The organism is Hymenobacter ruber, from assembly GCF_054783255.1.
In genome coordinates this window covers 965327-1080669 of record NZ_BAAGQX010000004.1, presented here as the reverse complement: position 1 = coordinate 1080669, position 115343 = coordinate 965327, and the positions used below count along the sequence as shown (strand labels likewise).

General features: G+C 61.7%; 85 protein-coding genes and 1 tRNA gene (2 of these 86 running past the window's edge). 53 read left to right on the top strand and 33 right to left on the bottom strand.

Annotated elements, in window-relative coordinates; genetic code table 11:
* From ACYVM5_RS15295 to ACYVM5_RS15265, 7 genes are all read left to right on the top strand, one after another.
* Positions 1-815, top strand: partial view of a sugar MFS transporter gene (locus ACYVM5_RS15295; RefSeq protein ID WP_460618983.1) — the 3' portion only. Its footprint begins 457 nt before the window's first position; the window shows 815 of its 1272 coding nt (coding positions 458-1272); the start codon falls outside the window, past its left edge; it ends in the stop codon at positions 813-815.
* Positions 816-845: 30 nt separating this feature from the next.
* Positions 846-2294, top strand: coding sequence for a glycoside hydrolase family 30 protein (locus ACYVM5_RS15290; RefSeq protein WP_460618982.1), 1449 nt, complete (start codon positions 846-848; stop codon positions 2292-2294).
* 63 nt (positions 2295-2357) lie between these two features.
* Positions 2358-3449, top strand: a complete 1092-nt coding sequence (locus ACYVM5_RS15285) for a T9SS type A sorting domain-containing protein (RefSeq protein ID WP_460618981.1) — start codon at positions 2358-2360, stop codon at positions 3447-3449.
* Positions 3450-3524: 75 nt separating this feature from the next.
* Complete coding sequence (locus tag ACYVM5_RS15280) at positions 3525-4976, top strand: glycoside hydrolase family 30 protein (RefSeq protein WP_460618980.1); 1452 nt, start codon at positions 3525-3527, stop codon at positions 4974-4976.
* Positions 4977-5188: 212 nt separating this feature from the next.
* Positions 5189-7372 (top strand): RICIN domain-containing protein, encoded by a 2184-nt coding sequence (locus ACYVM5_RS15275; RefSeq protein ID WP_460618979.1) that lies wholly within the window; start codon positions 5189-5191, stop codon positions 7370-7372.
* 213 nt (positions 7373-7585) lie between these two features.
* Complete coding sequence (locus tag ACYVM5_RS15270; RefSeq protein ID WP_460618978.1) at positions 7586-9049, top strand: glycoside hydrolase family 30 protein; 1464 nt, start codon at positions 7586-7588, stop codon at positions 9047-9049.
* A gap of 8 nt (positions 9050-9057) precedes the next feature.
* Positions 9058-9831 carry a GDSL-type esterase/lipase family protein gene (locus ACYVM5_RS15265; RefSeq protein WP_460618977.1) on the top strand — a complete coding sequence of 258 codons (774 nt, stop codon included), beginning with the start codon at positions 9058-9060 and terminating at the stop codon, positions 9829-9831.
* A gap of 46 nt (positions 9832-9877) precedes the next feature.
* On the opposite strand, the gene ACYVM5_RS15260 is transcribed toward ACYVM5_RS15265, so the two are convergent.
* Positions 9878-10522: a sce7726 family protein gene (locus ACYVM5_RS15260; RefSeq protein WP_460618976.1), complete on the bottom strand. Its 645-nt coding sequence runs from the start codon at positions 10520-10522 to the stop codon at positions 9878-9880.
* Between the two features lie 228 nt (positions 10523-10750).
* Between ACYVM5_RS15260 and ACYVM5_RS15255 the strand changes: the two genes are divergently transcribed.
* Entirely contained in the window at positions 10751-12262 is a 1512-nt protein-coding gene (locus ACYVM5_RS15255) for an OmpA family protein (protein WP_460618975.1), read from the top strand.
* Positions 12263-12291: 29 nt separating this feature from the next.
* Here the strand turns inward: ACYVM5_RS15255 and ACYVM5_RS15250 are convergent, their stop codons facing one another.
* Positions 12292-12717 (bottom strand): hypothetical protein, encoded by a 426-nt coding sequence (locus ACYVM5_RS15250; RefSeq protein WP_460618974.1) that lies wholly within the window; start codon positions 12715-12717, stop codon positions 12292-12294.
* A gap of 401 nt (positions 12718-13118) precedes the next feature.
* On the opposite strand from ACYVM5_RS15250, the gene ACYVM5_RS15245 reads away from it, so the two are divergent.
* The 14 genes from ACYVM5_RS15245 to rhaM all read left to right on the top strand — a co-directional run bounded on the left by ACYVM5_RS15245 (position 13119) and on the right by rhaM (position 28618).
* Positions 13119-14195 (top strand): hypothetical protein, encoded by a 1077-nt coding sequence (locus tag ACYVM5_RS15245; RefSeq protein ID WP_460618973.1) that lies wholly within the window; start codon positions 13119-13121, stop codon positions 14193-14195.
* A 127-nt stretch (positions 14196-14322) separates the two neighbouring features.
* Positions 14323-15129: a cytidylyltransferase domain-containing protein gene (locus tag ACYVM5_RS15240; RefSeq protein ID WP_460618972.1), complete on the top strand. Its 807-nt coding sequence runs from the start codon at positions 14323-14325 to the stop codon at positions 15127-15129.
* Positions 15130-15220: 91 nt separating this feature from the next.
* Positions 15221-16078 carry a transketolase gene (locus ACYVM5_RS15235; RefSeq protein ID WP_460618971.1) on the top strand — a complete coding sequence of 286 codons (858 nt, stop codon included), beginning with the start codon at positions 15221-15223 and terminating at the stop codon, positions 16076-16078.
* A 70-nt stretch (positions 16079-16148) separates the two neighbouring features.
* Positions 16149-17102: a transketolase family protein gene (locus ACYVM5_RS15230; protein WP_460618970.1), complete on the top strand. Its 954-nt coding sequence runs from the start codon at positions 16149-16151 to the stop codon at positions 17100-17102.
* A 120-nt stretch (positions 17103-17222) separates the two neighbouring features.
* The gene (locus ACYVM5_RS15225; RefSeq protein WP_460618969.1) at positions 17223-18557 is read left to right on the top strand and encodes a PLP-dependent aminotransferase family protein; all 1335 of its coding nucleotides are present in this window, start codon (positions 17223-17225) and stop codon (positions 18555-18557) included.
* Between the two features lie 6 nt (positions 18558-18563).
* Positions 18564-19370 (top strand): Rossmann-fold NAD(P)-binding domain-containing protein, encoded by an 807-nt coding sequence (locus ACYVM5_RS15220; protein ID WP_460618968.1) that lies wholly within the window; start codon positions 18564-18566, stop codon positions 19368-19370.
* Positions 19371-19466: 96 nt separating this feature from the next.
* A complete protein-coding gene (locus tag ACYVM5_RS15215) occupies positions 19467-20357 on the top strand; it encodes an N-acetylneuraminate synthase family protein (protein WP_460618967.1) in 891 nt (296 codons plus the stop codon).
* 147 nt (positions 20358-20504) lie between these two features.
* Positions 20505-21500: a sterol desaturase family protein gene (locus ACYVM5_RS15210; protein ID WP_460618966.1), complete on the top strand. Its 996-nt coding sequence runs from the start codon at positions 20505-20507 to the stop codon at positions 21498-21500.
* Positions 21497-21868, top strand: a complete 372-nt coding sequence (locus ACYVM5_RS15205; protein ID WP_460618965.1) for a DMT family transporter — start codon at positions 21497-21499, stop codon at positions 21866-21868. The genes ACYVM5_RS15210 and ACYVM5_RS15205 overlap by 4 nt, the downstream gene beginning before the upstream one ends.
* A gap of 241 nt (positions 21869-22109) precedes the next feature.
* Entirely contained in the window at positions 22110-22859 is a 750-nt protein-coding gene (locus ACYVM5_RS15200) for a polysaccharide deacetylase family protein (RefSeq protein WP_460618964.1), read from the top strand.
* 28 nt (positions 22860-22887) lie between these two features.
* Positions 22888-24114 carry an oligogalacturonate lyase family protein gene (locus tag ACYVM5_RS15195; RefSeq protein WP_460618963.1) on the top strand — a complete coding sequence of 409 codons (1227 nt, stop codon included), beginning with the start codon at positions 22888-22890 and terminating at the stop codon, positions 24112-24114.
* Positions 24115-24258: 144 nt separating this feature from the next.
* Positions 24259-25392: a glycoside hydrolase family 88/105 protein gene (locus ACYVM5_RS15190; protein WP_460618962.1), complete on the top strand. Its 1134-nt coding sequence runs from the start codon at positions 24259-24261 to the stop codon at positions 25390-25392.
* Positions 25393-25442: 50 nt separating this feature from the next.
* Positions 25443-28295 carry a glycosyl hydrolase gene (locus ACYVM5_RS15185; RefSeq protein ID WP_460618961.1) on the top strand — a complete coding sequence of 951 codons (2853 nt, stop codon included), beginning with the start codon at positions 25443-25445 and terminating at the stop codon, positions 28293-28295.
* 8 nt (positions 28296-28303) lie between these two features.
* Positions 28304-28618 (top strand): L-rhamnose mutarotase, encoded by a 315-nt coding sequence (gene rhaM, locus ACYVM5_RS15180; protein ID WP_460618960.1) that lies wholly within the window; start codon positions 28304-28306, stop codon positions 28616-28618.
* Positions 28619-28903: 285 nt separating this feature from the next.
* Here rhaM and ACYVM5_RS15175 read toward each other — a convergent pair whose 3' ends face one another.
* From ACYVM5_RS15175 to ACYVM5_RS15145, 7 genes are all read right to left on the bottom strand, one after another.
* A complete protein-coding gene (locus ACYVM5_RS15175) occupies positions 28904-29473 on the bottom strand; it encodes a LutC/YkgG family protein (RefSeq protein ID WP_460618959.1) in 570 nt (189 codons plus the stop codon).
* Positions 29470-30870: a lactate utilization protein B gene (locus ACYVM5_RS15170; protein ID WP_460618958.1), complete on the bottom strand. Its 1401-nt coding sequence runs from the start codon at positions 30868-30870 to the stop codon at positions 29470-29472. The genes ACYVM5_RS15175 and ACYVM5_RS15170 overlap by 4 nt, the downstream gene beginning before the upstream one ends.
* The gene (locus ACYVM5_RS15165) at positions 30867-31607 is read right to left on the bottom strand and encodes a (Fe-S)-binding protein (RefSeq protein WP_460618957.1); all 741 of its coding nucleotides are present in this window, start codon (positions 31605-31607) and stop codon (positions 30867-30869) included. The genes ACYVM5_RS15170 and ACYVM5_RS15165 overlap by 4 nt, the downstream gene beginning before the upstream one ends.
* 115 nt (positions 31608-31722) lie before the next feature.
* Complete coding sequence (locus tag ACYVM5_RS15160; protein WP_460618956.1) at positions 31723-33108, bottom strand: FGGY-family carbohydrate kinase; 1386 nt, start codon at positions 33106-33108, stop codon at positions 31723-31725.
* 8 nt (positions 33109-33116) lie between these two features.
* Complete coding sequence (locus tag ACYVM5_RS15155) at positions 33117-34397, bottom strand: TIM barrel protein (RefSeq protein ID WP_460618955.1); 1281 nt, start codon at positions 34395-34397, stop codon at positions 33117-33119.
* A 190-nt stretch (positions 34398-34587) separates the two neighbouring features.
* Positions 34588-35598, bottom strand: a complete 1011-nt coding sequence (locus ACYVM5_RS15150) for a GntR family transcriptional regulator (protein ID WP_342298339.1) — start codon at positions 35596-35598, stop codon at positions 34588-34590.
* Positions 35599-35843: 245 nt separating this feature from the next.
* Complete coding sequence (locus ACYVM5_RS15145) at positions 35844-37952, bottom strand: bifunctional aldolase/short-chain dehydrogenase (protein ID WP_460618953.1); 2109 nt, start codon at positions 37950-37952, stop codon at positions 35844-35846.
* Positions 37953-38195: 243 nt separating this feature from the next.
* Here ACYVM5_RS15145 and rhaT point away from each other — a divergent pair, with 243 nt between their 5' ends.
* From rhaT to ACYVM5_RS15115, 6 genes are all read left to right on the top strand, one after another.
* Positions 38196-39284 (top strand): L-rhamnose/proton symporter RhaT, encoded by a 1089-nt coding sequence (gene rhaT / locus ACYVM5_RS15140; RefSeq protein WP_460618952.1) that lies wholly within the window; start codon positions 38196-38198, stop codon positions 39282-39284.
* A gap of 75 nt (positions 39285-39359) precedes the next feature.
* Entirely contained in the window at positions 39360-41294 is a 1935-nt protein-coding gene (locus ACYVM5_RS15135) for a rhamnogalacturonan lyase (RefSeq protein ID WP_460618951.1), read from the top strand.
* Positions 41295-41480: 186 nt separating this feature from the next.
* Positions 41481-42260 (top strand): rhamnogalacturonan acetylesterase, encoded by a 780-nt coding sequence (locus ACYVM5_RS15130; protein WP_460618950.1) that lies wholly within the window; start codon positions 41481-41483, stop codon positions 42258-42260.
* A 133-nt stretch (positions 42261-42393) separates the two neighbouring features.
* Complete coding sequence (locus tag ACYVM5_RS15125; protein WP_460618949.1) at positions 42394-43212, top strand: rhamnogalacturonan acetylesterase; 819 nt, start codon at positions 42394-42396, stop codon at positions 43210-43212.
* Positions 43213-43299: 87 nt separating this feature from the next.
* Positions 43300-45045: a hypothetical protein gene (locus ACYVM5_RS15120; RefSeq protein WP_460618948.1), complete on the top strand. Its 1746-nt coding sequence runs from the start codon at positions 43300-43302 to the stop codon at positions 45043-45045.
* Positions 45046-45154: 109 nt separating this feature from the next.
* On the top strand, positions 45155-48022 hold the full coding sequence (locus ACYVM5_RS15115; protein WP_460618946.1) for a glycoside hydrolase family 2 protein: 2868 nt from the start codon (positions 45155-45157) through the stop codon (positions 48020-48022).
* 89 nt (positions 48023-48111) lie between these two features.
* Here the strand turns inward: ACYVM5_RS15115 and ACYVM5_RS15110 are convergent, their stop codons facing one another.
* From ACYVM5_RS15110 to ACYVM5_RS15080, 7 genes are all read right to left on the bottom strand, one after another.
* Positions 48112-48849 carry an SDR family oxidoreductase gene (locus ACYVM5_RS15110; protein WP_460618945.1) on the bottom strand — a complete coding sequence of 246 codons (738 nt, stop codon included), beginning with the start codon at positions 48847-48849 and terminating at the stop codon, positions 48112-48114.
* 66 nt (positions 48850-48915) lie between these two features.
* Complete coding sequence (locus tag ACYVM5_RS15105) at positions 48916-50478, bottom strand: efflux MFS transporter permease (RefSeq protein ID WP_460618943.1); 1563 nt, start codon at positions 50476-50478, stop codon at positions 48916-48918.
* Between the two features lie 48 nt (positions 50479-50526).
* Positions 50527-51123, bottom strand: a complete 597-nt coding sequence (locus ACYVM5_RS15100; RefSeq protein WP_460618942.1) for a TetR/AcrR family transcriptional regulator — start codon at positions 51121-51123, stop codon at positions 50527-50529.
* A gap of 165 nt (positions 51124-51288) precedes the next feature.
* A complete protein-coding gene (locus tag ACYVM5_RS15095; protein WP_460618941.1) occupies positions 51289-52335 on the bottom strand; it encodes a glycoside hydrolase family protein in 1047 nt (348 codons plus the stop codon).
* A gap of 15 nt (positions 52336-52350) precedes the next feature.
* Positions 52351-53292 (bottom strand): glycoside hydrolase family 43 protein, encoded by a 942-nt coding sequence (locus ACYVM5_RS15090; protein ID WP_460618940.1) that lies wholly within the window; start codon positions 53290-53292, stop codon positions 52351-52353.
* An 11-nt stretch (positions 53293-53303) separates the two neighbouring features.
* A complete protein-coding gene (locus ACYVM5_RS15085; RefSeq protein WP_460618939.1) occupies positions 53304-54848 on the bottom strand; it encodes a glycoside hydrolase family 28 protein in 1545 nt (514 codons plus the stop codon).
* A 55-nt stretch (positions 54849-54903) separates the two neighbouring features.
* Positions 54904-56232 carry a rhamnogalacturonan acetylesterase gene (locus ACYVM5_RS15080; RefSeq protein ID WP_460618938.1) on the bottom strand — a complete coding sequence of 443 codons (1329 nt, stop codon included), beginning with the start codon at positions 56230-56232 and terminating at the stop codon, positions 54904-54906.
* A 155-nt stretch (positions 56233-56387) separates the two neighbouring features.
* On the opposite strand from ACYVM5_RS15080, the gene ACYVM5_RS15075 reads away from it, so the two are divergent.
* From ACYVM5_RS15075 to ACYVM5_RS15045, 7 genes are all read left to right on the top strand, one after another.
* Complete coding sequence (locus ACYVM5_RS15075; RefSeq protein ID WP_460618937.1) at positions 56388-57467, top strand: glycoside hydrolase family protein; 1080 nt, start codon at positions 56388-56390, stop codon at positions 57465-57467.
* Positions 57468-57536: 69 nt separating this feature from the next.
* Entirely contained in the window at positions 57537-59051 is a 1515-nt protein-coding gene (locus tag ACYVM5_RS15070) for a sialate O-acetylesterase family protein (protein ID WP_460618936.1), read from the top strand.
* Between the two features lie 391 nt (positions 59052-59442).
* Entirely contained in the window at positions 59443-62718 is a 3276-nt protein-coding gene (locus ACYVM5_RS15065) for a SusC/RagA family TonB-linked outer membrane protein (RefSeq protein WP_460618935.1), read from the top strand.
* 39 nt (positions 62719-62757) lie between these two features.
* Positions 62758-64281 (top strand): RagB/SusD family nutrient uptake outer membrane protein, encoded by a 1524-nt coding sequence (locus ACYVM5_RS15060; RefSeq protein WP_460618934.1) that lies wholly within the window; start codon positions 62758-62760, stop codon positions 64279-64281.
* 170 nt (positions 64282-64451) lie between these two features.
* On the top strand, positions 64452-67484 hold the full coding sequence (locus ACYVM5_RS15055; protein ID WP_460618933.1) for a glycoside hydrolase family 2 protein: 3033 nt from the start codon (positions 64452-64454) through the stop codon (positions 67482-67484).
* Between the two features lie 9 nt (positions 67485-67493).
* Positions 67494-70940: a DUF4450 domain-containing protein gene (locus ACYVM5_RS15050; RefSeq protein WP_460618932.1), complete on the top strand. Its 3447-nt coding sequence runs from the start codon at positions 67494-67496 to the stop codon at positions 70938-70940.
* A gap of 16 nt (positions 70941-70956) precedes the next feature.
* Entirely contained in the window at positions 70957-73092 is a 2136-nt protein-coding gene (locus tag ACYVM5_RS15045; protein ID WP_460618931.1) for a hypothetical protein, read from the top strand.
* Between the two features lie 114 nt (positions 73093-73206).
* On the opposite strand, the gene ACYVM5_RS15040 is transcribed toward ACYVM5_RS15045, so the two are convergent.
* Positions 73207-73626 (bottom strand): hypothetical protein, encoded by a 420-nt coding sequence (locus ACYVM5_RS15040; RefSeq protein WP_460618930.1) that lies wholly within the window; start codon positions 73624-73626, stop codon positions 73207-73209.
* A gap of 267 nt (positions 73627-73893) precedes the next feature.
* Here ACYVM5_RS15040 and ACYVM5_RS15035 point away from each other — a divergent pair, with 267 nt between their 5' ends.
* Entirely contained in the window at positions 73894-74160 is a 267-nt protein-coding gene (locus ACYVM5_RS15035; RefSeq protein ID WP_460618929.1) for a hypothetical protein, read from the top strand.
* A gap of 152 nt (positions 74161-74312) precedes the next feature.
* On the opposite strand, the gene ACYVM5_RS15030 is transcribed toward ACYVM5_RS15035, so the two are convergent.
* Both ACYVM5_RS15030 and ACYVM5_RS15025 read right to left on the bottom strand, forming a co-directional pair.
* Complete coding sequence (locus tag ACYVM5_RS15030) at positions 74313-74546, bottom strand: hypothetical protein (RefSeq protein ID WP_460618928.1); 234 nt, start codon at positions 74544-74546, stop codon at positions 74313-74315.
* Between the two features lie 218 nt (positions 74547-74764).
* Entirely contained in the window at positions 74765-76297 is a 1533-nt protein-coding gene (locus tag ACYVM5_RS15025; protein ID WP_460618927.1) for a hypothetical protein, read from the bottom strand.
* A 231-nt stretch (positions 76298-76528) separates the two neighbouring features.
* Here ACYVM5_RS15025 and ACYVM5_RS15020 point away from each other — a divergent pair, with 231 nt between their 5' ends.
* Entirely contained in the window at positions 76529-78289 is a 1761-nt protein-coding gene (locus tag ACYVM5_RS15020) for an ABC transporter substrate-binding protein (RefSeq protein WP_460618926.1), read from the top strand.
* 1140 nt (positions 78290-79429) lie between these two features.
* On the opposite strand, the gene ACYVM5_RS15015 is transcribed toward ACYVM5_RS15020, so the two are convergent.
* Positions 79430-79636 (bottom strand): hypothetical protein, encoded by a 207-nt coding sequence (locus ACYVM5_RS15015; RefSeq protein ID WP_460618925.1) that lies wholly within the window; start codon positions 79634-79636, stop codon positions 79430-79432.
* A 369-nt stretch (positions 79637-80005) separates the two neighbouring features.
* Here ACYVM5_RS15015 and ACYVM5_RS15010 point away from each other — a divergent pair, with 369 nt between their 5' ends.
* Positions 80006-81541 carry a hypothetical protein gene (locus ACYVM5_RS15010; protein WP_460618924.1) on the top strand — a complete coding sequence of 512 codons (1536 nt, stop codon included), beginning with the start codon at positions 80006-80008 and terminating at the stop codon, positions 81539-81541.
* Positions 81542-81745: 204 nt separating this feature from the next.
* On the opposite strand, the gene ACYVM5_RS15005 is transcribed toward ACYVM5_RS15010, so the two are convergent.
* A tRNA-Ile gene (locus ACYVM5_RS15005) sits at positions 81746-81819 on the bottom strand.
* 98 nt (positions 81820-81917) lie between these two features.
* Between ACYVM5_RS15005 and ACYVM5_RS15000 the strand changes: the two genes are divergently transcribed.
* From ACYVM5_RS15000 to ACYVM5_RS14960, 9 genes are all read left to right on the top strand, one after another.
* Positions 81918-82577 carry an HAD family hydrolase gene (locus ACYVM5_RS15000; RefSeq protein ID WP_460618923.1) on the top strand — a complete coding sequence of 220 codons (660 nt, stop codon included), beginning with the start codon at positions 81918-81920 and terminating at the stop codon, positions 82575-82577.
* Positions 82564-83796 (top strand): site-2 protease family protein, encoded by a 1233-nt coding sequence (locus ACYVM5_RS14995; RefSeq protein ID WP_460618922.1) that lies wholly within the window; start codon positions 82564-82566, stop codon positions 83794-83796. The genes ACYVM5_RS15000 and ACYVM5_RS14995 overlap by 14 nt, the downstream gene beginning before the upstream one ends.
* A 195-nt stretch (positions 83797-83991) precedes the next feature.
* Positions 83992-84630 (top strand): hypothetical protein, encoded by a 639-nt coding sequence (locus ACYVM5_RS14990; RefSeq protein WP_460618921.1) that lies wholly within the window; start codon positions 83992-83994, stop codon positions 84628-84630.
* A gap of 9 nt (positions 84631-84639) precedes the next feature.
* Complete coding sequence (locus tag ACYVM5_RS14985; protein WP_460618920.1) at positions 84640-85368, top strand: TIGR04283 family arsenosugar biosynthesis glycosyltransferase; 729 nt, start codon at positions 84640-84642, stop codon at positions 85366-85368.
* 192 nt (positions 85369-85560) lie between these two features.
* A complete protein-coding gene (locus ACYVM5_RS14980) occupies positions 85561-85938 on the top strand; it encodes a hypothetical protein (RefSeq protein ID WP_460618919.1) in 378 nt (125 codons plus the stop codon).
* A 133-nt stretch (positions 85939-86071) separates the two neighbouring features.
* Positions 86072-86851: an MbnP family protein gene (locus tag ACYVM5_RS14975; protein WP_460618918.1), complete on the top strand. Its 780-nt coding sequence runs from the start codon at positions 86072-86074 to the stop codon at positions 86849-86851.
* Between the two features lie 7 nt (positions 86852-86858).
* Positions 86859-87914: a cytochrome-c peroxidase gene (locus ACYVM5_RS14970; RefSeq protein WP_460618917.1), complete on the top strand. Its 1056-nt coding sequence runs from the start codon at positions 86859-86861 to the stop codon at positions 87912-87914.
* A gap of 18 nt (positions 87915-87932) precedes the next feature.
* Entirely contained in the window at positions 87933-88940 is a 1008-nt protein-coding gene (locus ACYVM5_RS14965) for a hypothetical protein (protein ID WP_460618916.1), read from the top strand.
* Between the two features lie 66 nt (positions 88941-89006).
* A complete protein-coding gene (locus ACYVM5_RS14960) occupies positions 89007-89357 on the top strand; it encodes a hypothetical protein (RefSeq protein ID WP_460618915.1) in 351 nt (116 codons plus the stop codon).
* A 24-nt stretch (positions 89358-89381) separates the two neighbouring features.
* On the opposite strand, the gene ACYVM5_RS14955 is transcribed toward ACYVM5_RS14960, so the two are convergent.
* Positions 89382-89810: a hypothetical protein gene (locus ACYVM5_RS14955; RefSeq protein WP_460618914.1), complete on the bottom strand. Its 429-nt coding sequence runs from the start codon at positions 89808-89810 to the stop codon at positions 89382-89384.
* An 89-nt stretch (positions 89811-89899) separates the two neighbouring features.
* Positions 89900-90979: an LptF/LptG family permease gene (locus tag ACYVM5_RS14950; RefSeq protein ID WP_460618913.1), complete on the bottom strand. Its 1080-nt coding sequence runs from the start codon at positions 90977-90979 to the stop codon at positions 89900-89902.
* A gap of 86 nt (positions 90980-91065) precedes the next feature.
* Between ACYVM5_RS14950 and ACYVM5_RS14945 the strand changes: the two genes are divergently transcribed.
* Together ACYVM5_RS14945 and ACYVM5_RS14940 are read left to right on the top strand one after the other, a co-directional pair.
* A complete protein-coding gene (locus ACYVM5_RS14945; RefSeq protein WP_460618912.1) occupies positions 91066-92727 on the top strand; it encodes an ArnT family glycosyltransferase in 1662 nt (553 codons plus the stop codon).
* Entirely contained in the window at positions 92724-93608 is an 885-nt protein-coding gene (locus tag ACYVM5_RS14940) for a lysylphosphatidylglycerol synthase transmembrane domain-containing protein (protein ID WP_460618911.1), read from the top strand. Before ACYVM5_RS14945 ends, ACYVM5_RS14940 begins: the two co-directional genes overlap by 4 nt.
* A gap of 26 nt (positions 93609-93634) precedes the next feature.
* Here the strand turns inward: ACYVM5_RS14940 and ACYVM5_RS14935 are convergent, their stop codons facing one another.
* From ACYVM5_RS14935 to ACYVM5_RS14890, 10 genes are all read right to left on the bottom strand, one after another.
* Positions 93635-94438, bottom strand: coding sequence for a carbohydrate deacetylase (locus ACYVM5_RS14935; protein ID WP_460618910.1), 804 nt, complete (start codon positions 94436-94438; stop codon positions 93635-93637).
* Positions 94439-94441: 3 nt separating this feature from the next.
* Positions 94442-95467, bottom strand: coding sequence for a glycosyltransferase family 2 protein (locus ACYVM5_RS14930; protein ID WP_460618909.1), 1026 nt, complete (start codon positions 95465-95467; stop codon positions 94442-94444).
* A 172-nt stretch (positions 95468-95639) separates the two neighbouring features.
* Complete coding sequence (locus ACYVM5_RS14925) at positions 95640-103853, bottom strand: T9SS type A sorting domain-containing protein (RefSeq protein ID WP_460618908.1); 8214 nt, start codon at positions 103851-103853, stop codon at positions 95640-95642.
* A gap of 193 nt (positions 103854-104046) precedes the next feature.
* On the bottom strand, positions 104047-104997 hold the full coding sequence (locus tag ACYVM5_RS14920) for a methionyl-tRNA formyltransferase (RefSeq protein ID WP_460618906.1): 951 nt from the start codon (positions 104995-104997) through the stop codon (positions 104047-104049).
* A gap of 117 nt (positions 104998-105114) precedes the next feature.
* The gene (locus ACYVM5_RS14915) at positions 105115-105651 is read right to left on the bottom strand and encodes a phage tail protein (protein ID WP_460618905.1); all 537 of its coding nucleotides are present in this window, start codon (positions 105649-105651) and stop codon (positions 105115-105117) included.
* Positions 105652-105700: 49 nt separating this feature from the next.
* A complete protein-coding gene (locus tag ACYVM5_RS14910) occupies positions 105701-106258 on the bottom strand; it encodes a phage tail protein (protein ID WP_460618904.1) in 558 nt (185 codons plus the stop codon).
* Positions 106259-106303: 45 nt separating this feature from the next.
* Positions 106304-106855 carry a phage tail protein gene (locus ACYVM5_RS14905; RefSeq protein ID WP_460618903.1) on the bottom strand — a complete coding sequence of 184 codons (552 nt, stop codon included), beginning with the start codon at positions 106853-106855 and terminating at the stop codon, positions 106304-106306.
* Between the two features lie 95 nt (positions 106856-106950).
* Positions 106951-107484 (bottom strand): phage tail protein, encoded by a 534-nt coding sequence (locus ACYVM5_RS14900; RefSeq protein ID WP_460618901.1) that lies wholly within the window; start codon positions 107482-107484, stop codon positions 106951-106953.
* Between the two features lie 497 nt (positions 107485-107981).
* Positions 107982-109172 (bottom strand): phosphoglycerate kinase, encoded by a 1191-nt coding sequence (locus ACYVM5_RS14895; protein ID WP_460618900.1) that lies wholly within the window; start codon positions 109170-109172, stop codon positions 107982-107984.
* Positions 109173-109248: 76 nt separating this feature from the next.
* On the bottom strand, positions 109249-110103 hold the full coding sequence (locus ACYVM5_RS14890) for an N-acetylglucosamine kinase (RefSeq protein ID WP_460618899.1): 855 nt from the start codon (positions 110101-110103) through the stop codon (positions 109249-109251).
* Positions 110104-110171: 68 nt separating this feature from the next.
* Between ACYVM5_RS14890 and ACYVM5_RS14885 the strand changes: the two genes are divergently transcribed.
* The 4 genes from ACYVM5_RS14885 to ACYVM5_RS14870 form a co-directional block, all read left to right on the top strand.
* A complete protein-coding gene (locus tag ACYVM5_RS14885; protein WP_460618897.1) occupies positions 110172-111188 on the top strand; it encodes a N(4)-(beta-N-acetylglucosaminyl)-L-asparaginase in 1017 nt (338 codons plus the stop codon).
* Positions 111185-111898, top strand: coding sequence for a copper homeostasis protein CutC (locus ACYVM5_RS14880; RefSeq protein ID WP_460618896.1), 714 nt, complete (start codon positions 111185-111187; stop codon positions 111896-111898). The genes ACYVM5_RS14885 and ACYVM5_RS14880 overlap by 4 nt, the downstream gene beginning before the upstream one ends.
* 69 nt (positions 111899-111967) lie before the next feature.
* Entirely contained in the window at positions 111968-114664 is a 2697-nt protein-coding gene (locus tag ACYVM5_RS14875; RefSeq protein WP_460618894.1) for a D-alanine--D-alanine ligase family protein, read from the top strand.
* 113 nt (positions 114665-114777) lie between these two features.
* Positions 114778-115343, top strand: partial view of a PASTA domain-containing protein gene (locus ACYVM5_RS14870; RefSeq protein ID WP_198075881.1) — the 5' portion only. 196 nt of this gene lie beyond the right edge of the window; only the first 566 of its 762 coding nucleotides appear in the window; it begins with the start codon at positions 114778-114780; its stop codon lies beyond the right edge, outside the window.

The following is a 115343-nucleotide window of genomic DNA, read 5'->3' as shown; positions in this document are numbered from 1 at the left end:
CGGCGCGGCTCACGCTCACGCAGGCGTTCAACTCGCTGGGCACCTATGTGGCCCCGCTGTTGGGCGCGGCCCTCATCCTCTCGCACCTGCCCGACCTCGACGCCGCCCGCGCCGCCGATGCCATCGACGTGCGCGCCGTGCAGGTGCCCTACCTCTGCATCGGGGCCGTGCTGATTTTCATTAGCCTGTTGCTGAGCTTTATGAAGCTGCCCGTCATCACGCACACACCCGACCCCAACGATGATGTCAGCCGCCGTCCCTGGCACTACCGGCACCTGGTGCTGGGCATGGTGGGCATTTTCGCCTACGTGGGGGCCGAGGTCGCCATCGGTTCGCACATCGTGAGCTACCTCGGCCAGCCCGACGTGCTGAACATGGCTCCTAAATTGGCCGGCTACAAAGTCTCATATTACTGGGGTGGGGCCATGGTGGGCCGCTTCTTGGGCGCTTACCTACTGAATAAAATCAATCCCGGGCGCCTACTGGCCGTCGCGGCCGTTGGCGCTATTGCGCTGGTTGTGGTTTCGGCCACTAGCACCGGCGAAACCGCCATGTACACCCTGCTGGCCGTGGGCTTAATGAACTCCATCATGTTCGCCACCATTTTCACGCTGGCCGTGGCCGGCCTGGGCCGCCACACCGAAGAAGCCTCCGGGCTGCTGAACGTAGCCATCGTGGGGGGCGCGGTTATCCCGCCCCTGTTCGGCCTCATGGCCGATGCCAGCTCGCTGCGCCTGGCGCTGGCACTGCCGGTGCTCTGCTACGCCTATATCGTGTGGTACGGCCTGCGCGGCCACGTGCGCCAAGCGGTTTAGGCCGCGGACAATTCCTGCTTTCCCTGCACTATGCTCCCCAATTCCCACCGTCCTTTCGTTATTTCTGCTGCCTTGTTGGCGTTGCTGGTTACTGGCGCCCCGCAAGGCGCGCTGGCCCAGGGTGCGCCCCAAACCAAAGGCACGACCGCAGGTGCGGGCGTAGCCGCCTGGCTGACCACCGCCGATAAGTCGGTGCTATTTCAGCCCCAGGCCGGCACGCTGAAGTTTGCGGCGGCGAAGAATGCCAACCCGACCATTGAGGTTGACGAGGCCAAAATCTACCAGACCATCGACGGCTTCGGCTACTGTCTCACCGGCGGCAGTGCCGAGTTATTGCACCAGATGGGCACCTCCGAGCGCGCCAAGCTGCTCCGCGAACTGTTCGGCACCGAGGGCAGCAACATCGGCGTGAGCTACCTGCGGGTGAGCATCGGCGCATCGGACCTCGATGCGCAGGTGTTCAGCTACGACGACCTGCCCACTGGCCAGACCGACCCGGAGCTGGCTAAGTTCAGCCTCGCGCCCGATGAAAAGCACCTCATTCCGGTGCTGAAGGAGATTCTGGCCATCAACCCCAAGCTGAAAATCCTGGGCTCGCCGTGGTCGCCGCCGACCTGGATGAAAACCAACGACGCCTCGAAAGGCGGCAGCCTCAAGCCCGAGTTTTACGACGCCTACGCCCGGTATTTCGTGAAATACATCGCCGGGATGAAGGCCCAGGGCATTCGCATTGATGCCATCACCATTCAGAACGAGCCGCTGCACCCCGGCAACAACCCCAGCCTGCTGATGCTGGCCGAGCAGCAAGCTGAGTTCATCAAGAAGAGCCTCGGCCCCACTTTTCGCAAGGCCAAGGTCGACACGAAAATCATCGTGTACGACCACAACGCCGACCGGCCCGACTACCCGCTCACCATCCTCAACGACGCCGAGGCGGCGCAATACGTCGATGGCTCGGCTTTTCACCTCTACGCTGGCCCCATCGAGGCGCTGGGCAAGGTCCACGACGCCCACCCGGAGAAGAACGTCTATTTCACAGAGCAGTGGATTGGCGCGCCCGGCAAGTTTGCCGGCGACCTGGCCTGGCACACCCGCACGCTCATCATCGGGGCCACCCGCAACTGGGCCCGCACCGTGCTGGAGTGGAACCTGGCCGCCGACCCGCAGCAGAACCCCCACACGCCCGGCGGCTGCACCGAGTGCCTGGGCACCATCACACTGGCCGGCAATGCCGTGACCCGCAATCCGGCCTACTACATCATCGCCCACGCCAGCAAGTTTGCCCGGCCCGGCTCAGTCCGCATCGCCTCCACCCTGCCCGACAAGCTGCCTAATGTGGCCTTCCGCACGCCTACCGGCCAGCGCGTGCTGGTAGTGCTGAACGATGGCGCAGCGGCCCAGGTCTTCAACATCCGCCAGGGTGGGCGACAGGTGGCGGCCACGCTGCCTGCCGGGGCCGTGGGCACTTATGTCTGGTAGTTCATTTTCAATTTTTAACGCGTTACCCATCCCAAAATTTTTCACGACCAACGTCAAATTCCCATGAAAAAACTCATTACCCTTTCAGCTCTCGCTACCCTGGGCCTTGGCTCGCTGAGCGCACAGGCGCAGTTCACTGTGAACGGTGTGCTGGCCGCGACCGAAGTAGGCACCGGCACCGGCAAATACCAGTTGCTGGGCAGCTACGCCGGCACCCATTCCGTGAGCGACCGCGGCCTGAAAGCCATTTATATGGGCACCACGGCCACTACACTCAACATCATGGTAGTGGGCTCGCCCGAGCAGACGGCCTACAGCGCGCTGGTGCTTTACCTCGATGCCCCAAACAAAACTGGCATCGCGGCGGGCACCCGACTGCCCGGCAGCAGTAACACCTCGTCGCAACTGCGGCACCACCCCACCCTCGACATGCCCGTGGACTACGGCTTTCGCATTACGGTTTCGCCCCTCAACGACGCCAACAACGCCATGTACCTGAGCCGCGTGAGCTATACCACGCCCGGCACCACCTACCCCGAAGTGGGCATGGGCACCGGCCCGAAAAATGGCGTGGCCGTGTCCGACGCCGCTGACCCAGCCGCTGCCCGCACCGCCTATTCCACCACCGCCAGCGTGGCTGCCAACAGCACCACCGGCTGGGAATTTGAAATCCCGCTGAGCGCCCTGGGCGGCGCGGCCACCGGCGACATCTTTCACGTGATGGCCGCCTACGTGGCCGATAACGGCGATTTCTACTCCGATGTGCTGCCCCAGGTGGCCGGCCGCACTACAGACCTCGGCACCGACCCCAACTTCACCAACATCGCCGGCAACCAGTTCTACACCTACCAGGTGGGCACCGGCCTGCTGGCCAACCGCGCCGCCACCGCCGAGGCTCTGGGCCTGAATGCCTACCCCAACCCCCTCACCAGCGCCAGCACCCTGAGCTACACCGTGGCCAGCGGCACCCAGCCCGTGAGCGTGGAAGTGTACAACGCCCTCGGCCAGCGCGTGCTTAGCCTGCTGAATGCCGACCAGGCTGCCGGCCCGCACACCACCGCCCTGGCCCCGCTGCAGCAGCTGGCGGCCGGCTCCTACCTCGTGAAACTGCAGGTGGGCACCCAACTCACCAGCCGCCGCGTGGTGGTCGAATAATGATTTAACCCAGCCGGTGGCGCCTGCTGCAACGGGTGTCACCGGCTTTATTTTTTGCTCAGCTACTCCCCATTTATGAATCGTAATCCACTAGTTAGCGTGTGCTTATCGGCAATATTACTGGCCGGAGCGGGCTGTTCTAAAAAAACCGAAGCCACCCCCGACCCCACGCCGCCCGTGGTGGTGACGCCCACGCCCACCGGCCCCTCCCAGGTGGCCTTCTGGCTCACCAATACCAACCGCACGGCCCTGTTTGCCCGCCAGAAAACGGTGCTCAACTTCGCCGCGCCTTCCAATTCCTTTCCCACTATCAACGTCGACACTACCAAGGCTTACCAGACCATGGACGGCTTCGGCTATACCCTCACCGGGGGCAGCGCCACGGTTATCAACCGAATGAGCCCCACCAACCGGGCCGATTTGCTACGTGAGTTGTTTGCCACCGACAGCACCTGGCTGGGCGTGAGCTACCTGCGCGTCAGCATCGGGGCCTCCGACCTCAGCGACCACGTTTTCACCTATGATGACGTGGCCGGTGACGTCGGCCTGGCTCAGTTCAGCCTCGGCCCCGACCGCACCGATGTAATCCCGGTATTGAAGCAGATTCTGGCCATTAATCCGAGCATCAAAATCATGGGCTCGCCCTGGACGGCCCCGCTCTGGATGAAGACCGTGAATGCCACCCGCGGCGGCAACCTGCAGCCGCAGTATTACGATGCCTACGCCCGCTACTTCGTGAAATACATCCAGCAAATGGCCGCCGAGGGCATCCGCATCGACGCCGTGACGCTGCAAAACGAGCCCCTCTACGGCGGCAACGAGCCCAGCATGCTGATGGACGCAACCGAGCAGGCCAACTTCATCAAGAACAATATCGGTCCGGCCTTCGCCGCCGCCGGCATCACCACCAAAATCATCGCCTACGACCACAACCCCGACCGGCCCGACTACCCGCTGGCCGTGCTGAACGACGCCGCGGCCCGCCCCTACGTGGAGGGCACGGCCTTCCATAACTACGGCGGTTCGCTTTCTTCGGCGCTCACGCAACTGCATGCGGCTTACCCCAACAAGGGCCTCTACTTCACCGAGTTCTGGACGCAGGCGCCCGGCAACATGCTCACCGATTTCCCCGGCCACGTGCGCGACCTCGAAATCGGGGCCGCTCGCAACTGGGCCAAAAATGTGCTGGAATGGAACCTGGCCAACGATGCCACCTACGGCCCCCGCACCGCCGGCGGCTGCTCGGAGTGCCTCGGGGCCGTCACCGTTTCGGGCAACAGCGTGACGCGCAACCCGGCCTACTACGCCGTGGCCCACTCCAGCAAATTTGTGCGCCCCGGCTCCGTCCGCATCGACACCGACACGCCCACCAACCTGCCCAACGTGGCCTACAAAACGCCCTCGGGCAAAAAAGTACTGGTCGTGCTGAACTCCGGCACCGACCCGCTGCAATTCAACATCCAGTTCAAGGGCAAGACCGTGAGCTCGGCCCTGGCCGGCGGCTCCGTCGGCACCTACGTGTGGTAGCTTAAAAGGCGGGCCTGGACATATTCCCAGGCCCGTTTCTTTTGGCGTTATTCAATCTTAATTAATTAATAATCAATAATTTGAATTTATAACAACATTTTCACAACGCTCCTGACTGCTTAATTCCGGGCTGGCCCATGCTGTGTGCAACAGGTCTTTTTCACCGGCTTTTTTCTCCTGAATTTCTCTCCAACTCCAAATTCCCACAATTCATGAAAAAGCTTTACCGACCTGTTTCTGCCCTCGTTGCCGCCGGCATTTTGCTGCCCATCATGGCCTTCCGACCGGCCCACACGCAGGCCAACGAGCCCGTGAGCGTGTGGCTCACCACCGGCGACCAAACCAAACTTCTGCAGGCCCAGGCCGGCATCAGTTTCAGCGCCAGTACGCCCGCCACCGGCACCACCATCAACGTGGATGAAAGCCAGACCTACCAAACCATCGACGGTTTCGGGGCTTCCATGACCGGCGCATCGGCCTACCTGCTGAACCAGAAAATGAGCGCCGCCCAGCGCGACGCCCTGCTGAACGACCTGTTCGGCGCCAGCGGCATTCACCTGAGCTTTTTGCGGCACACCATGGGCGGGTCGGATTTTTCGGCGCAGGGCGATTTCACCTACGACGACCGGCCCCAAGGCCAGACCGACGTGGGTCTGGGCAGCTTCAGCATTGCCAACGACCTGGTGGATTTGGTGCCGATGCTGCAAGCCGCGCGAGCCAAAAACAGCAGCCTGAAAATCCTGGGCACCCCGTGGAGCGCCCCGGCCTGGATGAAGGAGCCCACCGCAGGCGGCGTGTACGAGCTGCGCAACGGCCACTTCCTCAATACGGCCTACTACCAAGCCTACGCCAACTACTTCGTGAAGTACGTGCAGGCCTACGCCGCCCAGGGCCTGCCCATCTACGCCGTGACGCTGCAAAACGAGCCGCTGTTTGCGGCTTCCTACATGTCGATGCGGATGGATGCCGGCAACCAGCTGGCCTTTCTGAAGAACAACATCGGGCCGGCGTTTCAGTCGGCGGGGCTGAGCACCAAGCTCATTGTGTACGACCACAACTGGGACCAGCCCACCTATCCCAACACCGTTTTTGCCGATGCCACGGCGGCGCAGTACGCGGCCGGTTCGGCCTTCCACGGCTATGCGGGCAGCGTGAGCGGCCAGAGCACCACTCACAACGCCTACCCGGCCGAGGACATTTGGTTCACGGAGATTTCGGGCACGGCGGGCTCCAGCTTCGCCGGCGATTTGAAGTGGCACGCCTCCAACATCATCATCGGCACTACCCGCAACTGGGCCAAAAGTGCCCTGGAGTGGAACCTGGCCCTCGACCAGAACAACGGCCCCACCAACGGCGGCTGCACCAACTGCCGCGGCGTGGTCACCATCAACAGCAGCACCGGGGCCGTGACGCGCAACGTGGAATACTACGCCCTGGCCCACGCCAGCAAGTTTGTGGACCCCGGCGCGGTGCGCGTGGGCTCCAACTCGGTGGCCGGCGGCATCGAAACCGTGGCCTTCCGCAACCCCGACGGTTCCAAAGTCCTCATCGCCCTGAACAACAGCAACTCCTCCAATACCTTCAAGGTGAGCTGGAATAGTCAGTCGTTTAACTACACGCTGCCGGCCGGCGCGCTGGCCACCTACAAGTGGAACACCAGCGACATCACGCTGGGCCGCATCTACGAAATCAGCGCCAAGCACAGCGGAAAGGCCCTTGAAATCATGGGTTCTTCGACTAGCAACGGCGGGCAGGCGCAGCAGCGCACCTGGGCCACCGGCAGCAACCAGAAATGGAAGCCGGTGGACATGGGTAATGGCTTCGTTCGTTTGGTCAACGTCTTCAGCAACAAGTCGCTGGACGTGCCCGGCCCCAGTACCGCCAACGGGGCCCTGGCCCAGCAGTGGGACTGGTCCAGCAACGACAGCCAGGCTTGGCTGGTGCAGCGCCAGAGCGACGGCACCTACCGCATCCTCAACAAATATAGCAACAAAGCCCTCGACGTGGCCGGCGCCTCGCAGGCCGACGGGGCCAACGCCCAGCAGTGGGACTGGACCGGGGCCGACAACCAGCGCTGGTGGTTTTCGGACCAGGGCCCGGCTGCCCTCACGGCTCTGGCCGCAGCCGGGCCAGCCGCCGCTGCCCGCTTGCAAGTGTACCCTACCACCATCAATCAAGAACTAACCTTCGACTACACCGCCGAAACCGCCGAGAACCTGCAAGTGCAGTTCATGGACGTGCTGGGCCGAGTGGCCCTGGCCCCGCCTGCCGTGTCCGTCAAGGCTGGCCTCAACCATATCAGCCTCGACGCGGCCACCGCCACGCCCGGCCTGTACGTGCTCAAAGTGCGCACTGCCGCCGGCCCGCTGAGCCAGCGGGTTGTCATTGCTCGCTAATGGAACAGCAGCTATTTGAGGTAGAGACGCAATATTTTGCGTCTCGTCGTTGAGCGATACGTGCGAACGAAGCCCATACGACACTCGAACGGCGCGGCCGACGAGACGCAAAATGTTGCGTCTCTACCTCAAATATCCCCCACCTTTAGACCAGATTTTCTACCAAACTTCCTTGCAGGGTGCTCCGCATCCTACAACCCACCACTCCCACTCATGATGAATCAGAAATTCCTGTCCTTCCTATTCCTCTCGACGCTGGGCCTCGGCCCTGTTGCCGCGCAAAAAGCGGCAACTGCCGCCTACTCGGCGGCCGGCAAAACGGCCCACGTTTTCGCTACCGTGCAGGGTAGCAGCCAGCGCCTGGCGGCCGGCGGCGACCTCAAGTTTGCGCCCGCCGCGCAGCCCGTGGAAACCCAGGTCTGCGTATTCGTCGACCCCGGCCACTCATTCCAGACCATGCTCGGCATTGGCGGGGCGCTCACCGATGCCTCGGCCGAAACCTTTGCCAAGCTGCCGAAACCACAGCAGCAGGAGTTTCTCAAGGCCTATTACAGCCCCACGGGTGGCATCGGCTACACGCTGGGCCGCACCAGCATCCACAGCTCCGACTTTTCGAGTGGCAGCTACACCTACGTGGCCGACAAGGACGAGGCGCTGAAAACCTTCAGCGTGAAGCACGACGAGCAGTTCCGCATCCCCTTCATCAAGCAGGTGATAGCAGCGGCCGGCGGCAAGCTTACGATGTACGTGAGCCCCTGGAGCCCGCCCGGCTGGATGAAAACCACCGGCGACATGCTGCACGGCGGCAAGCTCCTGCCCCAATACCGCCAGGCCTGGGCCGATTATTACGTGAAATTCATCAAGACCTATGAGCAGCTGGGCATCCCCATCTGGGGCCTCACGGTACAGAACGAGCCCATGGCCACCCAAACTTGGGAGTCGTGCATCTACACTGGCGAGGAGGAGCGGGATTTCATCAAGGGCTACCTCGGCCCCACGCTGGCCAAGGGCGGGCTGGGCTCGAAAAAGCTCATTGCCTGGGACCACAACCGCGACCTGCTATTTCAGCGCGCCAGCACCGTGCTGGATGACCCCGAGGCCGCCAAATATGTTTGGGGCATCGGCTACCACTGGTACGAAACCTGGACCGGCAGCAGCATGCTTTTCGAGAACGAGAAGCGCGTGAAAGAGGCCTTCCCCAACACCAACCTCATTTTCACCGAAGGCTGCAAGGAGAAATTCGACCTGGCCAAAGTCGATGACTGGGCGCTGGGTGAGAAATACGGCAACTCGATGATTGGCGACTTCAACGCCGGCACCGTGGGCTGGACCGACTGGAACGTGCTGCTCGACGAAACCGGCGGCCCCAACCACGTCGGCAACTTTTGCTTCGCTCCCGTCATTGCCGACACCAAAACCGGCAAGCTCATCTACACCAACGCCTACTACTACATCGGCCACTTCTCGAAGTTCATCCGGCCCGGCGCCAAGCGCATCAGCGCATCTTCCAACCGCGATGCCCTGCAAACCACCGCCTACCGCAACCCCGACGGCAGCGTGGCCGTGGTGGTGATGAACCAGACCGACAAGCCCGAGGAATTCCAGCTCTGGATGCGCGGCCAAGGGACCAAAACCACCGCCGCCGCTCATTCCATTATGACACTGGTAGTTAATTAATTCCTGCCATGAAATCAGCATCCTTACTGTTGCTCGCGGCATTGCTCACCAGCACCGCTGCCCACGCCCAGCAGCTAACCGACGCATCGTCGGCCGCCGCCAAAAAAGCGGCCGACGATGCCTACCACGAACGCCAGGAATACCTGCTGCACAACGACTGGCCCAACCTTGAGAAATACGCCGCCGCCAACCAGCGCCTGCCCGCCCCGCAGCCCGGCCGGCCCCGCGTGGTCATCATCGGCAACTCCATCACCGAGGGCTGGGTGAAGGAAGATTCGGCCTTTTTCCGGGGCAAAACCTACGAGTATGTGGGGCGGGGCATCAGCGGCCAGGCCACCGGGCAAACAGTGGTCCGCTTTCGGGCCGATGTGATTGACCTGCACCCGGCCGTGGTCGTTATCCTGGTGGGCACCAACGACGTGGCCGAAAACAATGGCCTCTACAACCCGCAAACCACCATGAACAACGTCATGACAATGACCGAGCTGGCGCAGGCCCACGGCATCCGCGTGGTGCTGGGCGCGGTGGCCCCAAGCACCGATTTCTGGTGGCGCAAGGGCCTGAACCCCGCCCCCAAAATTCTGGCCCTCAATAAGCAAATCAAAGCCTATGCCGACCAGCACCACCTCGTGTACTACGACATGCACACCGCCTTGAAAGACGAACAGAACGGCCTGAAAAAAGCCTACGGCGAAGACGGCGTGCACCCCAACCTAACCGGCTACCGCGTAATGGAACCCCTGCTAAACCAGGCGGTTGCCGCTGCTTTAAAGAAGAAATAACCCTCTTCCAACCCATGCGCCAGTGTCATCCGGCAGCTTTCAGCTGCTAGGCGGCACTGACTTTTTTGCGCCCGGTCGGCTTCTTCTTTTTGGCTTTGGGCCGGGCTTTTTTACGGCGGGGCGGCAGCCGCTCCCGCTCGGCCTTGCGCTCGGCCCGCATGAGCAGGCGCTCGGGCAGGCGGGCAATGAGGCGCTCGCGCACGTACTGCGCCAGGCTGGACAGCGGCACCAACTGCGTGGTACGCAGGAAATTGCTGACCTCGCGGCTGCACAGCGTGCTCACACCCGTGAGGCCCCGCGCCAGCAAAAACTGCTTCACTTCCTCTAGTAAAAGCAGCTTGGCCAGCGGCGCACGCTCCACGGTGGCGTTGTAGCCGGCGGCGCGGTGCGGGTGCAGCCCGCCGGCCGAGGCCACCAGCACGCCTACCCACTCGGGCAGCAGCGGCAGAAGCTTGGGCAGGTGCTTTTCGGTGACGATGAAGGTGACGAAATCGTATACCTCGCCGTAGCAGCGCAGCTGGTTGGCCACGCGCTGCAGGGTGTCGCCGTCGCCTTTCACCTCGTAGCCGTGCATGAAATGCTCGGTGATGTGCACCACATCGGCCCGCGTGGTGCCGGTGGGCAGCTCATCGATGCGCACGCCGCCCAATAACAACGGGTAGAGCAGGGCGCGAATTTCCGGGTCGTTCATGGCAACCCCAAAAGTAGCTTCCCGGCGCACAACGGCTTAGCTTTAATTACATTTAATATTTATAATATTCATTATAAATAAATTTTACTATTTTTGTTTAGCCGCGAAATAGTTGTACCGGAGTAATAATCAATGCGCGCCGGGGCCAGCGCTTCGGGCGCGGCGGGAGGGTGGCTTGGTGGCTGAAGATGGTGTGGCTTAATCAGTTTTCTGAATAATTATATCATTATGAAAAACACTGTAACCGAATCAGTTAATTACTGCTTCACCCGTGAAACCATTACCCGGCTCGGCCTACGCCTGGACGAAGCCGCGCCCAATGTCGAATACGCGCTAAGCCAGTCGGTTCCGCTGGTGCTGAACGAGTTGTCGGAAAGAGTGGGCCACGGCCTCACGCCCGAGGGCTTGCTGGAGCTGGTGCGCGAAGCCGACGCGGCTCAGGTGCTCCAGCAGCTGGCCAACCTGCACCCGGCCGCCCGCTACGAGCGAGGCGTGAACCTGCTGCTCGACCTGCTGGACGGCGCCTACCGCAGCACCGTGAGCCGCATTGCCGCCGGGGCCGCCATCCGGCCCTCGGCCAGCGACACGCTGCTGCAAATAGCCGCCACGGCCGTGCTGGGCGTGCTGGGCCACGCCGCCACCGAAAAAGCCTTCACTCCCACCGACTTCGTTTATTGGCTGCACGCCGAGAAAGAAGCCATTGCAGCGGCCATGCTGCCGGCTCCGGCCCTTGGCGCCGCGCCGCCCCTGCCCACCGAGCAAGGCCTGCGCCGCCAGCCTCCGCAACCAGCACCGCTGGCCCCCGCACCCGCCGCCGCCTGGGCCGAACCAGCCACGGAGGCCGCCCCGGGCAGCGGCCTGTCGCCGTACTGGCAGTGGGGCGGGCTGCTGCTACTGGCCGTGTGCCTGGGGTATTTTTTTGGCCACAGCACCCCAGACCGGGCTCCGCAGCCAGTAGCGGCTACCAATCTGCTGGAAGCAACCAGCCCGCCACCGACCACCGCGACGCCCGCTGCCGCTACGGTCGCCGCCCCAGCCCCTGAAACCGTGCCGGCCGAGGCCACCGTTCCTGCTCCCGCAGCAACGATGCCCGAAACCCGGACTGCCCCGGCCACTGTGAGCCGGCCCATTGAAGTGCTGCCTGCCCGCACTCCGGTCACCGGAACCGATGTGGCCGCTCGGCCAGCGGCAACAACCCGCCCGGCCGCCATCGGCAACGAGCCCAACGGCCGCTACGACCAGGACCGGGACACCTACATCTACGATACCGGCAAGCCCATTGTGCTGACCCTGGCCGACGGTACCACCCAGAAAGTGGGGGCCAATTCGACCGAAAACCGGCTTTACACTTTCCTGTCCTCGCCCGCTTTCCAGGTCGATTCGGTGAACCGGACCAAGGGCTGGATTAATTTCGACCGCATCAATTTCGAAACCGGCAAGGCCCAGCTCACGCCCGAATCGGCGCTGCAGCTGGGCAACATTGCCAGTATTCTCAACACGTTTCCACGGTCTATTGTCAAAATCGGAGGCTATACCGACAGCACTGGCGAAGCCACGGTGAACTACCAGCTCAGCGAAGACCGCGCCCGGGCGGCCATGCTCACGCTGGCCAGCATGGGAGTGAACGTCAACCGCCTGCAGTCGAAAGGCTACGGCCCCAAATACTTCGTGCGCCCCAACAACACCCCCGCCAACCGCGCCCTCAACCGGCGCGTCAGCATTCGGGTGGTGCGTAAGTAGGCAAATGCTGGCACCTGCGGCCGCTGCATTCAGGCACTGATTTTCGGCGCCATCTGGCAGGTGCGCAGCCAGGCTTCGGCCTCGGGCACCTGCTGAAAAATCTGGAGCTCCAACGCGCCCGCCGCCCCGTGGTTGAAATGCACGGTGAGAATATCGGACAGGGAATCGGCCTGCACCACGTGGGCCACGTAGCGCAGGCCCATAGTGGCGGCTTGCGGCACCCACACGCGCTCCAGCCACTCAATGGAATCGAACCACGGGCCCATCAACGCCACATTGTCGTTGAGCAGATAAGGATTGCGCAAGTCCTGCAGGATGCGCAGGTAGGTATCGGCTCCGCGCAGGGCCTCCTGCGTGTCGACGAAGCCGCGCCAGGTGGCCCGCAGCCATCCCTCGGGCTCTTGCGAAAGGGTGCAACGGCTGCCGTCGGCATCGGGAAGGGCGCAAAGAATCATGGCAGAACTCAGTAGGTGGGGCGTCAGTTATTCAAAGCCAAGATGCCTCGTAAATTGTTTTGTTTCAACTGCGTACGGCTGTTTCACATTCTCGATGCGTTGGGCGTGGGGCTGGTTGCTGGCACGGGGCCGGCCAAGGTCAACCATTGCAAATCGGTTAAAGCTGATTTAGTTGACACTATGCGCCGCTTATGTTCACGTCGGCATGACAACGCTGCCTGGCGAAGGAGCGCGGCTGGCAAAATGCGCTGTTGCTAACCTTTGAGATTTGAAAACGGTTGCGGTAGCGCAAGCCGCGGAAGGGGGTGTTATTTCGCCCCTCCTACTGTACCTTGGCGGCGTGCCGGCCCTGCCGTGGGGCAGCCCGCCGGCGGCTTGGTTGCTTCAACTTTTCTTCCTGCATGTCCCGAAAAAAGGCTCTGTTTCTCATCGGCTCGCCCAACCAGACCACGCAGATGCACCAGATTGCGCAGCTGCTGGAAGACGAGTTCGACCCCTACTTTAGCCAGCTTTACTACGACGGCTGGCAGCGTCCCTTCTACAAGTTCCTGCTCTGGACCGGGGGCCTGGATAAAACCATCGTCACCGGAAAAATCAAGGCCAAGGCCGATAAGTACCTGGCGGAGCACGGGTTGCAGAACGATTTCGAGGCCCGCGTTTTCGACAACACTTACGACCTCATCGTGTGCTGCTCCGATGTGATTGTACCCTGGCCGCTGATTAAAAAGACAAAAACCGTTTTCGTGCAGGAGGGCATGACCGACCCGCTTAACCTGTGGGCGCGGCTGGTGAAACGCTTCACGCGCTACCCCATCCTGGCCATCGGCACGGCCCTGAATGGCATGAACAACTGCTGCGACATCTACTGCGTGGCTTCGGAAGGCTATGCCCGGCACTTCGAGCGCGTGGGCGTGGACGCCGGCAAGCTCGTAGTAACGGGCATTCCCAACTTCGATAACATCGAACAGGTGCGCCACAACGACTTTCCGCACCACGGCTACGTGCTGGTAGCCACCTCCGACCTGCGCGAAACCTTCACCCCAGAAAACCGCCCCAAGTTCATCCGCGAATGCGCCCGCATTGCCGCCGGCCGCCCGCTGGCTTTCAAGCTGCACCCCAACGAGGAGTTGCCCCGCGCCGTGGACGAAATCAAGCAGCACGCTCCGCCCGGCACCCTCATTTTCACCGAAGGCAACACCGACCACATGATTGCCAACTGCGTGGAGCTCATCACCCAATACTCGACGGTGGTGTACGTGGGCCTGGCGCTGGGCAAGCCGGTGCATTCCTACTTCGACGTGGACGACCTGCGCCGGAAGTTGCCTTGGCAGAACGGCGGCACTTCGGCCCGGCGCATTGCGGCCATTTGCCGGGGCTTTAGCCACTTTGCGGACAGCGGGCCGGCGTTTTTGCGGCAGCTCGATGCGGAGGCTTTCGCAACCGTAGCGGCGGCCGAGGCCTCTTCGGTAGCGGGCTAGATACCGGCGGCATTATTTTAAGAATGTATTTGCCAATGGCTTACCAGTTAGCCTGCGTTTTACCCGGCAAATTTTAGCGTATTTCCGTTTCACGTCCGACTACGGGGTAGCGACTCCCTTCCTTCATATGCCCGTTCCGAAGATTCTGACCGTTGTGCAGGCCCGCATGGGCTCGTCGCGCCTGCCGGGCAAGGTGCTGCTGCCGCTGGCCGGCCAGCCCCTGCTGGTGCGCATGGTGCAGCGGGTGCAGCGCGCCCACCTGGCCGGCACCGTGGTAGTAGCCACCACCACCGACCCCGCCGATGATGCCATCGCGGAGCTATGCGCCGCCCACGGCCTGGCATGCTTTCGGGGCGATGCGCTGGATTTGCTCGACCGCCACTACCAGGCCGCCCGCCACTACGGGGCCGACGTGGTGCTGAAAATCCCGTCCGACTGCCCGCTTATCGACCCCGCCGTGATTGACGAAGTGGTGGGTTTCTATCTGCACTTCGCTGACCGCTACGACTTCGTGAGCAACCTGCACCCCGCCACCTTCCCCGACGGCAACGACGTGGAAGTAATGCCCATCGAGGCCCTGGAAACGGCCTGGCGCGAAGCAAAACGCCCGTTGGAGCGCGAGCACACCACGCCGTTTTTCTGGGAAAACCCTGGCCGGTTCCGCATAGGCAACGTGGAATGGGATGCCGGGAAAGACTTTTCGATGAGCCACCGCTGGACCATTGACTACCCCGAAGACTACAATTTCATAAAGGCCGTTTACGACGCGCTGCACCCCACAAACCCGACATTTGGCCTGCCGGAAATTCTTGCCCTACTCGAAAAGCGGCCCGATATCGCCCAAATTAATGCCCGCTATGCCGGCGTGAACTGGTACCGCAACCACCTCGACGAACTCCAAACCGTGGACTCTTCTCAAACCAGAACCTTGTAGGGACGGGGTTTGTCCCCGCCCGTTTTACCGCGCTATTCTCCTTATTTAACCTTGCTCTACGACGGGCGGGGGCAAGCCCCGCACCCTACTTATGACCGACCAAAAACGCCAAGAATTAGAGAAAATGGCCCTGCGTGTGCGCGAGCACATCGTGCGCCTGAGCACCGATGGCGGCTGCTTCACCGGCGCCTCTTTGAGCTGCGCCGATTTGCTGGTGTACCTCTATTCCGATTTCCTGAACGTGCGGCCCGACAACCTCACGGACCCCGCCCGCGACTACCTGTTTCTGAGCAAGGGCCACGACGTGCCCGCCCTCTACGGCACTTTCGTGGAGCTCGGCTTCATCGACAAAGCCCGCCTCGACCAGCACCTGAGCACGGACGACCACATTTACTGGCACCCCAACCGGAACGTGCCGGGCGTGGAGTTCCACTCGGGTTCGCTTGGGCACCTGCCCAGCGTGGCCCTGGGTGTGGCCATGGATTGCCGGATGCGCGGCCAGGACAACAAGATTATTGTCATCACCGGCGACGGCGAGCTGAACGAGGGCACCGTGTGGGAAAGCCTGCTGGTAGCCAGCGCCCACAAAGTCAACAACCTGACGCTGGTTGTCGACCGCAACCACTTCCAGGCCAACGTGGCCACCGAAGACCTGATTCCGCTGGAGCCTCTGGCCCCTAAGTTTGAGGCTTTTGGCTGCGAGGTGCGTCGGATTGACGGCCACGATTTCAAGCAGTTAGAAGAAGCTTTTTCGGCCCTCCCCTTTTCCGAAACGAAGCCTTCGGTCATCATCTGCGACACGGTGCGCGGGCGCGGCCTGCCCAGCATTGAAGCCCGCGCCGACCGTTGGTTCTGCAATTTCTCTTCGGAGGAAGTGGAGGAATTGCTGCGCGAGTTGCACAGCCAGGTTGCCACCACGCTCACGAGCGAAACGCTGACAGTACGATAATAGTAGCGCGGACTTTGTAGTCCGCGAGTAACCGATTCATTCGCGGACTACAAAGTCCGCGCTACATCTTATGAACTACGAAGAGCTAATCAAAGAAACCGCCCTCGCCGATGAGCGCCTGGTGGTGATGACGGCCGAAAACCGCGCCCTCATCCGCAACCTGCCGGCCGTGCTCGGCCCGCGCTTCATCGACACCGGCATCACCGAGCAAACCCTCATCGGCGCGGCGGCCGGGCTGGCCCTGCGCGGCCGGGTGCCGGTGGTGCACGCGCTGGCTACCTTCCTCACGCTGCGGGCTTTTGAGTTTATCCGCACCGACGTGGGCATCGGCAAGCTGCCGGTGAAGCTGAGCGGCTTCGTGCCCGGCTTCCTTTCCGATGGCAACGGCCCCACCCACCAGGCCATTGAGGACGTTAGCCTGATGCGCGGCATCCCCGGCATGACTGTTTTTGCTCCCGCCGACGAGCAGGACATGCTCGCCATGCTGCCCGCCATCTGGGCCTCGCCCGTGCCGGCCTACGTGCGCATCAACACCCGCCCCGCCACCTACGAGCACGCGTCCTTCGAAATGGGCAAGGCCGAAATCGTGGCCGAAGGCACCGACATCACCATCCTCACCTACGGCATGCTCTTCGAGCAAACGCTGGTAGCCCGCGAGCTGCTGCAGGCCCAGGGCAAGTCCGTAGGCCTCATCAACCTGCGCAGCCTTAAGCCGATTGACGAAGCGGCCCTGCTGGATGTGGTGCGCCGCGGCTCCCTCATCGTGACGGTGGAGGACCATTTCATCACCGGTGGCCTCTATTCCATTCTGGCTGAGGTGCTGCTGCGCAACCAGCTCACGGCCCGCGTGCTGGCGCTGGCGCTGGAGGAGCGGTGGTACCGCCCCGGCCGCCTGAGCGCCGTGCTGGAGTACGAAGGCTTCACCGGCCACCACATTGCCCGCCGCATCACGGAGTACCTGGGCGAGTCGGGCGCGGCCATTGCCGAAGGCCCGTCCGTGCTGGAAAACCAATTCGCGGAGTAACTATATCGCCTGTCATGCTGACGAAGGAAGCATCTTATCACGGCCGCTTTCGTCAGATTTACTAACCCCGGCGCGAAGGTGATAAGGTCCTTCGCTACGCTCAGGATGACATAAATAAACATGCCCAACACCGTTTCCTTCAACGAAAACTACCCCGACATCACGAAGTCGGATGAGTTATACGCCCGCGCCCAGCGCATCATGACGCCGGTGACCCAGACCCTGGCCAAAGGCCCGGGCCAGTACACCAAAGGCGTGAGTCCGAAGTACGTGAAGCGTGCCAAGGGTTCCCACATCTGGGACGTGGACGGCAATGAGTACATTGATTTTCAGATGGGTATCGGCCCGATTTCGCTGGGCTACGCCTACGAGCGGGTTGATAACGCCATCAAAGCCCAGCTTGAAGACGGCATCACCTTCTCGATGATGCACGAGCTGGAAGTGGAGCTGTCGGAGCTGATTCACGAGATTATCCCGAACGCCGAAAGCATCCGCATCAGCAAAACCGGCGCGGACGTGTGCTCGGCAGCGGTGCGCGTGTCGCGGGCCTTTACCGGGCGCGACAATGTATTGTGCTGCGGCTACCACGGCTGGCACGACTGGTACATCGGCACCACCAGCCGCGACAAAGGCATTCCGCAGGAAAGCAAGGATTTGGTGGCCGCGTTCGAGTACAATAACCTCGACTCGCTGAAAGCGCTGCTCGACGAAAACGTGGCCTGCGTGATTCTGGAGCCCTTCATTTTCGATGCGCCCAAGGACAACTTCCTTCATGAAGTAGCCCGGCTGTGCAAGGAAAACGGCACGCTGCTCATCTTCGATGAGATGTGGACTGGCTTCCGCGTAGCCGTGGGTGGCGCGCAGGAATATTTCGGTATCACCCCTGATTTGGCGGTGTATTCCAAGGCATTTGCCAACGGCATGCCCATTGCGCTGCTCACCGGCCGGCGCGATGTGATGCAGCTGTTTGAGCAGGATGTGTTCTTCTTCACCACCTTCGGGGGCGAAGCGCTGAGCCTGGCCGCCGCCGTGGCTACCATCAGCGAGATGCGCGAGAAGAATGTGCCCGCCCGCCTCGCCGAGCAGGGCAAAAAGCTAAAGGACGGCTACAATGAAATTGCCGCTGAGCTGGGCCTGAGCCAGTACACCAAGTGCTACGGCTACGACTGCCGCACGATAGTAACCTTCGACCCTTCCGCCGGCAACGGCATGGAAATAAAGGCCTTCATGCAGCAGGAGTTATTTAAGCGCGGCATCATGTGGGGCGGCTTCCACAACATGTGCTTCTCGCACACCGATGCCGACGTGGCCCACACCCTTGCCGCCTACCGCGAGGTGCTGCCGCTGCTAAAGTCCGCTATTGAAGCCGGTGACGTAGCCGCCCGCCTACTCGGCGAGCCGGTGGAAGCGGTGTTCCGCAAAGTGACCAACGCCGCGCCGGTTAAAGCCAAATAAGCCTCCATGAATTTATTCGATTTAACGGGCAAAACGGCCATTGTCACCGGTGCCTGCGGGCTCATCGGCCAGAAGCACTGTGCGGCCCTGGCCGAAGCTGGAGCCAACGTTGTCGTGGCCGACCTCAACGCCGAAGCGGCTGCCGCCGTGGCCTTCGGGCTGGGCGGCGGGCCACACCTGTCGTTATCAGTTGATGTGACCAAGCCGGAATCCCTGGCCGCGGCGCGCGACCAGATTCTGGCCCGCTTCGGCCACATCGACGTGCTGGTGAACAATGCCGCCATCAACGACATGTTCGAAAATCCCGCGCTGGCGGCTGATTTGAGCAAATTTGAAAACTTCCCGCTGGCTACTTTTCAAAAGGTGCTGGAGGTGAACGTGACGGGTGTATTTCTGGCGGCCCAGGTTTTCGGTACGCCCATGGCGCAGCAGGGCCACGGCAGCATCATCAACGTGGCCAGCACCTACGGCATCGTTGGCCCCGACCAGAGCATCTACCGCAACGAAGCCGGCGAGCAAACCTTCTACAAATCACCCTCCTACCCCATGACCAAGGGTGCGGTGGTGAATTTCACGCGCTACCTGGCCGCCTATTGGGGCCAGGCCGGCGTGCGTGTGAACACCCTTTCGCCCGGCGGCGTGGAAAACAGCCAGGACGAGTTTTTCATCAAGCAATACAGCGCCAAAACGCCGCTCGGGCGTATGGCTACGGCTACCGATTATCAGGGCGCGGTCGTGTTCCTGGCTTCGGATGCATCGGCGTACATGACCGGGGCCAACCTAGTGGTGGATGGCGGCTGGACGGCAATCTAATCTTCTGGAGCGCGCAGCTTGACGTGCGCGCATCCCACACGGGCACAAGCAGAAGCCTGTGCTACAATCACCTTTTCACCTCTCAACCAACGCCTCATGCAAGCTGTTGAAATTCGCAAAAACCGATTCATTGGCGCGGGCCACCCGGCCTACATCATTGCCGAAATCGGCATCAACCACAACGGCTCGCTCGACCTGGCCAAGCAGCTCATTTCCGAGGCCGCCAAGGCCGGCTGCGACGCCGTGAAGTTCCAAAAGCGCACGCCCGAGTTGTGCGTGCCCAAAGACCAGTGGGAAAAGCAGCGCGACACCCCCTGGGGCCGCATGAGCTACATCGACTACAAACGCAAAACCGAGTTCGGCCAGGCCGAATATACGGCCATCGACGACTACTGCCGCGCGCTGGGCATCGACTGGTTTGCCTCGTGCTGGGACGAGCCATCGGTGGATTTCATGGAGCAATTCGCGCCCGTGCTTTATAAGATGGCCTCCGCCTCCCTCACCGACAAGCCGCTGCTCGACCGCGTGCGCGCCACCGGCCGCCCGCTGATGCTGAGCACCGGCATGAGCACGCTCGATGAAATCAACCAAGCCGTGAAATGGGTAGGCTTGGATAAACTGATGATTGCGCACTCCACCTCGTCGTACCCCTGCCCGCCCGCCGAGTTGAACCTGCGCATGGTGCCCGTACTGCAAGGCATGTTCCCCGGCACGCCCATCGGCTACTCGGGCCACGAAACCGGCCTGGCCACCACCGTTGCGGCTGTGACGCTGGGCGCCAGCTTCGTGGAGCGCCACTTCACGCTGGACCGCGCCATGTGGGGTTCCGACCACGCCGCCAGCGTAGAGCCCGGCGGCATGGCCAAGCTCGTGCGCGACATCCGTGACGTGGAAGAAGGCCTCGGCGATGGCGTGAAGCGCGTGTACGACTCCGAGCTGGAACCCCGCGCCCGCCTGCGCCGCGAACTGACGCCGAACCAGGAGTAGCCTGTTTGGGTTGACTTCCTGAAGTTGCCCTCGCTTGTCATCCTGAGCGCAGCGAAGGACCTTATCACGTTCGAAAGGCTATTTCTGACGTGATAAGGTCCTTCGCTGCGCTCAGGATGACAGATTAAATACCTTTCCCCTCACACCATGCATCACGTCGAACTCATCACCACGGCTATTCTGCTGATTTGGGTGGCCGTGGTTATCACGCTGGAGCGCATCATCCCCTACCGCAAGGGCCTGCCGTTCTTCCGTGAGGGCTTTTGGACCGACCTCGTGCTCTACACCTTCGTACAGAGCTATGCCCTGAAAATCATTATTTTCGACTACATCATTCAGCCGCTCGACCAGCATTTCGGGTTCTCGAAGCTGCATTTTGTGACGGGCTGGCCCATTTGGGTGCAGGTGCTGTTCTTCGTAATTACGCACGACTTCTACATCTACTGGTTTCACCGCTTCCAGCACAGCAGCCCGCTGTTCTGGCGCACCCACGAGGCGCACCACTCGGGCAAGCAGGTGGATTGGCTGGCCGGCTCCCGCTCGCACGCGCTCGAAATCATCATCAACCAGACCATTGAGTTTGCGCCCATCATTCTGCTCGGGGCCGACCCTATGGTGGTGCCCATTAAGGCCTGCATCGATGCCGTGTGGGGCATCTGGATTCACTGCAACGTCGACGTGCGCTCGGGCCGCCTGCAGTATTTCATCAATGGCCCCGAAATGCACCTCTGGCACCATGCCGACCACGAGGAAGTGTTCTACGCCAACTTCTCGACCAAATTTGCCTTCTGGGACTGGATTTTCGGCACTGCCTACCGCCCCGACCACAAGCCCCTGAAATGGGGATTACCCTACGCCTTCCCGAAGGATTATTTTAGCCAGCACATCTTTTCCGTGGCCCGTTTCGATGAGGAAGAACTGGCCAAAAAATCCCGGCTATTCCGCGCCTACCACGGCATTCGCGGGCGACTGCTCACCAAACTGACCGACCGCGTGCCGGCCCTGAAGCCGCTGCACGGCTGGCCCGTGCCGGAACAGTACACCGAAACCATTCCGGCGCAACGCCCAGGCGGTAATTTTGGCGCGACTCCGGCTCCGGCCGCTTCCACTCACACTCCCACCGCTGCCGCTTCCTCCCGTTGATTAATCCCTGGTTTTCGCTGTTTTTAGCCTCTTTCATGGAGGTTTGTTGGACGTATAGCCTCAAGGCGCTCAATATGCAGCGCATCAAAGAAGTAGCCTGGCTGCACAGTTTCACGCAGCCGGCTCTGCTGCTGCCGGTGCTGCCGCTGCTGGCCTACGTAGCCTTTGGGCTGGCCAACGTGCTGTTTCTATCGCAGGCCATGCGGGCCATTCCCACCGCCACCGCCTATTCGGCTTGGATGGCGCTGGCCGTGGTAGGCATCAAGCTGGTGGATGTACTGTACCTCAAGCAGCCATTTTCCTGGCAGAGCATGTTTTATACCAGCCTGATTATCATTGGCGTGCTAGGGCTGCGGCGCATCGAATAGCCCGTAGTTTTCGCGTTTTGCAAGCGGCTCTTTCTACCCAGAAGGAGCCGCTTTTTTTGTGCGCTGAAATTACTATGCGATTCCACCGGCCGCTCCAATACTGCCCCACCGAAGAGTACAGGAAGGTTGACCGCAATGCCGCAAGGTTCTTGCGGCATCTTTCACGCATTCCCACCCGGTACCCGTGGCGCTTCCTGCTCGCTTTCATCTGGCTTGGCTGCTGACTCTGTTGGGGTTAGGGATGAGGCATGCTGCGTCGGCCCAGGTACTGCGGCGGCCAGTACCGGATAAGCTCGTCGTCCTCACCTTCGACGATGCGGCCGTGAGCCACGCCACTTTTGTGGCCCCGCTGCTGCAGAAATACGGGTTCGGCGGCACATTTTTCGTGTGCGAATTCCGGGAGCCGCCGTTCTCCGATAAAACCAAATACATGACCTGGGCGCAGATTCAGGGGCTGCACCGGCAGGGCTTTGAGGTGGCCAGCCACACGCTCACCCACCAGCACGTCAATAAGCTGAGCCGGGCGCAGCTGGGGGCCGAGCTGGATTCCATTGAGGCCCGTTGCCGCACCTGGCACATTGCCCGGCCCGTCACTTTTGCTTATCCCGGCTACGACACCGCGCCCACGGCCACGGCGCTGCTACCCGAGCGCGGCTACCAGTTTGCCCGCGCCGGCGGTGGCCGGGCCTATAATCCCAGTCAGGATAACCCCATGCTGCTGCCCAGCTTCAGCATCTCGGGTACCGATACGGCCAAGGTGTTCAATGCCATTCGGCAGGCGCATGATGGGCACGTGGTAATCCTGACCGTGCACGGCGTGCCCGACGTGGCCCACGACTGGGTAACGACCCCACCCGCGCTGTTCGAGCAGTACATGAAGTACCTGCACGACCACCGCTACCACATCATCGCCCTGCGCGACCTGGCCCGCTACGTGAACGTGCCCGAAGCCCTGCGCACCCTGCCGCCGCACTACGAAAACCTGAAATAAGTCCCCTCTCATCCCTCAAAACCCACCCATGAAAACCAACTGCTACCTGCTCGCATTATGCGGCCTGCTGTTGAGCTTCGGCGGCCACGCCCAGACGAAAATGGCCACCGGCAGCCAGAAACCCATGCCCGCCGCTGAGTGGATTGACGCCGATACCGGCCACAAGATGGTGCGCCTCACGCCCCTCGATGGCGCGAACGAGAGCTTCTATTTTCACAACAACCCGTTTGTGAAAAGCTTGGGCGCCGAAGGCGACAAGATGGTGTACTACCACACCTCGCCGGCCGGCAAGGCGCTCTACGCCCTCAACCTGAAAACCCACCAGACCGAGCCGCTCACGCGGGCTTTCGGCAAAGTGCACGGCGAAATAGTGGCCCGCAAGCGCCGGGAAGTGTTTTATCAGGTGGGCGACACGGTGTACGCCACGCACATCGACAGTAAAAAGACGCGCCGCGTGTTCGTTTTCCCGGCCGATTTTAAGGCGGATATCACGACGTTGAATGCCGACGAATCCCAGCTGGGCGGGGCCTGGGGCAGCGATGCAGAAAAGGAAATCTACCGCCAGTATCCGGCTAAGAAAGACTTTTTCAACCGCATCTACGACGCCAAGCTGCCGCGCACGCTCTTCATGGTGAGCACCGAGGGCAAGGGCCAGCTCACCAAACTCTTCACGGATAAGGCTTGGCTGAACCATGTACAGTTTTCGCCCACCGACCCCAACTGCCTCATGTTTTGCCACGAAGGACCGTGGGAAAAGGTGGACCGCATCTGGACCATCGACACCAAGACGAAGGCCGTGAAGCTGATTCATAAGCGCACGCTGGACCGCGAGATTGCCGGCCACGAGTGGTTCGGGGCCGATGGCAAAACCATCTGGTTCGACCACCAGAAGCCGCGCGGCGAAACCTTCGCCGTGACCGGTACCAACCTAAAAACTGGCGTGGAGAAAACCTACGCGCTGACCCGCGACGAGTGGTCGGTACATTACACGAGCTCGGCCGACCAGAAGATTTTTGCCGGTGACGGCGGCTACCCGACTTCGGTAGCCAAGTCGTCGGAAGGCCACTGGATTTACCTCTTCACGCCCGCTGGCGACCATTTCCAGGCCGAAAAACTGGCGAATCTGAAGATGCACGACTACGCGCTGGAGCCGAACGTGCATTTTTCGCCGGATGGGAAATGGCTGATTTTCCGGGCCAATTTTGAGGGCCAGCCGCAGGTGTACGCGGTGGAAATTGCGAAGTCGGCTTCTTAAAGTTGGCCCAAAACGTCATGCAGAGCGCAGCGAAGCATCTTTACCTCAATACTAATCCCACCAGACCAACGAAGCGGTAAGAATGCTTCGCTGCGCTCTGCATGACCGTCGGCTGGTCGCGGGCAAACCAATCTGTTCAACCCAATGTCCCTCAAAACAACCCTCTCCTCCCTCGTCTGCGCCGCGCTCCTGCTCGCGCTGCCCGCCGCTGCCCAGAAGCTGCCCAAGAAGAAAGCCGTGCTCAAAAGCATGACGCGCGCCAACGACTACTTCATGCGGACCTGGCCCGACCCGGGCAAGGAAATTGTGACCAACATTGCCCGGCCCAGCCACATCTGGACGCGCGGCGTGTACTACGAAGGCCTGATGGCCCTCTACCAGACCGATAAGCAAAAGCGCTACTACGACTACGCCGTGGACTGGGGCACCAAGCACCAGTGGGGCATCCGCAAGGGCATTACGGACCGCAATGCCGATGACCACTGCGCCGGCCAGACGTACATCGACCTCTACCAAATCGACCCCAAGCCCGAGCGCCTGCACGACATCAAGGCCAGCATCGACCTGATGGTGCAGAGCCCGAAAATCGACGACTGGAACTGGATTGACGCTTTGCAAATGGCCATGCCCGTCTACGCTAAGCTGGGCGCGATGACCAAGGACACGGCCTACTACGAGAAGATGTACCGCATCTACAACTACTCGAAAACCCAGCACGGCGGCCACGGCCTCTACAACCCCGAGGACAAACTGTGGTGGCGCGACAAAGACTTCGTGCCGCCCTACAAAGAGCCCAACGGCGAAGACTGCTACTGGAGCCGCGGCAACGGCTGGGTGGTGGCCGCCATGGTGCGCGTGCTCGATATCATGCCCAAAGATGCCCCGCACCGCGCCGAATACGAACAGATGTACCTGAACATGATGCAGGCCCTGCCACCCATCCAACGCGCTGACGGCTACTGGAATGTGAGCCTGCACGACCCCACGCATTTCGGCGGCAAGGAGCTGTCGGGCACCGCGCTGTTTGTGTACGGCATGGCCTGGGGCCTGAACCACGGCTTGCTCGACAAGCAGAAATACGAGCCCATCATTGCCAAAGCCTGGCAGGCCATGGCCACCGAATGCGTGACGCCCAACGGCTCGCTGGCTTACGTGCAGGGCACCGGCAAGGAGCCCAAGGACGGCCAGCCCGTCAGCTACACTTCGCGCCCCGACTTTGAGGATTACGGCCTGGGCTGCTTCCTGTTGGCGGGCAGCGAGATGTATAAGTTGAAATAACCCTGCTAGCGCCCCGCCGCCGGAATCCCTTCCCCGCCAGAACGACCAACATGAAACGACTTCTTGCCCCTCTATTTCTAGCCACGTTGGGCCTCACCGCCCACGCGCAGTCCCCCAAGTGGCCCGCCATCACCCAGCAAACCAAGCCCTGGACGCGCTGGTGGTGGGAAGGCAGCGCCGTGAACAAAGCCGACCTCACCACCGTGCTCACCGAGTACCAGAAAGCCAACCTCGGCGGGCTGGAAATCACCACGATTTATGGCGTGAAGGGCGCGGAAAGTCAGTTTATCGACTTCCTCTCGCCGAAGTGGATGGACATGCTCTCGCACACCCTCACCGAGGCCGGGCGGCTGGGGCTGGGCATTGACATGGCGCAGGCGTCGGGCTGGCCCTTCGGCGGGCCGTGGGTGGCCCCGGTGGATGCCTCGAAGTATGTAACCTACAAAACCTATGAGGTGAAGGGCGGCGCGAGTCTGAGCGGGCCAGTCAGCTTCATGCAGAAGCCCATTGCTACGGCTATTGGTCACAAGGTCGACATCAAGCAACTGGCTGACCCGGTGGCCAAAAACAAGAACATGCAAACCCTGGCTCTGGAGCAGGTACGCTTCGAGAAGCCGCTGCCGCTGCAGGCGCTGATGGCGTATTCGGACAAGGGCGAAACGCTGGATTTGACCAGCAAAGTTGGCCCCGATGGCAAGCTGAGCTGGACGGCCCCGGCCGGCTCCTCATGGACGCTCTACGCGCTGTTCCAGGGTGGGCACGGCAAGCAGGTGGAGCGCGCTGGCCCCGGCGGCGAGGGCGACGTGATTGACCACTTCTCCAAAACTGCTACCGACCATTATTTAGCGTATTTCGACAAGGCTTTCGCGGGCCACAACGTGAAGCCCATCCGGGCGTTTTTCAACGATTCGTATGAGGTAGACGATGCCCAGGGCGAAGCCAACTGGACGCCCCAGATGTTTGCCGAATTCCAGAAGCGGCGCGGCTACGACCTGCGCCAGCACCTGCCCGCGCTGTTCAACAAGGCCAGCGAGGACGAAAACCAGCGCGTGCTAACGGATTATCGCCAGACAATTTCGGAGCTGCTGCTCGAAAACTACACCCAAACCTGGGGCGCCTGGGCCAAAACCCACGACGCGTTGATTCGCAACCAGGCCCACGGTTCCCCGGCCAATATTCTGGACTTGTATGCCGCTACGGACATCCCCGAGACGGAAGGCGAGGATTTGACGCGTATCAAATTCGCGTCTTCGGCCGCGCACGTTACGGGCAAGCCGCTGACGTCGGCCGAGACGGCGACCTGGGAGAATGACCATTTTCTGAGCAAGCTGAGCGACGTGAAGAAGGCCATCGACCGGATGCTGCTGGGCGGGGTAAACCACGTTTTTTACCACGGCACGGCTTATTCGCCGCCCTCGGCCAAGTGGCCCGGCTGGCTGTTCTACGCGGCGGTGGAGTTCAACCCGCAGAACCCGTTCTGGACGGATTTCGGCAAGCTGAACCAGTACACGGCCCGCGCGCAGTCGTTCCTGCAAGCCGGCCAACCCAGCAACGACGTGCTGCTCTACCTGCCCATTTCCGATGCCTACACCCGGCCCGGCAAGGTGCTGCTTCAGCATTTTGATGGCATCGAGCACGGCTTCAAAGGGCTACCCATTGAGGCCACCAGCGAGCTACTGCTGAGCAAAGGCTACGGCTATGATTTCATCTCCGACAAGCAGGTGCAGGCCGTGAAAAACACCGGCAACACCCTCATCACCAGCGGCGGGGCCGTTTACCAAACCCTGCTGGTGCCCGATGCCCACCTCATGCCGCTGCCCACACTGGAAAGCCTGCTGAAGCTGGCCCAGAACGGCGGCACCATCCTGTTGCAAAACCAGCTGCCCGCCGATGTGCCCGGCCTCGGCAACCTCGAAAACCGCCGCAGCAACTTCCGGAAGCTGCTGGCCCAGCTTAAATTCAAGGCCACAGCCCAGGCCGGCGTGCAGCAGGCCAGCCTCGGCAAGGGCCGGGTGCTGCTGGGTAATGACGTGCCGCAGCTGCTGGCGCAAGCCAGTGTGCGCCGCGAAACCCTGGCCGACCAGGGGCTGCAATTCACTCGCCGCAGCCATGCCCAGGGCCATTATTACTTCCTGGCCAACTGGGCCGAGAAGCCCTTCACTGGCTGGATAAACCTGCAAACGCCCGCCAAAGCCGCCGCCCTCTACAACCCCATGACCGAGCAAACCGGCATGGCCAAAATCCGCGCCACGGCCCAGGGTCAGGCTGAAATCTACGTGCAGCTCAACCCCGGCGAAACCTGCATCCTCGACACCAACGAAGGCGAGCGCACCGGCCCTGCCTACCCCTACCTCACCGTGGCCGCCGCGCCCCAGCCCCTCACCGGCCCCTGGGACCTGAATTTCATCTCGGGCGGCCCGGAATTGCCCGCCAGACTTCAGACCAAAGAGCTGGCCTCCTGGACCACGCTAGCCGGCGACGCGGGCCGCAAATTCTCGGGCACCGCCACCTACAGCACCACCTTCGCCCTGCCGCAAGGCGACGGCGACGGCTTCCTGCTCGACCTCGGCCGGGTGGCCCAGAGTGCCCGCGTGCAGGTGAACGGCCAGCCCGCCACCACGCTCCTGGGCCCGGTGTATCAGGTTTACGTGCCGAAATACCAACTCAAAGCCAGCAACACCCTCACCGTGACCGTGAGCAACCTGATGGCCAACCGCATCGAGGACCTGGACCGCAACCACGTCGACTGGAAGATTTTCTACAACACCAACATGCCCGCCAAGCTCAAGGAAAACCGCGGCGAAGACGGCCTGTTCACCACCAATAAGTGGACGCCGCTGGAGTCCGGCTTGCTTGGCCCCGTCACCCTCACGCCGGCCAGCACGGGCGCGCCCGCTCAATAATTTCAGTTATGGAAGAAGTAGCTTTCACAATGCAGCTGCGGCCCGGCGTGGCCGCCGAATACCAGCGCCGCCACGACGAAATCTGGCCCGAGCTTTCGGCCTTATTGACCGAGGCCGGCATCCGGGATTATTCGATTTACCTCGATGCCGCCAGCGGCCGGCTGTTTGCGGTGCAAAAGCGCCTGCCTGGCCACACCACGGCTGGTTTGCCAGCCACCGAAATCATGCAGCGCTGGTGGGCTTACATGGGCGACTTAATGGAAACCAACCCGGACAATTCGCCCGTGGTGCAGCCGCTGACGCGGGTTTTTCACATGGATTAGCATTCTTTTTTTCGCTAGCAGGAGGGTGCGGGAAGGTTCGCAGCTCTCTAATTCCCAGCTTTGTGGAGTGAGTGCAAACAACCTGACGGGCCCGTAGCCTGCCGGAGAAACGATGGGTGGGAGTCCTCTTTCCTCTATTCGCCGCTACGGGTCACGTCAGCGTTGTGGCGCCAATAGCCGCGTGGCTGGCGCAGCAAGTTTAAGTATTAATGGACCCCAAAGTTGAAGAAGCGGCCCCCATTGGGAGCCGCTTCTTTTTTTGCTTGAAAACAGGGGGCGAAAGGCTCAATATAGCAGCACCACCAAGCTACGGGCGCCGTGCGCGCCAATCACCAGCGACTGCTCAATATCGGCCGTTTTGGATGGGCCAGCCACGAATTTGCCGTAGCCGCCGGTATTCGGGAGCTGCGCATAGGCCTGGTGCATAGTGGCCACAATGCGCCGCTGGTCGAGCACCAGCGCCAGGTGCTGGGTGATGGTGGGCAGCGCCCGGTTCATCATATTTGCCTCCGGCAACCAGACCGCGCCGTTCTCGGCCACACCGATTTCGCCCGGCAACACCGCCAGGTCGATGGCGGCCAGAATGCCGGTGGGCGTTTGCGCATTGATGGGCACGGAAGCCGCAAACAAGGGCGAGGCCGTAGCACGGGCCTCAGGAAAAAGCTGCTGCAGCGTAGGCACCAGCTCAGCCAGCCCACTCATGCGCACCACCGTACCACCGATACCGGCCAGCACCGTGGTAAACCGTTCAATTGTGGCCTCGCCGCCGAAATCGGGCACGGTGGGCAGTGGCAGTTCGGCTGGCTTGTTGGCCTTGGTAGCGGCCAGAATGCGGTCGCGGGATGCGGTGCTCATGCGGGTACTTTGGGTTGCGGGGGCTGAGCGGCGGGTTGCGGCTGCTTGGCATACCACTCGCGGAAGCTCTGTTTGGGCGCTTCGGGCAGCTCGCGGGCCACGGCCCAGGCGTTGAAGCCTTTGGCGTGGGTGAGGCCGTGCGGCAGCAGGCGTAGCGCCTTGCGCGCAAACTGCCCGCCCAGCCCGTACACGCGGGTGCTGGCCAGCACGCGCCCCATAAATTTCATGCTCCACTTCTTCGAGGCCGGGATTTCGTTGGCCTCGCCCAGCACCTGGCGCCACTTATAGAGCTGGGTGTGAATGTCAATTTTCACCGGACACACGTCAGTACACGAGCCGCAGAGCGTGCTGGCAAACGGCAGCGAGGCGTGCTTTTTCATGTCGATGTTCGGCGACAGAATGGCCCCAATCGGCCCGGGCACGGTGAAATCGTAGCTGTGGCCGCCGCTGCGCCGGTACACCGGGCAGGTATTCATGCAGGCCCCACAACGAATGCACTTGAGCGAAGCCCGGAAATCGGGCCGGCCCAGCTGCTGCGTGCGCCCATTATCCACGATAACAATGTGCATCTCCTTGCCCGGCACCGGCTTGGTGAAGTGCGAGGTGTAGGTCGTAACGGGTTGGCCGGTGGCGCTCCGGGCCAGCAGCCGCGTAAACACGCCCAAGTCCGTCAGACGCGGAATAATCTTCTCGATACCCATGCAGGCAATGTGCACGGCGGCCAGGTTCACGCCCAAGTCGGCGTTGCCCTCATTGGTGCACACCACCACGCCACCCGTTTCGGCAATGGCGAAATTGACGCCCGAAATAGCTACCTGCCCGGCAATAAACTTGCCCCGTAAGTGCTGGCGGGCGGCCTCGGTGAGGCGCTGCGGGTCACTTTCGCCCTTCTCCGTGCCTAGGTGCATGTGGAAGGTGTCGCCCACATCCTCCTTTTTCAGGTGGATGGCGGGCAGCACAATATGGCTCGGCGGCTCATCCCGAAACTGAATAATCCGCTCACCCAAATCCGTGTCCACCACCTCAATGCCGTGCTTAATCAAATACGGGTTCAGGTGACACTCCTCCGTCAGCATCGATTTACTCTTGACAATGCGCGTGGCGCCCTGTTGCTGAATAATATCCAGAATAATGGCGTTGTGCTCGGCCGCATCGGCGGCCCAGTGCACGTGCACGCCGTTGGCCTGCGCGGCAGCCTCAAACTCCTGCAAATACAGGTCGAGCCGGCTCAGCGTATGGTCTTTGATGCCGGAGGCCAGCGCGCGCAGCTCCTGAAATTCGGGCACACCGTATGCGGCGCGGTCGCGCTTCTCGCGTACAAACCACAGGGTTTCGTCGTGCCAGGTGGTGCGGTCGGCATCTAGCAAAAACTTGTCGGCGCGGGTGGCGTGGTTCATGCGGTTAGTCCGTTAAGAATTTCGGCCGCGTGCATCACTTTGATGGGCAGCTGGGCGCGGCGCACGATGCCTTCGAGGTGCATCAGGCACGACATGTCGCTGCCCGTCAGTACCTCTGTCCCGTTGCGGACGTGGTCGGCCACGCGGTCCTGGCCCATACGGGCTGAGATGCCGGCTTCGCTCACGCAGAAGGTTCCGCCGAAGCCGCAGCACTCATCGTTGCGGTTGAGCTGGGTCAGCTCGATGCCATCGAGCGAGGCCATGAGACGGCTAAGCTGGCCGTCGCGCACGGGCGTCATCTCCGATTCGTTGGCCTGGTGCAGGCCGCGCTGGCCATGGCAGCTCAGGTGCAGGCCCACTTTATGCGGGAAGGCGCCCGGCAGGCTTTCCACCTTCAGCACCGTGCTGATGAAGTCAATCAGGTCATACGCCGCGCCGCGAACGTGCTGCACGTCGGCCGTTTGGTCCAGCTTATCGAAGTGCTTGCGCACGTGGTACACGCAGCTGCCCGATGGAGCCACCACGTAGTCATAGTCGCTGAATGTTTCGACAAAATGCCGGTAGATGGGCAGGGCGTCGCGCTCGCAGCCGCTGTTGGCCAGGGGCTGGCCGCAGCAGGTTTGCTGGGCCGGGAAGTGCGCCTGCACGCCCAGTTTCTCCAGCAATTGCAGCGTCGCAATGCCTACTTGCGGGTAGAACTGGTCGATATAGCACGGGACGAATAGGGCAACTTTCATTATTGTTTTCTAGGGGTAGAGACGCATAATTGCGTCTCGTCGTTGAACGGCCAGCGCAATACCTGAACAACATCAGCAATGACGAGACGCAATTATGCGTCTCTACCTCGCCTGACTACTTGTTCACGGGCGCGACGTCGTTCCGCACAGCCGCCAGCGGCATATCATCCTCATCCGTAAACAGCGGCTGGGTTTTCTTCAGTGCCTCCCCCTGTTCCAGGTGCACCAGCGCACCCAACGCCGTGGCCTGCGGTACCTCCAGCGTGCGGATTTCTGCCTTCGGGAAGTTCCAGCTCAGCGTTTGCATGAAGAGCGGGTTGCGAGCAAAGCCGCCATCGACGAAGATGGTTTTTTCGCCCTGCCACACGAGGTGGATTGACTCCAAAAGGATGCTAATCAGCCCGTGCATGAGGTGCTGGTAGGCATCCGAAGCCGTGCGAAAGCCGCTCAAATCCCACTCCTCGGCCGGCTGGTCGGGGAAAGGGCCGGTGCCAGCCATGCACGCCGGCCGGAAACCGGTGGAAGCCTCGTCATACGGGCGAGCCAGCACGATGGAACGGTAAAAATCGGGCTTGACGTGGAAATGCGCGGCAATGCGCTCCACCTGGTAGTCGTGCTCGCGGCCCAGGAATACACGCGCGGCGCGGGTGGCTTCGCCGCGCGGCGTCATGAAGCTGAGGCAGTCGCGGCGCAGCAGCTCGGGGGTGAGGGAATTGCTGTTGAACGGGTTGATGGTGACCGACCAGGTGCCGGTGGACACCAGCACGAACGGCTCGTCATTCTCTGCCAGATAAGGCATCACGGCTGAGGTGCTATCGTGCAGGCCCACCCCTACCAAAATGCCATCGACCACGGAGGCGATGGAGTCGCGGGTGAGGGGCGCCAGTTTCTCATCGATGCCCTCGCGGCGCACCCACTCGTGGTAGTCGCCGCGCTTGTAGTCCCACAGCGCCGTGTGGCAGCCGATGGACGTGAAGTCGCTGAATTTCTCGCCCGAAATCAAATACGACAGATAATTCGGCAGATGCAGCGAGGTCTGAATCTGCGCGTACTGCTCCGGCTTGGCGTATTTCAGCCAGTAAAGCTGCAGACCCGAGTTCAGCAGGCCCAAGCGCGGCGAGCAGGTGTCGGCCGCGAACTCCTCGGGTGACTGGCCCAACTCGGCGTAGAACTTGGCCTCGATGTCGGCCGGCATGGGCTTTAGGTAGTTGTAGAGCGGCAGCAGGGGCTGGCCATCGGCGCCGAGGTGCACCCAGCTGGCCCCGTAGGCCGTGAAATTCACGCCCTTCACGGTGTAGTGCGGGTGGTTGCGGAGCTGCTTCCAATGCGTCTGAACCCATTCGGTGAGGCGCGGCAGATGGTCGCAGGGGTAGCCATCATCATCCAGCACGTCGGTGCAGATGTGCAGCTCCTCGTCAATAATCTGCTGGTTCTCATCGAAAAGAATCAACTTTTTATTGGTTTTGCCAATGTCAAAAACGGCGTAGACGGACTTTTTCATCGTCTGTATCATAGCCCGGTGGATACGCTGTGCTTGCCGCGCTGCTGAATGAGTTTCTCGCGCACGCCCTCGGCGCGGAAGGCCGCGAGGGGCCGGATAGCGCCGCCGCTGCGCAGGTAGGCTTCCGATACCAGCGGGCGCACGTCGGTGAGGAAGGCATCGCGCAGGATTTCTTCGGCGCGTACCACGTCGTTGGCGTCCTGGGCTTCGGCGAGGGCTTCGCGGTCGACCAACAGGGCTTTGGCGTAGGCGGAGAGGATATTTTCGACCGATTGCAGGAGGTCTTCCAGCGGGTCTTTCACGTTGTGGCTGGCATCAATCATGTAGGCCACCGCTTCGGCGGGGACCGATTTGTCGAGGGAGGCGTCCACCAGCTCGTTGAAAATCAAGAACAGCTGGAAGGGCTTGATGCTGCCGGTGGTCAGGTCGTCGTCGCCGTACATCGAGCCGTTGAAGTGGAAGCCACCGAGGCGCCCAAACTGGCGCAGGCGGCCCACAATCTGCTCGATGTTGGTGTTGGGCAGGTGATGGCCCAAATCGACCAGTACCTGCGCCTGCTGGCCCAGCGCCTGGCACAGCGCCAGCGAGGTGCCCCAGTCCGGAATCACCATCGAGTAGAAATTGGGCTCGTAGGGCTTGTACTCCACCAGCATGGCCCAGTCCGAGGGCATGGCTTCGTAAATAGCCGCCAGCGACTCCTGCGTGCGCGAAAAAGCGCGGCGCAGGTGCGACTGGCCGGGGAAATTGGAGCCGTCGGCCAGCCAGATGGTCAGGGTTTTAGCGTCGAGCTGGCGGCCGTAGCGCACGCAGTCGATGTTGTGCTGAATGGCCTGCTCGCGTACGGCTTTATCGGTGTGGCTGAGTGAGCCGAACTTGTAGGAATGCGGCTGGTCTTTCTGGTCCTGGAAGGTGTTGGAGTTCACCGAATCAATCACCAATCCCTTCTCCTTCAGCAGCTGCTGGAGGCCGGGAATGTCCTGCGGAATATCCCAGGGAATGTGCAGCGAAATGGAATTCGACGAGCGGTTGAGAGCTTGTAGAATGCCTACGTCGCCAATTTTATCTTCCAGCGTGGCGGGCTCGCCGCCGGCCGCGAAACGGCCGAAACGCGTGCCGCCCGTACCCAGCGCCCAGCTCGGAATAGCGACCTGGAAATCAATCAGCTTTTGCACTATCGCCGCCACATCGGCGTGGCGCAGGCGCGGCGATTCGGCCGTGTACTGAAACTGGGTTTGGTGCTCGGCCAGCAACGGCTGGTTGAGTTCGGCGAGGCGTTGGTCGGAGAACATAGTTGACAAGAGAATAATGTCCGGTGTTGGTTGGGTAGAACAAATTACCCGTTTCCATCGGCCGGAACTGTTCTGGGCTCTCCTGTTTTGCGCGCGAAACCTAATGGCGCAGCATGTAGCGTGGACTCTGCGAGTCCGCGCATTGTCAGAACGTTCGCCCATGCGCGGACTCGCAAAGTCCACGCTACAGTTACAACGACCCCCTACGAATCGTATAAAACGGGTTTTTCACCTTTACGCGCTGCTTTTCCAGCAGCAGCGTGGCGGCCGTGCGGCCCATCGCCTCGAAGTCGGTGGTAATCACCGTCATATTCAGCAGCTCTTTCAGGGGCGTTTCGTTGAAGGAAATGATGCCCACTTCACGACCCAGCAGGTAGCTGGTCTGGCGGATTTTCTTTACCAGCTCCACCAAGTCGGTTTCGCGGATGACCACATAGGCGGTGCCGGCTTGCACCACTTCATTCATGGCATTTTCAACCACCGAAAACTCCTTGTTGCGCATCAGGCAGAAGGACCGAAAACCCCACGGCAATTCCTCGGGGTGGTTGGCATCGGAGGGGAGCACGAGGACCAGGCGGGAATATTTTTCCAATAGGTCTTCGGCTTTTTCGAGGGCGGTAAAAATGTCCTTGTCGAAGTCCTGGAATACGCGCAGGCAATCGTGGGTCAGCTCCGGGATGTCCTTATCCAGCAACACCAGCTCCTGGCTGGGAATGGTGTTGAGAATGGCCCGCGAAATGGCCTTGTCGGTGTCCAGGGTGAAGTGCGGCATTACCACGTAGTAGTTGTATTTGCCGAGATTCTTCTCAATGATTTCCTGGAACAGATTCACGTTGTAGTGGTGAATCTGGAGGTCGACGGTGGCACGGTCGCCGAGGGTTTCGAGGAAGGCGTAGTAGATGATTTTCTTGTAGGAGCTCAGCTTATTGAACACCAGCAGGATTTTCAGCTTCGAGTTGTCGCTGGTTTCCACGTAGTAGCCCTTGCCCTGCACCGAGGTGATGAAGCCGCGCTCGCGCAGCTCGCGGTAGGCTTTTTCCACGGTATCGCGCGCCAGGTAATGCTCCACGCTCAGCTCGCTGATGCTGGGCAGGTGGTCGCCGTTTTTCAGCACACCGCGCTCAATATCCATGATGACCGACTGCACAATCTGCTTGTACTTCGGCGTTTTATCGAGGGGCTTTAGTTGGAGTTGATACATGCCGGGTGGTGGGCAAGTCAGATGATTTCGGCCGCGCTACCATGGGTAAACCCAGTTGGCGGCGGCAGAATTCAGCAAGGTGGAATAAGGGACAAAAAAGGCGTTATTCAGAGGTCGTGCCCCAAATGTAGCCTTTTAGGCAATGCCAGCCGCACACGCGTTAGCCAATACTATCGCAGCAAAAAACCTGGCGCCCCAATTCTAAAATCGGGACGCCAGGTCAGCGGGCTTAATGTTACAGAATGCTAGCGCACAAAGGCCATGGCCACACCACCGTCCACGTTCAGCACGTTGCCAGTGGATTTGCTCAGCGAGCCATCCACGAACACGCGCACGGCTTTGGCAATGTCTTCTGAGAGCAATTCTTCGCCCAGCAGCGTGCGCTTGGCGTAGTGGGCGGGCAGCTCTTCTACCGAGATGCCGTAAGCCTTAGCGCGGCCGGCGGCCCAGTCGCCCTCCCAGATTTTCGAGCCGCGCAGCACGGCGTCGGGATTCACGGTATTCACGCGGATTTTATCGGCCCCGAGCTCGGTGGCCAGCAGGCGGCTCATATGCAGCTGGGCCGCTTTGGCGGTACCGTAGGCTACGTTATTGGGGCCAGCCACGAGGCCGTTTTTGCTGGCAATGTTCACGATATCGCCGCCCAGCCCCTGCTGGCGCATGATGGTGACGGCGGCCTGGCTCACCAAGAACTGGCCTTTCACGAGCACATCGTTCAGAATGTCCCAGTCGGCTTGCGTGGTGTCGGCCAAAGGCTTGGAAATCGACAAGCCAGCGCAGTTCACGATAATGTCGACGCCGCCGAATTGCAGTACGCCAGCTTTCAGCGACTCGGCGATGCTTTCGGCACTGGTTACTTCGATGGGCGCGGTGATGGCGCTGTCCTTGCCGAATTGCTTGCGCAGGTCGGCCTGGGTTTCTTCGAGGCGGTCGCGGTCCACGGCCACCACACAGGCGCCGAATTTCAGCAGCTCCTCGCAGATGGCTTTGCCGATGCCGCCGGTGCCGCCGGTCACATAGGCCACCTTGCCCGAGAGGGCTTTGGGCGGAGCCATGCGCTGGAGCTTGGCTTCTTCGAGCAGCCAGTATTCGATGTTGAAGGCTTCCTGCTCGGGCAAGCCCTGGTAGGTGCTCACGGCCTCAGCCCCACGCATCACATTGATGGCGTTGGTGTAGAACTCAGCGGCTACGCGGGCGGTCTGCTTGTCTTTCGAGAAGGAGAACAAGCCCACACCGGGCCACAGAATAATAACCGGATTCGCATCGCGCATGGCGGGCGAGTTGGGGTGCTTGCTGCGCTCGTAGTACGCAGCGTAATCGGCGCGGTAGGCTTCAAACTGGGCTTCCAGATACGTTTTCACGCTGGCGGCGTCGCCCTGCATCACGTCGGCATCGAGCACGAGCGGGCGGATTTTGGTGCGCAGGAAGTGGTCGGGGCAGCTGGTGCCTTTGGCAGCGAGGCGGGCCAGGTCGTGCGAGTTCACGAACTCCAGCACGCGGGCATCATCCGTATAGTGGCCCAGCATGCGGCGCTGGCTGCTGGCCAGGCCGCGCAGCACGGGCATCACGGCGGCGGCGGCGGTGCGGCGGCCGGCAGCGTCGAGGGTTTGCTCACGCTTCACGCCACCGAAAACGGGGGCTTTCTTGCCATAGTTGGCTTCGAGGTAAGTCGCGGCTTGCTCAATGACTTCAAGCGTGTTCATGTACGACTCGTAGCTCGTGTCGCCCCAGGTGAAGAGGCCGTGGCCGCCGAGGATAACGCCGCGCAGGCCGGGGTTGTCGGCCACGATTTTTTCGAGCTGCAAACCGAGGTCGAAACCGGGTTTCTGCCAGGGCAGCCAGCCCATGGTATCGCCCCAGATTTCGTGCATGATTTGCTCGCCGTCCTTGCTGGCCGCAATGGCAATCAGAGCATCGGGGTGCAGGTGGTCGATGTGCTTGAAGGGCAGCAGGCCGTGCAGCGGGGTATCAATGGAAGGCGTGGCGCACTTGGGGTCGAAGAGGCAGTACTCGAACAGGCCCACCATCTCGTCTTCAAATTCGAGGCCACGGTAGCGGTTTTTCAGCTGGTGCAGCTTCTCAACGTACAGGTTGGCGCAGCCCGAGCGGGTGAGCGTGCCAATGTCGCCGCCCGAACCTTTCACCCACATCACTTCGGCGGCTTCGCCGGTGACGGGGTTGGTTTCCTGAATTTTGCAGCTGGTGTTGCCCCCGGCGTAGTTGGTCAGGCGCAGGTCGGCGCCGAGCAGGTTGGAGCGGTAGAGGAAAAGGGCTACTTCGTCGCCGGCCAGCTCGGCGGCTTTGGCTTCGTCCCAGAGGTAGCTGACGTGCTGGAAAGTGAGGGTTTTTTCCATGAGATAGGTTGCAGATGCGTTAACCAGAATTCGAGATAGGTTTGCGATGGTACAAAGGTGCCGGAGGGGCTAACGGCCAACATCCTGCACTCTCCTGCTTAGCAGTAAAAAAATTGTTACCCGCCCGGCCACGCCCCAAAAGGCACAAAATCCAGCGTTATTTCGCGTTCAGGAGAGCACAGGAGGGTTTGTCCTCACTTACCCGGCAGCTTTGCCGGAAACCTTACCATACCATACGTAGCAATGGCTGTAATCTGGGGAGTTATTCTTCATGCGCTGGGCGGCTTTGCCTCCGGCAGTTTTTACCTGCCTTACAAGAAGGTGAACGGCTGGTCCTGGGAAAGCTACTGGCTGGTGGGCGGCATTGTGAGCTGGCTGGTGGCGCCGTGGGTGCTGGGCTACCTCACCGTGCCGCATCTGTTTGAGGTGCTGCACCAGGCCGATAACTCGACCATTGCCTGGGCCTATTTCTGGGGCATTTTGTGGGGCACGGGCGGGCTCACGTTCGGGCTGGCCATGCGGTACCTGGGCTTATCGCTGGGCATGGCCGTCACGCTGGGGCTGTGCGCGGTATTCGGCACGCTGGTTCCGCCTATTTACGAGGGCAAGATGGGCGCGCTACTGGCTACGGACTCGGGCCGCTACATCATCCTGGGGTTAGGCGTGTGCGTGCTGGGCATTCTGATTTGCGGCCGGGCGGGCCTGCTGAAGGAGAAAACGCTGACCCAGGAGCAAAAGCAGGAATCCATTGCCGAATTCGACCTAAAAAAAGGGCTGATGGTGGCCGTGTTTTCGGGCATTATGAGTGCCTGCTTCTCGTTTGGGCTCACGGCCGGGCAGCCCATTGCCAAGCTGGCTGAGGCCAACGGCACCAACCCGCTGTTCGTGAACAACGCCATTCTGGTCATCATCCTGGCCGGCGGCCTCACCACCAACGCCATCTGGTGCCTCTACCTCAACCTCAAAAACAAGACCTACACCGACTACCTGAACCCCTCCTACCCCGCGCTGCGCAACATCATTTTCTGCGCGCTGGCGGGCACTACGTGGTACTTCCAGTTCTTCTTTTATGGCATGGGCGACAGCCAGATGGGCGCGTACCGCTTCTCGGGCTGGACGCTGCACATGGCCTTTATCATTGCCTTTAGCAGCATGTGGGGCCTCGTGCTGCACGAGTGGCGCGGGGCCAACCGCAGCACCATGCGGACGGTGACGCTGGGTATCATCGCCGTGGTGCTGTCCACGGTGGTGGTGGGCTACGGCAACTACCTGGGCTCGCCCGAGCATCAGGCCCCGGCGCAGGACACGGCCGCCATCAGCGCCGGAAAATAGCCGCTGCCTCTCTCTTCCAACTGGAGCCCGGGCCTTGTCGTGATGGATGAGGGCCGGGCTTTTTTACTGACTCCCATGAGCCACCGTTACGCGGCAGTTTTCCTGATTTGCGGCCTGCTGGGGGCCGGTCCATCGGCGGCACCTCTGGCCGCCCCGCAGGTGCAGGCCGAGCGCCTGGGGCGGGGCGTAGTGGCCGTGGCGCAGCCCGATGGCAAGGTCTTCATCAGTTGGCGCTTGCTGGCAAATGATGCGCCCGGCGTGGCCTTTGATGTCTTCCGGCAAACCGGCTCCATGGCGGTCAAGTTGAACAAGCAGCCGCTCACGGCCGGCACCAACTGGCTCGATGAATCTGCTCCAAAGGGGCAGTCGGCTAACTATTCGGTGCGAGTGGCTGGAGATACTAAAGCCGCTACTGACGCCTCGGCCACCGCCAAAACGTGGGCCGACGGTTACCTGCGCCTGCCGCTCCAGCCGCCGCCCGGCGGCACGGTGAGCAGCGGCTCCGAAACCAGCCCGTACACCTATACCGCCAACGATGCCAGCGCCGCCGACCTCGACGGCGACGGCCAGTACGAAATCGTGCTAAAATGGGAGCCCACCAACGCCCGCGACAACGGCTCAAACGGCCTCACCGGGCCGGTCATTCTGGATGCGTATAAGCTGGATGGCACCCGCCTGTGGCGCATCAACCTGGGCCGGAACATTCGAGCCGGCGCCCACTACACGCAGTTTATGGCGTATGATTTGGACGGCGACGGCCGGGCCGAAATCGCCTGCAAAACCGCCGACGGCACCGTGGACGGCGCAGGCAAAACCCTTGGCGATGGCAGCAAAGACTACCGCTCCCTCACCGTGCCCAGTGATGGCGTAAGCGTGCCCACGGCCCGCGACGCGAAGTATGGCCGCATCCTGGCCGGGCCGGAGTATTTCACGGTATTTGATGGGCGGACGGGCGCGGCGCTGGCCTCCGTGCCCTACCTGCCGGCGCGGGGCGAACTGGGCGGCTGGGGCGGCATCGGCGGCAATGGCGGCAACGACCAGTACGGCAACCGCGTCGACCGTTTTCTGGCCTGCGTGGCCTACCTCGATGGTGCCAAACTCAGCGTGGTGATGTGCCGCGGCTACTACGGCCGCACCGTGCTGGCCGCCTGGGACTGGCGCGGCGGCCAGCTCACTTCGCGCTGGGTGTTCGACTCGAAAGACGCTCAAAACCCCTTCTCCGGCATGGGCAACCACGGCCTGAGCGTGAACGACGTGGACGGCGATGGCCACGACGAAATCGTGTACGGCTCGATGGTGGTCGACGACAACGGCACGGGCCTGTTCAGCACCGGCCTGCGCCACGGCGACGCCCTTCACGTCTCAGACTTCGACCCCGCCTTGCCTGGCCTCGAAGCCTGGGGCGTGCACGAAAACGAGGAGAAGGTGCCCGGCCACGAAAACGGCCCCGGCGCGGCCCTCTACGCCGCCGGTACCGGCCAAATCCTTTTCGCCAAACTGCCCGGCGAGGACGTGGGCCGGGGTATGGCCGCCGACATCGACCCGCGCCACCCCGGGGCCGAAATGTGGGTGAGCAACTCCGAGCTGGGCCTGCTTACCTGCAAAGGGGAGCGTATCGGCCCGTCGCCGCGCTCCGTCAATTTCGGCCTGTGGTGGGACGGCGACCTGCTGCGCGAGCTGCTAGATGATACCCGCGTGGAAAAGTGGGACTATCAGGCCGGCCAACTCGCTACTTTATTGCAGGGCAAGGATTTTGGAGCGCGCTCCTGCAACGGCACCAAAGCCACGTCCTGCCTCAGCGCCGACCTCTTGGGCGACTGGCGCGAGGAAGTGGTGTGGCGCACCGCCGACAATTCGGCCCTGCTCATTTTCAGCACTCCCATCCCCACCACGCACCGCCTCGTCACGCTGATGCAGGACCGCGCCTACCGCCTCGGCGTGGCCCGCGAAAACGTGGGCTACAACCAGCCCCCGCACCCCGGTTTCTTTCTGGGCGAGGGGATGAAATAGGCCGGACGCGCGCGGTGTGCCATGCTTAAGGGGGTAAACAGAGCCGGACGCCGGCCTCCGGCCTACTCCAACCTTCATGCCCCAACGAATTCCGGCGTGCAGGTAGGTGCAGGATACGGCCGCCCGCATTCCGTCCAACATTTGGCTATCGAATACTGCGCTGCTCCTTCTCCCCCAAACCCGCCCGTGAAAAAGCCCCTGCTCCTACGGCATCTGCTGGCCGCTGCTGCCCTGCTGCTGCTGGCATGCGCCTTCGGCCGGCCCAGCGCGCCGCCCACGCTCTACCTCATCGGCGACTCCACGGTGAACAACCCGAACCCGCCCCAGGCAGGCTGGGGCAACGTAATCGCGGCCTACTTCGACACCACCCGCATCAAGGTGCGCAACAACGCCAAGGCCGGCCGCAGCACCCGCACCTTCATTAGCGAAGGCCGCTGGGAAACCACCATCGATGCCATCCGGCCCGGTGATTTTCTCATCATGCAATTCGGGCACAACGAAGGCAGCCCGCCCGACACCACCAAGGCCGGCCGGCGCGGCGTGCTGCGTGGCACCGGCGAAGAAACCAAAAGCCTCGTGTGGCCCGACGGCCACTCCGAAACCGTGAACACCTACGGCTGGTACCTGCGCAAATTCATCCGCGAAGCCCGGGCCAAAGGGGCCACGCCGGTAGTCTGCTCCATGATTCCGCGCAACGAGTGGAAGGACGGCAAGGTCATCCGGGCCAGCAATGATTTTGGCAAGTGGGCCCAGGAAGTAGCGCAGCAGGAAGGCGTGGCCTTCATCAATCTCAACGAAATAACCGCTTTGAAATACGACCAGCTGGGGCCGGTGGAAGTGAAGAAATTCTTCCCCGGCGACCACACCCACACCAACGAAGCCGGTGCCATCATCAACGCCGAATCGGTGGTCGACGGCATCAAAGCCAACAAAAAGCTGGCGCTGCACAAGTACCTGAAGAAATAAATTGCCTGTCATCCTGAGCGCAGCGAAGGACCTTATCACCGAAGAACGACTTGCAGTATTTCAACGGCTACGAACGTGATAGGGTCCTTCGCTGCGCTCAGGATGACAAACGATTAAAGCAAATTGCCCTCTGATGAAACCCACCCGCCCCAACCTGCCTCTACGCGCCAGCCTGGGCTACGGCCTGCTGCTGGTGGCCCTGCTGCTGGCCGGCTTCACGCACCCGCTCGCCAAGCACAAGCCTACGCTCTTTCTCATCGGCGACTCCACCGTAAAAAACGGCAAGGGCAAGGGCGACGGCGGCCTCTGGGGCTGGGGCAGCTATTTGGCCGCGCACTTCGACACCACCCGCATCCGCGTGGAGAATGATGCGCTGGGCGGCACCAGCAGCCGCACCTTCCAGACCAAAGGCCTGTGGGAAGCCGTGCGCGCCAAAATCCAGCCCGGCGACTTCGTCATCATGCAGTTTGGCCACAACGACGACGGCCCACTGGCCGACACCGCCCGCGCCCGCGGCACCATCAAAAGCAACGGCGACGAAAGCCAGGCGGTCTACAACCCCCTCACCAAACAGCAGGAAGTGGTGCATAGCTACGGCTGGTATTTGCGGAAAGTAATAAGCGAAACCAAGGCCAAAGGCGCTACCCCGGTGGTGTGCTCCCTCATCCCCCGCAACGTATGGAAAGATGGCAAGGTGAACCGCGCCACCGACACCTACACCAAATGGGCCACCGAAGCCGCCAAGCAAGGCGGCGCCTATTTCATTGATTTGAACCGGCTGGTGGCCGATAAATACGACCGCGAAGGCGAAGCCAAAGTGGGCGCCGTGTACTTCACATCGAAAGACCACACCCACACCATCGAGGCGGGAGCTGTTCTGAATGCAGCTACCGTAGCGGAAGGCATCAGGGCCACAAAGGGGCTGGCGTTGAGCAAGTATCTGAAGAAGTAGCGCGGACTTTGTAGTCCGCGAGTACAGTGACTCCACACACTCATTGATTCGCGGACTACAAAGTCCGCGCTACTGCCCTTCCGCCGTATGAAAAAACTCACCGCCGTGGCCCTGCTACTAAGCTGCTTCGGCAGCTTAAGCAGCCGCGCCCAAACGCCTGCCCCTCGGCCCGCGCCACTGCCGGTCACGGTCATCATTCCGGCCTCGGATTTTATTCAGGAGCTTCCCAAAGGCGTCATTATTGCCGATGCCAACGGCCTGCACGCGCCCTGGATTTACAATAACACCGCGCTGGTCCTGAAGTCAAAAACCAACATGCAGGTGCGCGTGCCGGTGCCGGAAGCGGGCACGTACACGCTGTACGTGCGCAGCCAGGGCGAGAAAAACACCAGCTTCAAAGTGGCCATCAACGACCAGGTAACGGCCGTCACCTTTGGCCGCGGCCCGCTGAGCTGGCAGGCCGGTGGCACGTTTGAGTTGCCCGCCGGAATGGCTTACGTGAAGCTCACCCGCATCGAAATGGGCGCGGCGGTGGACGTGCTGGTGCTGAGCAAAAACGCCAATCTGAAAGAAGAAGACGTGCGGCCCTACCAACTGCCGGACGACGTGGCGCTGCTAAAGCAATACCCCATTCCACAATCCAACGCCGTAAAATTCGGCGACGTAGACGGCGACGGCAAAACCGACTTTATGGTGCTGGAGCCCGACTTTTCGGCCCACGTTTTCGATAATTCCGGCAAGGAGCTGTGGGCCTATAAAGCGCCCGCCGAGTACGTGAAGGAGCGGTCAGAATTTGAAGCGCCCGGCGTGCTCTGGGATTTTGACCACAACGGCAAAGCTGAAGTGGTGCACTGGCGCTACCTCGAGGGCCAGGAATGGCTGGTGGTGGCCGACGGCCGCACCGGCAAAATCCTGCGCAAAACCGCCTGGCCCACCCAGCCGCTGCCGCACGTTTACAACAACTTCCGGCTGGCCATCGCGCACCTGCACCCCGGCCCGGCCAACGACCTGGTGGCCTACACCGACATGGGCGGCACCCAGAACGTGACCGCCTACTCGGCCGACCTGAAACAGCTCTGGCAGCACACCGAGCACCGCAAAAAAGACAACCTCGGCCACTACATCTACCCCGTCGACCTCAACGCCGACGGCCTCGACGAAGTCCTTGTTGGCTCGCTGCTGCTCGATACGCGCGGAAAGGAAATCTGGAACCGCTTCGACCTGCTGCCCGACAACCACGACCACGCCGACAGCTACAAGTTCATCGACATGAACGGCGACGGCAAGCTCGACATCGCCACCGCCAACAGCGAAACCGGCGTATTCATCTACGAAGCCCTGACCGGCAAAATCATCTGGCAAAACACCGCCGAGCACAGCCAGCAGCTGGCGGTGGGCAATTTTCTGAAAGGCGTTTCCGGCCCGCAGGTCGTCATCGGGGGGCGCACCTACGGCACCAAGGGCACCGACGAGCCGGGCCTCTCCAGCCAGCTCTACTGGTTCGACAACGCGGGCAACCTGGTAAAAAAATGGCCCGGCAACCCCATCAACGGCAACCCCGATTTCGTGCGCGGCAACTGGCGCGGCGACGGTGCCACCTGGCTGTTCTGGCACAAATTCCACCTGAACGATGCCGGCACCGGCGAGCTATATTTCCCGGATATGGTCTTCCACATGTTCGATTTCACGGGTCAAGGGGCCGAGGAAGTCATCACGCTGAGCCAGGGCCGGCTAAGCATTTTCGGCAGCCGTAGCGCCACCCACAGCGGTAAGGACTCGAAGAAGGACCTGGAATATCTGCGGAATTCTGTGGTCAACCACACACATTACTAGAGCCGCCCGAACGGTGTAGAGTCGCGACACCTCGCGTCTCCGGGCTAAACGCTACGCCACAACTACATCAGCACCGAGGAGACGCGAAGCGTCGCGTCGCTACACCGCCATGAAATACCTCTGCATCCTGCTCCTAACGTTGCTGCTGGTCCACCCCACCCACGCCCAGACGCCCGCCACCCAGCGCCAAATCCAGTACCTCTCTGGCCGCGACAACCACCCCACCGTGAAGTGGGACTTCTACTGCACCGGCGGGCGCAAAAGCGGCTACTGGACCACCATTGCCGTGCCTTCGTGCTGGGAGCAGCAGGGTTTTGGCCTCTACAACTACGGCCGCGACTACAAAACCTACGGCAAAAACTTCCGCTTCGCCGATGAGCAGGGGCTCTACAAGCACAGCTTCACGGTGCCGGCCGCGTGGCGCGGACGGCGTGTCGAAATCGTGTTCGAAGGCTCGATGACGGACACCGAAGTGAAGGTGAACGGGCAGGTAGCCGGGGCTATTCACCAGGGCGCGTTCTATCGGTTTAAATATGACATCACCGACAAGCTAAAATTTGGCGAGGCCAATTTGCTGGAAGTGAAAGTGAGCAAGATGTCGGCCGAGCCCAGTGTAAACAACGCCGAGCGGCTGGCCGACTACTGGGTTTTTGGCGGGATTTTCCGGCCGGTGTACCTGCAATCCTACCCAGAGCAATACGCCGATAACGTGGCCATTGACGCCCGCGCCAACGGCAGCTTCACGCTCCGCGCCAACGTGCACAATGTGAAGCAGGCCACCCAGCTGCAAGCAGAAATCCTCGACCAAGCCGGCCAAACCGTGGGCACCGCCAGCGCCACGATAGCAGCCGGCGATACCGTGGCCCGCCTCAGCACCACCATCAAAAACCCGCGCCAGTGGACGGCCGAAACGCCCAACCTCTACCGCGCCCGCCTCACGCTGCGTACCGGCTCCGAAACCCAGTACCAGACCACCGAAGCCTTCGGCTTTCGCACCATTGAAGTGCGGCGCGGCAAGGGCATTTACGTGAACGGCACGCAGGTAAAAATGAAGGGCACCAACCGCCACAGTTGGTGGCCCGAAACCGGCCGCACCCTCAACGACAGCATCCAGCTACAGGACGTGAAGCTGCTGAAAGAGATGAACATGAACGCCGTGCGCATGTCGCACTACCCGCCCGATGCCGAGTTTCTGCACCTCTGCGACTCGCTGGGGCTGTATGTGCTGGATGAACTGGCCGGCTGGCAGAAATTCTACAGTACCAAAGCCGGCACGCCCCTCGCGCGCTCGATGGTGGAGAAAGACCAGAACCACCCCAGCATCATTTTCTGGGACAACGGCAACGAGGGCGGCACCAATAAGGAACTGGACGCCGTGTTCTACCAATACGACCTCACGAAACGCCCCGTTATTCACCCCCACCACCGGCCCGGCAACGCCTACAGCGGCATCGACTGCAACCATTACGAGGACTACTACAGCACCCAGAAAATCCTCGCCGATTCGCTCATCTACATGCCCACCGAATTCCTGCACAGCCAGGACGATGGCGGCGGCGGCGCCGGCCTGGCCGATATGTGGGAGCTGCACTGGAAGGCCCAACGCTCAGGCGGCGGCTTCCTCTGGGCCATGGTCGACGAAGGCATCGTCCGCACCGACCAGCACAACATCATCGACGTGAACGGCGTGAACGCGCCCGATGGCCTCCTGGGCCCGCACCGCGAAAAGGAAGGCAGCTTCTTCGCTATCCGCGAGATTTTCTCGCCCATTCACATTACCCTGAAAGAGCTGCCGGCCAAATTTGACAGCAAGGTAGAAATCGAAAACCGCTACCATTTCACCAACCTCAGCCAGTGCTTTTTCCAGTGGGAGCTGGTGAATTTCCGCAAGCCCAGCGACCCGTTTGCGGGCAGCCTGCCCGGCAAGAAAAGCCGCATCAAAAGCCCTAATCTGGCCCCGCTCGCCACCGGCAAGCTGAATCTGGAATTGCCCAAAGACTGGAAAAACTACGATGCAATTGTCCTCTCCGCCTTCGACCCGGCCAGAAACCTGGTGTACAAATGGACTTGGAAAACCGGCGGCAACGCCAAGCTGCTTGATGGCGTGCTGGCCGTGCAAGCCAAGGACAAGCTGGCCGTGCAGGTGGCCGAAACCGACTCCACGCTCAGCCTCACGGCCAGCAACATTTCGGTCACCTTCAACAAAACCAACGGCCACCTCAGCGGCGTGAAGGGCAACAACGGCGACAAGCTCAGCTTCACCAACGGCCCCGTGCTGGTGGCCGGCACCGCCACCTTCACCGGCCTCACGCACCGCACCGAGCCCGACGGCGAAGTGGTGGAGGCCAACTACACCGGCGACCTCAAAACCGTGCGCTGGAAAATGCACGCCACCGGCTGGCTGCAGCTGGATTACGAATACGCCCTCACCGGCGATTTCCCCTTCACCGGTCTCAGTTTCAGCTACCCCGAGAACTTCGTGATTGGCGCTAAATGGCTGGGGCAGGGTCCGTACCGCGCCTGGAAAAATCGTCTGGCCGGCACCACACTCAACGTGTGGGAGAATGCGAATAACAACACCCAAACAGCCGCCGCACCCTGGATTTACCCCGAGTTCAAAGGCTACTTCGCCGACATCGCCTGGATGGAATTCAACACCGTGGAAGGCGCCTTCCTCGTCGCCAGTCCCGATAAAAACCTGTTCGTGCGGCGCTTCAATTTCTACGGCCTGAGCGGTGTCAAACCCCAGCCCGGCCTGCCGGTTGGCGACATTTCCTTCCTCGACGGCATCCCGCCCATCGGCACCAAGCTCGGCCTCAACATCGACCAGCACCCCGAGCGCCTCGGCCCAAATAGCGAGCCGAACCACCTCACGGGCGCACCCACCAAACGCACCCTCTACTTCTACTTCGGCCTGCCGCCGACGGACAGCAAGCCCCAGCCCTACATCGCGCCGGCCAAGGATGATTTGTTTTAAAGCTACTGACTGCCACCAATATACGAAGGGCGCGAATGTTATTTAAGCGAGTCTCTCCGTAATTGATGGCAGTCAGCAGCTAAAACAAACTAGCCGTTCATCGAAGCAAACGCCTCGGCCGGCGAAGCCCGCTGAAACTCGTAGAACTGAGCCGTCTGGCCCACGCGGATTTCGTCGTCGTCGTTTTCCAGGCCGGCCAGTAGCTCATCGGCTACCTGCTGCGGCAGGATGCCGTTGGCGCCCCCTATTTCGGCCGAAAACTCGGTATCGACCAGCGGCGGCATCAGCTCGAACACGCGGATGTTGGTAGCCTTCGCCAGCGTGTGGCGCAGCGCCTGCGTGTAAGAGTGCACGGCAGCCTTGCTGGCCGAATACGTGGGCACGGCCGCACTTGGCGCGAAGGCCACGATGGACGACACGTTGACCACGGCCGCTTCGGGCTGCTGGCTCAGCACGGGCAGCAGTAGCTCGGTCAGGCGTATCATGGCCAGGTAGTTGGTCGCCATTTCGGCTTCCGCTTTGGAAAACGCGTTCGAGCCCGTAGTCAGCTGATAAGCCGAAGCTTGGCCGGCGTTATTGATGAGCACGCCCAGGTCGCCAAATTCGGCTTGCACCTGCTGCACCAGCCGGGTCACATCGGCCCCGTTGGTGATGTCGCAGGCAACGGTGGCCACGCCGGGCACCTGTGCGGCGGCCTGCCGCAGTTTCGCCTCGTTGCGCCCCACAATGACGACGCGGCTGCCTTTTTCGCTCAGGGTTTTGGCAATGGCCAGGCCGATGCCGGAGCCGCCGCCCGTGATGAGCACGGTTTTATTGGAGATGTTCATGTTGGTTGGATTGGAAAAATGAGGGGAGAAATGGAAAAAACAGGCTTTGGATAAAAGGCACGGGCATCAGTGGTCCGACAAGCTCACCTGCACCGGCCCGCTGCCGGCCTTGTGCTTCAGCACCAGCAGCAGCAGCGGCATGGCCGCCAGAAAAAAGCAGCCCACCAGCAGAAAAGCATCGTTGTAGCTCATGATGCCCGCCTGCTGATTCACGGTCGCATCCAGTAGCGCATAGGCGCGGCGCTGGGCCTCCAGCACCGGCTGGCCGAGGCGCACGGCCACCAGCTGCGCCCCGGCGGCCAGGCGTTCAGCCACGTTCAGGTCGCCGGCCGTGAGATGGGCTACCAGCGCCTGCCGGTGCACCGCGAACTGCGTGGCCAGAAAGGTGTTGACAATGGCAATGCCGAAGGAGCCGCCCAGCTGGCGCATCATGTTGTTGAGGGCCGCGCCCTGGGCAATGTCTTTCAGCGGCAGGCCCGATACCGCCAGCGCGGTGAGCGGCACCGTGAGCAGCGCCAGCCCCGCCCCGCGGAATATCAGGGGCAGGTAAAAATCGCCCTTGCCGGCCGTGCCATTGAGCAGCGCCATGCGCCAGCTAAAAGCAAAAAACAGCAAAAACCCCAACGAAACCACCACCGGAATGGGCACGCCGCCCTGTAGCGCCCGCGCCGTCAGTATCAGGCAGAAAATGGCCAGCACCGCGCCCGGCAGCAGCAGCAAGCCGGTATCGAGGACCGGAAAATGCAACAGACGCTGGGCAAATACCGGCGTGAGGTACACCGACGTGAACAAGCCCGCACCCGTCACAAACGTGAGCACGGCCGCCACCGCCAGCGTCCGGCTCCTGAGCACCCGCAGGTTCACGATGGGAAATTCCGTGGTCAATTCCCACCAGATGAAGGCCCCGATGCCCACCGCCGCCGCCACGCTCAACTGGATGATGTAAGCCGTTTGAAACCAGTCTTCTTCCTGCCCACGCTCCAGCACCACCTGCAGCGCACCCACGCCCACAATCAGCAAAAACAGCCCCACCCAGTCCATGCGCAGCGTGTTGCGTGCCACCTGCACGGCTGGCTCCTTCACCAGGAAAAACGACGCAATGGTGACCACAATGCCGATGGGCACATTCACCAGAAATATCCAGTGCCAGGTGCTCACGTCCAGAATGTAGCCGCCCAAAGTCGGCCCAATGGTAGGCCCGGTAAATACGCCAATGCCAAACAGCGCACTCGCCACCCCGCGCCTGGCCGGCGGAAACGCTTCAAACACAATAGTCTGCGACGTAGACAGCAGCGCCCCGCCGCCCAGCCCCTGCACGAAGCGGAAGGCCACCAGCGTCCAGATATTGCCCGCCGTGCCGCACAGCACCGAGGCCACCGTAAACAGGATAATCGACCCGATAAAGTAGCGCCGCCGCCCAAAACGAGCAGCTAAGAAGCTGGTAATCGGGATAATAATGATGTTGGCAATGGCGTAAGACGTGATAACCCACGAAGTATCGGCCAGCGTCGCGCCCAGGTTGCCGCTCATGTGCGAGAGCGCCACGTTCACAATGCTGGTGTCAATCAGCTCCATCACAGCAGCGGCAATGACCGTGCTGCACAGCAGGAAAAGGCGGAGTGGGCTCATCAGAAACAGGATTATATACCAATCGGTATAATTTTGAGCAAAAAAATATCAGGCTACCAGCTCAGTTTCAATCAAGTGCTCGATGTGGTCGAGGCTGGTGAAGAGGGCCGCGGAGCTGCCCGTGGCTTTCGAAACCAGAATGCCGCCCTCAGTGAGGGTGATGAACAGGTTGGCGTAGCGGCTGGCCTCGGCCGTGGGCTTGATTTCGCCGGTTTGCTGGCCTTTCTCGATGAGGCGCACGAGGTTGCGGTGCCATTTGGCGAGGCTGTCCTGCACGCGCTGGAGCAGGGCAGTGGGCGGCGCGTCGTCGCATTCCACGGCGGCGTTGAGGATGGGGCAGCCGCCGTTTTGCTTGAGTTGTGGGTAGCGCTGGCGGTAGAAGCGCGGCATGGCCAGCAGCTGCTCGCGCACGGGGGCGCTGCTATTGGTGCCGGCGCGCAGGCCCTCCAGCACCAGCCCGAGGTTGTGGTCGAAGGCAGCCAGGGCCACTTCTTCCTTGTTCTCGAAGTTGCCGTAAATGGCCCCCTTGGTGAGGCCAGTGGCGGCCGTGAGGTCATTCAGGGACGTGCCGGCGTAGCCCTGCTTGTTGAAAACAGGGGCCGTTTGCTCGATGATGAACTGGCGGGTGCGCTCGGCTTTGGACATGATGACGGTGCAAATATACCGTTTGGTATTAAAACTGAATGGTCGTCAGAAAAGTTTTGTAGAGACGCAATATTTTGCGTCTCGTCGTTGCACGGTTAACGTTTAAACAACGCCCGAACGATACTAACGACGAGACGCAAATATGCGTCTCTACACCGCCAGGCGTTATTTGGCAGGCTTCAGCAGTTGCACATAGGTGGGCTTGTCCCGGTCACAGGTCAGCTTGCCGTTGTTGAATTCCAGCTCGGCAACCTGGATTACGCTGCGTTTGGCGGCGATTGAATTGGCTGGGGCGGGGTTGGCTTTGTTGCGGCCGGGGTGGGTGAAGTAGAACACGTAGGCGCGGCCGGCGCTCACCACCACGTCGCAGTGGCCGCCAATGGCCTGGTCGTCGCGGCCCTGGCCGGGCAGTTCGAGCATGCGCTCGGACTGGGGTTGCCAGTGCAGTAGGTCATCGGAATGATAGACGGCCATGCCTTTCCACTGGTCAATTATCATCCAGTACTGTTCGTGCCAGCGGAATACTTTGGGGCCTTCGCCGCGCTCGTTCAGGGCCTGGCCGTGGTCGGTCCAGTGGCGCAGGTCGGGGCTGTCGGCATAGTAGATGGATTTGTGGTCCCGCTCGTTGTTGTACCACAGTCGCCAGGTGCCGTCGGGCAGCTTGAACACGCTGGCGTCGATGACTTTATCGGTGATGAGCGGCAGGGTCTGGACGTATTGCCAGTTTTGTAAATCGGTGCTGGTGAGCTGGATGATGACGCGTGGGTGGTTCCAGTCGGTGAAGGTGCCGGGCACGTAGGTCAGGAACATGTGGTAGCGGCCTTTGTCCTCTACAATGTCGGGGGCCCAGTGGGTGTAACCGCGGTCGGGGCGGTAGTTGATGTTAGCAGTATCGCGGTAGGTCCAGGTGGTGCCGCCGTCGCCCGATTCGGCGATGCCGATGCGGGTGCCGTGCACCCAGGTGACGCCGTGGGCAGTGGTATCGGTGGCGCGGCGGTTGGTGTAGAACATCCACCACTTTTTCGCCTGCTTGTTCCAGATAATTACGGGGTCGGCCGCGCCGTCGTAAATGGGGTCGCGGAATAGGGGTTTGGGTGCGGGTTTTGCGGCCGATTTTGTCGCAGGTTTTTGCGCAGCGACGGGGCTGGGGGCCACCATTGCCAGCACAATTCCCAACAGGCTCAAAGCCAGGCCAGACCAGATTTTAGGCATCGGATTTAGCTGTTTCTATTGTTGCTCCAGCCGCTTCAGCTCTTGGGCCGAGACACGAAAAATGGTGCCGTGGCGCAGGCCCGCCGGCAGCTTTATTTGGTCAGAAACATCGGTCCAGTGCGTCAAATCGGTAGATTTTATGGCTCCGTACTTGTGCTCGCGGTACTTATCGAAATACACCAGCCACTCCGCGCCCAGCTTGATGGCCGTTGGGCCTTCGGCCCAGTAATTCCCAGTGATGGGCGCCGAGGCCGGACCGTAGGGGCCGGCCAGCTTATCGGCAAAAGCCACACGCAGGTTCTTCTGCACGGGCTCGCGGGTTTCGTCCTTCAGGAACATGACGTAGCGCTGGCCAACGGACTGAATGCTGGCGTCGATGACGTTGAAGCCGGGCTCATAGAGGAGTTTGGTGGGCGTGAAGGCCTGGAAATCCTTCGTGCTGGTGGCGTAGATGCGGTGGTTGTAGCCCTTTTCCTCCGGGCTCTGGGTTTCCGGGAATTTGCCCGTGACGGTGCTGGCCCAGTAGATGAGGTAGGTTTTGGTGACGGGGTCGTAGCTGATTTCCGGGGCCCAGGTGTTGCGGGTGCCGGGCTCCTGGGCCATCACGGGCAGAAAGCGTTGCTCGCTCCAATGAATGAGGTCTTTGGAAGTGGCGTAGCCGATTCCTTTGTCCTGCCAGCTCACCGTCCAGACCATGTGGAACAGACCGTCGGCGCCGCGCAGGATGCAGGGGTCGCGCATCAGCCGGTCCTGGCTCACGGTGGGGCGCAGGAAAGTGCTGTCGTGTTTCAGCGCGGTCCAGGTGTAGCCATCGCGGCTGCTGGCGAGGTGCAGGCCGTCCTGGCCGTTGTTTTTGAAGTAGCAGAAGATGAGGGCTTCGTTTTTAGGGAGCGCCGTTTGGGCGCGGGCGGGGCCGGCCAGAATTCCGACGAAGGCGAGGAAGGCGGTAATTTTCATCGTCAAACTGCTTAGTAGCTTATATCAGCACTGCCCATTACCGAATAAGCCGGCTTGGCCCCGCTGGGCGATTTTACCTCCGTAAAGCTGACCCGCTCGGCGTCATTGATGACGACTTTCGCATTTTCAGGCAGCCGGATGTTGCTGAACGTGACGTTGCGCAGCCGGTGGGCGGGGTCTTTGAAGCCGTTGATGTTGATGGCGGGCTCAGCGACGGAGGCTTCGGACAGGTCAATGTTCTGGAAGCTGAAATTTTCGAACGTGGGCACTTCCGGGGCGGGGGCGCCGTCGTTATTGTAATTGACGGCCGAGAAGATGGTGATTTGGCGCAGCTGGCACTCCCTGACGGTGACGTTGCGGACGTAGCCGCCCCGGTCTTTGGTGCCCTTTATTTGCATGCCGTGTAGCAGAGGGCCGGCTTTGCAGTCCTGCACCAGCACCTCGCTCACGCCGCCCGACATCTCGCTGCCGATGGAAATGCCGTGCCCGCGCAGGAAATCGCAATCGGTAATCCGCACGTTGCGGGTGGGCTTGCCAATGGTGAAGCCTTCGGGGTTTTTGCCCGATTTGATGGCGATGCAGTCGTCGCCAGTATCGAAGGTGCAGTTGAAAATGTAGGAATCGGTGGATGAATCGGGGTCGATGCCGTCGCCGTTGTGGATGCCTTTGGTGACGATGGCTAGGTCGTGGCAGCTGATGTTGTGGCTGTAGATGTAGTGGATGGTCCAGCAGGGCGGTTCCGTCACGGTGAGGTGCGAAATGCTCACGTTCTCAGCGCTCAACAGGCAGATGAGGCGGCCCCGGCTGCGCAAGCCGTGGGCTTTGGTCATGGCGTCGCCCAGCCGCCGCCCGCCGCCGGAGATAGTGCCGCCGCCCGTGATGCGCACGTTACTAACGGTGTAGCCGTTGCGATTGAGCGTGCCGGCATTGAGCAGGCTGGCATAGGTGCTCAGTTCCCAGCCTTCGAAACGGTTCAGAATCATCGGCAGGTAGTCGTCGGGCGCTGCCGAGCCTTTCAGCACGCCTTCAATTCGCAGCGTCATGTTGCTCTTCAAAAAAAGCGCGCCGGACACGAACGTGCCCTTCGGAATATAGACCGTGCCGCCCGCCGCGCAGGCAGTTATTGCCGCCTGGATGGCTTTGGTGTTGATGACGGCGGTGTCGCTTTTCGCACCGTAATCGAGCACGTTGTACACCTTGCCTTTGGCAGCGGTTTTGAAGGTAAGCGTGCTGAATTCCTGGGCCGGCTGGCCGTTGGCGGGTTTCACGCTCAGCCGGATGGTGTATTGCGTGGCGGGTGCCAGTTGGCCAATTGTGTAATTGGTTTTGCCGGTCGAAGCCAGGGCTTTGCCATTCAACGCCAGCTCGTAAGCTGCCATTTCTTTCCCTGATTCCTTGTCCCAAAGGAGCGTAACGGAATTCTCGGTGAGGGTGCCCGGCGCAATCAGGAGGTGGCGTTTATCAGCCGGCGCTGCCGTAGCGCGGGCCACAACAGTCACGCAGATACTCAGCCAGAACAGGCGGCGAATTGCGTTTAGGGAAGCTCTATTTACCATTGAGGGAAATGGGTGCGTTTGATTTGTAGCAACAGTCAGGGTTCCGATTGCGCGGCTAATTCCCGTCCGGCTTGGTCACGGCGCTGCGGGGGCTATCCATCCAGACCCAGTTCGCCAGCGCGTCCGGCCTGGACGGGTCGAACGGCGGCGTGTCGTTTTTCAGGAATTTCACCAGGCCCAGCTTGTTGGCTTTGATGCCTTCGACCACGCACTTGGTCAGTTCGTAAGCGCCGTAGGGATTGAAATGGGTGTTGTCGGCCAGCGGCTCGGTCTGGCCGGGGTAGGTGTTGGCGGGGTAATGCACGAGGGCTTTTTTCGACTCCTCTACGCCGAGGGCTTCGTAGAGCCTGGCCGACATGGCATTCAAATCAATCAGGGCTACTTTCTCGTCGGCAGCTGCTTTTCGGGCAGCGGCGGGGAAATCGCCGAGGCTATTTTCAATCCTGCCATCGGCCCCGAAGGTGCGACGGCTGGTGGACGTGACAATGACCGGGATGCCACCCTTCCTGCGCGCTTCCTGCACGAAAAGGTGCAGCCGCTCGGTGTATGCTTTCCAGGCCCCGTCGTTTTCACCCTTGTCCTTCTGGTCGTTGTGGCCGAATTCGATGAAGAGGTAATCGCCGGGCTTCATCACGCTCAACACTTTGGTGAGGCGTTTGGAACTGAGGAAACTGCCCAGCGTGAGGCCCGATTCGGCGTGGTTGGCCACGGCCACACCGGGCCGCAGGAAGCGCGGCAGCATCTGGCCCCAGGCGGCCCAGGGCTCGTCGTCCTGGTTCACCACGGTGGAATTGCCGGCCAGAAAAATGGTGGTGGCGGTGGGCGCGGGCGTGATTTCCAGGGCAGCCAAGCAAGGGTTGGAGCCGTCGAATTCGAGGGTGAGGCGGTCGTCCCAGTCCAGCTTGTGCAACTCGCGGGGCTTGAGGCTCACGGTTTCGGTGTCGTTGATGCGGCGGCTCTTGACGTTGAGCGTGAAGGTTTGGGTGAGAAGCTGGCCGGACTTGGTGGCGGTGGTTTCGAGCAGCAGCCGGCGCGATTCAGCTTTTAGAAACGTGCTGCTGGGGCCTTTGGGGTCGCCCAGCGTTACGGTCACGTTGTAGTTGCCCTCGGGCAGCTTCACCGAGAAATAAAAGGGCTGCTTATTGGTCACAAAGTCGCTTTTCAGCGCATCCTTGCCGCCTCGGTCTACGCCCGTCACCGTTGTGCCGAAATCGAAACCGTAGCCGGTGGCATCAGAATACGCCACCGTGGGCAGCACCTGCTGGTAGCCGGCGGCCGTTTTGCCGGGGCCGAAATCAAACTTGAAAGACGTTTTAGGCGACTGTGCGGCAGCAGAAGCGGCAAGCAGCATACCGGCCGCTATGGTCAGAAGGCGAATTTTCATGGGCGGGAAGTGACGAGTAGGCTAAAAGTACCGGCGGCGGCTACCAGTGCTTACCTGCACTGTCATGGCTCCGGCAGAGTGCAGGAGAGTGCCGGCGGAAAAGCGGCCGTAGTTGCGTCACCATCTCACCCGTTTCCCACATCCCACCCTCGCTTATGCTGGCTCGTCGCACCTTTCTGACTGGTTTATTGCTGGCTCCGCTGACTCGCGCTTTGGCCGGTTTCACGGGCCGGCTCATTGATTATCCCAAAGCCGATTTCGCCAAGTTCAGCAAGCACCTGCGGCCCGTGGGCCGGGCGCTGGAGCTGCCCGATTATTATGTATGGTGCAATTCGCCCATTTATGGCCCCGATGGGAAGGTGCACGTATTCTTCTCGCGCTGGGATGCGAAGAAGGGCATGGGCGGCTGGCTCAACGGCTCCGAAATAGCCCATGCGGTAGCCGACAAGCCCACTGGCCCGTTCACCGTGCTCGAAACCGTGCTGGCTCCGCGCGGCCCCGGCCATTGGGACGCCACCACCTGCCACAACCCCAGCATTCAGTTCGTGGATGGACAGTATTGCCTGTTTTTCATGGGCAATTCCAACGGCAAGACCGATACCAAGCGCATCGGAATGGCCACCGCTCCCACCCTCAACGGCCCCTGGACGCGCCCCGATGCCCCGCTGCTGCTGCCTGGCCCCGCCGGGGCCTGGGACGACCACTGCACCACCAACCCGGCCTTCATCAAGCACCCCAACGGGCAATATTGGCTTTATTACAAGTCCTGGAACACGCGGGAATACGAGGAGGCGAAAGGCCAGGAAATTCGCGGCAACCGCAAGTACGGCCTCGCCGTGGCCGATAAGCTGGCCGGGCCCTATATAAAATTTGAAGGGAATCCGGTCATTGATTTCTCCAAGCAAGGCAACAACAAGCAATTCGAGGATGCCTTTGTGTGGCGGCAGCACGGCAAATTTTGCCTCTTGGCCCGCGACATGGGCGTGTACAGCCAGGAAGTGGGCCTCTACCTCGAATCTGCAGACGGCAAGGCCTGGACTTTTCCCAAAATCGCCTTCCTGCCCATCCGCGACTACGGCGTGCAGGAGCCGCCCGCACCACCCAAACTCAAGCGTTACGGCCGCCTCGAACGGCCACAGCTGCTGCTGCGCAACGGCAAGCCCGAGTACCTGTTCTGCGCCTCGCAGGGCGGCAAGGAGATGACGGCCTCGGCATTTATTCTGAAGGTTGGGTAGCGCGGATTTTTAGTCCGCGCCGGTTCTATCGTTCAACTCGCGGACTAAAAGTCCGCTCTACTTCCACTCATGGCCCGCTATTTCCTGCTTCTGCTGCTGATTCTTCCCCGCCTCAGCCGCGCCGATATTACCCTGCCCGCGCTGCTGACCGATAACCTGGTGCTCCAGCAAAAAACCACCGTGGCGCTGTGGGGCTGGGCCACCCCTGGCGAGGCCGTGACGGTAGCCACCAGCTGGCAAAAAGCCCCCGCCAAAGCCACCGCCGACGCGCAAGGCAACTGGCTGGTGCGCGTGCCTACCACCAAGGCCGGCGGCCCCCACACCATCACCATCGAAGGCCGAAACAAGCTCATCATCAACAACGTGCTGCTAGGTGAAGTCTGGCTGTGCTCGGGGCAGTCGAACATGAAATTCTCGGTGGATAAGGGCTCAGCCAAATGGATGACGGGCGTCAAGAATGCGGCGGAGGTGGTTCCGCAGGCCCATTTTCCGGCCATTCGCATGTTCACGGTAGCGGAGCGGGTGGCCGATGCGCCGCAACGCGATGTGGCTGGCAGCTGGGTGGTGTGCAGCCCCGAAACCGTGGGCAAATTCTCGGCCGTGGCCTACTTTTTCGGTCTGGAAATTCATCAGAATCTGGGCGTGCCGGTGGGACTTATTCATTCCTCCTGGGGCGGCACTCCGGCCGAATCCTGGACGCGGCGGGAGGTGCTGGAATCCAACCCTGTGCTGCGGCCCATCCTCACGCGCTACGCCCTGGGCCTCACGCAGCGCCCAGCCTACGAAACCGCCTTAGCGGCCTGGAAACAAGAGAAAATCGACAACCCGCAAACCACCCGCCCCAAGCCGGAAGAGCCACTGAGCGCCACCAGCAATAAGTCGCCCGCCAAGCTTTACAATGGCATGATTCGCGGGTTGGAGCCGTATACGTTGCGCGGCGTAATCTGGTACCAGGGCGAGAGCAACGCCGAACGCGCCTACCAGTACCGCACCCTGTTTCCGGCGATGATTGCGAACTGGCGGCAGGACTGGCAGCAGCCCAGCCTGCCGTTCTACTTCGTGCAGATAGCCCCGCACAAGGGCCAGAACCCCGAAATTCGCGAAGCGCAGCTGCTTTCCTGGCAAGCCGTGCCGCACACCGGCATGGTGGTGACCACCGACGTGGGCGACTCGCTCGACATCCACCCGCGCGACAAGCAGACCGTGGGCCACCGCCTGGCCCTGTGGGCCCTGGCCAAAACCTACGGCGAGCAGGCCCTCCCCCACTCCGGCCCGCGCTACCAGGCCATGCGGGTGAAAAATGGTGAGGCCATCCTCACCTTCGACTACGCCGGGGGCCTGCTGAGCCGCGACGGAGACCTGCGCGAGTTCACCGTGGCCGGCCCCGACAGCGTGTTCCGGCCCGCCCGGGCGCGCATTGTGGGCCGCACGGTGGTGGTAAGCAGCCCGCAGGTGGCCCAGCCAGTAGCGGTGCGCTTTGGCTGGGCTAAGTCGCCGATGCCCAACCTGTTCAACGGCGCGGGGCTGCCCGCCTCGCCCTTCCGCACCGACCAGTGGCGCACGCCCACGCAGGGCAAAGAATAGGAGCCGGGAATCGTTTTGGGAAGCAGGCAGGAGGGTGCGGGAAGGCTATTAATTAGAAAAAATAGATTTTTGCATAGATGAGTGGTGAACCCCGGTCGGTTGCTACCAATTCTACCAAAAAGACCCGGACAAGGCCGGTATGGGTAGCTGCAACTGCCCATACCGGCTGGGGCCACCGCCACCCAGCGGCATTTTGCTCCCAGCCGCGCCCCAAAGCCCCGGCCAGGGCCGCCAGCCTCAACAGTAGTGAGTAAGCAACTACTAAACGAAGTGGCCCTAAGCAGTAGTCTACAGGAGAGTACCGGCAAAACACCCTCCTAATATTGGCCTCAGGTTCCGCTTCCACGCTCCTTCTTTCTTCAAAAAAAATCTCACCCAAGTTCATACGCTCATGAAGAAGTTTTATCCCTGGCATCGTTTGCGTCTTGCGGCGTGTGTGCCAATGCTCCTGTTGGCGGGGCCGGGAACGGCACTGGCCGCCGCGCACCCGGTGCGCCACGTAGCCGCCGACTGGCAGCTGACCGGCAAAGTGACCTCGCCCAGCGGCGAAGGCCTGCCCGGCGTGACCGTGGTGGTGAAAGGCACCACCCTGGGCACCACCAGCAACGCCGATGGCTCGTTCAGCATTTCGGTACCCGATAAGGCCGGCACGCTGGTATTCAGCTTTATCGGATTCCAAACCCAGGAGAAACCCTTCTCCGGCCCCGGCAGCTTCAACGTGAAGCTGAGCGACGACACCAAGAGCCTCGACGAGGTAGTGGTGGTGGGCTACGGCACCCAGAAGCGCGCCGACGTGACCGGCGCCATCGCCACCCTGGACGCCCGCAAGCTGGAAGAGCGGCCCATTGCCCGCGTCGACCAGGCGCTGGTGGGCCAGCTGGCCGGCGTGCAGGTGAAGCAGGTATCGGGCGTGCCCGGCCGGGCCTTCAGCATTCAGGTGCGGGGGGCGGGCTCCATCTCGGCCGGCAACGAGCCGCTGTATGTAATCGACGGCTTTCCGCTGGAGACGGCGGCGGCCAACGGCGGCGGGCGTTTCAGCGCCGGCAGCCCGCTCGACAACATCAACCCCAACGACATTGAGAAGATTGAGGTGCTGAAGGATGCGGCCGCGGCCGCCATCTACGGCTCGCGGGCGGCCAACGGCGTGGTGCTCATCACCACCAAGCGCGGCCGCTCGGGCAAGCCCCAAATCAGCGTAAATTCCTACGTGGGCGGCTCGCGGGCCGCCAAAAAGCTCGACCTGCTGAGCGGCGACGAGTGGATTGCGAAGGCCACGGAAATCATCAACACCAACTGGGTGCGCTCGACGCCGACCACGCCCGGCGCCCGGCCCCGCACCGCCGACCAGGACAACGCCACCCGCCGCCAGATTATCAACAGCACGCCACTGGCTACCACGGGCTTGCTGCCCACGCCCTTGACCGCCACACAGTACAACACCGACCTGATGCTGGACGAGCGTTGGGCGCTGCCCGGCCACCCCGGGCTGGCCTTTGTGGACTGGCAGGACCAGCTTTACCGTACCGGCCTCAGCCAGAGCTACCAGGTGAGCGCCTCCGGGGCCACCGATAACGTAAACTACTTTGTATCGGGCAACTACAGCGACCAGCAGGGCTTCGCCATCGGCCTCGACTACAAGCGCTACTCGGCCCGCGCCAACGTGGAAGTAAAAGCCAGCGACAAGCTGCGCTTCGGCCTGACGGTGAGCCCGTCGTTTTCGATTGCCACCGACCCGGGCATTGAAGGCAAGGACAACCGCTTCCACCAGCTGCTGTCGGAAACGCCGGTGGTGGAAGACACGGCCGGCGTGAATACGAATTACGGCAAAAACGAAGCCTACCGCTGGGGCGTGAGTGCCAACAGCCCCATTGCCCTCATCAAGGCCTACCAAGGCGACACCCGCACGTTCCGCACGCTGGGCACCGTGTTTGGCGAGTTCCAGCCCATTGCGGGCCTGCGCCTGCGCTCCTCGCTGAACATGGACAACACCGATGCTACGTCGAAGTCGTTTCAGCCGCCCGCGCGCAACCTGACCTCCTCGCTGGCCAGCGGCTCGTACTCCGGTTTCCGCCGCCAGACGTTTGTGAACGAGAATACGGCCACTTACAGCAAGGTCATCGGCAAAAACGACTTTTCGGTGCTGGTGGGCCAGGCTTACAACTTCTCCAAGCTCGACAACGTGGCTCTGGCTGCGAATGGCGGCTTCATCAACAACAACCTGACCACGCTGAACGCGGCCACGAACATCACCGGCACGGCCGCCAACTACACCACCGAGACCCAGAGCGTGCTGCTTTCGTACTTCGGCCGCCTGCAATACGCTTTCGATGGCAAGTACCTGGTTTCGGCCAGCGTGCGCCGCGATGCTTCGTCGCGCTTCGGGTACGAGGACCGGGCCGGCGTGTTCCCGGCCGTATCGGCCGGCTGGCGCATCTCGCAGGAGCCGTTTATGGCGGCCACCACCAACGTGCTGAGCGACCTGAAGCTACGCGGCAGCCTGGGCTACTCCGGCAACAACACCATCGGCGACTACAGCAGCATTGCCACGCTGGGCTTTGCCAACTACGCCCTCGGCGGCACTTCGGCCGTGCAGGTGACGGGCCAGGCCCCCAACAAAGTGGGCAACCCGCAGCTGAAATGGGAGCGCAACCGTACCGTGGACTTTGGCGTGGACGTGGCCTTCCTCAAAAACCGCATCACGGCCTCGGCCGACTACTACACCAAAACCAGCCAGGACCTGCTCCTGAACGTGCCCGTGGCCAGCGGCGCGGGCTTCACCACCAGCCTGCAAAACATTGGCGAGGTGCGCAACAACGGTTGGGAATTGGAGCTGAACACCCGCAACGTGGAAGGCGCTTTCTCCTGGACAACCTCCTTCAACCTGAGCCACAACGAGAACAAAGTGGTGCACTTGGGCCCCGGCGATGCCACCATTGAGGTGCCCAACGGCCTCGATACGCCCAGCAACATCCTGAAAGTGGGCCTGCCCATCTACAGCATTTTCGTGGTGAAGCAGACCGGGATTCTCACCCAGGCCGACATCGACGGCAAAGTGGCCCAGTTGGGCACGCAGTCGGCCGGCGAGCCTAAGTTTGAGGATTTCAACGGCGACGGCAAAATTGACTTCAACGACCGCCAGGTGGTGGGCAACCCCAACCCCACCTACACCTACGGCATGACCAACACGCTTCGCTACAAGGGCTTCGACCTGAGCTTCCTGGTGCAGGGCCAGGCCGGCGGCTCCATCTACTCCACCCTGGGCCGGGCCATCGACCGGATGGGCGTGGGCTACAAGGAAAACGCCCTGGGCCGCGTGCGCGACCGGTGGATGTCGGCCGATAACCCCGGCGACGGCATCAAGGGCAAGGCTACGCCGCTGAGCACCACCTTCATCCGCAACACCGACTGGCTGTACTCGTCGAATTACTACCGGGTGCGCACCATCACGCTGGGCTACGACCTGGGCCTGATTATCAAGAAGAGCGTGGCACAAGGCGCCCGCATCTACGTGACGGCCGAAAACTGGTTTGGGCACGACAACTACTACGGCGGCCTCAACCCCGACGCCCTGAACACCAACAACGGCAGCACCTTCGTGTCGGGCTCGGACTACGGCGGACTGCCGCTGGCCAAAACCCTGATTCTGGGCCTGAACCTCACTTTTTAATCGGCTGGGTTTGTCCCGCTCACCCTTCTGAAAATTCCCATGAAACGTATATTCCTCTTCTTAAGCCTGGCCTGTGCCGTGGCCCTGAGCGGCTGCGAAAAAGACCTGGACCAGCTGCCGATTTCGAACGGCTCGGTGCCGGATTTCTATAAATCGGCCGCCGACTTCGACCAGGCCATGACCTCGGTGTACAGCACGCTGCGCGGCTATCCCGACCGCGAAGTGTACCTGTCGGAAGTGCGCTCCGACAATATTTACGCCTCCAGCGCCGTGGGCGGGCGCGACTGGGACCCCATCAACAACTTCTCCACGCTGCTCAACATCAACGCCATCGTGGCCGATGCTTGGGCTTCGGACTACGCCGCCATCTACCGGGCCAACGTCATGCTCGACCAGCTGGCCGCCAATGGCTCGGTGGTGCCGGCCGCGCTGCGCACCCGCTACGAGGGCGAGGCCAAGTTCATCCGGGCCTTCATGTACTTCGATTTGGTGCGCAAGTTTGGCCGCGTGCCCGTGATTGACCACGCCCTGCTGCCCCGCGAGGTGGCCCAGATTCCGCGCGCCGATGTAGCCAAAGTGTACGATTTGATTCTTAGCGACCTGGGCACCGCCATCACCAACCTGCCCACCTCCTACACGGGGGCCAACGTGGGCCGCGTGACGGCCGGCGCCGCCAAGGGCATTCTGGCGCTGGTGTACCTCACCCGCTCGGGCCCGACGTACAACATCAAAGGCCCCGGCCTGAACTCCAACGAGTACGACAAGGCCAACGCCCTGCTCGACGACATCATCGCGGCCAAAGGCACGGCCCGCTACGCCACCCAGGCCACCTACGCCGGCATTTTCTCGCCCACGGCCGAGAATAACTCGGAGGTAATCTTCGACATTCAGTACTTCGCCAACGGCTCGGTGGGCGGCTCGTTCCAGAACATTGTGGTGCCCGATGGCTACTACACGCAGCTAGGTCTGTCGTTCTCGGCCGGCTCGGTCGAAATCAAACCCACTTCGAACGACCTGATAAGCTCGTATGCTACCGCCGACCTGCGCCGGGCATTCAACATCCAGTTTGGCTACTCGTACGTCACCGGAGCGACGACCACCTCGGATACCCGGCCGTTCTTCAAAAAGTATGTGAACGTGGCCGCCAAAGGCGCCAGCCGCACCGACTGGGGCCTGAACTACATCGTGCTGCGCTACACCGACATCCTGATGATGAAGGCCGAATGCCAGATGCACGGCGTGGGCGGCAGCACAGCCGATGCCCTGCTGCTGGTGAACCCCATCCGGGTGCGGGCGGGCGTGCCGGCCCTCACCACCCTCACCCTGGAAAGCCTCATGGAGGAGCGCCGCCGCGAGTTTGCCGGCGAAAACCTGCGCTGGAACGACCTCATGCGTTCCGGCCTGGCCCTGACCGTGATGAACGCCTGGGCTGCGCGCGAAGACCTGGCCCCGCCGTTCAACAAAATCACCCGGCCCATCACCGCCAACCTGCTGCTCTATCCTGTGCCGCAGGCCGAGTTGGCCGCCGTACCCGGCCTCTACGACCAGAACGACGGTTACTAGAAAAACTGTTTGCTGAGGCGCTGCGCCCGGTTTTGGCTTTGGTTGGCAATGCGCCGGCGGGGCCGAAACCGGGCGTAGCTGCGTTCGGCCCGCCCCCCGCACCCCACAGTACAGGACAGTGCGGGCGGCCGCGGCCGCTTCTTTTGCTCCTCCCTCCTATTTCCCACCCCATGCCGCAACTGTCCTGCTTATTTCTCAGCCTGTTGGCGCGTAGGCGCTTGGTGCGCTGCTGCTTTTGGTGCGGGCTGTTGCTGCTGAAGCTGGCCGCTTCCGCCCACGCTACGCCCCCGGCGACCGGCCGCTTAAAATTCAACTTCAACCCGGATTGGAAGGTGCGGGTGGGCGATACCCCCGGCGCGGAGGCTGTCGGCTTTGATGATGCGAGCTGGAAAAAGGTGACGCTGCCCTACGCCTGGAACGAAGACGAGGCATTCAGCAAAGACATCAAGGATTTGAGCACCGGCGTGGCCTGGTACCGCAAGCGTTTCCGACTGCCGGCCGGGGCGGCGGGCCAAAAAATATTTATTGAGTTTGAGGGCGTACGGCTGGCCGGCGAGTTCTACCTGAACGGCCAGCGCCTGGGCCTGCACGAAAACGGCGTAATGGCCGTGGGCTTCGATTTGACGCCTTTCCTTCGGCCCGCCCCCCAGGAAAACGTGCTGGCCGTGCGCACCGACAACGACTGGGATTACAAAGAGAAAGCCAGCAGCCAGATGTTCCAATGGAGCAACCGCAACTTCAACGCCAATTACGGCGGCATCCCGAAAAACGTGTTTCTACACGTGATGAGCCCGCTGCACCAGACGCTGCCGCTATTTTCCACGCTGAGCACTACGGGCGTATATGTCTATGCCCAGGATTTCGACGTAGCCGGCGGCCGGGCCACGGTGGTAACCGAAGCGCAGGTAAAAAACGAGCTTCCGACCGCCCGCACGTTCGCGTTTGAAGCGTCGGTGGCCGATGGCGAGGGCAAAACCATCGGCACGTTCAGCGGCGGCGAAACCACCTTGCAGCCGGGCGAAACCAAAACGGTGACGGCCCGCGCCGCCCTCAATGGGCTGCATTTCTGGAGCTGGGGCTACGGGTATCTGTATACGGTTTCGACCCGGCTCATTGTTGACAAAAAAGTCATTGACGAAGTAAAAACCCGCACCGGTTTCCGCAAAACCGAATTCGCCCACGGCCTCATCAAGCTCAACAACCGCGCCATGCAGGTGCACGGCTACGCCCAGCGCACCAGCAACGAGTGGCCCGCCGTGGGCCTGGGCGTGCCCGCCTGGCTCTCCGACTACAGCAACGGCCTGATGGTGGCCGGCAACGCCAACCTGGTGCGCTGGATGCACGTCACGCCCTGGAAACAGGACATCGAGAGCTGCGACCGGGTGGGCCTACCCCAGGCCATGCCCGCCGGCGACGCCGAAAAAGACGTGGCCGACCGCCGCTGGGGCCAGCGCCTGGAGCTGATGCGCGACGCCATCATCTACAACCGCAACAACCCCAGCATCTTGTTTTACGAGGGCGGCAACGAGAGCATCAGCGCCGCCCATATGCAGGAGCTGAAGGACATTCGCAATCAATATGACCCGCACGGCGGCCGCGCCATCGGCTCGCGCGAGATGCTGGACATTCCGCAGGCCGAGTACGGCGGAGAGATGCTCTACATCAACAAAAGCGCCACCAAGCCGCTCTGGGCCATGGAATACTCGCGCGATGAGGCCCTGCGCAAGTATTGGGATGAGCTCACGCCGCCCTTTCACAAGGATGGGGCCGGCCCGCTTTACAAAGGTGCCAATGCCGCCGACTACAACCGCAACCAGGACTCGCAGGCCCGCGAGGACGTGATGCGCTGGTACGACTACTGGCACGAGCGGCCCGGCACCGGCACGCGCAGCAGCGCCGGTGGCGTCAACATCGTGTTCAGCGACACCAACACCCACTACCGGGGCGAGGAAAACTACCGCCGCAGCGGCGAAGTCGACGCCCTGCGCATCGCCAAAGACGGCTACTACGCCCACCAGGTAATGTGGGACGGCTGGGTAGAGCCCGAAAAACCCCGCACGCACATCATCGGCCATTGGAACTACAAAACAGGCACGGTGAAAAACGTGGACGTGGTATCGAACGGCGAAAAAGTGGAGCTATTTCTCAACGGCAAGTCGCTGGGTTTTGGGCAGCAGAATTACCGCTTCCTGTTCACTTTCAAAAACGTGGCCTGGCAGCCCGGCACCCTCCGCGCAGTGAGCTACGACGCGGCCAGCAAATCTGTGAGCCAAGCCGAGCACCAGACTGCCGGCCCGGCCGTGGCCCTGCGCCTCAGCCCGATACTCAGTCCGGCCGGCCTGCACGCCGATGGCACCGATTTGGCCCTGGTTCAGGTGGAAGCGGTAGATGTGCAGGGCCGCCGCTGTCCCACGGCGCTTAACATGGTGAACTTCACGCTGAGCGGGCCGGCCGAGTGGCGCGGCGGCCTGGCGCAGGGGCCGGGCAACTATATTCTGGCCAAAAGCCTGCCGGTGGAAGGCGGGGTGAACCGCGTGCTCATTCGCAGTACTACGCAGGCCGGCAAAATCAGCATCACCGCCTCTTCCGAGGGCTTGAAATCCGCTTCGGTCAACCTGAAATCGGAACCTGTGAAAGTAGAAAATGGCCTGACCATGCAGCTGCCCGGCGCAGATTTGCCGGTGAGTTTGCGGCGCGGGCCCACGCCGGCCGGACCGTCGTTCATAGTCTCGCGGGTGACGGTGCCAATCACCGCCGTAACGGCCAGCTCCAACACTGCCAATGCGGCTTTCAGCTTCGATGACAATGAGTTGTCGGAGTGGATTTCGGACCGCAAGGAGTCGCGGCCGTGGATTGAATACGCGCTGGCCCGGCCCGCCCCCGTCAGCCAAGTTGCCATGAAAGTGACCGGCTGGCGCACCAGCACCTATCCCATTCGCATTTTAGTCGACGGGCAGGAAGTGTTCAGCGGCACTACGGAGCGCAGCCTGGGCTATTTCACGGCGACATTTCCACCGCGCACCGGCCAGAAGCTGCGCATCGAGCTAACCGGCACCACCCAGGCCAAAGATGCCTTCAACATCACCGAGCTGGAAACGCCCAAAGTACCTACCGCCGCTACCGACCAAGCCGGCCCGCCCGGCACGCTGGGCTTGGTAGAAGTGGAAGTATATGAGAAGCCGGCCATTTCGCCAGCGCCGTAATCCACCGATATGCTCAAAAACGCACTCCTTTTCTGCGCACTCCTACTAACTGGCTCGCCGGCCCAGGCGCAAACCGCGCCTGCCCCGCCCGCGCTCTGGCACAACCAGCCGCGCACCCTGCGCTACCACCCCGAAGGCTCTGATTTTGTCATCACCAACGGCACGCACCGCTTCACCCGCGCCCTCTACGGCACCAACACCGCCTTCCGCGTCGAGGCCGGCGACCTGCCCGAATTTGCCCTGTACCTGCCCGGCATGGGCGGCAACCTGAAATTCGGCCTGCTCGCCAACGGCCAAAGCAAGTGGCTTATCAATGCCGAAAACATCACTGCCCGCTACCGCCCGGGGATGATGCTCTACGACATCACCGACCCCCTGCTGGGCACCGGCAAGCTCCACCTCGAAGTGCTGGCCCGCGCTGAGGCCGAAGGCATCATTGTGAAAGCCCACTTCGAAAATGTGCCGGCTAACTCGGTGCAGCTGCTTTGGGCTTTCGGCGGGGCCACGGGCAAAAAATTCAGCCGCGACGGCGACATTGGGGCCGACCCCGAATCCAGCTTTTATCTGAAGCCGGAGTACTGCCAGGGCAATGCGTTCGAGCTAAAAAACAACAGCTTCACCCTAAGCTACGGCGCGGCCGCCAAGCCAGCAGCAAATGCCGCCGAAGCGGCAAAACCGAACGCCGCCGAGCCCAAAAACCTGACCGGTATAGTACCCCAGGCCTCCAAAACGCACGTAGCCGACGCCACGCAGCAGGAGACTCCGCTGCAGCTTCTGGCATCTTCCGCGTCGGCCACGCCGGTGCTGGCGGGCGCGGTGCCAGCCAAAGCCGGCGAAGACCTGTACTTCGCCATACAGAAGCCAGAAATTGCTCCTGCGCTCAATTACCCCGCTTTGCCGGCCGTTTTCGCCCGGGCCGAAACTGCCCGCGCCGCGCGGGCCGGCCGCATCAACATCAGTACGCCCGACCCCTATATCAACACGCTCGGCGGAGCGCTGGCCGTGGCCGCCGATGCCATTTGGGAAGCCCCGTCGTATCTGCACGGCGCGGTGGCCTGGCGCATCCGCCTCGATGGCTGGCGCGGCCCCTACGCCGCCGACCCGCTGGGCTGGCACGACCGTGCCGCCACCCACTTTCGCGCCTACGCCAAGTCGCAGCTCACCGGCCCGCCCAACGGCCCCGTAGTGCCCGATACCGCCCTGCACCTGGCCCGGCAGCTCGAAAAGCTGGGCACCACCGTGTTCAGCGAAGGCTACATAGCCCGCAACCCCGGCGGCGATTTCCGCCCCCACCACTACGACATGAACCTCGTGTTCATTGACGAGCTGCTACGCCATTTCAACTGGACCGGCGACCTGCAGTTTGCGCGCGAAATGTGGCCCGTGCTCCAGCGCCACCTGGCCTGGGGAAAGCGCAACTTCGACCCCGACAACGACGGCCTCTACGACGCCTACGCCGCCATCTGGGCCTCCGATGCACTGCAATACAGCGGCGGGGCCGTCACTCACACCTCGGCCTACAACTACTTCGCCAACCAGAAAGCCGCCGAGCTGGCCCAGCTGTTGGGCGAAAACCCCGCCCCCTACCGTCAGGAGGCGGAGCACATCCGCCGGGCACTGCAAAGCCGGCTCTGGCTGCCCGCCCAGGGCTGGTACGCCGAATATCAGGACGCCCTCGGCCTGAAAGGCCTCCATACTGCCGCCGGCCTCTGGACCATCTACCACACCCTCGATTCGGACGTGCCCGATGCCTTCCAGGCCTACCAGGCGCTGCGCTACGTCGATGCCGAAATCCCGCATATTCCGGTGCGTGCCGCCGGCTTGACCGATGCTGGCTACTACCTGCTTTCAACTACGAACTGGCAGCCCTACGACTGGTCGCTGAACAACGTGGTGCTGGCCGAAAACCTGCACACCAGCCTCGCCAACTGGCAGGCCGGCCGCCGCGAAGAAGCCTTCCTGCTCTGGAAAAGCGCCCTGCTCGAAAGCCAGTACCTGGGCAGCAGCCCCGGCAATTTCCAGCAGATTTCTTTCTACGACACCTACCGGGGCGAGCTGTACCGCGACTTTGCCGACCCCGTTGGCATGGCCGCCCGCTCGCTGGTCGAGGGCCTGTTCGGCATCCGCCCCGATGCCCTGCACGACACCCTGCGCATCAGCCCCGGCCTGCCCGCCGCCTGGGATTCGGCCGCGCTCCGTGTGCCCGACGTGGCCTTCCGTTTCCGCCGCCAGGACCGCCGCGAAACCTACACCATCACCCCGCACCTCCCGAAACAGTTGGCCCTACAGCTGCGCGTGCCGGCCCTGGCCAGCCGCGTGGCTTCGCTGAAGGTGAACGGCCAGCCGGCCGCGTGGCACAACGTCACCGCTACCGTGGGCCGGCCGCTTATAGAACTCAGCATCCCCCCGGCGGCCCGCTATGTGGTGGAAATAGAATGGCTGGGCGATGCGCCGGATGCGGCCGCCCCAACAGCATCAGCCGCTATCGGGGCCGCGTTTGCTGCGACGTTTGCCCACGCCCGGATTATTCAGGTTTCTGACCCGCAACAGGTGTTGCGCCAGCCTCGGCTGGATGGTTCGGCGCTCGCGGCGCAGGTGGCTGGGGTTCCGGGCAGCCGCACCGCTTTCGTGCAGCTCAAGCAAGATGATTTAGTATGGTGGGAGCCGCTAAAAATCACGGTTCAGCGCCCAACTGCTCCTACTCTTGCTACCAAATCCCCTGCTCCTGCCAAATGGGAAACCGTGGATTTATCCGCCGCTTTCAACGACCGGGTGACGCAGATTTTCCAGAACAAATACCTCTCGCCGCGCCCTGCCGTGGCCACCCTGCAACTGCCCACCCAAGGCATTGGCAACTGGTGCTATCCGCTCACCCAGGCCAATATCGACGACAGCGGCCTGCGCCAGTTGGCCGGCTCGAAAAACGAAATTCACCTGCCCGAGGGCGTGCCCCTGCGCATACCCGGCGCGGCCGGCGCGAAGAATATTCTCTTCGTATCGCAGTGGGACAACTACCCCCACCAGGTCACGCTGCCGTTGCAGGGCCGCGCCCGCCGCGCCGTGCTGCTGCTGGCCGGCTCCACCAACGCCATGCAAAGCCAGTTTTCCAATGGCGAAGTCACCATCGCCTACGCCGACAACACCACCGCCACCCTGCCCCTGCGCAACCCCGACACGTGGTGGCCCATCGAACAGGACTACCTCGACGACGGCTTTGCCTTTCAGACCGGCGCGCCCCGCCCCTACCGCGTCCACCTCAAAACGGGCCTCATCACCCGCAATTTCAGCCAGTACACCAGCATCAAAGGCTTCAGCACCCGCGCCATCGACGGCGGCGCAGCCACCGTGTTGGAGCTGCCCCTCGACCCTGGCAAGAAACTCAAATCCCTCACCCTAAAAGCTCTGGCCAACGATGTGGTGATTGGGCTGATGAGCGTGACGCTGGACCGTAACTAATGCTTCTCCCAACCTTATGAAACTGACTTCCAAATTTTTGCTCACTATCTCATTAGCAGCTAGCAGCTTCTTGCTGGCTGCCCAGCCCATCAACCGGCAGGCCCTCGTGGAGCGCCACAAAGTGGTAATCACTAACACCGATTCGCTCAATTCGCTGTCCGTCGGCAACGGCCGGTTCGCCTTCACCACTGACATCACGGGCCTACAAACCTTCCCCCTGCACTATGAGAAGGGCATTCCGCTCGGCACCGAATCGGAATGGGGTTGGCACCGGTTTCCCAACACGCAGGGCTACAAATTTGCCCAAAGCCTGCGCGACTACCAGTTCAACGGCCGCGCCGTGAGCTACTCGGTGCAGGTGAAAACGCCCGGCAACAAAGACGCCGTGGACTACCTCCGCGCCAACCCACACCGTCTGCAGCTGGGCAACCTGGGCTTCATCATCCTGAAAAAAGACGGCCAACCGGCCAAAATCCAGGATATCAAAAGCATTCACCAGGAGCTGAACCCGTGGACGGGCGAAATCCAAAGCCATTTCACCGTAGAAGGCACGGCGGTGGATGTGGTCACGGTCGGCCACCAGACGCAGGATGCTGTGGCCGCCAAAGTCACCTCGGAGTTGCTGAAAGCCGGGCGGCTGAAAGTGGCTTTGCGCTTCCCCTACCCCACTGCCGGCTGGGCCGATATGGGCACCGATTATTCGCACGAGGCCGACCATAAATCGGCCATTGCCACGCAAGCGACAGGGCACGCCCTACTTTCTCACCAGCTTGACACCACCAAATATTTCGCGGCTTTAAGCTGGGCCCAAACGGCCACGCTGGCCCCCGGCCGGCCGCACGAATTCATCCTCACACCCGGCCGCCAAAGCATCGTGCTGGAGCTTAGCTGCCGGTTTTCTCCCCGCCAGTCCACGGCTGCCGGGTCCACCTTCGCCGCCACCCGCACCGATAGCCGCCAGCAGTGGCAGGCCTTCTGGCGCAGCGGCGGGGCCGTCGACTTCAGCGGCACCGCCGACCCGCGCGCCGCCGAGTTGGAGCGCCGCATCGTGCTCTCGCAGTACCTCACCCGCATTCACAACGCCGGCTCGCAGCCGCCGCAGGAAACCGGCCTGCTGCTCAACAGCTGGTACGGCCGCCCCCACCTCGAAATGCACTGGTGGCACGCGGCCCATTTCGCCCTCTGGGGCCGCCCCGAAATCCTGGAAAAGAGCCTCACCTGGTATGCCCGGCCCGATGTGCAGGCCGAGGCCCGCGCCATTGCCCAGCGCCAGGGCTACGCCGGCTGGCGCTGGCAGAAAATGACCGACCCATGGGGCGCCGAAGGCCCGTCGTCCGTGGGCGCGTTTCTGCTCTGGCAGCAACCCCACACTATTTATTTCGCCGAAGAAGCCTACCGCGCCCACCCCAACGCCGCCACGCTGAAACTATACCAGGAGCGGGTGCAGCAAACGGCCGATTTTATCGCCTCCTATCCTTTTTTTGAGAAGGACAAAGGCCGCTACATCCTCGGCAAGGGCGTGATTCCGGCCCAGGAACGGTTCAAGGCCGAGGACACCTTCAACCCCACGTTCGAGCTGGTGTACTGGCATTGGGCCTTGCAAACTGCCCAGAAATGGCGCGAGCGCCAGGGCCAGCCCCGCAACCCGCAGTGGGACGACGTGCTGGCCAAGCTCGCCAAACTGCCCGAAGCCAACGGCGTGTACCTGGCCGCCGAAAGCGCCCCCGATTCCTACACCAATCCCGAATACAAAACCGACCACCCCTCCGTGCTGGCCGCGCTGGGCATGATGCCTGCCACCGGCCAGCAGGACGCCGCCACCATGCGCCGCACCTTCGACCTCATCTGGAAAGACTGGAGTTGGGACAAAACTTGGGGCTGGGATTTCCCCATGACTTCGATGACGGCCACCCGCCTCGGCCTGCCCGAAAAGGCCGTAGACGCCCTCCTGATGAAGGTGCAGACCAATACTTACCTCCCCAATGGCCACAATTACCAGGAAGGCCGCCTGCCCCTCTACCTGCCCGGCAACGGCGGCCTGCTCGCGGCCGTGGCCCTCATGTGCGCTGGCTACGACGGCTGCAAAGAGGCCAACCCCGGCATCCCCAAAACCTGGAAAGTGCGCTGGGAAGGCCTGCAAAAAATGCCGTAGCGTCAGGGCTTATCCATTTATCATTGATTGGAGCCCTGCAGAAATTCGCATAGCAAATAATTTCGCTGATACTCTGTCAATTACCCGGAGCACCAATTGCGTCTGCCTACCTCGCTACGGCAGCTGCGCTAGCCAACTCGCCGCTTCGGCTTCCTCCGCAAACAGGCGGTACGTCAGGGCCCTGGCTGTGGCTTCGCCGGTGACCTGGTCGGTGGGGAGGCGGGCCAACACCTCGGCGGGCAGCAGCACGGCCCCGGAGAAGTCGTGCATGCGCGTGCTGGGCATGCTCAGCCAGCACTCGGTTACCCAGTTGGATTCTTCGGGCGTGAAGGGCGTCATGCGCCGGTGGTCGCCGATGACCTTGTGCCAGTTGCGAAGCGCCAGCACCTGCTTGGCGTGGCCGAGCAGCGTTTGCAGGTCGGCAAAATGACGCGGGCCGGAGTTGTACTCGATGATGATGTATTTGCCGACCGGTTGTTCCAGCAATTGACCGGCAGCGTTTCGAAAGTGGATGCGAAGATTACCAGGATTCATAAGGACTGCAAAGGTAATCTTAATTACAACGCCCTTCCCCAAAGCCCTGATTCAAGGCCTTCCTCCATTTGCGCGCACAGCCGGACGCCACAAGCGGGTACCAGGCACAGGAAAGCCAGGGCCAGTCTCAGGCTATTCTGGCGGGCCGTCTGGTTTCGTGGTTTGCAGTCCGGGCAGCCCAACTTTCAGGGCTTTCCACCAAAAAACCCGGAGAAATTGCACGAAAGCGAAGCCCATTTGGTTGGGCTTTTTCTATACCTTTATTTTATGGAAATAGCTAACCACACTTTTGCCGAAGCTACTTCGGCGGCCCCGTTTCTGGATTACGCCATTTGTGTAGATGCCAGCAACCGGCCGGCCAACCACGTAGGCGACTGGCCCGTGCAGGGCCAGGCCTACGCCGTGCGCGTGGTAGAGAGCCGCACCGAGGGCCTGGACCTGGTTCACGTATTGGGCTTCGAGGGCGAAGCGCCGTACTTCAACGCCTTCGCCCCGCACCGCTTCGAATTTTTTGAGCGCATGTGGCTCAATTAGAACATATTATCAGCATAGAAAGACAGCGCACCAGTCTCCGCCTGTTACCAAGCTAAATCATAAAAAAGCCCCACTGCGTTATTGCAATGGGGCTTTTTTGTGGGTCAACCGGAATCCCCCAGCGCGCTACTACCCAAGCAGGGCGTCCACCATCAGGTACCCGGCAGACGCTCGTGGCGGCTGAGGGCGACACAGCTCACGCAGCGGGGCCGGGTTTCCTCCCGGCTTCGGGGCTCGTAGTATTGCCAGTTGCCGCTGGCTTTCACTTCCTGGCCAATGGGGCAGGCATCGTTGTCATGAAACGGGTAACGCTCGGGCTCGGGGGCCAGGGCCATCAGGCCGGTGACGTGGGCAATGTGACGGAAAAAAGCAGGTACCTGGGCCATGAGCAGCGAAGCGGAAATACCCGCAAACCTACCCGGCCAATCTGTGCCGAATCTGAAGCTACGGCCCACGTACAACCCTGCCGGCAGGTAGCTAAGCCAGACAGGGTCAGAACATCGTTCAAAGATGCGCTCCGAAGTAACTGAGGCAGCACATAGCTGTCCTGGTCGGCCGGCATCGTGGCGCGCGTCTTCGGCGACTGCAGCGCCCGCTATCCGCTCTACGCCGTGGCGTCGGGCACAAGCTTGAGCACCGGTGGGGAGGTGCGCAGGTGCTCCAAAATGATACCCCAAAGCAAAGGGTAGGGAATTATTTCGACTTCCGCAAAGGCCTCCCCCGGCGGTGGGGTATTGGCCAACTGCTGCAGAAATGGCCCGGCGCGCTCCGCGCACCGGACGGGGTCAAACTGCTCGTCGGAGATGAGCTGAAGCAAGCGCAGAAACAAGCGGGTGCGTTGATTGGTCGGTTCGCGCAGGTGGCGCAGCCGGTATTTGCGCAGCGACTCCACTCGGAGCACCACCGCTTCGGCATCCTGCTCCTGCAGGAAGTAGAGCACCTGACCAATCAGAATGGCAACGTTGAGCCCGCATTTATCGCGGCTGTACTCCGGCATCATCAAAGCAAGCTTGCCTAACTCCCGGCGGCGGGTAGCACTGGGCTTGCTGGGAGGACGCACGAAGTCCAGGTAAGCGCCGAACAATTCCCAGCGCTGCTGCGCCCGCTTGTTTTGACGTTCAAAAACCGGGTTGAGATGGGCCCGCTGCACCACCCGCCGGGCCAGGTCAAATTGGCCGGCGTGCAAAGCCAGCAGGAGGCGGTGCTCCTCAAAATACATCCAGTTCACCGCCGTTGGATGGAAATGCTTTTCGGCTTCACTGGCCACCTCCAGCCCCATTTCTGGTTGCTGGGTCAGCAGGTAAGCATACATTCTCATGAATAGGTTAAAGCGGACATCAAACCGGTGCGCATTGAATTGCCCGCGGGCCAACTGGCGCTCTGCTTCCAAGGTCAGTTCGATGATGCCCTGGTAGTCGCCGGATTGCTCCAGATAAATCATTTGCATCCGGTAGTAGAGGTCGGCCGTGGCGGGAGTCTGGGCCTCGATGTGCAACTGCCGCATCTGTTCGAGGTGGAGTTTTAGCGCGGCGAGCAGGGTTGACAACCGCGCCACCGGGCCGGTGCGCGCCAACCGCACTTCGGCGTATATCGCTTCGGCTTGCTCCTCCAGCCGCCGGAGCCCTTGCAAGCGCTCCAGGTCCTTCACTACGGCCCGAAACTTCTTCACCTCCTGCATTTCGGCGTAGATGGTGCGCAGCTGTTGCGCGGCCTCAATCGCATAGGCCGTAAAGCCATCCTTCATGGCCTTGGCCATGCAGCTGGCGCACAGCCGGGCCGATAAAGCAGAAGCTCCTTCCTGGTAGAGAATCAGCCCCTTGTGCAGCAGGTCGAGGCATTCGAGCTGATACCGACGGGAAACTGAAAAGCGGGGGTCTGAATGGTCGAGAAAGTAGAGGTGGTTGAGCAGCTTGCCAAAAACGCGGGAGTGCAGCTGGCGAAAAGCGTTATCATTCTTCGCCGACGGCTGGTCGTAGAGCGTGCGAATCAACTGGTTTCGGGTAGTCTCTTTCCCTTCGACCAATGCCGATACCAACCGGTTTTCTTTGACCTTTTCGCCGGCCTCAAAGTCAAGCAGCGGCACTTGCCCCTGCCGGCGATTGATGATGATGCGGGCCAGATTGCGAGAATCTTTCATTTGCTAGCGTAGCCGATAGGCCGGAGAAAAGAGCAATGGGGACTCCCGCTCAATCAGTGAATACACGGGTAACATATACGGGCCCGAAAAGTGAAATTAAAGCTCCGCGGTCGCAAGGGCTGCTTTATCCTACCTTTACCGGGCAACCGGAAATCGCCCGGTTGTCCGGAAATGCCTGGTTTGCGATAAGCAACGGGATTTCCACCATTCTGGTACTCTCAATCCGTCCGCATGGCTCACACGCCTCGCCTCCTGCTGTTCGCTTCATTGGCCGTATCGGCCGCAGTCACCAGTAGCTGTTCTTCGCCCTCGAAGCCCCAAGCAGTTGATGCCCCCGTTCGCATTCGCTGGGCCAGAGACCCGGAATCATTCGACCCATTTATGCAGCCCAACCAGAACGCCGTCGAGGCGCAGGGCTTGCTGACCGGCGGCCTGTTGGCCGTCAACCCCGAAACCAGAAGGTACGAGCCGTTTCTGGCCGAAGCCCTGCCCATCGTAACCTACAACGGCGATTCGCTGACCCTGCTTTCTTATCGCCTGAAGCCAGCGGCCGCGTGGGATTCGGGCAAGCCCATCACAGCCGCCGACGTTGCGTTCACCCTCAAGCTCATTTTTTGCAAGGGCGTGCCCAACGAAGGGTTTCAGCTACAGGAAGCTTTCATTCGGGATATCAAATTGGACCCGAGCGACGCGCGCCGGTTCACGCTCGTATGTAAAGGCAAAGCCCCGGATTACGTGCAGGCATCGGGAGATTTTCCCGTACTCCAGGAGGCCGCCCTCGACCCGGAAGGGCGCATGAGAAAATATTCATTGGCCGAATTCCAAGGCCGGGCCAGCGCCAGTCGGCGCCCGGAGTTAGCCCAGGTTCAGCAGCTGATAGCCGCACGCTACACGACCGCCGGCCCGGCCCAGCACCCGCAGCAGTTGGGCGGGTGCGGCCCCTATTCGCTCAAGGAATGGAACCGGGACCGGCAGGCAGTTTTCACGCGCAAGAAGAATTGGTGGGGAGACAAAGCGGGCAGTTCCATCTTGTTTCAAGCCAAGGCCTCACAGCTGGAGTACGTCATCATCCCGGAAGAATCCTCGGCCGCGCTGGCGTTGCGTAGCGGGCAGCTTGACGTCTTTCCCAACGTGCCGGCCCGGGTATTTGAGCGCCTGAAAAACTCAGCGACGGCGCAGCAAAAACTGGCTTTTTACACCTCGCCAACCTACGAAGTAATGACGGCTGGTTTCAACACCAGTCGGCCGGCCCTGCATGACGCGGCCACGCGGCAGGCCCTGAGTCGGCTTTTCGATGCGGAACAACTGCGCCAGGCCAGCCAACTGGGCAAAGGCTTCCGCACCGTAGGCATCATCAGCCCGCAGGAGAAAGGCAAATACAACGACAGCCTAACACTGCTGCCTTACAGTCCGAGCGCGGCCGCCGAACTACTAATGAAGGCCGGGTGGCGCCGTGGGCCGTCCGGGTGGCGTCGGCAGCCGGGGAAAAGCCCCGCCCAGCAGCTAAGCCTGCAGCTGCGCTACCGGGCTGGGGATACCAATTACGAACTCGTAGCCCTGCAATTTGCCAGCGCGGCGAAATCCCTGGGCATACCTGTCACCCTGGCCTCCACCGAGTCCGGCGTGTTGCGCGGGCTGCTGCAAACCGGCGACTTCGATATGTATGTGCAGAGCATCAAGGGCAACCCGTTCCTGTTCAACTTTTTGCCCATACTCGGTACCCCGGCTATCGGCGAAAGCAACCTGACTCGCTTTGCTTCGCCGACCGCAGACCAGTTGATGTTGAAAATAGCCGCCGCCGAATCATCAGCCGAGCGCGACTTGCTGCTGCGCCGGTTTCAGACCCTGATGCAGCAACAGATGCCGCTGGTGCCGTTGTACTTCGTCGCCAACCGCGTCATTGCCAGCAAAGCCGTAGCAGGAGTAAATGTCATGAGCCTAAAGCCGGGTTATGTGGCCTCGACCATTTACCACGTGGCACCGGCCAAATAGCAGTTTAAGCGGCAATACATAAAAAGGCCTGGTTACTGCACAGTAGCCAGGCCCTTTTATGCTTGTTCACCGGCTACCAAGCTGAGTCCCGTGCTTTCCCACTAGAATAGAATAGTGTATCCCAATCTGAAATGTCACAAATAACCAATTAAATGCGCATTCTATGAACATTATTTTTATTTAACACAATGATAATCAATCGTTTGATTAATAAAATCATATTTTTGCAATAACTTTATCGAAAATATTCATAATAACATCGTGGTAAATATATTCCTTTTACATAGCTTACCTGTAAGAGTATTTTTGTGGTGAAAACGTGCCCGTATATTGCAGCAGATTGCTGTGTGCCAAAACATTATCCGGACCTGTATAAACCAATCAGGTGCTCAGTATTTGATATAATAGCAAAATCACCCTTTCCGCATTTCAGCCCGTTGAGCCGCGTTGTAAACAAAGGCCCTACCCAGCCCAGTTTGACGCTACCCGTTTAACTAACAAGGCAGCTCATAATTTTCAAAAGAAAGGCCCAACGCATGCGTTGGGCCTTTCTTTTGAACGCAAGTACAGACATCCTGGCAAGGCAATATGCCTACACACAAAAAAGGCCGCTGCATTTCTGCAACGGCCTTCTAAGTAGCAGGCTTAGCCTAGAGGTGTCTACCCCACCTGTTCAGCTAAACTGTGCGGCACGAGAAGGTCCTTCCTTTCCACATTTCCAGCCCGTGCGGGGTACTTATGGGTCAAAGGTAATAAAGCGGTGATAATTAACACCAGCTGCATTAGACCGATAGGCATATTTACTCGCCTAGTGCATTTAACTGAACGACGAATGCCGCTTCTACTGAGTGTGAGCTTTCCAACTCAGTAAAACTTTCTATGGAAATTGCTAGGCAGCAACTATTTGCTTCCCACTGCCGGCCGTAATGATAGCACGCCGCTAGCCGATATGGCGGGCTTCTGCCCCATCTTCTGGGCCATCCGGCCTCTCTGGGCGCTCAGGCACCGCGGAGGTCTGCTCTTCGTCACGGACGTAGCGCTACTCCTGCCTGTGCTGGCCACAAACATGGTGGTCACAGCGCGGACTGTTATTCTGCTGGTTTCGGCATACACCGTGCGGCCAAGGGGCAGCAGCTTCAATTATTTGCCGATAATGTCGTTGCCCCAGCCGCCGCTGCCGACAGTCGTATCGTTGCAGGTTACATCGTTGCCCCAGCCGCCACTACCCACGGTTCCATCGGCCTCAGTTTGGGCGCAAATCGATTCGTTGGCATTCGGTTGATTCGTTGGAGCGTAACCTAATACGGTGGCTAGCTGAAACAGGGCGATTGCGAAGAAGTCGAGCATGGTCGATGAAGTGTAAGTATTTGTGTATTAACTAAGAACACAACAAAATTAGGATACCCCCCAAGACCAAAAAAGGACACTCTTAGTGTAAATCAGACAATAAATAATACAAGTAATTCTTTAATATTCTTAAGAAATAAATTAGTGTAACCCCAAATACATCAAGTATGCCAATATTTTTTTTCCGCGTTTCTACAAAATATTGTCTATTTGCGACATATAAGCCAGATTTTGGCTGTGTAATCACGATGCAAAGTTGAATAGCACCCATAAATGAAAAAAGGAAACATCCCCCCTTTTTTAGACACTGGTTTTTGTTGCTAACAAGGGTTGAATATGCTGTCTATAGCATTCTAGAGCTGTTTTTACATGAACGATATTTCCAATCTTGCGCGAATTGTGACATCGCGGGCCCTGCATTCAGTGCCGGTGCTTGACCTAAATGGCGAGCACAAAACCAAGGAATACCAGTTGGTGCAATCACTGCTTGATGCACCCGACGCTACCCAGAACCAGTTGGTTAAGGCTTTATACGGCAAGGCCTCAACGCCCAATATCCGGGCCTTGCAGAAGCTACAGTCGCGGGTACGCGGCAAACTGCTCAATCATCTTTTCTTCCTTGACCACTCCGACTCGCGCCACTTGGTCTCGCGTCGGTACCAGAGCGAATGCCTTGACTTGCTGCATAAAATCAGCATTCTCTTTGCCGAGGGCGAATACGTGCTGACCGAGCAGCTGCTGAAGCGCTGCCTGGGCATGGCCCAAAAAGGAGAATTCACGCAATACGTTGTGCAGTGCGCTAGGATGCTGAGCACGCTTTACGCGCAGATGCGCAAGGCTCACTTGTTTGAGAAAATGGATAAGTTGCTCCAGCAGGCTCAGCACACCCAGTCCTTGGAAGACGAGGCCGAGCGCCTGCACGCCCAGACGCAACTAGCCCTGGCCAGGACGGTAAGCAGCCGGCGGGCTGTGCTGCCCCTGCTGCCGGCGCACCTGGAGAAGCTGGAAGCGCTGCACAGGCGGGCCAAAACATTCAATACCTATAACTACCTATACCGACTGCGCCTGGCCACCCACGAACTGCAGGGAAACTACGCGGAGATTATCCGCCTGACTGCGCTGGCTACCAAGCAACTGCGCGATGGCAAGCTCAACGAGCGGCGGTTTGATAAACGCTACAACCATTTCATGACCGTTTTTGCACACTTGCGCAGCCGCCAGCCTATTAAGGGATTAAAGTTGGCGCAGCTGGCGATGTCGGACTTCCATCCGTCCTCCAGTAACTGGCTGTTTTTTCAAGAAAACCACGTGCTGCTGGCCCTGCACGCCCAGAACTACGAATACGCGCAGCAGCTGTTCACGACGGTCATGAAAAACCCGGCCTTCTCCAAGCAGCGCCCGGCAGCGTTGGAACGCTGGGATTTGTACAAGGCTTACAGCGACTTCGTGCACCCCGTGCAGCGGGTGGGTCCTGCCCGGCGGGTGCAAATGGCCCGGTGGGCGCTTATGCTGCCTGAGTTCAGCCGCGACAAGAGTGGACTGAACGTTGCCATTCTGGTTCTTCAAATGCTCGTTTACATGCGTGAGCGTAATTTCGAAGAAATCATGGTGCGCCTGGAGCGCCTGCGCAAGTATCAACAGCGGCACATGGCTGGCAGCGGCATGATACGCAGTAAACTGTTCCTGCGCCTGCTGCGCATCATGGTGGACAATGGATTCAATTCAAAGAAGGCAGCCGAAGGCGGCAAGGCCGTTTTGCAACAGCTGCAAAACACCAACCCTCCCGGCGAGGCTTACGCCGAAATTGAAATCATCCCTTACGAGCACCTGTGGGCGCTCATCCTGGAAATGCTACGCGAGCAATTTCCAGTGCCGGTGGCATTCGGAACTCAGGACCGCCCATAGCCTATCCGGTTCGGATTCGGGCGCGCCTCTGAGGCGGTCGAGGAATGGCGGCAAGGTGAACTAGTTTAGCCGTACGGTTTAAAACGAATCTTTTCTGCAGCGACTACAATGCCTCGAACGGCTTTTTCCACATATTCAGATGTGTTATTTGCTGTCGGGTCACAAAAAATCCCCTTTACGTTATAGTAAAGGGGATTTTTTTCGTGGGCCCAACTGGAATCGAACCAGTGACCTACTGATTATGAGTCAGTTGCTCTAACCGATTGAGCTATAGGCCCGGTGCTGGAGGCAGTCATCTTTCACCTCAACCCTGCCGTTTCCGGCCCTCCAACGGTGCAAAAGTACGACCTTCGCGGACGGAAAAACAAGCCAGCCTATGCTTCCCCACTTATTGTTCGATTTTGGCGGCGTCATCATTGACATTGATTACGATGCCACCCCCACGGCTATGCGCCGGCTGAGCCGTGCCGGCAGCACCATCCAGTTTTCGCAGGCCAGCCAGGCCGAGCTATTCGACCGGTTCGAAACCGGCCACCTCTCCCCCGCCGAGTTTCGGGCCGGGCTGCGGGCGGCCTATGACCTCGACGCCACCGATGCCGAATTGGACGCCGCCTGGCACGCCATGCTGCTCGACGTGCCCACCGAGCGCCTGGCCCTCATTGGCGAGCTGCGCCGGCAGGGCTACCAAACAGCCCTGCTCAGCAACACCAACTCGCTGCACATTGCCGAAATCAACCAGCGCCTCGCCACCAAATACGGCTTCAAAAACGGCATTGCCGACGTGCTCGACCGCGTGTTCTACTCGCAGGAAGTGGGCCTGCGCAAGCCGGGCGAGGAAATATTCCATCACGCGCTGCGCGAAATGAACTGGCGGCCCGAAGACGTGTTGTTCATCGAAGACAGCCCGCAGCACATCGCCACGGCCCGCCGCCTGGGGCTGCGCGTGCTGCACCTGGCCCCGCCGCTCACCCTCACCACTGCCCTGCCCGAAGCCCTCCGTGCCTTTCCCCGAGAATACCCCGTTGCCCATTCCTGAACCTGATTTCGCGGGCTTTCCAGCCGATGTGGCTACGGATGCGCCCACCCGCCTGGCGCGGGCCCGGGCACTGTTCCGGCGGTTCGAGCGGCCGGAACCATCGCCGGGGCGCACCGCGGCGCTGCACATTGGGCTGTTTCTGATAACGCTTGTTACGACCACGCTGGCTGGCATTCAGCTCACGCGCGGCGCGGTCGATTTTCTGCCGCTTGATGTATTTCTGTTGCGCGGGCCGGCCTTATGGGCGGAAGTGCAGCGCGGGCTGTGGTTTGCGCTGCCGTTTCTGGGGGTGCTCACAGTGCACGAGTTCGGGCATTATTTCACGGCGCGCTACAACCGGGTGCGGAGCTCGCTGCCCTATTACATCCCGTTTCCGATGGGGCTGGGCACGTTCGGGGCCATCATTCGCATTCGGGAGCGGATTTTTTCGCGGCGCGAGTTTTTTGATATCGGGCTGGCCGGGCCGCTGGCGGGCTTCCTGGTGGCGGTGCCGCTGCTGATTTACGGCTTCACGCACCTGCCGCCGCTGGAGTACCTGTATGCCATTCACCCAGACTACGCTCAGTATGGAGCCGGTTATCCGCAGCACGTTTATGGGGCCACGGAGTTGGCAAACGGCCTGACCTTGGCGCGCCCGCTGCTCTATCAGTTTCTGGAAAAAACCTTTGCTAACCCTACCCGCCTACCCCACCCGCTGGAGCTGATGCACTACCCCGTGCTACTGGCCGGGTCGCTCAGCTTGTTTTTTACGGCACTAAACCTGCTGCCGATGGGCCAGCTCGACGGTGGGCACATCCTGTACGGGCTGCTGGGGCCGCGGCGCTTCAACCGCATGGTGCCGGTGCTGTTCACAGGCTTCATTTTCTATGCCGGGCTGGGGTTGTTTTCATTGCACGACGACTGGCAGACCTGGCTCTATGGCGGGCCGGTGTACGCGGGGTATCTGGCGCTTATATTCTGGCGGGTATTGCCCCGGCCGCGCCAGGGGCTGCTGCTGGCGGCGGGCATCTGGGCGGCGCAGCTGGCGGGGGCCGCGCTGCTGCCGGGCGTGGTGGGCAACCCGGGCTGGCTGGTGTTTGGGCTGCTGCTGGGGCGGTTCACGGGCATCTACCACCCGCCGGCTCCCGATGAGCGCGCCCTCAGCCCCGGCCGGCAACTGCTGGGCTGGCTGATGGTGGTTATTTTTGTGCTTTGCTTTACGCCGAGTCCGTTTGGGTAAGGCGAATACAGGCGTTTTCAGCAGGCGTTTATCATCCTGAGCGTAGCGAAGGACCTTTTCATGACGGAGCTGCTTGAATTACTGCGAACTGTTCCTCGGCGATAAGGTCCTTCGCTGTGCTCAGGATGACAAACAACTTCACCGCTCCCTTTGCCCTTATCTCCTCCCTTCTACCAATCCCCACGTCTCTCCTGAATGATTTTTAGCCAAAAACAGCTTTTTTTGGGTACTACGCACCTTGAATTGCGGGCCGAAAGCCTCTACGTGTGCAAGCGCAACCCTCAGGGCGTGCCCACCCTCGAAACCGAGGTGCCCTACGAAGAAATTCTGCCTATTAAATCCGGCGAGCATCGCCATATTCCCACCAACCAGCTGCTGCTCACGGGGCTGCTGCTGGCGTTTCTGGGCTACGGCCCGTGGCGTGAGTGGCTGGCCACCGGGCACGCCGACATAGCGCTGTATTCGTGGTGGCTGGTTTTTGGGTTGAATGCGCTGGCCAGCTGGCTGCGCTTCGAGCAGCAGTGGTGCACGTTCCGGCTGCGCACGGCGCATTTGGCCGTCACGCTGGCCGGTCGGCCCTGGCAGCGCAAGCAGTTCCGGGCGCTGGTGACGGAGCTGGAGCGCCGCACCAAAACCTACCTGCGCGACGAATACGGCCAGGTAAATCCGCTGGGCTTCATCGAGCCGCAGCTGCGCCGCGTGGCCTGGCTGCACGAACTGGAAGTCCTGAGCGCCCCCGAAGCCCAGGCCCTGAGCACCCGCCTCACCGGCCGGCGCGGGGCCGCTACGCTCCGCAGCATGGGCCAGGAGCTGGAATCACCCTACCTGAACTAACCGGCCGCCATGCCGCGCCCCGCCCTTGCTGCCGCGCTGGTGAGCATTGTCATCCCCACTTACAACGAGGCGGAAGGCATTGCGGCGCTGCTACACCACCTACGCCAGGCGGGCGCGGCCACCGATGCGGCCGTGGAAATCATTGTGGCCGACAGCCCCGGCACCGATGCCACCGCCGCGCTGGCCCGGCAGGCCGGGGCGCGCGTGGTGGCCTGCCCGCGCAAGGGCCGCGCCGCCCAGCTCAACCACGGAGCGCGGCAGGCCACGGGCAGCATTCTGTATTTTCTGCACGCCGATTCGTTGCCGCCGGAGGGCTTTCTGGCCGATATCCGGCGTGCGGTGGCGGCGGGCTATGGTTGTGGCTGCTTCCGGCTGGCATTTGATATGCCACACTGGTTTTTGCGGGCGCACGCCTGGTTCACGCGCTTCGATGTGGCCCTGGCGCGCTTTGGCGACCAGAGCCTGTTTGTGCAGCGGACAGTTTTTGAGCAGGCCGGCGGCTATCGCGAGGACTTGCTCATATTAGAAGACCAGGAAATTACGCGGCGGCTCCGGCGACTTACGCGGCTGCGGGTGTTGCCCGGCCCCATCATCACCTCGGCCCGCAAGTACCGCGCAAATGGTGTTTTCCGGCTTCAGGCGGCTTTTTATTTGCTCACGGGGCTGTACTATCTGGGCGTGGGCCAGCCCACCTTGCTGCGGATATACCGGGCCATCATCCGGCAGGACAAACTGTAGCCCCGGCGCTGGAACCGGCCGCGCAAAGCAACGGTTGGCCATTCGAGCCCGAGTAACCCAGCAACGAACATTTGCGGACGACTTTCGCCCCCTCCGCTGCAATCCAGCATTGCCCCCACTGCCGTTTCTGCCGTCAGGGATGGCACAAATCATGGCCGACTGGCCTATCTTTGCCCTAGTAGCTTCCGCATTATGCACCGCATTCTGGCTTTTTTCCTCGTCGCACTTATGCTGCTCCAAACGTTGGGGCAGGAGGTGCTGGTCGTGGATTATCAGCTGAATAAGGCCCGCATCACGGAGCTATACTGCGTGAACAAGGCCCGGCCAATGCTGCACTGCAACGGCAAATGCCACCTGGCCCAGCAACTGCGCAAAGCCGAGGGCGGCGACAAAAAAGCCCCCGACCTGCTGGCCAAGGTGAAGTACGAGGTGCTGCCGATGGCCGCCTTGCTGCTGCCCCAACCGCAGCGCTGGCCAGCCGCCGTCCGGCCCTACGCCCGCCCGGCAATGGTGCATTACACGGCCGTGCCCGGCCGGGGCGTATTCCGCCCGCCCCTCCTATCCGCCTGATTGTGGCTTTCGGGCTTTCTGCGGAGCAGGAGGCCGGCCAATTTGCTGGCTCTGCCGAACTTTCGGCGAGCCAACTGTGCGCGCACGCGCTGTTTTTCAATCAGTTGTTGATTTCCCCTTCCCCGCTTTTCCAATGAAACGCTTTTCTATTTCCGCCCTTTCCTGCACGTTCGCCCTCGCCATGCTTGCCCTCGCGGGCTGCAAAAAAGACGTGGTAGTGGCCGAGCCGCCCACGGTTTCTCTCGAATTTGAGCAGACTGTGGGGGCCGACCCGCTGGTGCTGGACACTAAAACCTACAATACCCTGGCCGGCGACCAGTTCACGGTCAGTACCTTCCGGCAGTACATCTCCAACATCGTCTTCACCAAAACCGACGGCTCGACCTACGCTGTGCCCGACAGCTACTACCTGCTGGACGCCGCCAAGCCCGACAACCAGCACATCACGCTCACCGGCGTACCAGAAGGCGACTACAAGGGCCTGACCTTCACCATCGGGGTTGACAGCCTGCACAACGTTTCGGGGGCCCAGAAGGGCGCGCTCGACCCCAATAACAAGATGTTCTGGACCTGGAATTCGGGTTATATTTTCACTAAGCTGGAAGGCTCCTCGCCGCAGTCCCGCACCACGGCCCTTACCTTCCACGTCGGGGGATTCCAGAAGCCGTACAATGCCGTCCGCACGGTTTCGCCGGCCTTCCCGGCTGGCACTACTTTGCTGGTGCGGGCAGGTCACGAGCCCGAAATTCACCTGAATCAAGACCTGCAGAAGATGTTCAGCGGGCCGAACACCATTCGCTTCGGTGGCACTGGTTCGATGATTGAGATTATGTCGGCGGGCCCCAACGCCGTGATGATGGCCGATAACTACGCGGCCGGCATGTTCTCCGTCGAGCACATTCACGCCAACTAACCCGGCCATGCGCCGCGCATTAGTTGCCTCGCTGGCCTGCGGGCTGGCGGGGCTGCTCCTGGCGGGTTGCGGCCTCAGCGATGTAGTGGCACCGGATTCTTCGGTGCCCGGCACCGTTCTCCCGGCCAATTTCCCCACCCCCGTGTACGCCCTCGATGCCAACCCGCCCACGTCGGCGGCATTTGCGCTGGGCCGCAGCTTGTTCTACGATGCACGGCTTTCGCGCGACGGCTCGGTGTCGTGCGGCAGCTGCCACCAGCAGTTTGTGGCGTTTGCCAACGCCGACCACCGCCTGAGCCACGGCGTGAACAACCGCCTGGGCACGCGCAACGCCCCGGCTCTGCAAAACCTGCGTTGGAAGCCGGATTTTTTCTGGGATGGCGGGCCGAAAAATCTGGAAACCTTGCCCCTGGCCCCGCTCACCAACCCGCTGGAAATGGACGAGACGCTGGACCACGTGCTGGCCAAGCTCAACGCCGACGCCAATTATCGCGGCCGTTTCGCGGCCGTGTATGGCCCGGGGCCCATCGATTCGTACCAGTTTCTGCGGGCGCTGGCGCAGTTCACGGCCTCGCTCACCTCGGCCAATTCGCGCTACGATAAGGTGGTGCGGGGCGAAGGCAACGCCGTACTTACGGCCAGCGAAGGGCGCGGCCGGGTGCTGGTGGCGCAGAAATGTGCCAGCTGCCACGCCACCGATTTATTCACCGACGAGTCGTTCCGCAACAACGGCTTGAGCAGCAGCTTCGGAGCCGATTCGGGGCGGGCGCACATCACCGGCCGGGCCACCGACGTGGGCCGCTTCAAGGTGCCGAGCCTGCGCAACGTGGCCCTCACGGCTCCTTACATGCACGACGGCCGCTTCTCCACCCTGGCGCAGGTGCTGGCCCATTATGACCACGGCGTGCAGGCTTCGCCCACGCTTGATGCCGCGCTGCGGCCGGCCGGCGCACCGCTGGGCATTCCCCTCACGGCCACTGAGCAGGCCGACATCATCGCCTTTCTGAATACGCTTACCGACGACTCGTTTAGCCACGATGCGCGGCTGGCCGAACAGCGCTAGGCTTCAGCATTTACTTCCATGACCATCAAGAAATTTATTCTCATTGCCTTGCTAATGAGCGGGCTGGCGCTGCCCGGCCGGGCCTGCGACATTTGCGGCTGCTTCATGGGCATCACGCCTTATGACAACCAAAGCAGCTTCAGCCTGATGCACCGCTACCGCATCTTCAACGGCTACCAGGCGCTGGGGCAGTCGGCGCAGTTTTTCCCGGCCGGGGCGCGGCCGTTTTTTCCCTCGCCGCTGAACGGCGACAACGGCTACGCGCACTCGCACCACGGCGACCCGACCGACTTCGAGGCCTTCCGGGTGATTGAGCTGCGGGGCAAATACTTCCTCTCGCAGCGCGTGGAGCTGAACGCCTTCGTACCCTACGTGATGAACACCTCGCAGATAAACGGCCGGCAGCTGAACTCGGCGGGCGTGGGCGACGTGACGGTTTTTGCCGGCTACCATCTCATCCGGGCCATTGAAACGGCGGGGGTGCAGAGCCGGCTCATCGTAGGCGGCGGCGTGAAGCTGCCCACCGGCGAATACACCCGCCAAAACGCCCAGGGCCTGCGCTACCCGCTGCTCAACCAGGTGGGCACCGGCACCACCGACGGCTTTGTGTACGCCAACTACATCGGCAGCTTCCACAGCTTTGGGCTGAGTGTGAACAGCAGCTACCGGCGCTCGACGGAAAACACGTTCAGCAACAGCCTGGCCCCGAGCACGGCCACCTACGCCAGCCTGTTTTACCGCGTGCCGCTGGGCGAAAACTGGCAGGTGTACCCGTCGGCGCAGTTTTTCTACGAGAAAACCAAGGGCGAAATGCTGGACGGCCACCTCACCGGTGAGCACGCCATGAACAATGCCCTGCTCGGGCCGGGGCTGGACGTGTACTACAAAAACTTCTCGCTCAATACCAGCTTTCAGCTGCCCATCTACACCGCCGCCACCGACCACCCGGCCAGCGCCGGCCGGATGGTGGTATCCGTCGGCTATAGCTTCAAGCAGACCAAATACCTGCTCCACGGCAAAAGCTGAGCACTAGGAACCCCGGCGTAGCTACCACGTAGGAAAACGGATTCAGCCACTTTTCCCTCTTGAGCTATGAGCATTTCCCTGAATTCGCCGGCCGTCGCTTTCGCCAAAAAGCTGATTAAAGACGGCAAAATCAAGAACGATTCCGGCCACTGGGGCCAACACAATCCCGATGCGTCGGACGAAAATGCTTTCCTCAAAAAGCATGAGATGGATGAGTACGCCACCTGGCACCTCGGCCTCGATAAGAGCAAGGGCGAAGACACCAAAGGCCGCTACAAATTCCCCTACGGCGACTTCAAAACCGTGCACCGCGATGGCCTCATTGCCGCCAAGGAGCGCGCCGCCCAACAGGGTTACGCCGACATTGAAAAAGCTGCCGATGAGCTACTGGGGCTGCTGGAAAAGGCCGCCAAATAGCGGCACCAGCGCCCGGGAGTTTTCCTAGAATACGAGGGGGTTGAGCCAGCGCATGGCGGCCCCCTCGTCTTCAAACAGGCCGATATCGAAGGGCCGGGCGGGGTCCAGGACGTAGGTCACGTATTTACTCTGGGCAGGGTCCGAAGTATAGGCTTCGGTGAGGGCCGGCGAGTTGAGCACGGCCATGCGCAGGCGGCGAGGGGCCATGCGCGCCGTGGCCTGCGGATAAAATACATGGGTGACCCAATCGCTGAGGTCGGCAGGAATTTTGTCGCGACGGCGCACATCCAGCAGCCAGTCGCTGATGCCGTGCTCTTCGGCGGCGGCCAGCATCTGGGCGTAGTCGGCCTGCACCACTTCAAATGCGGCGTGGCTGTGCCAGCGTACCACCATCACCCGCAAATCGGGACGGAAGGAAATGCTGCGGGATGGAAGCTCGATGGGTTGGGGCATGGACCAAAAGTACGCCGCCCAACCGGTCAGCGCTTTTTTCTTAGCAAACAAAAGCCCCAGCTGCCAATTCTGCCGGGGCTTTTTGCGCTCTACTTGGGCACGAAGCGGTAGAGTACCAGTCCGATGCCGGAGAAAATCAGGCTGGGCACCCAGGCCGCCATCATCGGCGAGAGCTGCCCCACCTGCGCCAGGTTGCGGCTGAACATTACAAAAAAGATGAACACAAATGCCAGCACGAAGCCCAGCGCAATTTGCCCACCCACGCCGGCCCGCGCCTTGCGGGCGCTGAGCGTGACGCCAATCAGGGCCAGGATGAGGATGGCGAAGGGATAGGCGTAACGCTCGTATTTGTCGCTCTGGTAAGTTTGGGTGTCGTTGGCCCCGCGCTCGATTTTAGTGCGAATCAGGCGGTCGAGTTCGGGCAAAGTGAGGGTTTCGGCCAGGTGGTAGTCGCTGCCGAAATCCTTGGGAAACAGGTTCAGGGTAGTGTCGCGGGCGGGCAGGGTTTGAAGGGCTTCGTCCTGCAAGCCGCGAAAGGTGCGTATCAATTGCGGCGATAAATGCCACCGGTGCCGGGTCGAATCCCAGGTGATGGCATCGGCCGTGAGGCGGCGGCGCAGCACGGTGCCGTCCACGGTTTCGAGGGCAAAGTGGAAGCCGATGTTGCTGATGTTGTCGTAGCTCTCCATGTACACGTAGTGGCGCGGCCCGATTTTGATGTGCACGTTGCGCCCCTCATAGCGCCAGGGGCTTTTCACGTAGGCGCGCTCGAACTGCACGCGGCGCTTGTTGCCCAGCGGCAGCACCCAGCCCACCACCGCAAACGTGAGCAGGCCCAGCAGCCCGGCCCCCGCGGCATACGGCACCAGCAGCCGCCGGAAGCTGACGCCCGACGCCATAATGGCCACGATTTCGGTGCGCGCCGCCAGCTGCGCCGTCACAAACACCACGGCAATGAACACGGTGATGGGCGAGAGCATATTGGCGAAATATGGGAACACATACACGTAGTAATCGAAGATGATTCGGTGCCCGGACAGGCCGTGGCGCAGGAAATCGTCGTTTTTCTCGGTGTAGTCAATCACGCAAATCACCGATACAAGGAGCACCACGGTGAAAAAAAACGCCGTGAGAAACTTGCGGATAATGTAGCGGTCAAGGATACGCACGAGCTTTAAATAAATATTCAATATATAAAATACAAAGACTAATTTGAATCCTACCTTTAGCGGGCTGATTCACCCTGCTTTTCGCCATGCCTCCCGTCCTACCCTGGTTGCGGGCGCGCCCCTGGGTGCCCGCCGTACTTGCCCTGCTGGTGCTGCTACCGGCCCTGCTGCTCAACCTGGGCCTGCTCCCGCTCATCGCCGATGAACCCATCCGGGCATTGGTGGCCCTGGAGCTGAAGCTGCATGGCAATTACTTCGTTTCGACGCTCCAGGGCGAGTATTATTTCAACAAGCCGCCGCTGTTCAACTGGCTGCTGGTGGGGTTTTTCCAGCTGTTTGGGTCCGTCGAGGAGTGGGTAATTCGCCTGCCCACGGTGCTGGCGCTGCTGGGTATGGGCGGCAGCCTGTATTACTTCGTGAGCCGCCGCCTGGGCTGGGTACTGGGCGTGGCAGCCGCGCTGGCTTTCGTCACAAGCGGGCGCATGTTGTTCTACGATTCCTTCTTGGGGCTCATCGATACCCTGCACGCCCTGGTCACTTACCTGGGGTTCATGGCGGTGTTTGAATTGGGCGCGCGACGGCGCTGGGCGGCGCTGTTTGTAGTGAGCTATGCCCTCACGGCGGTGGGCTTTCTGCTGAAAGGCTTGCCGTCACTGGTGTTTCAGGGGGTGGCGCTGGCGGTGTATTTCGTGTTTATTGATGGCCACTGTCGGCGGCTGTTATCGGGGGCGCACGCGCTGGGGCTGGGGGTACTGCTGGGGCTGGCGGGTGGCTACTTTGCGGTGTACAGCCATTTTCACACGCTGCACGACTACCTAGCCACGCTCCTCGACCAATCGACGCAGCGCACCGTGGCCGCCCACACCTGGCGGGAGTCATTGGCCCATCTGGTGAAGTTTCCGTTCGATTTCATCTCCGATTTCCTGCCCTGGACCCTGCTGCTGCTGTGCCTGGCCCGGCCGGGCTGGCGGCAGGTGCTGCGCGAGCAGCCCTTCCTGCGCTTCAATGCGCTGCTGTTTGTGGCACTCACGCCGGTATTCTGGTTGTCGCCGGGCACTATTCCGCGCTATTTGTTCGTGCTCACGCCGCTGGGCTTCACGGTGGCGGTCTATTTCTACCAGCAGTTCCAAGCCGAGCACCGCTGGCCCCACCGGGTGCTCGATACCGTACTGCTCACAGCCATGGCGCTGGTCAGCCTTAGCCTGGTGGCCGTGCCCTGGATACCCGCGGCCGCCGTGCAGCCCGGCGTGGTCTGGAAATCGGCGCTGGGGGTGTTGGCCCTGGCCGGCTGCACACTGGCCTACGGCTACCTGCCGGCCCAGCGGCTGGCGTGGCTGGGGCTGTTTTTACTGTGCATGCGTGTGGTTTTCAACTGGTTTGTGCTGCCCGCCCGCTTGCTCACCCGCGACGAAACGCCCTACCGCACGGCAGCTATCCGGGTGGCGCAAATAGCCGGCCACGCCCCGGTGTATAAGCTGGCCGATACGCACGTCGACAACGACGAGGCGTTTTACATCACGCGGGGCACGGGCCACATCGTGTATTCGTCCACGTCGCCGCTGCTGCCCGCCGCGCCCGCCAAAAACGCCTTTTACCTGGCCGAAGACCGGTACCTCACCGGCCGGCGCTACCGCCAGTACTATGAGTTCGTCATCGACCGGGGCATTCGCCTGCACCTAGTAAAATTCGACCAGCCAGAATTATTTTCATCGTCAAACCACTACCCCAACCGCCTCCCCGCGCCTTGACCCTCCCGCCCCGCCTGCGCGCCACCCTCCTCCTGCTGCTGAAGTTGGGGCTGCTGGCGGCCGCGCTGTGGTTTGTGTTTCGCCGTATCAGTCCGCGCCAGATTGGGCAGGTGCTGGGCAGCGTGCAGCCGGGCTGGCTGGGGCTGGCAGTGGGGCTGTTCGCGGTTTCAAAGTGGTTGGCAGCCCGCCGCCTCAACTACTTTCAGCGAGCCATCGGGGTCGATTTGTCCGAGGCTGCCAATCTGCGCCTCTACTGGCTGGGCATGTTCTACAACCTCTTTCTGCCCGGCGGTATCGGCGGCGACGGCTATAAGGTGCTGGTGCTGCGGCGCGCCTTCCCCACCAAAACCGCCGCTCTGGTCCGCGCCCTGGTGCTGGACCGCGTGAGCGGCTTGCTGGCGCTGGGGGTATTGCTGGTGGCCCTGGCTTGGGTGGTGCCGCTACCGCTGCCTAGGCTTTGGATGTGGCGCGGGGTAGCGGGCCTGGGGGCGGCGGGCCTGCTCTGGGGTGGCGCGGCGGCTACGGGGCGGTGGTTTGCGCCGTTTGGCCCCACGTACTGGCGCACCCAAGCGCTGGCTCTGGGAGTACAGGCGGCCCAGCTGCTGTGCGCGCTGGCTTTGCTCGCCGCCACGCACACCGTCTCGCAGCAGCCCGCGTACCTGCTGGTGTTTCTGGCTTCATCGGTGGCAGCGGCCTTGCCGTTTACCGTGGGCGGAGCGGGAGCGCGCGAGGTGGTATTTCTGCTTGGGGCGCAGTGGCTGGGGCTCGATGTGGCGGTATCGGTCAGCCTCAGTTTACTCTTTTATCTGCTATCGGCGGTAGTGGCTTTACCAGGGGCACTGGTAGGTGAAGGACGATGGAACGCCGTTCAACGAGGCTGAAACACTGCTTTATGCCACGGTGCTTTTCAGATTTCATCGTACCGAATGAGGTTTCCGCCTTGCTCCGCCAGGTATTTGCGCCAAGTGCCGCCGCGCCAGAATTCGTATTCCGTGCGGCGGGCCAGATACGAGCCGGGCCGGTCGGCCAGGCCGGGATGGGTCATAAATTCCACGGTGGGGCCGTGCCGCCGGGCGCGGGCCAGCCCTTGCGCAAACAGCGGCAGCGTGGCTGCCTGCGCCGCCGAAAAATCGGCCACCAACGCATTGGGCGTGGCAAAGCCCCGCAGGCCAGAGGTCGAAATCCGGCCAAATACATTCAGAATGCGACCGCGCTGGCCGTAGCTGGGCTGGGGCGTCCAGCGCCGGAGCCGCCGCACGCCCAGCTGGCCCAGGATGCGCGTGAGAGCGGTCCCCAGCCCGGGATAGAGGTGCAGGTGCCGGTGCGAATCGGCATGGCTTGGGGCGAGGCCGTGGGCGCGCAGGCGGTCAATTTGGGCAGTCAGCTCCCTGGCTAGCTCGGTGGGGCGCACCCGGCCGGCCAGGTAGCGCAGCCACAGTTGCTGCGCGGGCCAGAAATGGCCATCGGGCCCCAGCAGGCTGGGTACCGCAGCAGCCGGCGCCACAGATGGCCCCAAAATCAGGTTCAGGTGGTAGCCCACCGATACGCGGCCGGCGAACTGGCGCAGGGCGGCCAGGTCCATTTCGCTGGCCAGATTGGCCATTACGGTGGTGCTGCTGAGGCAACCCTGGGCGGCCAGGTCGAGAATGGCGGCCGTGGCGGGCGCATCCCAGCCAAAATCGTCGGCGTTGATGATGAGACGCAGCGCCATGCTTCAAAGCATTAGGGCTGGCGTGCGCAGCTCGTGCCGAACCACGTAGGGTGCCCGGTTTCGGCGGGCGTAGTAGGCGTGCGTGCCGATTTCGGCCAACAGGCCAAAACAAATCAAGAAGATGCCACTCATTATCAGAAACAAACTGAAAATAAACTCCATGGGGAACCGATGGGAAATATTCACCCCGAAAAAAATGGAGCTAACCAGCAGGCCGGCAGTAGCCAGCAGGCCCACCGCCAATGTCAATATCCCGAGCACCCCGAACAGCCGAAACGGCTTGCGCGAGTAGCGCAGAAAAAAGCGTAGCATCACCAAATCGACCACCACCAGCAGGGCTTTGCCCAAGCCGTAGTGGCTAACCCCAAACTGCCGCTGATGCACCTCAATCGGGAATTCGCGGTAGCGGATGCCACGTTGCGCCACCAGGGCCCCCAGGAAGCGGTGCGAATCGCCGAGCAGTTCCACGTTGCGCAGCAGGTAGCGACGGTAGGCTTTGTAAGTGGCCCCGAAGTATTCGAGCTTCACCCCCGATAAGAGGGAAATGGCCTTGTGGGCCGTGTTGGCGAGCAGCGAATGGGCACGGCCATCAGGGCGCTTGCCTTTGGAACCGCTCACCATGTCGTAGCCCTCACGGATGTAGGCCACAAACTGCGGCAGGTAGGCGGGGTCGTGTTGCAGGTCGCCGTCCATGGCCACCACGATGTCGCCCCGGGCCCGCTCGAAGCCGGCGCGCAGGCTGAGCGTCTGGCCGTAGTTGCCGGCCAAATCGATGCCGATTACGGCCGGGTTTTCGGCGGCTAGGGCGGTAATGCGCGTCCAGGTCTGGTCCCCGCTGCCGTCGTTCACCAGCAGCAACTCGTAAGGCAGCCCGTGGGCGGTCATCACAAAGTCAATCTGCTCGGCCAGGGGGCGTATGCTGTCCTGCTCGTTATGAACCGGCACCACGATGGACACCAGGTCTTTGATTTCTACGGCGGGGGTCACAACTCGACGGGCCGGGGCGGGAGCAAGAAAATCGGTGAACATAGCTTGGAGGCTGTTCCGTAAATTCAATTAGTAAATATATATTTAAATTTATTATTATAAAAACACAACCATGAGTTCTCTGGCACATTGCCCCCGCTGGCGCTTAACCCCACAAAAAAGCCCCGACTGCTAATGCAGCCGGGGCCTTTCAATGCCTGGTGAGGCGGATAACTTATTCCACCACCAGCTTTTTCACCACCACGCCGGCTTCCGTCTGGAGGCGCAGCGAGTACACGCCGGTGGCCAGGTTGGTCAGCGGCAGGGTGTAGGTGGGCTGGCCGGCAGGCAGGGCCTGCGTGAGCACTACCCGGCCCAGGCCGTCAATCAGCGCGGCCGTCACGGCCTTGCGGTTGAGGGCGGCAGGCAGTTCGACGAATACCGCCTTGCTGGCGGGGTTCGGGTACACGGCTACCTGGGCCGACAGCTTGGCCGAAGCCACGCCCAGCACCCGGGCGCCAAACACCAGCTCGAAGCGCGGGGTGGTATTGGCCGCGTTCATGGTGAAGGTGTAGTCGGGGTGCAGGCTCAGGTCGGTGAGCGTACCCAGCTGCAAGTCGCGCAGGAAGGGTTGCTCGCCGGCCCCGAAGTTGAGTACCTGCGCCGCGTGTAGCGTGTAGGTACCCGTCACGGGCAGGCCAATGAACAGCGGCACCGTCACCGAAGCCGTCGAGGTCAGCGGCAGGGCGTTGATGGCCATCTTGTCGCTGCCAGCCCAGGCGGCCAGGTTCAGGCCGGTCGAGTTGGGCAGCTTCACGGCATCGAATTCCGCATCGGTACCGGCCGTAGCGGCCTGTTCGAAGTACACATACAGCGGGTCGGAACCCGAGGCACCTTGCAGGTCGAGCTGCACCAGCGGACGGGTTTCGGTCGTGCGGTGGTACACCGGGTTCTGGTAAGCTGTCACGCGGTGCGAGTTGCGCAGCGTCAGGGTGCCGCTGGTCTGGCCGTTGCTCACCCGCACGAAGAAGCCCTGGCCCTGGGCCAGAATCGCGTTCGGGCTGTTAGCGTTGCCGCCCACACCGTTCACGTTGGCGCGGTAGGTGCCGCCGTACAGGCTGGTGCTTTCGAACACGTACATGGCGGCGTCGAGACCAGCGCGGTCGGCCGCAGGCACCAGCGAGTAGTCCAGGGGCGATGGGTACGGGTTACCCACCAGCTGCCAGCCCGCGTCGGGGGCCGTGGCACCGCTGTTGCGGTTCAGGCCCAAGGCAACCGTGCCGTTGTTCTGCGGGCCGGTCACGGCCAGGGTCTGGTTAGCGGCCAGGTTCACGGTGTAGCCTTTGCCCACGGTTAGCGGGTCGGTCAGCGCGCTGGGCGACGTCCAGCCCTTGTCGAAGGGAGCCAGGTTGTTGGTCGACGTGGCCAGGCGGTCCTGGTCGTAGTAGTACACCGTGGGGAAAGGCCGCACGCTATTAGGCGTAGCCGACGTGTTGTAGGTCGGGTTCACCACGGGCGTAAAGCTGCCGGTAGTCAGACTGCCCACGGTCGCGGTGCTAACCGGAGCCGAGTAGTGACGGTAGCCCAGGCCGGGGTTCAGGTCGGGCGCGATGTAGCGTTTCACCGTCACGTCACCATTCACCACGTTGCTGCCGTTGTTGACAATCATGGCCGTGCCCGAGGAATTTGACTCCAGCGTGAACGAGTTACCATTGGTCGAGAAGTTGCCGTCGAGCGTGAGCACGCGCTGCACCACCGCCCCGGCCGAAGTGGCCAGCAGCGCGCCGTTGGAGCCCACCGTCAGGTTCCAGAAGCGGGTGGGGCTGCTGCCCACGATGTTGCTAAATACCATGGCGCCCAGCGAGAGGACGGGCCCCGTGCCGAAGCCGCTGGGGCTGCTGGCCAGGTAAGAACCATTATGGGTCAGGTTGCCTGCCAGCGCGAGCGTTCCGTCGGTGTGGGTCAGCGTCGAGCCGCTGTTCAGGGTCAGGTTGCGGGCGTTGGCCGTGGCCGAGGTCGTAAGGGCCGGGAAGCGGCCGCCGCTGGGCGAGGTCGGAATGATGGCGTTGATGGTGGCAGTGGGCACCGTATTGGACGTCCAGTTGCCGGCCGTGAACCAGTCTGTGCTCAAGTTGCCAGTCCACGTCACCGCCGTCACGACCGGGGCCGCGATGACGAGCGAGTAAGCCTGCGAACCGGTCGAGCCAAAGGCGTCGGTGGCCGTTACCGTAAAGTTGAACGTGCCGTTCGCCGTGGACGTGCCCGAAATCGTGCCGCCCGTCAGGCTCACGCCGCTGGGCAGCGCGCCGGCCGTAATGGCGTAGGTATAGGGAGCCGTGCCACCCGAGGCCGACAGGGCCTGGCTGTAGGCCACGCCCTGCGTGCCATTCGGCAGCGTGGTCGGCGCCAGCGTAATGGTGGGAGCCGTGATGGCAACCGTATAGGTGCGCGAACCGCTGTAGGGGCCCGGGGCCGCCGAGTTGTCGGTGGCCATTACCGTGAAGGTGAACGAGCCGCTGGCCGTGGGCGTGCCCGACAGGGTGCCGTTCGTCAGGCTCAGGCCCGAAGGCAATGCGCCGGCCGTGATGGCGTACGTATAGGGAGCCGTGCCACCCGAGGCCGACAGGGCCTGGCTGTAAGCTACGCCCACCGTGCCACCCGGCACCGAAGCCGGAGCCAGGGTGATGGCGGGAGCCAGGAAGGTGAGGGCATAAGGCGAAGGCGTGCCAGCCGTGTTGAAGTTGCCGGCCGCGTCCTGGGCTACGTTGGCCGGTACGGTCACCGTCGTAGCAGTGCCCACCGTGGTCGGCGTCACGTTAAACGTGAACGTGGTGCCCGCAACAACGGTGGTGAAGCCCGAGATGGTCCCGTTGCTTACCGTCAGGTCGCCCTGCACGAAGCTGCCGTTCACGCTTTCCGAGAAGGTTACCGTGAAGGGAATGGGCGAGGTCGTGGTCGTCGCGCCGCTGGCCCCAGCGGAACTCGTGATGGCCACCGAAGGACGAGTCGCATCAATGGTGAAGCTGTTCGTGTTCGAATTCACGCTCACCGATGTGCCGCTGGCCTGGGCCGTGGCGTACACTGTGTGGCTGCCATCGGCCAAGTTAGAGGGTTGGGTCAGGCTAAAGCTGCCGCCGGCCGTGGCCGTCGTCGTGCCAATGCTCGCGCCGTCTACATACACCGTCACCGTCGAGTTGGCCGGAGCCGTGCCCGTGTAGGCCGGCGTGCGGGTATTCAGCAGGCTGCCATTGGCCGGAGCCGTTACCACCGGAGCCGGGGTAACCACCGTGAAGGGCAGGGTCAGCGTCTGGCTGCAGGGCAGCGTTACCACCACGTTGCCCGAGGTCGCATTGGTCGGCACCGTGAACTGGAAGCCGGTACCGCTGACATTGGTAGCCGTAACGGGCGCACCGTTCAGCGTCACGCCGGTCAGGCCGCTCAGGTTGGTACCGCTCACCGTAACGAGGGTGCCCGGCGTAGCCGAAGTGGGGTTCAGGCTGGTGATGGTAGCCGTGGGGGCCGGGTTCACCGTCACCTGGGCCACCGACGTGCTGGTGGTGGTGCCGTTGCTCACGGTCAGCAGCACATACTGGGTTTTGTTGGCCTCAGTGCAGTCGTAGGTCAGGCTGGCGGCGTCGGCCGAGTAGCCGGCCTGCACGGCCAGGAGCTTGGGCGTGCCGCCGCAGGGGTCGCCGAGCGTGGGGTTGTTGTTAGCACTGGCGCCGTTCACGGCGTCCATGCTGCCGGTGCTGCGGCCCACATACGAGTTGGTCGCCGTAACGATGCTGTTGGCGGCATTGCAGCTGCCGAGGCGGTAGTTGCCGTTGCCGTCGTCGGTAGGCGTGCCGTAGCTGGCAAAACGGATGGCCGTGAAGTTGGCGCCGTTGGGTGTGGTCAGCGTCAGGGTGCTGCCTTCGTTCACGCGCCCACGCACAATTTTCTGAATGGTGTAGGTGAGCGTGCCCGAGCCGGTGCTGCCGTTGTTCACGCTGCTGGCGTTCAGGGTGGCCGTGCCGTTGGCATTCAGGTTCACCGTCACCGACTGCGAAGTCGCTACCAGCGGCTGCTGGTACGTGATGCTGTAGGCGGCCGGGGCGGCGGTGTTGAAGTTGCCTGCTGCGTCTTGGGCCACGTTGGCCGGTACGTTCACCGTCGTGGCCGTGCCCGGGGTCGTGGGCGTCACGTTGAAGGTGTAAGTTGCGCCCGAGCCCGAGAAGCCCGAAATCGTGCCGTTGCTCACGGTGATGTCACCGGTTACAAAGCCCGTTACCGTTTCCGAGAAGGTCACCGTGAACGGAATCGGCGTCGTGCCCGTCGTGCTACCCGAGGTACCAGCCGTGCTGCTGATGGCCACCGAGGGACGGGTAGTGTCCACCGTGAAGGTGTTCGTGCTCGAGTTGGCGCTCACGCTGCTGCCGCTGCTCTGCGCCGTGGCGTACACCGTGTGCGAGCCCTGCGACAGGGCCGACGGCTGCGTGAGGGTCCAGTTGCCCGAGGCGTCGGCCGTGGTCGCACCAATGGACGAACCGTCCACATACACGGTTACCGTCGAGTTAGCCACGGCCGTGCCAGTGTAAGTCGGCGTGGGGTTGTTGGTCAGGCTGCCGTTGGCCGGGGCCGTTACCACCGGAGTTGCCGTCACCGGCGTGTAAGTGATGGAATAAGGCGACGGGGTGCCGGCGGTATTGAAATTACCGGCCGCGTCCTGGGCCACGTTGGCCGGTACCGTTACCGTTACCGCGCCACTGGCGGTGGGCGTCACGTTGAAGGTGAAGGTCGTGCCCGCAACAACGGTGGTAAAGCCCGAAATGGTGCCGTTGGTCACGGTGACATCGCCCTGCACGAAGCTGCCGTTCACATTCTCCGAGAAGGTTACCGTGAAGGCGAGGGGCGACGTGCTGGTGGTGCCGCCGTTGGCCGCCGTCGAGGAGGTAATGACCACCGAGGGACGGGTGGTGTCCACGGTGAAGGTGTTCGTGTTCGAGTTGGCGCTCACGCTGCTGCCGCTGGTCTGGGCCGTGGCGTACACCGTGTGCGAGCCCTGCGACAGGGCCGTGGGCTGAACAAAGGTCCAGTTGCCCGAGGCATCGGCCGTTGTCGTGCCGCGCGACGAGCCATCCACGTACACCGTTACCGTCGAGTTGGCCGGGGCCGTGCCGCTGTAGGTTGGCGTGTTGTTGTTAGTCTGGCTACCATTCGCCGGAGCCGTCACCACCGGAGCCGCCGTTACCGGCTGGTTATACTGCACGCTCACCGCGTTGCTGGCCGTGTTCTGCGTGTTGTTGGCATCGGTAGCCACATTGGCCGCCAAGCTCACCGTCACCGTGCCCGTGCCGCTGGGCGTCACGGTGAAGGTGTACGGGCCGGCGCCGCTGCCCGAGAAGCTGGCGGCGTTCAGCGTGCCACCCGTCACCGTCACGTCCGAAGCCGTGAAGGTCGTGCCCACGCTCTGCGAGAAGCTCACCGAGAAGGGAATGGGTGCGGTGCTGGTGGGGCTGCCCGAGGTTGTGCTCACCGTCGCCGTCAGGGCCGGGGCAAATACGTTGAAGGAAGCCGAGGTGAAGGTGTTGTACGTTGGGATGTTGTTCGGCTGGATGTTGCCCACGAACACGTCATTAATCCCGTTGTTCAGGAACACGTTCAGCCGCTGGTCGAGCGAGGTGTAGTTGCGCTGGATGGTCTGGAAGCTAACCTGGTAGCTGCCCGTAGGCACGGCCAGGTTCTGCGAGATGCTGCCGTTGGTGCCGCCCGAGCTCTGCAGGATAGCTACCGCGTCGCCGCTGGCGGCCGTCGAGCCGAAGGCGCTGCCGTTGCGCGACACGCCCGCTTGCGTTGTGAACGTCCAGGGCGACGCGACTACCCCCGTCTGCTGGTAGAGGAAGTCGCTAGCCGGTACGTTGTTGGTTTCGAAGCTGCCGTTTTGCAGGCCGTTGGCGACGGGTGTGCCCCCGCTCAGCACCTGCACCACGTCCACGAAGGCCGTCACGTCGCTGTTGCCGCTGGCGCTGCCCGCCGCCTGAATGCGCAGGGTGGGCGCGGCCGCGAAGCTCTTGGTGATGGTGTACTCCTCACCCGCCGTGTAAGGCACGTTCGTCACTGTGGGCGAGATGCCCGTGCTGTTTTGCAGGTTCAGGCGCAGGGTGCCGTCGCCGGTTCCCGTGTTCACCACCACCGTGTAGGTGGTGCCCGAGCCGCTCGTGCTGGAAACCGAAGCTCCGCTCACCGAGCCGCTAGTAGTCGTCACCGAGAAGTTGCTAACCGTTACGCCCGTCACTGCGGCCGCAAAAACTACGCGGTAGCTCACCTGGGCCGTGGCCGTGGGCGAAGGCGTCAGGCGGGTGATGGATGACACCGTGGTGTTGGGGGCCGTATAGGTAATGGAGTAAGGCGACGGCGTGCCGGCGGCGTTGCCATTGCCGACTGCATCCTGCGCCACGTTGGCCGGTACCGTTACCGTTACCGCGCCGTTGGCGGTGGGCGTCACGTTGAAGGTATAGGTCGTGCCCGAACCGGCAAAGCCCGAAATCGTGCCATTGGCCACGGTGATATCGCCGGTCACAAAGCCGGTTACGCTTTCCGAGAAGGTCACGGTATAGGCAAACGTGGCGTTGCTGCTGGTGCCGCCGTTGGCCGCCGTCGAGCTTGTAATGGTTACCGTTGGCGCCGTTTTGTCGATGGTATAGAGTGGCGTACCGGTGAAAGGGTCGTTGGAAATGCCGGGGTTAAGGCCCGTGTCGTTGGCCAGCGTCAGCCCGAGGGTGCCGCTGCCGCTGCCCGTGTTCACGGTCACGGTGTAGGTCGTGCCCGAGCCGCTCACGCTCGTCACGCTGCTGCCCGTTACGCTGCCGCCGTTGGCGGTGGTGAAGTTGGAAGTCGTTAAGCCGGTTACGCTGGCCGCAAACGTCACGGTGAATGTCACGCTGGCAGCATTGGTCGGGTTGGCCGCCGCCGGCACGATGGACGTGACGGTGGTTGGGGCCAGGCCCACGCGGGCGAAGAAACCGCCGCCGCCGGTCGTAACCTGGGAACTGCCGAAAGTCGCCGGAAGGGCGTCAACGAAGCCGCCCACAATGGCCTGCGAACCACTCACAGCAATACCGGTGCCGGCTTCTATGTTGCCGTTGGCGGTGGCGCTGCCGCCGCCGATGGCCCCGTTCAGGGTCAGGCCGCTTGCGTCGGTGTACTTGGCCACAAACACGTCGGCAAAGCCGGAAAGCGGCACCGTGGTTGTCCCGCCATCAAAACTGATAGCGCCGCTATAAGAGCCGGTTACATACACGGTGCTGCCGCTCACAGCAATGGCGTTGCCAAAATCGTCGCCGCCACCGCTGCCGCCGGCACTTTTTGCGCCGCCGCCAGCCAGGGCCCCACCGTCAACGTACTTGGCCACAAAAACATCCTGGGTTCCGGTTGCTCCCGCCGTGTTGGTAAGTGTGGTACCGGCAATGGACAGCGAGGGGCTGGCAAAAAAGCCCGTCACGTACACGTTGCTACCGCTCACGGCAATGCCGTTGATGCGCTCGTTGTCGCTGCCCCCGGCCTGCACCACGCTGGCAAAAGCGAGACTGCCCGCGTCGGTGTATTTGATGACAACCGCGTCGCTGCTGCCGCCGCCACTAACCGCGTTGTTCAGCACCGTCGCGCCGAATGGGGGGGCGCTGTTATTGCCAAACGAAGCCGTGGCCCCGTTGAAATAGGCCCCCACATAAATGTTGGCACCATTTACGGCAATGGCGTTGCCGCGCTCGGCGGCGGTGCTGCCGGCGCGCAGGGCGCCACCGTTCGTAAAGGTGCTGCCCGCATCAACGTACTTAGCGACGAAGATGTCCTGGCTGCCGGCCCCGGTGGAAGCAGTGCCGCTAATGGTAGCGGCCCCGTTGACAAAGCCCGTCACGTACACGTTGTTGCCGTTCACGGCAATGGCATTGCCCCGGTCGGTGCCGGCACCGCCTGCGCTCACCACCCCACCGTTGGTCACGGTTGTGCCTCCGTCAATCAGCTTGCCGACGAATATTTCCCCGGCTGCCACGTTTGTGAGAGCCGCGCCGTTGAAAGCCGCCGAGTTGCCCGTGTACTGACCCGTTACATAGACGTTGGTCCCATTCACGGCGATGCCGTAACCAGTGTCGACGTCGTCGCCGCCAATGCTCACGGCCCACGACCAGGAGCCGTTGGCAGTGCTCCACTTCGCCACGTAGGCGTCCTGGTTGTTGCCGTTGGCCCCGCCCGTCTTGCTATTGAGCGTAGTGGTGCCGAAGGTAACCGAGCCCGTGTAGGAGCCGGTCACAAAAACGTCGCCCGTCGTGTTGGTGGCAACGGCCAGCACTTGTTGGCCGGGGGTGTTGGCTGGTACCCCGGTAGCCCCTACCCAGGCCGGTGCCTGCGCTCGGGCTCCCCAGGCTACCAGCAGCAGCGGTAGCAGCAGAAGTCGGTAATAAATGTTTTTCATAAGAAAAGAGAAAAGGAAAATAAACTGATGAAGCAAGTAGTAGCCCGATGAAGGCAAATCCCCGTGGGACGACAACTGGTCGTTGGTCGGCCGGCGGGCTTAATCCGTTCCAGCCAAATGGATTAGGCAAATAGGGTTGTAATGCGTTTCGCGGCGTTTCGCGCGGCTTGGCGCGGCTTGGCGCAGGGCTGGCTCACACCGGGGCCGCGCGCACCGGGCCGGCCAGCGGAACTAGCACCTCCCCTACCTGCAAGCCCATCCCGGCCAGTTGCCCCCCGGTGAAATAGCCCTCGTCGAGGGCAACGATATCGAGTTGCGCTACCTGGCCGGCCCCACAGGCCACTAGAAGAGCCTGCCCGGGAGCGGCCAGCACGATGGTGCCGGGCGCGGCCTCCACGGTTTCGGGCCGGGCACTGAGGCCCAGCACGCGCAGCAATTGGCCGCGTAAGGTTGTCAGCGCCCCCCGGTTCCAGGGGTTGGCAGCCCGCACCAAGCGGGCCAGGGCCTCGGCCGGCTCGTGCCAGTCGAGCACCATATCGGGCAAGGCGGGGCGGGGCCAGTAGCGGGCCAGGGCCTCGTCCTGGGGCTGGTCGGGCAGCGGCACCTCGCCGCGCAGGCCCGCCAGCAGTTGGCGGCCCGTGCCCACGGCCGCCAGCGCCAGTTGGCCGCGGTGCAGCCCGTGGGTATCGTGCGGGCTAATGGGTACGGGCGTGGCCACCAGCACTGGGCCGGTATCAAAATCTTCGGCCATGCGGTGGGCCGTCACGGCCCCAGCGGGCTCGCCGTTGCGCAGTTGCCAGAAGGTGGGTTCGGGCCCCCGGTAGCCGGGCAGGGCCGCAAAATGAAAGTTGATGAAGCCCTGGGGCGGCAGGCCCAGCACGGCGGCCGGAATACGCCACGGAAACGTGAGCACCAGCACCGCCGTGGGCTGCGTCGTGGCTATCCAGTCGGTTAGCGTCGCGGTCAGGGTGGCGCGCGTCAGCCACAGCGGGGCAAGCCCGGCTTGCGCCAGCAGTTCGCCCACCTGCCCGCTCTCCTCGTGGCCCGTGGCGGGCACGGCCACGCCGGCCACCACGCCCTGGCTTAGCAGGTCTTGCAATAGGGGCCAGCCCAGCAGGCTGCTAACGATAACGGCAACGCGCATCCGATAACGACAATAACTAGATTAACAGGGTAGAAGACAGTGGCTGCTATTGCCGCATCCTTACTACCCGACGAGGCTGCCCACCTGGGCGACCCGCCGGGCAGCAAGGACATGTAGCTAAGCCCGCGAGGGGAAGATGCCCACCAGAGCGATGACGTAGTTGAGGCCGGTGTACGGCATCCGGTTTTCGTGTCCCTGGCTTGCCCCTGCATTGGCCGTCGTGCCCGTTACGGCAGCAGCCATTGGCGCATTGGCAGCGCCGTCAGTGAACTGCTTGCGCGTGCTGTCGCTGGCGGGCAGGAAGCCGGCGGGGTTGCCCCCCTCGGGCGAATCGGTGGTTTTCAGCGTGCCCGTTACCTGGTGCGTGTGGGCAGGAATTTGGGCCTGAGTCAGGGTTACGGTTTCCGTTCCGGCCACCTGGCCCTGGCTATAGGTACCGCCACCCGGCAGGGCGCCGGCGCCTACCGGCATGCGGCTGCGTAGGTCGGGCAAGGCGAAGGTAGTGGTGCCGTTGCCCCCGAAAGTGGTACCCAGCAACGCAAACAATGCTTGGTTCTGGTTGATGGGCAATAACTGGCCATTGCAGAAAGCCCAACCTCTGGGCGCGTAAGAGATGGCAATGGGGCGGATTTCGCCGATGTATGGTTCGTCCATGATAAACTCGGAAAGCTGAAGGTGAAAAGAAGGTCGGGCGCAACCGGCGCTAGGGCTGCGGCGGGTATATGCCCTCGGTGGCGATAATGAAGTTGAGAGCCAGCACGGGCTGAATGTTGGAATGCGGCTGGCTGCCGCCGGCCGCGCTAATTGTGCTGTTAGCCACCGCATTGTTCGCTAGGTTTTTACCACTTGCCGCTGCCGTCGTATAGGTGTTGTTGGTACCCGTTGTCCCGGGCAGATGGCCCACCGGGTTATCGCTCAGGTTACCGGCCGTACTGCCCGCCAGCGGCAACGCGTAAGGGTGTCCGTGCACGGGCAGTTGGTTGGCGTTCAGGGTCACATTCTCCGCGCCTCCCATCGTTCCCAACGGGTAGCTTGAAAGCCCCGGCCCGGCGGCCCCGGCTTGGGCCCCCACTACTACGCGGCTGCGCAAGTCGGGAACCGCAAAGGTGTTTTGACCATCGCCGCCGTAGGTGGTACCTAACAGAGCAAACAGTGCATTGTATTCGTTGATATCCAGGAGCTGTCCGTTGCAGGTAGCCCAACCCTGGGGAGGGAAATTGAAGCCGACAGCGCGAATTTCACCAAGGTAAGGAGTTGACATATTGAAGTGCGGGAAAGAAATGAGCAGAAAAAAAAGCCGTTTGGTTTATTGCCGCGGCGGGAATATTCCCTGTAGAGCAATAAAGTAGCCGAGCGCCAGGTAGGGCTGGTGGTTGTCGTGGGGCTGGCTGCCTCCAATTACGGTCGTCGGGCCGTTCACCATGTTGGCAGCCATGGTTCCCGTGGAGCCGCTGCCAAATGCGTCGCCGCCGCTCACCGCACCAAAATACCCCCCTGCTGGCGAGGCTGCCGTGGCGCTACCGCCCACGGCCACCGTAGCCGTACCCAGCGTGTGGGTATGGGCCGGCATTTGCGTTTGGTCCAATGTCACGGTTTCGGTGCCTACTTGCGTTCCTTGCGGATAGCTGCTCAGGCCAGGGCCCTGGCCCATGCCCACAATGGCCCGGCCGCGCAGGTCAGGCAAGCCGAAGGTGGTGGTGCCGTTGCCCCCAAAAGTGGTGCCCAGCAACGAGAACAAGGCCGTATACTGCCTAATGGCCAACAATTGGCCACTGCACGGCGCCCAGCCGTTGGTGGTGAAGTTGGAGCTGCTGCCGCCGTAGGGCATAATGCGAATTTCTCCCACGAAAGGGTCCATGATAGTAAATGAAAAGAGGGTGAAAAAGGAGACTGAAAGATGTGCTACTTAAAGTGGTGCTACTTAGCGCCAGCCTGAGGTATACCAGCCAATGGCTACACAGTAGCCAGCCGGGGGCGGCGCAGGTGCACCAACCGCAATTCGGCTACGCCCGTGGTAACGGCCGGCGCGTTGGCTACTTTCACCACGCAAAGCTGGCCCAGCGCCACCCCGCCGGGCAGTTGGTTGGCGGCCCGGGCGGTCAAATCGGCCATTTCATGGCGCATATCGGGGAGGGCGAAGGTGCTGCGACCATTGCCCCCGTAGGTAGTGCCCAGCAGGGCAAACAGGGCCGGAAAGTCGGCAATGGGCAATTCGCGGCCGTCGCAGCGGAGCCAGCCTGCGGGCACAGCAGTGCCCGTCAGCAGTTTCACCATCCCAATAAATTCGTCGCCGCCCACAAGGTCGGAAGCCGGCATCGGCTGGACTGCGGACGCTACCGGGCTGGCCAGCAAAGCGGTAGGTGTTGCCAACAAACCGGTACCGAGCAGGGCACTCAGCCCTTTCAGCCAGCTCCGGCGCGACGCAAGTTGGGGCTGGGCCTGCGCCAAAACCTCCTGAGTAGTAACCTGAGTAGGGTGTGTAATCATATTTTAAATGGGATTCTAGTAGGAAAAGTGAGGTAAAGGTACACTTTGCCACACTATAATAAGCTGCTCAACATTAATTAATCTTAAGATTTAGAAGTCAGTGCATTTTAAGGATGTTGCAACCTTAAATCCAGCGCAAAAGAACCTGCGCTTTACTCCTATACCAGCACCTTAAAAAGACACGCAGCGCACTGGAAAGGCAGTTTAAAGAAGTATTTCTTCGTGTCTGGCACAGTACGTTCACGTTTATATAATTAATATATGATTTTATGAATACAATCTTGAAACATCCCAAAAAGTCGCCCGAATACTTCAAGCGTGAACAACACCACAAAATACCGGCACTGGCATCTGCGATAATAGCGTAGAAATACGTGGTTCGTAAACCTGCCCCGGATGATTTTACCAAAGCTGCAAAAGCACAACACCCACCGGCTTCGGCTGCCAAAGCAACCGAAACCGGTGGGTGTTACGAGGTTCAAAGGCCAGCTAAGCCCTTAGCCGAGAGCCGTTACGCCGGGCAGTTCTTTGCCCTCCATGTACTCCAGCAGCGCGCCGCCGCCGGTGCTGATATAGCTCACCTGGTCGCCAAAACCGAGCTGCTGCACGGCCGCGGCCGAATCGCCACCGCCGATGAGCGAGTAGGCCCCGGCTGCCGTGGCCTCGGCAATGGCGCGGGCCACAAACTCGGTGCCGAGCGAGAAGTTGCTCATCTCGAACACGCCCATCGGGCCGTTCCAGAGGATGGTCTTGCTGTTGCGGATGACTTCGGCAAAGGCCTCGCGCGAGTCGGGGCCGAGGTCGAGGCCCATCCAGCCGTCGCGAATGCTGGTGTTGGCGGCCACGTCCACGTTGGCGTCGTTGGCGAATTTATCGGCGATGAGCGAGTCGGACGGCAGCATCAGGTTTACGCCTTTGTCCTTGGCTTTCTGGATGAGCTGGCGGGCCAGGTCCACTTTGTCGGCCTCCAGCAGCGAGCTACCGACGTGGCCATTCTCGGCCACGGCAAAGGTGTAGGCCATGCCACCACCGATGAGCAGGTTATCTACCTTATCGAGCAGCTTTTCGATGATGAGAATCTTGTCCGAAATCTTGGCCCCGCCCATGATGGCGGTGAAGGGCCGCTCGGCATTCTCCAGCACCTTTTTGGCGTTGTCGATTTCGGACTGCAGCAGGTAGCCGCCCACGCGGTCCTGCGGCGCGAAGCTATTGGCCATCACGGCCGTGGAGGCATGGGCGCGGTGGGCCGTGCCGAAAGCATCGTTCACGTACACGTTGCCGAGCGCGGCCAGCTTGGCGGCGAAGGCCGGGTCGCCGGCCTCCTCTTCCTTGTAGAAGCGCACGTTGTCCAAGAGCAGGACCTGGCCGGGCTGGAGAGCTGCCGCTTTCTGGGCCGCTTCGGCTCCGAGCACGTCGCCCCCAAACTGCACCTCGCGGCCGTATTCCTGCGAGAGGCGCGCCACGAGGCTTTCGAGCGAGTATTTCTGCTCGTAGCCGCCCTTGGGCCGGCCCAGGTGCGAGAGCAGCACCACGGAGCCGCCGTCGTTCAGGATTTTCATCACCGAGCGGGTGGCCATGCGGATGCGCGTGTCGTCGGTGATGCGCAGGTCTTTGTCGAGCGGCACGTTGAAATCGACGCGCATCACGGCGCGCTTACCGGCGAAATTGTAGGTATCGAGGGTGTTCATGGGGTTGTGGGGACTTGGGGTGATGGTGGCGCAAAAGTGCAGCGCTTTCGCAGATTTACCTGCTTACCGGCAAAACTCATTCGGGGTTGGGTGCAAGGTGATGGCGCACCAGTGCTTCAATCGGCGTTTCCAGAATCTGGCCCACGGCCATGCCGTGGCGGGCAGCCGCAGTGGCCAGCGCCTCCCGAAAATGGTAGCCGATAGAGCCCACGCAGTTAAACGTATAGCTTTGGTAATCGGGGTAATGCGTGACAATTTGCGCAAAAAACGCATCGAATGCCTCCCCTACCACGGCCTGGCAATAAGGCTCGGCATGATGCTGGCCGGCAAACCGGGCGAAGCCGGCCAGGAAGCGGTTGGGCGAAGGCTGGTTGTAAAGCCGGTCCAGTACTTCGCTGACTTCGCCCAACTGGTAAGTCGCTCTAAATTTATCGGCCAGGTTCTCAGGCAGGCGGCCGCGCAGGTAGTCACGCAGCAGTATCCGGCCGATGGACGTGCCCGAACCCTCGTCGCCGAGCGAGTAGCCCAGCGACTCCACCACCTGCGTAATGCGCTGGCCGTCATACAAACAGGAGTTGGTGCCCGTGCCCAATATGGCCGCAAAACCCGGCTGGTGGCCCAGCAGCGCCCGCGCCGCCGCCAGCAAATCCTCGGCTACCTGCACCTGCCGCGCCTGCGGAAACACCTGCCGCAGCGCGCCGGCCACTATCTCCGCTTTGGCCGGCGAGAGCACACCAGAACCATAATAATAGATGGCGCTGATGGGGGCCTGGCGCACCGCTGCGGGCACGCCCCGCGCCAGCGAGGCGGCAATGGCAGGCGTGTCCCAGAAATAGGGATTGTAGCCTTCGGTGCTGAAATAAATGGGGTGGGCGCCGCTCAGCAGGCACCAGTTGCAGGTGGTTGAGCCGCCGTCGGCGAGGAGTAGCATAGTGCAGCGAAAGTACGCGGGAGCTGGCGGCTGGTGTATCTTTCGCCGACTCAATTTATCCTGTTAATATGTCGTCTCGCCGGAAATTTCTGCACACTTCCGCCGCCGGGCTGGCCGGGCTGGCGGTGGCCCCGCTCGCCGCCGTGGCTTTGCCGGCCGCTCCAGTGGTGGGCAAGCCCATCGTGATTTCGACCTGGGACGCGGGCGTGAATGCCAATAAAGGCGCCTGGAAAATTCTCGGCCCGGGCGGTTACGCCCTCGATGCCGTGGAGTCTGGCGTGATGGTAACCGAGGCCGAGCAGGGCTGCTGCGTGGGCCTGGGCGGCAACCCCGACCGCGACGGCGTGGTGACGCTGGATGCCTGCATCATGGACGAAAAATTTAACTGCGGCGGCGTGGCCGCGCTGGAGCGCATTAAGCACCCCATCAGCGTGGCGCGGCGCGTGATGGAGCGCACGCCGCACGTGCTGCTGGTGGGCGAGGGCGCGCAGCAGTTTGCCGTGGCCCAGGGCTTTCCGCTGGAGCCGCGCAAGCTGAGCACCGATGCCGAGAAGGCCTATAAGAAGTGGCTCGAAACCAGCCAGTACAAGCCCGTCGTCAACATTGAGAATTCTAAAAGCCGGCCCAACGGCCCCGTGGGCGGCCCCCAAAACCACGATACCATCGCCATGCTGGCGATGGATGCGCAGGGCCGCATCTGCGGCAGTTGCACCACCAGCGGCATGGCCTTTAAGATGCGCGGCCGGGTGGGCGACTCGCCCCTCATCGGCTCCGGGCTGTTTGTGGACCCGGCCGTGGGGGCTGCCGCGGCCACCGGCCAGGGCGAAGACGTAGTGCGCATTGCCGGGGCCCACACCGTGGTGGAGCTCATGCGCCAGGGCCGCTCGCCGCAGGCCGCCTGCCAGGAGGCCATCGGGCGCATTGCTGCCATCAAAGGCGTGAAAGCGAAAGACATTCAGGTGGCCTTTATTGCTCTAAACAACCAGGGCCAGACGGGAGCCTACGCCCTGCAAAAGGGCTTCAACTTCACGGTGAGCATTACCGATGCGCCAGTGCTGCGCGACAGCGAATTCCTGTTGAAATGAGCCGAATTCTGGAAATATGCGCGGCCTCGCTGGCTTCGGCCCGGGCGGCGCAGGCGGGCGGCGCGCACCGTATCGAGCTGTGCCAGAACCTGGAGCAGGGCGGCACCACGCCTTCCTACGGGCTGATTCGGGCGGTGCGGGCGCAGCTTCAGATTCCGGTGTTTGTGCTGATTCGGCCCCGGCCGGGCGGCTTCGTGTACGATGCTAACGAGCTGGCCATCATGCGGGGTGACATTGAAATATGCCGCCAGCTGGGTTGTGAGGGCGTAGTGCTGGGGGTGCTCGATGCCACCGGTCGCGTGGATATGACTGCCTGCCGACACCTTATTGAAACGGCTAGTGGCCTACAAGTCACCTTTCACCGCGCCTTTGATGCCTGCCCGGACCAGAGCCAGGCGCTGGAAGATGTCATTTCTCTGGGCTGCCAGCGCGTGCTGACCTCGGGCGGACGGGCCACGGCGTTGGAAGGGCAAAGCCAACTGGCCGCACTGGTAACGCAAGCGGCGGGGCGCATTAGCATAATGCCGGGCGCGGGCATCAACGGCGATAATATTCAGACGCTTGCGAATAGCACCGGGGCGCAGGAATTTCATGCCAGCGCCAGGCGGCGGGTGCCGGCCGACCCGGCCGCCGGGCTGTTTCGGGCCGAACGTTTTGAGACGGACGCGGTTTTGGTGGCCGAGCTGGTTGCCGTGGCGCAGACTTTGTAGCCCGCGCCAGTCGGTTGTTCACTCGCGGACTGCAAGTCCGCGCTACGGGTTCTTACCTTTGCCACACTTATGAAAATCGGTATTTTTTTCGGAGGCACTTCGCGCGAGCGGGAAATTTCTTTCGCCGGCGGTCGCACCGTGTTTGATAACCTGGACAAGGCGCTGTTTCAGCCCATGCCCATCTTCGTTGATAGCCTGGGGCAGTTTATTCTGCTCGACTGGCAGTTTATTTACAAGGGCACCATCCGCGACTTTTACCCGCCGGTGAGCTCGCAGCCGCCCTCGCTGCACCATTTGCAGGTGTACATCGAAAGCCTGGGCGAGCTGAGCCACGACGAGAAGTTCGAGGCCATTGCCAAAGTGGGCCGCAAAATTGACGCCGAGCAGCTGCCGCTGCTGATGGACTTTGCCTTTCTGGCCCTGCACGGGCCGGGCGGCGAGGACGGCGCCATCCAGGGCATGCTGGAGTGGCTGGGCATTCCGTACTCGGGCTCCGGCATTCTGCCTTCGGCGTTTGGCATCGATAAAATCGCGCAGAAAAACCTGCTTAAGGCGCTGGGGCGGCCCACGCCTGACTTCCGCGTCATCACAGCCGAGGAATGGGACCGTACCGACCACGCCGCCACCCTCGCCTACCTGGTGCGCGAGCTGGGCCTGCCGCTGGTGCTGAAAGCGCCGCGCCAGGGCTCCAGCATCGGTGTCAGTATTCTGAAAACCGATGACTTAGCCAAATTTGAGGCCGCCATCGACAAAAGCCTGTTCCGTAAAACCGTGACGCGGGCCGACTGGCAGCGCCTCGGCGAGCAGGACCAGATTGCTTGGGTGCAGCACCTCACGGACATCCGCGAAGGAATCGGGCTGCCTGTGGTTCTTGATGACGACGCTGCCCCCATCTACCACCCCGAAACCCTGCTTTTCACCCTGAATGAGCGGCTGGAAACGGCCGAGGAAGTGCGCCTGACCAACATCGACGGCGAAACTCAGGTGCTGGTGGAGAGCTTCGTGGCCGGCCGCGAGTTCTCGTGCATTGTGGTGGAAGACCCCGACGGCGCACCGCTGGCCCTCCCTCCCACCGAGATTGTGAAGGGCGAGGAGATGTTCGACTACCGCTCGAAATACCTACCCGGCCTGGCCCGCAAAGTCACGCCCATTGACTTGCCGGAGGACAAAATCCAGGAAATCCGCGAGGCTTGCGAGGAGATGTTCCGCACCTTCGGCTTCCAGGTGTATGCGCGTCTGGATGGGTTTGTGGGGCACGATGGCCGGCTGTTTCTGAATGACCCGAACACGACTTCGGGCATGCTCCCGGCCTCGTTCTTCTTCCACCAAGCGGCTGAGATTGGGCTGAACCCGAGCCAGTTTCTCACCTACCTCATTCGCACCTCGCTGGCGGCCCGCCGCCGCGCCGGCCTGCGCCCGGTGAAGCTAGGAACGCTGCTCAACACGCTGGATACGGCCGTGGCTGGCCGTCAGCACGAGGCCACCGAGCGCATCCGCGTAGCGGTGATAATGGGTGGCTACTCGTCGGAGCGCCACATTTCGGTGGAAAGCGGGCGCAATATTTTTGAGAAGCTGAGCTCGTCGGCCAAGTACGCGCCGGTGCCGGTGTTCCTCACGGGCTCGGCGCAGGAGCACAAGCTCTACGTGCTGCCCATCAACGTGATGCTGAAGGACAACGCCGACGACATCCGCGAGAAAATCGAGCACGCCGAAGCCGGCGAGGCTCCGCACCCCATCCTGGCCCGCATCCGGCAGGAGGCCAGCGTGATTACCAGCACCTACGCCGGGCAGGCGCTGGCCCAGCCGCGTCGCATCTCGTTCGAGGAGTTGGCCGACATGGTGGATGAGGTTTTCATCGCCCTGCACGGCCGGCCCGGCGAGGACGGCGCGCTGCAGCAGGAGCTGGAACGCTTCAACCTGCCCTATAACGGCTCGGGCGTGGCCAGCAGCAGTGTCACCATCAACAAGTTCGAAACCAACAAGCGCCTGCGCGAAGCTGGCCTGCTAGTGGCCGAGCACCGCATGGCCAACAAGCTGGAATGGCAGGCCGACGCCGAAAGCTTCTACCGCTCGCTCGAAACGCAGTTCCCCTACCCCTTCATCGCCAAGCCCGCCGACGACGGCTGCTCCTCGGCGGTGAAGAAAATCAAGAACCGCGCGGAGCTGGAAGCTTTCAGCCAGCTCATCTTCCGCACCGAAGAAGACCTGATGCCCGGCCCGGCCGAGGTACTGAGCCTGGGCTTCAAGGAGGAATTCCCGCGCAAGGATGCCTTCCTGGTCGAAACCCTCATCAGCCGCGACGGGGCCGCGCATTTCCTCGAAATCACGGGCGGCCTGCTGACTTCCTATGATGAGGACGGCTTGCTCGACATTGAGGTATTTGAGGCCAGCGAGGCCCTGGCTACCGGCGAGGTGCTGAGCCTGGAGGAGAAATTCCTGGCTGGCGAAGGCCAGAACATCACCCCCGCCCGCTACGACGTGGACCCCGTGGAGCGCCAGCGCATCTCGAACGAGGTGAAGGCCGTGCTGCGCCGCGTGGCCGAGGTGCTCGATATTCAGGGTTACGCCCGAATTGACGCCTTCGTGCGCGTGCGCCAGGAGGGCGAGGTGGAGGTGCTCATCATCGAGGTGAACTCACTGCCGGGCATGACGCCGGCCACCTGCATCTTCCACCAGACGGCGCTGGCCGGCTACACGCCGTATCAGTTCATCGACCGGATTCTGGAGTTCGGCAAGGAGCGGGCGGCGAAGGCAGTGAACAGTTAACAGTGAGCAGTTATCAATACGCAATGGCTCACCATTTCCCAACGCTGTGCCTTTTTTCTTCCTAACCAACCATATCTGTTAACTGCTCACTGTTAACTGTTCACTGAATTTAAATGGCTTTCCTCACCTCCAATACCCCGCTCGACGTTGTGAAGCACCTCGTGCTCATTGCCGTGGCGGGCCTGCTGCTCGTGCTGGGCTTTTTCTACGTGTATTTGCCCGTGAGCACCCACCACGGCGAAACCATCACCGTGCCCAAAGTGACGGGCATGAACGTGGCCGACCTCGAAGCCTACCTCGATGAGCGCAACCTCAACTACTTCGTGGACGACTCCAGCTACAGCCCCAACATTCGCCCCTTCACCGTGCTGGTGCAGGACCCCGCGCCGGGCGAAAAGGTGAAGGAAGGCCGTAAAATCTACCTGCAGGTGAGCATGAAAAACCCGCCGGTGATTAAAATGCCCAAGCTCACCGACGGCTCTTCTAAGAATGCCATGCTCATTCTCAAAAGCTACGACCTCGTGGTGGGCCAGATTCAGCTGGTGCCCGACCTGGCTTCCGGCGCGGTGCTGAAGCAGCTGGTAAACGGCAAGGAAATCGCGCCCGGTGCGCCCATTGCCAAAGGCACTAAAGTCGACCTCGTGGTAGGCGACGGCCAGGGCAACCAGACCTTCGCCGT

What these genes read in the sequence shown, in the direction of transcription:
- ACYVM5_RS15290 (WP_460618982.1), top strand. Translation starts at nt 846, where the DNA reads ATGCTCCCCAATTCCCACCGTCCTTTCGTTATTTCTGCTGCCTTGTTG.
- ACYVM5_RS15285 (WP_460618981.1), top strand. Translation starts at nt 2,358, where the DNA reads ATGAAAAAACTCATTACCCTTTCAGCTCTCGCTACCCTGGGCCTTGGC.
- ACYVM5_RS15280 (WP_460618980.1), top strand. Translation starts at nt 3,525, where the DNA reads ATGAATCGTAATCCACTAGTTAGCGTGTGCTTATCGGCAATATTACTG.
- ACYVM5_RS15275 (WP_460618979.1), top strand. Translation starts at nt 5,189, where the DNA reads ATGAAAAAGCTTTACCGACCTGTTTCTGCCCTCGTTGCCGCCGGCATT.
- ACYVM5_RS15270 (WP_460618978.1), top strand. Translation starts at nt 7,586, where the DNA reads ATGATGAATCAGAAATTCCTGTCCTTCCTATTCCTCTCGACGCTGGGC.
- ACYVM5_RS15265 (WP_460618977.1), top strand. Translation starts at nt 9,058, where the DNA reads ATGAAATCAGCATCCTTACTGTTGCTCGCGGCATTGCTCACCAGCACC.
- ACYVM5_RS15260 (WP_460618976.1), bottom strand. Translation starts at nt 10,522, where the DNA reads ATGAACGACCCGGAAATTCGCGCCCTGCTCTACCCGTTGTTATTGGGC.
- ACYVM5_RS15255 (WP_460618975.1), top strand. Translation starts at nt 10,751, where the DNA reads ATGAAAAACACTGTAACCGAATCAGTTAATTACTGCTTCACCCGTGAA.
- ACYVM5_RS15250 (WP_460618974.1), bottom strand. Translation starts at nt 12,717, where the DNA reads ATGATTCTTTGCGCCCTTCCCGATGCCGACGGCAGCCGTTGCACCCTT.
- ACYVM5_RS15245 (WP_460618973.1), top strand. Translation starts at nt 13,119, where the DNA reads ATGTCCCGAAAAAAGGCTCTGTTTCTCATCGGCTCGCCCAACCAGACC.
- ACYVM5_RS15240 (WP_460618972.1), top strand. Translation starts at nt 14,323, where the DNA reads ATGCCCGTTCCGAAGATTCTGACCGTTGTGCAGGCCCGCATGGGCTCG.
- ACYVM5_RS15235 (WP_460618971.1), top strand. Translation starts at nt 15,221, where the DNA reads ATGACCGACCAAAAACGCCAAGAATTAGAGAAAATGGCCCTGCGTGTG.
- ACYVM5_RS15230 (WP_460618970.1), top strand. Translation starts at nt 16,149, where the DNA reads ATGAACTACGAAGAGCTAATCAAAGAAACCGCCCTCGCCGATGAGCGC.
- ACYVM5_RS15225 (WP_460618969.1), top strand. Translation starts at nt 17,223, where the DNA reads ATGCCCAACACCGTTTCCTTCAACGAAAACTACCCCGACATCACGAAG.
- ACYVM5_RS15220 (WP_460618968.1), top strand. Translation starts at nt 18,564, where the DNA reads ATGAATTTATTCGATTTAACGGGCAAAACGGCCATTGTCACCGGTGCC.
- ACYVM5_RS15215 (WP_460618967.1), top strand. Translation starts at nt 19,467, where the DNA reads ATGCAAGCTGTTGAAATTCGCAAAAACCGATTCATTGGCGCGGGCCAC.
- ACYVM5_RS15210 (WP_460618966.1), top strand. Translation starts at nt 20,505, where the DNA reads ATGCATCACGTCGAACTCATCACCACGGCTATTCTGCTGATTTGGGTG.
- ACYVM5_RS15200 (WP_460618964.1), top strand. Translation starts at nt 22,110, where the DNA reads ATGAGGCATGCTGCGTCGGCCCAGGTACTGCGGCGGCCAGTACCGGAT.
- ACYVM5_RS15195 (WP_460618963.1), top strand. Translation starts at nt 22,888, where the DNA reads ATGAAAACCAACTGCTACCTGCTCGCATTATGCGGCCTGCTGTTGAGC.
- ACYVM5_RS15190 (WP_460618962.1), top strand. Translation starts at nt 24,259, where the DNA reads ATGTCCCTCAAAACAACCCTCTCCTCCCTCGTCTGCGCCGCGCTCCTG.
- ACYVM5_RS15185 (WP_460618961.1), top strand. Translation starts at nt 25,443, where the DNA reads ATGAAACGACTTCTTGCCCCTCTATTTCTAGCCACGTTGGGCCTCACC.
- rhaM (WP_460618960.1), top strand. Translation starts at nt 28,304, where the DNA reads ATGGAAGAAGTAGCTTTCACAATGCAGCTGCGGCCCGGCGTGGCCGCC.
- ACYVM5_RS15175 (WP_460618959.1), bottom strand. Translation starts at nt 29,473, where the DNA reads ATGAGCACCGCATCCCGCGACCGCATTCTGGCCGCTACCAAGGCCAAC.
- ACYVM5_RS15170 (WP_460618958.1), bottom strand. Translation starts at nt 30,870, where the DNA reads ATGAACCACGCCACCCGCGCCGACAAGTTTTTGCTAGATGCCGACCGC.
- ACYVM5_RS15165 (WP_460618957.1), bottom strand. Translation starts at nt 31,607, where the DNA reads ATGAAAGTTGCCCTATTCGTCCCGTGCTATATCGACCAGTTCTACCCG.
- ACYVM5_RS15160 (WP_460618956.1), bottom strand. Translation starts at nt 33,108, where the DNA reads ATGAAAAAGTCCGTCTACGCCGTTTTTGACATTGGCAAAACCAATAAA.
- ACYVM5_RS15155 (WP_460618955.1), bottom strand. Translation starts at nt 34,397, where the DNA reads ATGTTCTCCGACCAACGCCTCGCCGAACTCAACCAGCCGTTGCTGGCC.
- ACYVM5_RS15150 (WP_342298339.1), bottom strand. Translation starts at nt 35,598, where the DNA reads ATGTATCAACTCCAACTAAAGCCCCTCGATAAAACGCCGAAGTACAAG.
- ACYVM5_RS15145 (WP_460618953.1), bottom strand. Translation starts at nt 37,952, where the DNA reads ATGGAAAAAACCCTCACTTTCCAGCACGTCAGCTACCTCTGGGACGAA.
- rhaT (WP_460618952.1), top strand. Translation starts at nt 38,196, where the DNA reads ATGGCTGTAATCTGGGGAGTTATTCTTCATGCGCTGGGCGGCTTTGCC.
- ACYVM5_RS15135 (WP_460618951.1), top strand. Translation starts at nt 39,360, where the DNA reads ATGAGCCACCGTTACGCGGCAGTTTTCCTGATTTGCGGCCTGCTGGGG.
- ACYVM5_RS15125 (WP_460618949.1), top strand. Translation starts at nt 42,394, where the DNA reads ATGAAACCCACCCGCCCCAACCTGCCTCTACGCGCCAGCCTGGGCTAC.
- ACYVM5_RS15120 (WP_460618948.1), top strand. Translation starts at nt 43,300, where the DNA reads ATGAAAAAACTCACCGCCGTGGCCCTGCTACTAAGCTGCTTCGGCAGC.
- ACYVM5_RS15115 (WP_460618946.1), top strand. Translation starts at nt 45,155, where the DNA reads ATGAAATACCTCTGCATCCTGCTCCTAACGTTGCTGCTGGTCCACCCC.
- ACYVM5_RS15110 (WP_460618945.1), bottom strand. Translation starts at nt 48,849, where the DNA reads ATGAACATCTCCAATAAAACCGTGCTCATCACGGGCGGCGGCTCCGGC.
- ACYVM5_RS15105 (WP_460618943.1), bottom strand. Translation starts at nt 50,478, where the DNA reads ATGAGCCCACTCCGCCTTTTCCTGCTGTGCAGCACGGTCATTGCCGCT.
- ACYVM5_RS15100 (WP_460618942.1), bottom strand. Translation starts at nt 51,123, where the DNA reads ATGTCCAAAGCCGAGCGCACCCGCCAGTTCATCATCGAGCAAACGGCC.
- ACYVM5_RS15095 (WP_460618941.1), bottom strand. Translation starts at nt 52,335, where the DNA reads ATGCCTAAAATCTGGTCTGGCCTGGCTTTGAGCCTGTTGGGAATTGTG.
- ACYVM5_RS15090 (WP_460618940.1), bottom strand. Translation starts at nt 53,292, where the DNA reads ATGAAAATTACCGCCTTCCTCGCCTTCGTCGGAATTCTGGCCGGCCCC.
- ACYVM5_RS15085 (WP_460618939.1), bottom strand. Translation starts at nt 54,848, where the DNA reads ATGGTAAATAGAGCTTCCCTAAACGCAATTCGCCGCCTGTTCTGGCTG.
- ACYVM5_RS15080 (WP_460618938.1), bottom strand. Translation starts at nt 56,232, where the DNA reads ATGAAAATTCGCCTTCTGACCATAGCGGCCGGTATGCTGCTTGCCGCT.
- ACYVM5_RS15075 (WP_460618937.1), top strand. Translation starts at nt 56,388, where the DNA reads ATGCTGGCTCGTCGCACCTTTCTGACTGGTTTATTGCTGGCTCCGCTG.
- ACYVM5_RS15070 (WP_460618936.1), top strand. Translation starts at nt 57,537, where the DNA reads ATGGCCCGCTATTTCCTGCTTCTGCTGCTGATTCTTCCCCGCCTCAGC.
- ACYVM5_RS15065 (WP_460618935.1), top strand. Translation starts at nt 59,443, where the DNA reads ATGAAGAAGTTTTATCCCTGGCATCGTTTGCGTCTTGCGGCGTGTGTG.
- ACYVM5_RS15060 (WP_460618934.1), top strand. Translation starts at nt 62,758, where the DNA reads ATGAAACGTATATTCCTCTTCTTAAGCCTGGCCTGTGCCGTGGCCCTG.
- ACYVM5_RS15055 (WP_460618933.1), top strand. Translation starts at nt 64,452, where the DNA reads ATGCCGCAACTGTCCTGCTTATTTCTCAGCCTGTTGGCGCGTAGGCGC.
- ACYVM5_RS15050 (WP_460618932.1), top strand. Translation starts at nt 67,494, where the DNA reads ATGCTCAAAAACGCACTCCTTTTCTGCGCACTCCTACTAACTGGCTCG.
- ACYVM5_RS15045 (WP_460618931.1), top strand. Translation starts at nt 70,957, where the DNA reads ATGAAACTGACTTCCAAATTTTTGCTCACTATCTCATTAGCAGCTAGC.
- ACYVM5_RS15040 (WP_460618930.1), bottom strand. Translation starts at nt 73,626, where the DNA reads ATGAATCCTGGTAATCTTCGCATCCACTTTCGAAACGCTGCCGGTCAA.
- ACYVM5_RS15035 (WP_460618929.1), top strand. Translation starts at nt 73,894, where the DNA reads ATGGAAATAGCTAACCACACTTTTGCCGAAGCTACTTCGGCGGCCCCG.
- ACYVM5_RS15030 (WP_460618928.1), bottom strand. Translation starts at nt 74,546, where the DNA reads ATGGCCCAGGTACCTGCTTTTTTCCGTCACATTGCCCACGTCACCGGC.
- ACYVM5_RS15025 (WP_460618927.1), bottom strand. Translation starts at nt 76,297, where the DNA reads ATGAAAGATTCTCGCAATCTGGCCCGCATCATCATCAATCGCCGGCAG.
- ACYVM5_RS15020 (WP_460618926.1), top strand. Translation starts at nt 76,529, where the DNA reads ATGGCTCACACGCCTCGCCTCCTGCTGTTCGCTTCATTGGCCGTATCG.
- ACYVM5_RS15015 (WP_460618925.1), bottom strand. Translation starts at nt 79,636, where the DNA reads ATGCTCGACTTCTTCGCAATCGCCCTGTTTCAGCTAGCCACCGTATTA.
- ACYVM5_RS15010 (WP_460618924.1), top strand. Translation starts at nt 80,006, where the DNA reads ATGAACGATATTTCCAATCTTGCGCGAATTGTGACATCGCGGGCCCTG.
- ACYVM5_RS15000 (WP_460618923.1), top strand. Translation starts at nt 81,918, where the DNA reads ATGCTTCCCCACTTATTGTTCGATTTTGGCGGCGTCATCATTGACATT.
- ACYVM5_RS14990 (WP_460618921.1), top strand. Translation starts at nt 83,992, where the DNA reads ATGATTTTTAGCCAAAAACAGCTTTTTTTGGGTACTACGCACCTTGAA.
- ACYVM5_RS14985 (WP_460618920.1), top strand. Translation starts at nt 84,640, where the DNA reads ATGCCGCGCCCCGCCCTTGCTGCCGCGCTGGTGAGCATTGTCATCCCC.
- ACYVM5_RS14980 (WP_460618919.1), top strand. Translation starts at nt 85,561, where the DNA reads ATGCACCGCATTCTGGCTTTTTTCCTCGTCGCACTTATGCTGCTCCAA.
- ACYVM5_RS14975 (WP_460618918.1), top strand. Translation starts at nt 86,072, where the DNA reads ATGAAACGCTTTTCTATTTCCGCCCTTTCCTGCACGTTCGCCCTCGCC.
- ACYVM5_RS14970 (WP_460618917.1), top strand. Translation starts at nt 86,859, where the DNA reads ATGCGCCGCGCATTAGTTGCCTCGCTGGCCTGCGGGCTGGCGGGGCTG.
- ACYVM5_RS14965 (WP_460618916.1), top strand. Translation starts at nt 87,933, where the DNA reads ATGACCATCAAGAAATTTATTCTCATTGCCTTGCTAATGAGCGGGCTG.
- ACYVM5_RS14960 (WP_460618915.1), top strand. Translation starts at nt 89,007, where the DNA reads ATGAGCATTTCCCTGAATTCGCCGGCCGTCGCTTTCGCCAAAAAGCTG.
- ACYVM5_RS14955 (WP_460618914.1), bottom strand. Translation starts at nt 89,810, where the DNA reads ATGCCCCAACCCATCGAGCTTCCATCCCGCAGCATTTCCTTCCGTCCC.
- ACYVM5_RS14945 (WP_460618912.1), top strand. Translation starts at nt 91,066, where the DNA reads ATGCCTCCCGTCCTACCCTGGTTGCGGGCGCGCCCCTGGGTGCCCGCC.
- ACYVM5_RS14935 (WP_460618910.1), bottom strand. Translation starts at nt 94,438, where the DNA reads ATGGCGCTGCGTCTCATCATCAACGCCGACGATTTTGGCTGGGATGCG.
- ACYVM5_RS14930 (WP_460618909.1), bottom strand. Translation starts at nt 95,467, where the DNA reads ATGTTCACCGATTTTCTTGCTCCCGCCCCGGCCCGTCGAGTTGTGACC.
- ACYVM5_RS14925 (WP_460618908.1), bottom strand. Translation starts at nt 103,853, where the DNA reads ATGAAAAACATTTATTACCGACTTCTGCTGCTACCGCTGCTGCTGGTA.
- ACYVM5_RS14920 (WP_460618906.1), bottom strand. Translation starts at nt 104,997, where the DNA reads ATGCGCGTTGCCGTTATCGTTAGCAGCCTGCTGGGCTGGCCCCTATTG.
- ACYVM5_RS14915 (WP_460618905.1), bottom strand. Translation starts at nt 105,651, where the DNA reads ATGGACGAACCATACATCGGCGAAATCCGCCCCATTGCCATCTCTTAC.
- ACYVM5_RS14910 (WP_460618904.1), bottom strand. Translation starts at nt 106,258, where the DNA reads ATGTCAACTCCTTACCTTGGTGAAATTCGCGCTGTCGGCTTCAATTTC.
- ACYVM5_RS14905 (WP_460618903.1), bottom strand. Translation starts at nt 106,855, where the DNA reads ATGGACCCTTTCGTGGGAGAAATTCGCATTATGCCCTACGGCGGCAGC.
- ACYVM5_RS14900 (WP_460618901.1), bottom strand. Translation starts at nt 107,484, where the DNA reads ATGATTACACACCCTACTCAGGTTACTACTCAGGAGGTTTTGGCGCAG.
- ACYVM5_RS14895 (WP_460618900.1), bottom strand. Translation starts at nt 109,172, where the DNA reads ATGAACACCCTCGATACCTACAATTTCGCCGGTAAGCGCGCCGTGATG.
- ACYVM5_RS14890 (WP_460618899.1), bottom strand. Translation starts at nt 110,103, where the DNA reads ATGCTACTCCTCGCCGACGGCGGCTCAACCACCTGCAACTGGTGCCTG.
- ACYVM5_RS14885 (WP_460618897.1), top strand. Translation starts at nt 110,172, where the DNA reads ATGTCGTCTCGCCGGAAATTTCTGCACACTTCCGCCGCCGGGCTGGCC.
- ACYVM5_RS14880 (WP_460618896.1), top strand. Translation starts at nt 111,185, where the DNA reads ATGAGCCGAATTCTGGAAATATGCGCGGCCTCGCTGGCTTCGGCCCGG.
- ACYVM5_RS14875 (WP_460618894.1), top strand. Translation starts at nt 111,968, where the DNA reads ATGAAAATCGGTATTTTTTTCGGAGGCACTTCGCGCGAGCGGGAAATT.